The organism is Colwellia sp. BRX8-7 (assembly GCF_014077275.1).
Taxonomy (GTDB): domain Bacteria; phylum Pseudomonadota; class Gammaproteobacteria; order Enterobacterales; family Alteromonadaceae; genus Colwellia_A.
In genome coordinates, this window is the sequence record NZ_JACGVP010000006.1 from 1 (window position 1) to 115,343 (window position 115,343).

Consider the following 115,343-nt stretch of genomic DNA (forward strand, 5'->3'; position numbering starts at 1 on the left):
TGTGTGAATTTACTGAGCACGTGGGGTTAAAGCGCGCACACGGTAAAGCAAATGCCCAAGCTTGTTTGAATAGCGCGTAAACATAGCTACATTCAAAAACAGCAAGAAAGCCACAAGAAAAAATAAGGCTACCTTGGGGAAGCAAGTAAACTTGCCTGAAATTCACTCCTTTAATCAACATCTATAAAAGTCGATAGGCAAAGCTTACAAAATGAAGTACATGCAGTGTTGCTGACCAATCGATAGCTGTGTTTCAGAGCATTATCACTGCGTAGCATTATCATGGGTGGCATAGTAGTAATTACTGGTGAGGGTCAGTGGTCAAGTCAGTTATCCTTTATAAGCTTGCCAAGAATCATCCACTTTCCAATTAGATATCCACTCAGGAATATCACTACTAGGCATGGGTCGAGCAATGCCATAACCCTGCGCCAACTTACAGCCTAGTTTCAGCAGTTCTACTCCGTGCTCTATTGTTTCGACTCCCTCTGCAATTACTTCGCGCTTGAATGTTATAGCTAAACCAACAACGCCTTCAACAATAGCTAGATCGTCTTCATTTTTTAACATGTCCCGCACGAAGCTCTGGTCGATTTTAATCATGTACGCTGGTAAACGTCTAAGATAAGTGAGTGAAGAATATCCCGTACCAAAGTCATCTAAGGCAAAGCTTACGCCCAGCTCAAGGCAAGCATTCATGGTCGCAGACACCTGACTGATGTTATTTAACGCACTGGTTTCCAGTATTTCCATTTCTAAGTGGTGCGGGTTAACTTCGGGGTGGGCCGCCAATAATGCTGATAGGCGAGTAATAAAGTTATCTTACTGTAATTGATGAGCACTAATGTTGACACTGATAGGCAGGTTAACACCAATGTTTTGCCATTGGTTTATTTGGCTCAAAGCAGTGTCAATAACCCATTCACCCACATCCAGACTAATGGCGTGACCTTCTATCGCCGGCAAGAATTCTAAAGGTGGGACTAAACCACGAACAGGATGCTGCCAGCGAATTAAAGCTTCTACGCCGATCACTTCGCCGGTGTTCATATTGACCTTGGGTTGATAGTGCAGCAAAAACTCTTGTCGAACCAGAGCTGAACGAACATCAGCTATACTTTGTCCCCGAATAATGACAGCATTATTTTGGGCGGTATCAAACAGGTGATAACAGTTCTTTCCTGCGTGCTTAGCGATATACATAGCTTCGTTGGCGTGACGTACGAGTTGATCTGCGTCTGATTCTGCACCGTCTTGTGGGTAAAGGGTGACACCAATACTGGCTGAAACTTGCATTACGTCATCGCACAAGGCTACAGGCTTAGCAGCGGCTTTTAGTAGCCGTTTTAATACAGGTTCACTATCTTTGATTTTCTCCAAATCAACCATGACAACGACAAATTCATCGCCGCCAATACGGGCTAGCGTATCACCATCACGTAAAGCCTCTTGCATGCGTTGTGACACTGTTATGAGTAGTTCATCTCCCACATCATGCCCATAGGTATCATTTACGACTTTGAATCCATCTAAATCCAGATAGGCAATGGCTAATGACTGATTGAAGTATTGGCACTGCACCATGCCTTGGTTTATTCGGTCTGAAAGTAATACACGGTTAGGTAAATCGGTTAGTATGTCGTAATGGGCCATGCGTTTGAGTTTTTCTTCAGCGTTAATAATCTCGGAGATATCTTGAGCTGTACCGATCGACCGCTCTGGATTAGAGGACTCATCGAAATAGGTTAGTGCTTTCGCTTCGATCCACTTAAAACTGACTTCGCATTTGACTCGATAGCGGATATTGTATTTTTTCCCATTTTCAACTGAGGCTTTGAAAGCTTGTTCGACCATCTCACGGTCATCATCGAAGATAAGGTTAGCAAAGATAGAGTAGTTCGGTGCTAAAGCGTTCGGATCGATTCCGTAAATGGCGAATATTTCCTCGGACCAGTATAAAGTATTCGCTTTATGATCAAGCTCCCAAAATCCGACACCAGACAAGCGTTGACTCTCAATGCGCCGCTCCTCAGAAAGTTTCAGAGTTTTTTAGCGGAAATTTTGTGGGCTTTGAACAATGTTCGACTCCTGTAAAGTATTGTTATCCTGCTTCTGATGGTGAGCTGATCAGCAATGGGACCTTTGAATCAGGTGATACCCTGTTTAGGACCTGATTGTAAATAATCGCGCTTTTACGCTGGAGTATAGGTAAATAAAACATCATTTTTCATAAAATTAAAATTCATGATGCCTCATATATTCCATATTGACATCTATTTTATATTCTTAAGGGAGTGAAAGTCGCTATTTTTCATCGATTACTCAACGTTTTCGCCTAATTCAAAATTCAAAACAAGGACCTCCCACTTTTGTGCAAACCCGTTTTGAATATTGCTTTTATTCAAACAGACTTATCTGAGGCGGCGCTTGAGCTAAACGTCCGATGATCGCTCCAAGAAGACATTAATCTTTTCAGATCGTTACGTCAACTAAGCTCAGTCTCTTAGCGGTGGCTTTAGTGAAATAAAGCTATCGGCGTTAATCTTTTTAGGTCTCTCTGTGCCACAAAGTCAACCTAATATTGAAACTAAGAAGCAGTCTATAGAAGACTGCTTAGTGCCAGATCCAGTCATTAGCTTTACTTAAAAGGATTATTACCCTTTTAAGGGGGAATTAATTAGTATCTATTTGGCAATAGAAATTTTTATTATTCTCGTCTGACAATAGTCGATTTGCTAGTGATTTTTCTTCAAGTTTCTGATTGATTTCACTGGAACCCCCCCCTCGAAATAATCTTTAATCCTGCCTGACTCAACCACACTTTATGATTATTAATTTGGACAGAATAAGAAATACTGCTAGTGTTGAAAGAATTAAAAGATGATTTTTTATATGAAAGAATAGGCCGAATAAAATGTATATAAATACTTTTTACATACATTTCGATGCCATGAGTATTTTTAGAATTTTCATCATACTCTTCTTGAAAAGCAATATAAGGCTCTAACCTTTCTTTACTATTCTGTGATGAACACCTTCATTAGTTATTTCTGAAATAACGAATGATGTTCACAGTTATGATTTAAACTGTTCTAATCCTTTTCATTTTTTCATACTATTGCGTATGCGTAGGGTTATTTTTGATAGTCTAGGGCTATTAAAAATTTCTTCGCTAAACTCTTCAAAACAAGTTTTTAAAGATTCTATATTATTGGAACCTTCAAAATCAAGTAACAACCATTGTATTCCACAATTTTTAAGCATGCTAGCTTGTTGCCTAGGGGAAATATAATCGAATAACCAATTATTAAAACTTCTATTGCTTCTTGAAAAGTTATAAACGCAAATACAATACAGCATCACCAGTAAATATCTAATAATAAACATAACTACCTACTATTGCTCTCGATATATATGGGATGATACTGCCTAACTCATCTAAGAAATCAAAAATAAAAGTTATCATGGGTGTCTTGATAACTTCTTTCATGGGTGTCTTGATAACTTCTTTTAAAACTTCTATTGCTTCTTGAAAAGTTATAAACGCAAATACAATACAGCATCACCAGTAAATATCTAAAAATAAACATAACTACCTACTATTGCTCTCGATATATATGGGATGATACTGCCTAACTCACCTGAGAAATCAAAAATAAAAGTTATCATGGGTGTCTTGATAACTTCTTTAACTTTATCATGGGTGTCTTGGTAACTTCTTTTGGTAACTTTGTAATAGCTTTCATGGAAGCTTTGGGCGGTAAGCGTTCAAAAGATTGTCTATTTCTTAAAATGTTACGTTATATTTATTGATAAACATTTCTTCTTTTTTACCTTTTATTGATAAGCGCCCTTCGTTCCAAATTTTTATAAGTTCTTGTCTTTTTGTTGTCGGTATTTTTTTTGAGAAAATAGGCATTTCAACCATTTTATTTTCTAAGCCGGGCTGAACAATCTTAAGCTCATCATTAAAATTCAGTCTATTCATAACGTTCTGAAGAACAAGTATATTATCAGCATATAAGTCGACTCTATTTTCTTTTATCATGTGTAAAATTCGTTCAACCACATCATCATTACCAGAGAGTACTTCAACGAAACTCGCATTATTTAGGTTAGTGATATAATTTTGATAGTCGACACTCAGTGAACTGTAATCCCAGCCTGGCCCCGTTGCGATACGTTTTCCTTTGATAGATTTTACACCATTATAGATCCAAGGATCGTCGTGCCTAACGATAAAGGCTGCTGTGTATGAAAAAGTTGCTTGAGTAGCATATTCAAAACCTTTTTCTGAATTTTTCGAAAATAGGTATTCTGGTAACATATCGCAATCACCATTTGCTACCATATCTAGCCCTCTTGCCAAAGGGACTTCATAATATTCAATTTCATAACCTTTTGATGTGTATATTTCGTGCAATATATCTATAACAAAGCCACGCGCAGAAGATGCTTCTGAGGGAAATATTGTCATCGGAGGCCATTGGTCATAGCAAACATTTAATTTCGCAGCATGACTTACGTTAACTATACTGTTCCCTATGAATAAAGTTGCAAGGAACAATAGCTTGTGAATTTTTTTATTTTTCGACACGGTCGCGGCCTTTATCTTTTGCGCCATAAAGTTTTAAATCAGCGCGTTTAAATAAGTCTTGAATTAAATGGTCTTTTGACTCTGGTGACACAATACCAAGACTCACAGTATAGGTAATTGTTTTACCCTCTATGTCTAAAATAGAACTGCCAATTTCCTTCCTTATTTTATCCGCAATGAGAAAGGCGTCATCAATTCCAGTATCAGAGAGAAATATGGCAAATTCTTCTCCGCCAACTCTCCCTATAAGGTCAGACTTTCTTAAAAATTTTTGAAGTGTAGTAGTGAAATGAATGAGTACTTTATCACCAACATAATGCCCATAAGTATCATTGACTATTTTAAAGTGATCTAAATCCAGCAATAAAAAAGATGCAGGCGACTTTTGGCGATGAGAAAGGTCGAGCAAATGTTGCGCAGCTTCAAAGAAACTCCCCCTATTTAATGTGCCAGTCAAAGAATCCCTGGTGGCTAAAACTTTGAGTTTTTCATTCAATATTTGTAAGTCTTCTGTTCGTTTTACAACAGCATCTTCTAACCAATTTCGCTTGGCTTGTTCGTCTTCTAATAATAGTTCTCGGTCTTTCTCTATAGCAGAAAGCATATTGTTTATATGTTCTTGAAGTTGACTGAGTTCATTATTTTCAATGTTGGAAAGGTTTATACGTTTATTTATGTTTTGGCTCAATTGAACTTCATTTACTTGCGACATTAATTGTTTTAAGGGACTTGCTAAGTAGCGATCGAACGCCCAGATAAACAGCCAAAACAAAATAGATAACTTGATGATTTCCGTAATTGCAATTAATGAAAAGCCAAACAAAACACGATCTAAAATAACTTCTGACGATGAATAAAGGATAACCGTTCCAAGCATTATTTCTTGTTCATTAAGCGTCCAATTTAAGTCTGATGTGATAGCAAAAATGGATAAAGGAGGCGATGTCAACGCGTAGGCTCTTTTAGAGATAATACTTTTGGCATTCTTATCAATAATATCAACACCCTCAATAATTGGCATTTTGACAAGTCCAGCGATGAGTGCATCTAATTGATTATGATTGTATTGCCACAAACTTGTTGAGATAGGTTTGTGGACGGTTTCTTCCAACTGTTTCAATTCAGTTAATATTGAATCCTGCGTTTTAAAATATTCGGCCAAGAACTGCATACTTGTGATAAAACAAGTTACGCTCAAATAAATAGTAAAGATAACCCGCATCATTTTTTTTGATAGATTACTGGGGCGAATAAAACGTGCAAACATTAAACACTACTTATAGGTAAGCTTGAAACTTAGGTTAACATTAAATGACTTATGCGCTCAATGTAAGAATAGTAATCTAAATTGGTTGATTTTATTCTTCATTGTTTAGCTGTTCATCGTACTCAATAGAACAACATATTGAAGGTATAATCAAATAAAATTTATAGTTTCTAACTAGTATTTAACATTAGCTTGGAGCTGATCAGAAGTGTAAATCAACTTAAAATAAAATATCACAATGTCCGTTTTGTTAATTAACTTCTGTTATTGATAAAAATTTATCGTAAAAATCACAAAAACAACTCTAAAATTAAAAGTTTGAGATGTCCATTTTAGTAGCTAAAGTTAATGTCAATCCGATTGAATTTAGTATTAATATTGTGGAAAAAATAAGCGCTATAGATTTATTTTACTAGCAGCTATAAGCTTGAGGCAGACGTTAGGATTAACGAATAACTAATGTCAGCAATGCAACAAGAAGTCATTAACACTGATTTTTTTAATTGCTCATTGTAAGCTGGGCTAACGTTTGGAACACATTACCCATAGTTTTACTGGGGTTCATCGCCTAGAATATTAATGCCATTTATTAAAATAACTGGAAATTGTATTTCCCCCAACAAAGAAGTTACGATTTATTTTCAATATGGAGGAAATTTAACAAAGAATTAAAGTGCTGTAGACTTTCTTTTTGAGCGTTCACTCGATGGTTTTGTAACAGGTTCAGATGCAATAATCGGCGATTTACTTCTTGCTCTTTTTTTCTTTTTTGAATTCTGACTTACTGAAACGACAGAATTGATAAACTCTGCTGATTTCTTAGTCGGGTTATAAGCAACCTCAATAATTTTACCGTTATATTCGATAATATCGCCGCGGCGAATTTTTTTACGCTTTTGAACTGAAACTTCATTATTTACTAAAACATTACCTTCACTGATCATGGTTTTAGCTTCGCCGCCACCACCAACCATATTAGCAATTTTGAGTAATTTACATAGTTCTATAGGTTCAACACAAATGTCGATAATAGTGTGTTCAGACATGAAATACGCCTAATAATTTTAAATAATAATATCATTGAATTCTAACATATATAAACGCTATTGAATAAGAATTATATTAAGGACACTGGGCATTGTTAAGCTAGCATAGCCAGTAAATACTTAATGTAGGAATACCTTAAAATTTAACTATTTCTGTATAATTCACTATTGGGTTATACATCTAAAAAACTTTCCCTTATTAATAATTAATACTACTGACTTAGTGAATAACGAATTTAGCTAAAAGCGCTACTTAAAAGTGATTTATTCTATCGACTGCCTAAGCATTTCATACGATGCTTTAGAGAAAAATCCAACGGATACATAAGTACCGATGGACTTTATAGGTTTGGAATCAAAGATTAACTATCTAATCAATTTTCAAATCATGCTTACCATGATTTTTTTTGGTACGTAAATAATTGTTATTATCATCTTTTAAATGCAAACCCGTGTTCACTTGTTCGACAATATTAAAATAATCTTTTAAGGCATTTATTTTTTTAGGGTTATTAGTGATCAAACGTAAATCTTTAACGGCTAAAGCTTGCAGCATAGTCACTGCATCTTCAAAACTACGGGCATCTTCTGCAAAACCTAAGTGCTTGTTGGCTTGATAGGTATCCATCCCTTGGCTTTGTAACACATAGGCATCTAATTTATTGTATAAACCAATGCCACGACCTTCTTGGCGAAGGTAAAGAATAATTCCGCCCTGCTCTTTCATCAAGTTGATAGTTTCATCTAACTGCTCACCGCAATCACAACGTGAAGAGTGGAATACATCGCCCGTTAAACATTCCGAATGCATACGAACTAGTGGTGCTTGCTGATTTTTATCGGCCTGTTGAAAAATTAACGCTATGTGCTCATGGTTTTCATCAAACATTGTAAAGGTCGCGATTTCTGCGTCGATATCACTGTGTAATCCAACTTTTAGATTAATTCTTGCACGTATTTTATTCATGGGTTTCTTTATTAAATTAGCAAAGGCGCTGTTATTAGCCCCTTAAATATTACCACTCGTTACATTCATATTGAGATATTTATCTAGCTTTCAAGTGTTAATCAACTTTTTGGCTTAAATAGTCCACTCTGTTAGAAATTCACTGCTTATATTAACAATAATCGATTAATACGGCTAATAAGTTAACCTTGAAATATATTTACTACAACGAAGTGTATAAGTCATTACTGCTGTTAAATATTGAGATAACAGTGGGATTTAAAAGGTAACGATTGAATTTTGAACGAACAGACTAACTTTAGTCATCTGTTTTTCTTATTCCACTGTAAACCCTAATATGCGCTTGGTATACTAAGTGCCTGTGAGTTACTTTGAAGTAACATCAATAATTTATAGTTGAACGTCTCGTTATTTAATTTTAAATAATATGACGCTCATTCAAACCGTTAAAGCGTTCCGCTAAATAGATAAGAGTATTCCTTGTGATAATGACCCTCAGACCCTTTATTTTAGTATTAATAAGTGGCTTCTTGTTAATGCTAGGCTATGGGCTCAGTAATATTTTATTGCCTGTGCGCATGCAGAGCGATGGAATGAGCATGAACAATATTGGTTTAGTGTTATCGATGTTATCTGTGGGGTTTTTGTTGGGTGCATATTATAGCCGTATGTTATTACAACGTGTTGGGCACATAAGAATATTCGCGATGTGTGGTAGCTTAACTTCCGTCGCTATTTTACTTTCAGGCCTGTATCCAGAACCATTAATGCTTGCGTGTATGAGAATTGTCACTGGCTTTTGTATTGTTTGTACCAATGCCACACTTGATAGTTGGTTAAGTCACAGTGCTACAGAAAAAAATAGAGGACGCATACTATCAATTAATCAGATGATGATAATGACAGCACTATTTTCTGGTCAGTTTTTATTAAATGTCGCGCCTATTGATGACATTACTTTATTTGTTATCTGTGGCATTTTATTTAGCTTGTCTATCACACCTATCGTGATTAGTAAGCAACAAGGACCACAAATTGAAGACAGTCAATCAATGTCTTTAATGACGGTTTTCAAGTTATCTCCTTTAGGTGTGGTCAGTTGCTTTTACTGTGGAGTCCTCTATGCGGCTTTAATTAATATGCTGCCTATTTTTGCCAGTAACAATGGTATTGCCGGTTTAGATTTATCCATATTTATGGGCACAGCCATTTCTGGGGCAATCATTTTGCAGTTCCCTATTGCCTATTTATCAGATCACTTTGACCGTCGAAAAGTGATGTTCTGTATGGTCGCAACACTCATTGTATTATGTTTATTAGTGCCTTTTCTTATTTCCTCAGATATGTTCAAACTCACCTTGTTGGCCGTAGCGCTGATTACGGGATTAGTTGCCTGCCTTTATCCAATGAGTATGTCAGAGACTTTTGATAAAGTATTAAAGGAACAAATTTTATCTGCAATGAGTTCGTTATTATTGATCTATGCATTAGGCAGCATTTTAGGCCCCTACCTAGCCTCGATGGTAATGGATGCTTTCGGTAGCAGTGCCTTATTTAGTTTTATGAATATCGTTGCGATAACACTGTTACTGTTTATCAGTATTCGAATGAAACTAAGAAAAGCGTTACCGCTTGATGAACAAGAAAGCTTTGTTATGCAAACACCCAGCGGTGTAGTATCGGAACTCGATCCTCGTACGCAATATGCAGAGGCACAATTTGAAACAACGCCAGAAGTTGAAGTTGCTATCAGCCTCGCAAATAAAAACCCATCAGCAGCCGTTAACATGGTTAAAGCGCTAGTGCTTCGAGACCCCAGAAATGCTTCAAATCTAGCCGCCGCATTAAGTACCATAGACGCGATAGACATTAGTAAACTTTATGCGGCAATAACCTCCGCAGCACCTCAAATGAGTATTCATATTGCTCAAGCATTAACAAATGCTTCTCCTGAGAAAGCCAATCAATTGGTTGATTGGATAACCTCTGAGTACCCTGACCAATTTACTAATATTATTGTTGCTATTGCAAATACAATGCCTGACGACGGTATTAATGTCATGGAACTCGCCGCTGAAAATATGGCCGAAGACTACCCCAGTGAACTTTTAGAAATGACTAAAGAATACATGACAAATTTATCGGATTCTTTAGATGCAATGCGACCGATAGATAGAATCGCCGCTGTATCAGAAAATACAGCAACTGAGCTTTATAATCGATTAACAGATGTTGCTCCTGAGCAATCAGCCGAGCTTGCCTTTACGGTATCAGACTCGCTACCTGAATCGTCAAGTGATGTTGCTGAAGCCTATGTCCAAAATTTAATCGACAGTGAACAAGCTGGCTCAGCACAGACCTCAGAAAACATTGAAAATGCTGCCAATAACTATGTTAACCATATGGTTGAAAGTATTCCTGAACATGCAGTAGAAATTGCCGGTACCTTTGTCGATTCTTTCCCCGAGGTTGCATCGGATATGCTTGAAATATTGCAAGAATCAGATGATATTGAAGATAGCAAGTTAACCACTTCTATTGATAAAAAACCCCTGTAAGGTTTTATAAATCGGCAGTAACAATTACGATATAACTCAAAACTTCTAATATCAGTAAAAGTAATTAGCCTAGAATGAAAATTGTTGACGTTAGCAATATAAGAATTAATGATAATTTTGTCTACTAAGCGAAAACTAGACGTTATTATTTTAACGTCAACAACTCTGACATTGTTGGCATTAGGAAATTCACTAAGCTTTATTATGTAATAATACTTTTACTAGATAACTAGTTACAACTGAAAAATCATTGGTATTATCAAATTATACAGATAAATATAACGACCTAGCATGACCCTTTTTTTCTTAAACCAACCCTAGCTACAAAGAATAAATATCAATGTTCTATTTATACAAACCTTATATCCAATCAGTGTTTTAAGTTAAATAAGCGCCTAAAATAACAACACTTTAGTTATTTTTATTCTGTGTTATAAATTGACTTACCATGGCTGAAATCGTCCAACTTTGCTTAACTTCTAGGTATTTATCTATCTCAGTAGAGAAAAAGTGACTGTAAAGTACAGCAAATATCTAGGGGATTTTACTCTCTACTAAAGCATGCTGAGCAGGTTACCAATAAATAAATATCATTAGCACCTCGATACTTGACAGTTGTGATTACAAGTGTAATATCAACATATCGATTACAACTGTAATATTTAAATATGTCTGAAATTACTAATACAGAATTTGAAGTTTTAGAAGCTTTGTGGGCTCAACACCCTGCTACAGCGAATAGCATTATTGAACAACTTAATAAACATAAGCCCTGGCACGATAAGACAGTAAAAACCCTGATAAATCGTCTGGTAAAAAAAGAAGCGATAGGTTTTGAAAAGCAAGAACGCCATTATCTTTATTTTCCGTTACTTGAGCGAGATGCTTATACGGAAGTTCAAAGCCAAAGTTTTATCGAACGGTTATTCAGAGGAAGAGTATCACCATTAGTTGCTGGTTTTGCTAAAAAAAACAATTTGAAGAAAGAAGATATTGATGAATTAAAGCTTCTCATTACAAAATGGGAGCAAGACAATGATTGATAACCTCTTTACTTTATTACTGCCCTTAACATTGTTGCTAACTATATTGTTGGTTGGACATAAATGGCTAATACATTATTTAGGCGCTAGTAATACCTATTTACTATGGTTAATAGTCCCCTTAGGGCTGGTGATATATTGTTTACCACTCCCTTGGCAGCAGAGTAGCCTATCAAAAATAATTGAAATAAAACGTTACTTGATAACTCCAACCGTTGAACTTAAACAAAGCCTTTCTATGTCTTGGGCTCTCTATATTTGGCTAATTATTGCGGCTGCCATGATAACTTATGGCTTGTTAACTTATCATATATTTAACAAGCACCTTCAGCTCACCGCTATTAATAAGTCTATGGTGCCATTAGTGTTACCCGCAAATATATTGCTCTACCAAAGTACAGGTACTTATAGCCCGATGTTGGTGGGTTTGGTACAGCAAAAACTTATTATTCCAGAAGATTTTTTTGAGCTTTACAGTACCGAGCAACAAAAACTAATTCTTGAACATGAAATTTGTCATTTTGATCGAAATGACATTTATTGGAACCTAATTGCGCTGACTTGCTTAACGTTGTTTTGGTTTCACCCTCTTGCTTGGCTCGGCTATTTTAGGTTTCGTCAAGATCAAGAACTCTCCTGTGATCAACTCGTTCTGGCGCGCAAACCAAAAGAGAGCAGGATTAACTATAGTAAAGCGCTGTTAGTGGCGGCTCAGTCGACACCTTCATTAGCATTTGCTCAACTATCATTTAAGAAATATGGAGATAAAAAAATGATGTTAGAACGAATTAACAATTTAAAAACTCGTCCAAAAAGCTCTAAATTAATACTGGCTACCGTAATATTTACCACCGTTACTCTGCTCTCAGGATTAAGTTACGCAGGAAACCAACAGGAAAGTCTTGGAGATAAAGTCTCAAAGTCAGTTGAGCTTAAGCCTATTCAGCGTGTTAATCCTAGCTATCCTGAACAAGCAGCAAAAGACAATATAGAAGGTTCAGTAGTACTAACGTTTGATATAATGACAAATGGTGCGGTTGAAAATGTAGCGGTCGTAAATTCAAAGCCTGCCGGTGTATTTGACCAAGCAGCCTTAACGGCATTAAAGCAATGGAAATACTCTGTCAGTGACCACACGTTAAAAAATGCGTTAGTTCAATTAGATTTTTCAATGAATAAAGATACAAAACATGAAAGCTTAATTGAGCGTATTCAGATAACTAAGTAAAGTTAGCGTAATATTTTAAAAAGGTTACCTAGGTAGCCTTTTTACATTTAAATTAGTATACCCGATCGTAGAATTAATCACTTTTGCTGTAAATCTTTCCATAACCTTATCCATTTTTTGCTACTTGAATGCGCCTGTACCGTTAGGTACAATGAGTTGAGTTAAATTTACAGGTTAATATTGTGATAAAAGGTAAAAGAAGATCCTTCGATGAGACTACCGCATTAAATGCTGCGATGAATGTTTTTTGGCAAAAAGGTTATGTTGGCGCATCACTCACCGATTTAACAAAAGAGATGGGGATTAACAAGCCAAGTATGTACAGTGCTTTTGGTAACAAAGAAGCCTTATTTGTTAAAGCCACACAGTGCTATATTGATACTAAAATGAAACCTCATATGGCGTTATTATTTGCACCTGATATTTCCCTAAAAAATCGTTTGAAAAATCATATGATGTCAATTGTAACTATGCAGTGTAGCGATGAGCAAGCAAAAGGATGCTACTTAGTTTTATGTCAATCAGAACTGGTCAGTGGTGATATTCCTGAGCAAGCAAAATTGATACTCAAAGATGCTGAAGTGATTCCTAAACAATTATATGTCGATTTTTTTAATCAAGACTTAGAGGCTATCGCTTTAGGGCTAAATAAAAATGCCGACGCAAACAGTTTAAGCGTATATACGCTTTTAAAAGGCACTGCCTCTATGGCTCGTTCTGGCGTAGCTAAATCACAACTAGAATATACTGTAGATAGTATGCTTAAAGGTATCGGCGTTAACTAAAGATATCACTCTTTTTAAAAACGAAATATCAAGGCTATACACAACCAACAATAATGCGTTATTTACCATTATTTGTCTGGGCATTTAAAGTTTTACCTTCCCCCAATAAGGCACGACAAGACTTTCAGTTCACTTTTAATTACCCTTTCGTTAATCAGAATACATAAACACGTTGTTTACTCTTTAACATGGCCTAAACCTCTAGACCTTTAAATAGATAAAATTTATTTCATTAATTACGATTGACTTTAATATACCGATCGGTACAATACAAAAATCAAGACATACCGATCGGTACATATTTTAAATAAGCACCATAGACGTGAAGTACTTATTCACCGTGAATTTTTAATCTGATCAATAAAATTAAATTAATGATAAGGAAAGTAAAATGACAACTTTAACAATACATACGATTGAATCTGCTCCACAAGCAAGTAAGACACTTTTAGAAGGCTCAGTTAAAGCTTTTGGCATGTTACCAAATTTACATGGTGTACTCGCTAGCTCACCACAACTTCTTGAAGCATATCAAAAACTTCATGAGCTATTTACAAATACCTCATTTGATGCAGAAGAATTAACTGTTGTTTGGCAAACAATAAATGTTGAGCACGGCTGTAATTACTGTGTACCAGCACACACGGCTATTGCTCATTCAATGAAAGTTGATGCTGCAATTACTGAGGCTTTGCGTAATCAATCACCAATGCCAAACGCGAAGTTACAAGCACTTCAAGATATGACCTTGATTATTGTTCGTAATCGCGGACACGTTAGTGATACAGAATTAGCCAGTTTTAAAGAAGCTGGGTATGGCGAACAGCAAATATTAGAAATAATATTAGGCCTGTCTCAAAAAGTGATCAGTAACTATACCAATCACATTGCGAGTACGCCAACAGACGCACCATTCAAAGAATTTGCATGGCAGAAAAATGCATAAGTAGCGCTAGGGGGAATAGCTAAGTTAATTATCCTACTGACCATTCCCCAAATAAATGCTAAATACATTAATAACGTGCTAATAATATCGATTTATTAGCACTTTTATTGGTTGTTTTTTTGACAAGTTTTTAGTTTATTTTGCTCAATTTTATCGTTTTGTAATACTTGTTTCAAATCTTCGCTACGTTGTTTAACCGCTACCCCATAACTTTTATCATCACCCCATTTATCAGCCAAAATTGTCATTGACTCAGTGTCATGTTCGGCAAAAATTTCTCCTGCTCTAGCGGATTCAACCGGATCGTTGCCAAGTAACACCAATGCTTCAATACCAAAATTAACGGCAGAGTCAAAAGTTTCTCGTTTAAGACTTGTTACCCCAAGCTGCATAATTTGATAAGCGTGTCGTCGGTCAACAGCGCGTGCCAGAATTTTTAAATGTGGATAGTGCTTATGAGCCAGTTTAATAATATCTAATGTTTTATCGGGCTCGTCTACAGCAATAACCAGCATTTTTGCATCTTGGGCCCCTGCAGCTTCTAATAAATCTTGTCGAGCGGCATCACCATAAAAAACTTTATTACCAAAACGTCTGAGTAAGTCTATTTGGCTGGCACTGTGATCAAGAATCGACAAATGATAGCCTTGAGCCGTTAATAAACGTCCTATAATTTGGCCAAAACGTCCATAACCAGCAATAATGACATTTTTTGTGGGTTCGAGGTCTTTTATCGCATCAAATTCAGGTGTGGCAGAAGTTTTTCTCGCCAATGCCTTCTCATATAGAATCAATAATAATGGTGCACAAAGCATTGATATAGCAACGATAAGTGTAATTAACTTAGTCTGTTCTGGTGTGGTAATAAGTAGATTAGTTGTTAATGAAAGTAAAACAAACGCAAATTCACCTCCTTGTGCTAAAGCTAAAGTGAACAGTATCTTTTGACTGCCTTTCATCTTAAAAAAATGTGCCAACACAAAAAGAACCAGTGCTTTAATCGTTATAAGGGCTAATACCGTTAGCGTAACAAAGGTAATTTTATCAAAAAGAAGAGGAAAGTCTATCGAAGCACCTACGGTTATAAAGAATAAACCAAGCAATAATCCTTTAAAGGGTTCAATATCAGCCTCTAATTCATGCCTAAACTCGCTTTCAGCTAGTACAACACCCGCTAAGAATGTACCTAACGCAGGAGACAAACCTATTTTTTCCATAATCAGTGCAATGGCAATAACTAATAGTAATGCCGCAATGGTAAAAATTTCACGTAACCTTGTTTCAGCAATGTAACGAAATAATGGCGATGAGATGTATTTGCCCGCTAAAATAATGGCTGCAATAACTGCAAGAGAAATCCCCACTTGACCGTAAACGGGTAAGTGAGCAATCAAACTATGGCCAGAAGACTTTGCTGCACTTAAGTCTTGAAAGGCAAGGAGTGGTAATATCGCAAGAATAGGGATTACCGCAATATCTTGGAACAGGAGTACCGAAAAAGCATTTTGCCCCGCGTCTTGCTTGATCCAACCCTTCTCTGTCAATGTCTGCAAAACAATCGCCGTTGAAGACAATGCCAACATCAACCCTATTGCTAACGATGTTTGCCAAGGCAAACTGAATAGATAAAAACAAAGTGCAAAAATAAGCGTGGTTGTTGCTATAACTTGTAAGCCGCCTAGGCCTAGAATAGAGTGACGCAATTTCCATAGTCTGGCCGGTTGTAATTCTAGGCCAACTAAAAATAGCATCATCACAACACCAAACTCTGCAAAATGCATAACACTGGTTTGATCGCCAACCAAGCCGAGTAAGTTAGGGCTAATTAAAATTCCCGCTAACAGATAACCTAAAACAGAACCTAAGCCGAGTCTCTTTGCCACTGGCACTGCAACAAGTGCTGCAACTAAGTATATAACCGCTATTTCTAACATCTTTACATGTACTCCTTTCACTAGGGCGTTATTGAATAGTTAAAGTTGAGGATTAGTCGCCTAAGTTATACGTATTTTATCAATATTTTAAAGCTGATGCGATAGTCTAGTACAGAGTTATAGGCGAGAAGTAAAATTGTCACTTGAAGTTTAATGATGACGATAACAGCACTAATAGTGTAAATAACGATTGTATGACATCACCATAGTAACTTATCCCTCAGTCTCGACTGGAGAGACTAAAGTTGCCCGCTTATCAAAAAAAACACTGCATTATGTGAAGGAATTCAAGCGTCAATATGCAAATATGATCATATATATACCGTTAGCAACGTTATTAGACAATGTTGCTCGGCATATATTGGTTTACTTCATGGTGAAGCTCTTGTATCGCACTAACAGTAACATTTAGTTTTACTGCTAATGTTGTTTTTGATAGTGCTCAGATAAAATAAGTAATGAGCGATGATAATTAATTTTAGCGATACTTTAAAAAGTTAATGTATTGAAAAAGTGGCCTATGCTTTTATTTTTCTGTTTTATTAGCAAGAAAATCACTACTTGGTTACTAAAATTAATTAAGTTTGTTCAACCAGTAACTAATTTTCTCTTCCAACAGTTTAGGGTTTATCGGTTTAGAAATATAATCATTCATACCCGATGCTAAGCATTTTTCTTTATCACCCTTCATAGTATTTGCCGTCATTGCAATAATAGGGATAGTCGAGAACAAGACACTATCCATATTATTTCTTATATGTTCAGTGGCTTGATAGCCATCCATTTCTGGCATTTGGCAATCCATTAAAATAAGATCATAAGGATGTTCTGGATCTTTCTTCTCTAAGATATCAATTGCATTTACACCATTGACTGCAATATCAATAGAATAATCAAACTTTCTTAATATACCTAAAGCGACTTGTTGGTTAATTCGGTTGTCTTCAACTAACAATATTTTTGCTTTAGTGGTCTGACTTTTATTGTCTAACATATTACTTCCAAGGCTAGCTGAAACGCCAGCCGTATTTTTTAATATCTGTCTCTTGTTAAGCGTAACATCTAAGATATTAAGTAACTCATCAATGACCACAGGTTTTAATAAATAATCTGAAGTTCCTGACGTTGATGACAAAGGACCTTTAACAATCTGATCCATTGAAGTTAACATCACTATTTTAAGCTTATCAAGTGACTTAATTTTTCTAATCTCAGCGCTTAACTCACTACCTGACATGCTCGGCATTTGCATATCAATAATAGCCATAGCAAAATAATGGCTATCGTATTGCTTCAATATAGCCAATGCCTTACTACCACTGTCAGCTTGAATAACTTCAGCCCCCAAAAGACCCAATTGTTTGCTAAGCACGGCAAGATGAGTAAGATTATCATCAGTAACTAAAATGTTAATTCCATTTAAATGAGTACCTAACTGAGTTTGCACTTCTTCTGTGCTAGGTTTTAATTGGATATTAAAACTAAATTCGCTGCCTTGACCCAAGACACTACTAACAGTAATGCCTCCCCCCATTAATTCACATAATTGCTTTACAATAGACAAGCCTAAACCTGTGCCACCATACTCTCGTGTTGTCGATACATCGACTTGGGTAAACACATCAAAAAGTATTGAACATTTATCCGCTGGTATACCTATTCCTGTATCTATGACACTGATATGTAGTTTTATATCTCCATTGTCATTTAAAACTGTCTTTGCTTTAATAACAATTTCACCCGTGGGGGTAAACTTTATTGCATTGCCAACTAAGTTAGTAATGATTTGTCTTAATCTACCAGGATCACCGATGACCATTTGATGACCAACATCGGTGACATCAAGAATAATTTCTAATTTTTTATCTTTGCTATTCATCGATAAAGACTGAACCAAATCGCCTAAATTTCTTAAAAGGTCAAAAGTAATCAATTCAACTTCAAGTTTACCTGCTTCTATTTTTGAAAAATCTAGAATGTCGTTTAGGATATGAAGCAAGGTATCGGCACTTGAATGTGCTAGTCGAGTAAAATGAGCTTGTTCTTGACTTTGCTTGGTCGTTGATAATAAATTTAGCATGCCTAAAACACCGTTCATTGGCGTTCTAATTTCATGACTCATATTAGCCAAAAATTGTGACTTAGTCCGATTGGCTAATTCAGCTTTTAATTGTTGTTTCTTATTTTCATCGGCTAAACTTTTCAGCATCAATTCTTTTTTTACTGAACTAGACACATCTTGGATCAGAATTTCACATAAGCGTTCATTCGGGGAAGTATTGATGCTTTTAATCGATATTTGCTGCTGTATACGGTAATCGTTATCACCAACATGGCTTTTATGAAATAACGCCAAAGGTTTAGGATTAAAAGTATTAGAGAGTTTAGTGGGCAATCCTAACGTTAATGCTTCATTGCATGCATCACTTAAGCGGGAATAGTTAAACCCCTCTAGAATATCACCAAGTTTACAACCAAAACCTTTATCATCGACTATAACAGAGTGATCTTTTATCCACTGATTATAAAAAACTACCTGATGGTTTTCATCAATAATGATAATACCAAGAGAAAGATCATTCACAGAACTAAACAATATATCTTTTGTTAAATTATTCATAGCAGAGCTAAGCTTCACTTTTGTTAGTAATGCCAAAAACAAATTTTCGCACAGATTCTTGAAAAATCTCTAACGAGGTAATATCCATAATAAAAGAGATAAAACCTTCAATATTATCATCGGGTAAAGAGAACTTAACTTTTATATATAATGACCAATCATTTTCGCTGCTATACACATAAACTTTATTAATATCCCCTTGTATAAACTCTGGCATTTCAATTTTTATTGAGGATTTAAGAAAGTTAATAACCGTTCCAAAACAAGCATTTAAAATAACATTGCCTATTTCTACTAAAGAATCTTGCTCAAGATCAGACAAAGCCTCGGGTGGAAACTTATTACCAAGTAAAGTACTAACTAATTGCAAACCACTTTCTTTGCTAAACATAAGTAATGCTTGGCCTTTAAAGTCACCTTCAAATCGTTGAATTACAGCACTGATTTCTGTATCACTAGCAAACTTCAATTTAGATTTGGCTATTTTGTTAGAGACGATTTCGACTTTTGGGATAGTTAAATCAACCGGTTGAGATACCATTTTATTCAGGGAGTTGGCCGCTCTACCAATACCGATGTTAAATATTTCGGTGAGGGCATCAATTTCAAGTGGAGATAAATTATCCTTCATATGCTTCCCTAACTATTTAAAAAATGGCTAATGAGTTCTTCGGTAATCGGTTTAATTAAAAAAACAACACCTGCTTGCTCAGCCTGTTGTTTTATTTCATCTTGGATATTTGCGGTTAACAAAGCGCGCTTAGGAATTGAAATTAGCTTATCTAATGCAAAGATTAATTCAATACCTGTCATACCAGGCATATTATAATCAAAAATCGCAATATCAATTTTACTTTCCGCCGTTAATTGGCTCAAGCACTGCTCTCCACCTCCAGCTTCAATGATGTCGACTCCAGGTATATAAGATTTAACAATTTCTTTAAGCATCATTCGAGAAACAATACTATCGTCGACAATTAATACAACTTTACTCATTTAAATACCCAATTATTTTTAATAACCTGTCTCATAAAAGCATATAAACGAATGGGGTTATTTGCAAGCTAATATATTGAAATATAATTAGTAATTTGAGCAAGGTATAAAAAGAAGCTGTGACTTTCAAAACATAGGCTTTAATGGGAGTGTTTTGGTTAGAGCCAAGGAGCCTAAAGGGAACGTTAAAAGCATGTAAGTCGACGTTAAAAATGTGGGGTGCGATTAAATACACTTCTGTAATGCCGGTAACATAAGTTTTGGCTAGATGATAAATATTCGTGTTATCAAAGTTTATACTTGGCATATAACTTTCAATAAAATTAACCTGATGTAAAAATATAAATCCGTCGCAAAAATGAGTAGCAACTAGTAACGTCTGTTTATGTTTTCTTACATGGGCGAGAATATTAATCATTACCGCTTCTTCTTTGCCTCGATCTAGTCCTTTGGTTGGCTTGTTTAAAATCAGCACATTTTATGGACGTAACAACAAGGGTGCAATCTGTAATCGTTGTGCTTGGCCAACTAATAATCCTACACTTTTAGAGCCTAGCCAAGTATTAATAACAAACGATAAGCTATCAATAAATGAAGTTAGCTTCACTAATTGACATACCTCAAGCATTTCTTGGTAGCTAGCATCATGTTTTGCTGGCTTTATAGTTTTTTTTGTAGATGTTAGCAGCTAAGAGCCCTATTCCGCCTACAAGGATACCTTTAACTGAAATAGGTAAGCCTCTTGTTAGCCAGAGGCTAAAGTAAAATATCCAACATTATTATCACATTCGATATTTTACTAAAAAGTACGTATAGAGTAACTATAAGCACAGAAGAGATTAACTTCTCGGACGTATAAATGGCATATGTCTATTTACATCTTTATATAATAAATATCTAAATGGACCTGGGCCACCGGCATAGCAAGATTGTGGACAAAAAGCACGTAACCACATAAAGTCACCCGCCTCTACTTCAACCCATTCACCGTTTAAATGATAAACAGCTTTACCTTCTAAAACATATAATCCATGTTCCATCACATGTGTTTCGTCAAAAGGGATCACGCCGCCTGGCTCAAAAGTTACAATGTTTACATGCATATCATGGCGCATATCTGATTGCTCAGTAAATCTTGTGGTTTTCCATACACCACCGGTATTAGGCATTTCAATAGCTTCAACTTCATGGTCACTGGTTACAAAAGCTTCTGGTGCATCTATGCCTTCAACGACTTGATAAGCTTTGCGGATCCAATGGAACTTTACATTTTCTAAACTATTATTTTTAAGTGTCCATTGAGCACCTGCAGGCAAATAAGCATACCCGCCTGATGTCATATGGTGATTTGTCCCTTCGATAGTAACATCCATTTCACCTTCAACAATAAAGAGTACACCTTCAGCATTTTCATCAAGTTCTGGTTTTTCAGAGCCGCCGTTTGGTGTTACTTCTACTATGTATTGAGAAAAAGTTTCTGAAAAGCCACTCAATGGACGAGCCAGCACCCACATCCTCATATTATTCCAAAAGGGTAAATAACTGATAACAATATCGGTTAACACACCTTTAGGAATAATTGCGTAAGCTTCGGTAAAAATAGCGCGATCAGAGATCAATTGTGTTTGTGGTGGTAATCCACCTGTAGGCGCATAATATGTACTTTTATTTGACATTTTCGTTTTTCCTTGTTGTTTGGGCTTCATTAAATTCTTTCCTGTAAGCATGAAGTAAAGGCTCGGTATAACCATTGGGCTGTGTTTTCCCTTTAAAGACAAGATCTAATGCTGCTTGAAAAGCTAAACTACTTGCAAAGTTAGCAGACATTGGCTGATATAAAGGGTCATGGGCATTTTGTTGATCAACAATAACCGCCATTTTTTCTAAGGAAGACCTCACTTCAGACTCAGATAAGATACCGTGTGCTAGCCAGTTACAAATGTGCTGACTAGAAATTCTTAATGTCGCTCTATCTTCCATTAAGCCAACATTGTTAATGTCGGGGACTTTTGAAGCGCCCATGCCTAAATCAACCCAACGAACTACGTAACCCAATAGACCTTGGGCATTGTTATTAAGCTCTTTTTCAATCGTCTCTTTACCCAATTGCTCAGGTTTTTTTAATAAGGGTACTGTTAATATATCATTTAAACGAGCACGAGATCTTTGCGCAACCCTACTCTGTACCTCAAATACATTCACTTGATGGTAATGTATAGCATGTAAGGTAGCCGCGGTTGGTGATGGAACCCATGCCGTATTAGCACCTGATAAAGGATGAGCAATTTTCATTTTCATCATATTAGCCATTTCATCAGGAATAGCCCACATGCCTTTACCAATTTGTGCTTTACCGGAAAAACCGCAGGCTAAACCTATATCTACATTCCTATCTTCGTAGGCTTTAATCCAGGGTTGTGCTTTCATATCACCTTTTAACACCATGGGACCTAGTAGCATACTGGTATGTATTTCATCGCCCGTTCTATCTAAAAAACCAGTATTAATAAATACAACGCGATTTTTTACGGCTCTAATACACTCTTTCAGGTTGACTGTTGTGCGACGTTCTTCGTCCATTACCCCAATTTTAATGGTATATCTGACAAGATTTAAACCATCTTCAACAGCATTAAAGAGTTTGTTAGCAAAAGCCACTTCATCAGGACCATGCATTTTAGGCTTAACAACATAGACACTACCCTTTCTTGAGTTACGGTGAATACTATTTTTTTGTAAATCGTGTAAGGCTATTAAGGTGCTTATCATGGCGTCCATGATGCCCTCTTGAATTTCGAAGCCCTCTTGATCGAGTATTGCAGCGTTAGTCATTAAGTGGCCAACATTTCGACAGAATAATAAACTGCGTCCTGGCAAATTCAAGTTGCCACCGTTAAGGTCCTGATAAATTTTATCAGCTTTTAATACTCGCTGAGTTATTTTACCGGCTTTATCAATAGTTTCACTTAAGTCACCTTTCATTAGCCCTAACCAATTACGATAAACATGAATTTTTTCTTTGGCGTCTACTGCAACTACCGAATCTTCAAAGTCTTGTATTGTGGTTAATGCTGATTCTAAAGTAATATCTTTTATATCTGCGGCGTCTGTTTTACCAATAGCTGAGCTTGCATCTATTTCTATCGCCACACGTAAATCATGATGGTTAAGTAAAACTGAGCTGAGCTTATTCTTATCCCCCTGAAAGCCAATAAATTGTTCAGTATTTTTTAATAGTGAAGTACGACCATCAACTAAAGTGACTAAAAGCTTTTTATTGTCAATAGTATAAGCACATGACTGATGATGTGAGCCATTGACTAATGGAAAGTGATCATCTAAAAATTCACGGCCGTAAGCGACTACTTTTGCTGCTCTAATAGGATTATGCGTTGCTTTTTTCTCAGCGCCATCTTCATCACTAATGACATCAGTTCCATAAAGGGCATCGTATAAACTTCCCCAGCGAGCATTAGCGGCATTTAATGCAAATCTAGCGTTGGCGGCGGGAACAACAAGTTGTGGTCCAGCTTGTGAGCTTACTTCACTATCTACGTTGTTTGTGGTGATAAGAAAGTCATCACCTTCAGGGCTTAAATAGCCTATATCAAAAAGAAATTGTTTATATTCCTCAATATCAAAATTATCTTGATGCGCGAGATTCCAATCATCAAGTTGTTCCTGAAATTGAGTGCGTTTTACTAATAAGGCTCTATTCTCAGGCCCTAATTGATGAGTGATTGTTGATAAGGATTTCCAAAAATTATCAGCAGAGATGTTTAAGCCAAGTAAAACCTCTTCTTCTATGAATTTTACTAAATCAATATCTACTTTTAGCAAGTTTTTCTGTTGATATATTGTCATTTCCTTAACCACTTATTCCTTAATTATACTTTGATTGTTATGTTAATTATCTGTTGAGGTCTGCGCTGATAAGCGTCTTTATCTAAAGCTGCAATGCTGATGAATGTATACAAATTCACAACACCTGTCAATAAAGACAAGGGATTGTATACACAATTGTTGACAACTTACCTTTGAGTCAACTCTATTAACATCAAACAATATTTATGCTTAATAAAACACCTTAACAATCATCTCAAGATCACCTGAAATTTACCGAAAAGTTGACCTATAAAGCGAGTAATGTGTATAAAAAATCTAGAATAATCGTCCGTTTACTAACAGTGATAATCAATACTGACGGATGAACAAACGAGTGATTACTTGACGACACCAAGATTGAAGCTGGAGAATACGTTATCATGATCCATGTAGCAGACTACTTTTCAAATAAAGGTGAGCAACAAGATAAACCACCATTTTTAAATCGTATTCCAACTCATCTTGGCATTTTGACGCTAGCGCAAATTATTATGTACCGTTAGCGCGAGTATGTTGGTAAGTTATTTTATGGGAGCAGGTATTTTGGGTGCGTTAACCATGCCTTTTTTAGCGGTTAGAAGAACAGAATATCGTGGTTTTATTGCTAGTGTAATCTTTGTTTCAACTTACTTCTTTTGAGGGGGGCATTGTAATATTTTTACCCTATGCTCAATCTGTTAACAACAACACCAGTCAAACCTCTTAAATTAAGGCTCTTGGTGTTGTTGCAGTATCACTAGGTACTTGCTAATACTTATTCTGCTTTATGGTTTGCTAATCGTTTGTCATTGCAATAATTTTAGCTGCTTACTACTTATTCTGCTTTATGGTTTGCTAATTGTTTGTTATTGCAATAATTTTAGCTACTTACTACTTATTCTGCTTTATGGTTTGCTAACCAGTGCTCTGCAATATCTTGTCTCCTACACACCCAGACATCATTATATTTTCCAATATAATCTAAGAACTTAACCAAACTTGCAAAACGACCTGGTCGGCCAATAATGCGGCAATGCAAACCAATAGACATCATTTTTGGCGCATCAGCCCCTTCAGCATACAAAGTATCAAAAGTATCTTTTAAGTAACAATAAAACTGTTCACCTGAATTAAAACCTTGCGGACTAGCAAAACGCATATCATTGGCATCTAAACTATAAGGGACAATTAAATGTGGCTTTTCTTTACCTTTTACATAATAAGGTAAATCATCAGCATAACTATCAGCATCGTATAAAAAAGAGCCTTCTTCCATTACCAACTGTCGAGTATTTTCACTCATGCGGCCAAGATACCAACCTTTAGGTTTTTGTCCTGTCATTTCTTTGTGAATAGCTATCGCTTTTTTTAAATGTTCACGCTCGGTTTCAATCGGTACATTTTGATAGTCTATCCACCTGTATCCATGACTCGCAATTTCCCAATCTGCTTTTAACATCGCTTCAACTGCTTCAGGATTACGTTGCATCGCCATCGCGACACCAAAAACAGTTACAGGTAAGCCTCGCTGAGAAAATAAACGATGTAATCGCCAAAAACCTGCACGGCTGCCATATTCATAAAAAGACTCCATGTTCATATGTCGTTCGTTAACAAACGGTTGTGCGCCAATGATTTCTGATAGAAAAGTTTCCGAGGCATTATCACCATGTAAAATGCAATTCTCGGCTCCTTCTTCATAGTTGATCACAAATTGCACCGCCACTTTTGCCTTATTTGGCCAAGTAACCTTAGGTGCATGCTCTCCGTATCCTTTCATGTCTCGAGGGTAGTTATTCATATCTATTTTACTCATGCTAATGTCAACTCAATAGTTTCGTTTTCTAAAGTAAGTTCATTACAATGTTTGCCAGCACCGCCCCTATCAAAGACGACAAAAGTCGGTCTTTTTCTGAAATTAAGGGTATGTGCCAAATTCCTGCATGAAAATTAAAGTTTTGTTGTTCATGGGTTACAAAAACTTGTAAATTTGCACTAGAAACAGAATTACCTGCCACTTTTATTATCTTAGAGGTAACTTTTTAGAGGCGATAGCTAGGAGCAAACTCGAGATGTGTACCACCTGTTGAATTTGCATCACTGACATTGGCTACATCGGCAAAAAATAGCTATCATCCCACGTAAAGCCTGTTGCATTTGCAATAGTGAACGTTGCTTCATTGCCATCAGTGCTTCGTTTATTATGTCCTGTGCCATATAAGCCTGCTACTTTAAATGTACTAAAAGTAGCAGCTTGTGTGGTAGCCGAACTCAAACCAAGAAATAGAAAAGATGCAGCACTAATAACTGTGGTTATCATGTTCATTTATCTTCTCGGTTTTTGTTTTGTTGTAACTTTTTATTCCGTGATTATTTAGTTGTATAAAGTAAAGGTTACATTACTCTTTTGTTGTTTGACGTTGTTGATACCACAGTGCAATTAACTTCCGCTCTGAGTCGGTAATTTTGGTTAAGTTACCTATAGGCATAGCTTTAAGGACTACGGCTTGCTGATAAATTTGAGTAGCTTGCGCTTTAATTTGTTCAGGTGTGTCATAAATAAAGCCTTTAGGCGCAGCGGCAAAACCAGCTTGTGTAGGTTTGTCTGCATGACAAGATGAACAACGCTGTTTAATAATGGCTTGAACTTGAGAGAATTCTACTGGTGAGGCTGTTGAATCAGTGTTCGTCACGATTGACTTAGGCGCCATAGCCCAGATAACGACGACCATAATAACTACAGCAGTAACTAACGCTCCTGTTAGTGGTTTTCCTGGCGTGTGACGCGAAACAAAGAACACCCGTATTAAGGCACCTGCCATAGAAATACCCATTAATATTAACCAGTTATACTCATGGTTATAGGTCATGGCATAGTGGTTACTTATCATCACAAAGACAACAGGTAAGGTAAAGTAAGTGTTATGAACAGAACGCTGTTTGCCTGCTATTCCCGGGGCGGCGTCAACTTTCTCGCCTGCGATGAGCCTTTCGACCATTTTCTTTTGGCCAGGAATAATAACAAAGAATACGCTAGCTGCCATAATAGTACCTAACATGGCACCAAATGTCATAAAAGCGCCACGACCACTAAATATGTGTGTTAATGCATAAGCGGCGGCAGAGACAAGTGCAAAAATCACAACACCTAAAACTAAATCGTTTTTAGCTAAAGCAGATTTACATAAGAAATCGTAAATAATGTAGCCACCAAACATAAAGCCTAAGCTAATTGCAATGGCTGTGCTTTGCGATATATCAGCAACACTTGTATCAATAAGGTAAATATCAGCGCCATACCAGTAGACAATAGCCATCAAAAAGAAACCACTGATCCACGTTGTATATGCTTCCCATTTAGACCAATGAAGATTATCGTCTAAAGGTTGGTTTTTGGGACCCAACATGTATTTTTGCGAATGATAAAAACCACCACCGTGTACCGCCCATAACTCACCAAAAACACCATTTTGGGTGTCTGCAGGATTTTTAGGTGTATGTAATGAATTATCTAGCATAACAAAATAAAATGATGCGCCGATCCAAGCTATGCCGGTAATGATATGAAAACTTCGCACTAAAAAATTTAATACATCGAACAAATACGCTTCCAAATTTCTGACCCTTCTAAAGAATTTATATTGCATTTATAGCGCGGCTTAATTTGCCAACTTAACTATAGCTTAAGGCTTGTGTTGTGTAATTTACATTCATTACTAAACATCAACTTAGCATATGAAACAAAAACAACATTGTCAACAATCTTGTTTACAATTAACCATCAGTACAAACAAGTATTTTTGCCCATAAACTAAAGCCAAAAAATTCCAATGACTTTATGTTTTTAAAAATATAGGTGATTTTTCTACAGGAAGGGATTGAAATTATAAGAGTTATATCTATTGTTAGCGCTTCTCAACAAGCTGCATACCACAACCTTTTAATATGATATGTTTTATCGTTCTTTTAGCATCATCAAAGTCGCTATTGGTCAGCGGCCTATCTAAAGCAGCTTCAATCTCAACTGAAAAATTAGCATAATGTTGAGTTGCCCCCCAAATAGTAAGCTGATATTTGCTCATCTAACTTACCTTGCACTTGCCATGATTGAATGATGTTAGCTTTGTCAGTGATCCACTGTTTAAAATCTGTTTTCAAATATTGACTTAAATAAGGCGCGCCATGCAGTAACTCACTAGCAAAAATAATTGAAGGAGTAGGATTAGTTCTTGAATACTCTATTTTCGCATCTATGTAGCTTGCAATTGCTTTTGCTGGGTCATCATTGGGCTTTATATCAGCAAAAGCTTGATTCCATAAATTGATAATATTAGTTAACACCGCACCATAAAGCGCGAGTTTATTCGTGAAATAATAATGAATGTTACTTCTGGGTAACATTGCCGTTTCAGCAATACGCGCAATGGACGCACCATTAAAGCCATATTTCTTAAATTCTTGTTCAGCAGCTTTTATTATTTTATTTTTGTTTAATAACCTAGCTTTTTGTTGTGTATTGACTAAATCATCATCAGAAATTTTTATTATTGCCATATTTTAATCAAAGACCTAACCGTTAACGCATTAACGTTTTTTAAATATATCAACTAAATCGCTAGTAAATTCTTTTTCATCTAAATTTAAACGCGTCTCAATACTATGAATATGTTGATACATAAGTGCTGTAGCTTTTTCAACCTGACCTTTTTCCATTACGTCGATAAGCTCGAAGTGTTCAAAATGCGAGCATTTAGGCGCATCAGGGTTTTCATACAGTACAATCACTAAAGAGGTTTGCGGTATTAAGGTTGTCAGAATGCGCTCAAGCGTGGTGTTTTTTGATATCTTCGCCAGCATCAAATGGAAGTCGCCACCGAGTTGAATACCTTCAACCATATGTTCACGTTTGATATTATTTTCTTCTGATTTAACTATTTTTTTCAATAAGTCGAAGTCACTATGCGTTGCATGCTTAATGACATCTTTAACAATCTCTACTTCAATTAATTTTCGAGCTTCAAGAATATCTTTACCTTGTTTAACGGTCGGACTTGCGATAAATGCCCCTTTGTTCGGTTGAATTTCAATAATATGGTCTTGAGAAAGTCGCAGTAAAGCACTACGAATCGTTGTACGACCCACATTAAATATTTTTGATAAATTTTCTTCAGTCAGCCGAGTACCAGGGCGTAAACGAAACGATAATATTGCATCAAAAATTTCTTGGTATATTTCTTTATCGCTAATTTTTTTAATTTTTTCGTCAGACTTCAACTTAACTTTCATCACAATCCTAAATACAAATTGACCACTTGGTACTAATTCTCTTAGATTATAGTATATAGAGTTTTATGTTAACTAGTCATTGAACTTCATTACAATCAATAACCTTATCGTTTATTTTCTCATCATCACTCAAATTATACCGATACATATTTATATGTTCAGTATTCAGCTCGACTTAATTCATTTATTTATAGGTACTAATAAGTCAGGATATGGGCAGCTAGTTTGTAGAGAAGCCTCTGCGAGTAAGTTACCCGTAGCCATTAAAAGCTCACACCTGCACTTGGAAATAATGCTGAACAACGTGCCAAAGTAAGGTGGTTGAAAAAATATGCCGATTTTGAGATTGAGCCAGCTAAGTGTTGATCAATCGTATTTAATGCCTTTACTGAAGCTAACGTTAACAAAAGTGACTTTTTTCTTCAAATAGAGTTACTCAACGTTACTTTTTATCTCAGCACATTTATTATTAATATAAAGTGTGATTTGTGTTTCTAGCAGGTGAGTGTTTGAAAACTGCAATTGACGCTTTGTTTCTGAATCTAGAGAATCAAACGTTATATTGTCAATCATGGCATAATCGACCCGGTCACTTAAAACCATTTTTATACCTGTTTCAACAGACTCCATATAAAATATCTTAATGCCAGCATCAGTGAATGATTTAACAAACTGAGAATTATGGTTAGTTCTCAGTAAACCAATTAAATATGGCTTAAGCTCTTCGAGCATTGTCCAGGTAAATTCTGTTGGCTCTCTCTTTCTGATAAGAGAGATACTAATTAAATTTTCATCTAAAACGTAGGAAGAAAAATTAAGTGTACTACTTGGAGGATAAAAACTAGCACACCACTGATCAGCATTGATAACTCTATTTGCTCTTCCAGGAGGAAGAAAAACCGGTATCCAAGTCAATGAAGAGCCAATTTTACTCTTTCGTAATAAGGTAAACGCTAAGCCATCATCATCACGTTCTACTGTGGTAAAAGGCGGATATTCTATTGAAATCACCTCAATTGTCGTCTCTTGAGAAAAAGAGGAAGCACAAAAAAGTAAGGTTAATAACAAATATATTTTCATTGCTAAAGAGTCGCCTAATAATATGATTAAAAAATTTAGAGTCACTGTCACTATTATTTATTATGGTCATATTTTTATATATAACCATTCAATAAGTAGATTATTTAATATCAATAAACGATATAACATCCTATAGCGCTGAATATCAAAGGGACAGTCTCATGTTAAGCAATCAAAATTTAAACTAAAGATCCCTAAATAGTTAACCTTCATTATGAGCATTTTTTTGATGAGTTAATCGAGTAACCTGTTAACGCTAACTAATGTTACATTATAGACTTGAGGTTTTACATTCTTGAACTCAGCTGTGGCTGAGTGAGACTGATAAACTTAGCACCCTAATCCCTATTTAGGGTTTAGGGTGACGATGAGAACTAAACGCTAGCCATTAGAAGCCCCTAATAGCTCATTTAAGATCACCAAAGCACCCGTTCTTCGAATCAGGGGACAGCTAAAACTACCGGTATCCCCTCTAAAAACACTTAATACAATATGGTCAATCCAACAAATCGTTATACTAATATAGTATGCTTTTAACCGCCAAATTTAAAACGTAAACCAGCATTAACAGTAAAGCCATCGTTTCTTGACCAAATGTTGGTTGTCCATCGACCGCTAGGTGCTTGTTCGGGTAATACTAAAGAGTCATCCTTTGTTTGTCGCACATTTAACAAGTTTTCAGCATTAACGAAAAAGCTTACTTGTCCGATGGTAATTTGACCCAGCAGCCCTAAGTGCCAATAAGGGCTGCTTCGCTCTCGATATGGGTTGTTTTCAAGTTGTTGTGTACCCGTATAGTAAGCTTCAAATCCTACCATATGACTACCATGTTCTTCCCACATTACAACAAGACCAGCCGAATGTTTAGGGGTTAACGCTAAGGGTACTCGGCCAAATTGCGGATCTCTTTCTTTAGTGGCGTCTATGTATAAATAGCTACCGGTAAATTTAATATCTTGCCAGCGATAGCGTAGTAATAATTCAGCACCGTTAATGTTACTTTCGCCAGCAGCATTGACGATAAGAACTTGCTTTCTTGAAGCATCATCACTATTAATCACAGCTAACTCAGTAACGTTATCAATATCTGACGCAAATAATGTTAGGCTAGTTTCTACACTGCCCAGCACATAGCTAAAATCTATAGATGCGGTAGATGCTCGCTCCTCATCAAGACTCTCTAGCGGCGCAAGTCGAGATAAACCGGCTTCATCAATATCTTCAATAAAAGGACTTGGTGCGAAAAAACCTTGCCCATATGCCCCTCTAACCGACCAGCTTTCTTGGTTGTATAATAATGAAATTCGCGGGCTTACTTGTGTTCCGTATTCATTATGCCAATCAGCACGTGCACTAAGCGACATAGAAATATCATCACTGACTTCATAATCTAGTTGCGAAAATAGTCCCGGCACTTGATAGGAATAATTAAATTCAGAAAAGGTATCAGATTCGAACTTTTCAGACTGTAGTGCTAAGCCAACTAGCCATGCCGCTTTATCAGAATACCCTGACAAACTCGACTCAATCAGGCTGCTTGTATGGCTGTCATCCTCTTGAACAGGACCAAATTCATGCTCGTGGTCTTGTTTCATTGCCGAGCCACGGACATTAATAGTCATCACCTGCCCCAATGGGCGGTCATATATGAAACCAACATCGGTTCTAAGCGTACCCTGTGTTTGAGGAAAACTATTACCATCAGGTAAAGTAGCGTCACCTAAAGTACCACCATCTCTTTGTTCTTTCATTGCACCCAAGGTAACGTAAAGGTTTGCACCATTATCTTGCTGCCAATAGAAACGAGGTCGGACACTGTGCCTTTCGTAGCCAGCCAAATCAATCCAGCCATCGTTATCTAAGTCTTGCTCTTCTTGATGATGAACTCCAGCAGTAATCGATGCACTTAAAGCGCTAGTTAAAGGAGCGGCAAAGTATGAAGTGATATCTTGACCATTTTTAGACGTAGCATTAAGTAACACTTCGCCCTCATAAACATCTGAAGGTGTGCGTGAAATTAGATTGATCACCCCTCCAAGTGCTGAACCACCATAAAGAGAAGAAGCAGATCCTTTAATTATTTCAACATTTGCAAGGTCTGTAGGTGGAATTTGTAACAGGCCAATTGAAGCGGTTTGACCACCGTATAAGGGTAAACCGTCACTTAAGAGCTGTGTGTAACGACCATACATTCCTTGCAGTCGAATGTTGGAACTTCCTAACGCAGGCGAGGTGGTTTGCACTCTAACGCCACCCGTTTCAGCCACTAACATAGAGATGTTCCCTGGACGCATTAGCGCTTTTTCTTGTATTTCTTCTCCATTAATAATTTCGGTTCGTGTTGCCGATTCAGTAACGATACGACCTAAACGAGAAGCGCTTACTTGAATTTTTTCAATTTTGTTATCGTTATGTTCATGGTGTTCTTTGTTGTGTTCATCTTCATTGTTATTTTCATTCGCGTAAGAAAACGCAGGAATTAACAGCATGGCTACTGCCGTTTTTAATGATATTTTAAACATTTTTACCTCAGGTATTACTTGATAATAATTCAGCACAAGGGCGCTAATTAACTTGAAAAGTGATGAGTTGTACAATCTTTGTTATTCTAAGTTTTTATGAGGTAAAAATAGGAGGCCGATAGAGCAAGGGATAAATAGATTTAAGCTGCTCAAATTGTTGCATATAAAAAGCTTCAGCTAAGATAGTTATTTTAGCTGAGTGAACGACAGTATTAAAAAATACAGTTGATGAACATGCATTAACAATACAAGTACAATTAACATCGCAACATTCGATACCACAGCAGTCTTTTGGGTTAGCTTTACTAGCTGTACTTAAACCGTAATGTTTTACTTGTTCGCTGGTATCAAAAGAAAGAGAGTTTTCACAAGACATAGCAGTATTAAAGCTTATTGCTTGCCCAACGAAGGCAACAAGCATCATTGCTATAATAAACATTCTTAACACTGCTTTAAACATAAAAACCCTTAAAAACCATACGCAGAGTATTATAAGAGTTTATTCGTGATATGTGAACAATCATAGGCAACTTCGTGCGAGTTATCTATTAAGTCGGTACTATAAACTGTTTAAGCGATTATTAATTATAATGCCTTGCTGGCAGTTATTGGTGGGCTTGGATTAGGTGAAACATCTATTCTTTGCCTGTTGATATCTACCTTTGAGAGCGGTTTTAATAAACATTGATTTTAATTACCCGTATTATTTTGTACTGACAAATTAAACGTTTTTACATCACAGTTACTGAGGGCATCACAACCTCTTATAATAAACCTTAAGCTTGATAGGTCATTATCTTGAAAAGACTCGCTTCCTACAGATTTGTTTCCAAAAGAGCAAGATAAGCTGTTGTCATCAATTACACATTGAACTTCACCTGTTGCGTTTGGGCAGAGTGAGAAAGAAGCGCTACCACATTTAAGCCCGGCTATTTTATTATCGTCAGAATATACGTCGCCATTAATCGATAAGTATAAATCTATTCTGTAGGCTGCAGAAGTCGGTGATACCCACTGAACTTCAAAGCGAGTACCTTCTGTAACAGTAACCTGCTCTCCTTCATAATAATCTCTTGAATCAAAGCGAATATTTTGTAAGGTGAAGCCTTCCTCAACCGGTGGCAATATATTAATCTCTGGTGTTTTTTTATCAGCACCGCCGCCACAAGCGCTAAGCACGATTAAAGTAGTGGTTAATATAGTTAATAAAAGATGTTTCATCGATGTCCTTTTTATTACGTTAAATGTATTCCATACTTGACAGCTCAGTAGTCAAAGAAGACATTAAGCTTTTCAGTTCATTACGTCAATAACAGGCACTAAAGTCATGTTAATATAATTGAGTGACGGATGACGTTATTGCCAATCATAGGAAATTATTTTTAGCTAAAAAGCTCTCCTGCAAGCTTATTACTGCCGTCGGTATTTCACCTATTTATACACAAGAATACTACATTGTCGTCACTAGCCTCTAAAGCATTGAGGATTACCATCAAACTTCAAATCAATAAAATCGCTCATTTAAATCAAATAGAATGCTCAATTAGTAGACATCCGCTTGAGCTAAAATACCTTTGTTTATAAGTTGAGTAAGAACATAGTTACACTTTATTTTTAAGTGTTCTCTAAGCAGGCGAACTGCCGGAGTAATGGTCTGTCTACTTGGGCAAATAATCCATAATTCTGTTGGCTTAGGGACAAAGCCTGTTAATAGTGTCACAAGTTGGTTACTCAGCAAGTCATATGACATATCTAAACTAGATTTTACAGCTATTCCCTTACCACTTACACACCAACGCCTGACTAGGTCAGCATCGTTTGAAACGCGATTACTTTTCATTTTGACTTTAATAAACTCACTTTTATAAGAGAATTCCCATACATCATGAACAATGTCATGTAACTTATATAGAAGACCGTTATGTGTGGTCAAATCATTAGGATGCTTGGGTATACCATGCGCTTCTAGGTACTGAGGTGTTGCACAAATAACTCGTGGTACATTACAGATTTTAAAACCGTAAAGGTTGGCATCATTTGGTGAACCATAGCGCAAGGCAATATCAACGGGATCCCTATAGAAATCAATATTACTATCACTGACATGTAATTTAACACTGATCCCTATGTGCTCTTCCATAAATTCATCAAGCCAAGGTAATACTAAATTCCGACCTAAATCTGAGGGGATAGAAATTCTTAATTCACCATCAATAATGTCTAAATCATCTTTAACATTTTGCTTAGCTACGTCAAGCATTTGCAATGCTTGCTGACAATTTGGAATATACCTTTCACCTGCAACAGAGAGCCTTAAGCTTCGAGTCGTTCGTATAAACAGATCAACGCCAAGGGCACGTTCAACCCTTTTTATTGCTGCACTAGCTGTTGCTGTATGCATGTCTAAACTCTCTGCCGCTGCAGTAATACTGCGAAATTCGGCAACTTTTAAGATTACATTAAGATCTTCTAATAGCATGATTGTCAAAAATAATTTGATAAAGATTCTATCATTATGCTGTTTCTATTTGAGCGATCAAGTCATATCATTATAATCACCATAAAAATTAACGTTAACTCCCCGTAATTAACAATTTTAAAGCTTTGGAGAAAAACCATGAAAGCAGTTGGCTACATACAATCATTACCGATCAGTAATCCTAAATCATTAATAGACATCGAGCTATCGCAACCTACAGCTTCAGGACATGACTTATTAGTACAGGTTATGTCTATCGCTGTTAACCCTGTAGATTACAAAATCCGTCAAAATGTTGCAGCAGAGAACGATGAATACAAAGTGCTTGGTTGGGACGCTGTTGGTGAAGTCGTGGCCATAGGTGAGTCAGTGAGTCACTTTAAACCTGGGGATAAAGTCTTTTATGCCGGAGATTTAAATCGCCAAGGAAGTAACGCCGAATATCAATTAGTTGATGAGCGCATCGTCGGTCATAAGCCAAAAAGTTTATCCGATGGCGAAGCCGCTGCATTACCATTAACCGCGATTACTGCTTGGGAATTATTGTTTGAACGCTTATTAATCAAACAACAACATCCTGAGATAAAGAAAAAATCAAACGATATAATTTTAATTGTTGGCGCGGCGGGAGGTGTCGGTTCGATTTTAGTTCAGTTAGCAAGTGCACTAACAGGCGCAACTGTCATTGCTACGGCGTCACGTGATAGTTCTGCAAAATGGGTAAAAAAACTGGGGGCAGATTATGTTATCGATCACTCCAAATCACTAGTAGAACAAATTGAACAATTAGCTATAGGGCAAGTAACACACGTTGCTAGTTTAACGCATACTGACTCCTATTTAGATAGCTTTGTTGAACTGTTAGCTCCAATGGGAAAGATAGCCTTAATTGACGATCCTAAGTCGCTTGATATCAGTAAACTTAAATTTAAAAGTTTATCCCTGCACTGGGAGTTTATGTTTACACGTTCAATGTTCAAAACAACAGATATCAATGAGCAACATCGCTTACTTAACAAAATTGCAGACTTGATTGACCAAGGATATATCCAAACTACGGTCGGTAAAAACTTAGGAACCATTAACGCTAAAAACCTAAGAGCGGCCCATAAAATACTTGAATCAGGACAATCGATTGGAAAAATTGTTTTAGAAGGTTTTTAAAAGCAGTCCTAGAAATGTAAGAGACTCTTTAAGACGATTAAGTATAATTATTAATAACTTAATAATAGGTATAAAAATGAAAAAATTACTTTCAGTAATAGCTTATAGCATAGCATTACTCACTACAGCGACGACATTAGCCAATAACAGTGAGCTTCACACAGTCGCTACATTCGATGCACAACATCCACCGGGTAACATTGCTATTACGCCATCGGGAAGAAAGTTTTTGTCGATACATGGATTTTATGGACAAAAGCAAAAGATCATGGAGCTTATGCCAGACGGCACCACAAAACCTTATCCTAATGAAGAATGGGCATATGCTTACAATAATGGTAAAGGTTTTTACGGTGTTCTGGGTATTAATGTATCAGCCGAGGGTGTGTTATGGATGCTAGATACGTCGGGTCCTGATCATGCGGGGCGATTAGTGGGTTGGGATACTAAAAGTGAGCAGCTTGATAAAATTATTTATTTAGCAAAGCCAACGATTACAGACACGTCGTTTCTAAACGACTTAGCCGTTGATAACAAAAATGGCTATATCTATATTGCTGACACAGCACAAGGTAGTCAAGCCGCAATTATTGCTGTTAACCTTAAAACAGGTGCCGCACGAAGAATACTGCAAGACAGCCATTATACTCGTGCTGAAAACATCGACATAGTTATTGACGGTCGCACAATGAAAATTGGCGGGCAAGCTGCGCGTTTGGGTGTAAACCCAATCACTCTTGAGCCCAATGAAGACTGGTTATACTTTGGCTCCATGTCGGGCACATCGGTATATCGTGTTGCCACAAGCGCAATTATAAATGAAAGTCTATCAAGTAAAGAGCTAGAGGAAAAAGTACAGCACTACGGTACTAAGCCTATTTCTGATGGTATTATTGTCGATGGTGGCGGCAATATATATGTCACCGATATTACTAACGGCGCTATTGGTGTGGTTAAACCTAGTGGCGATTACCAAGTGTTATTTAAAGATGAACGTCTTGTGTGGCCTGATGGTTTTAGTTACGGAGACGATGATAAAATTTACGTTACCGTTAATAAACTTCACCGTTCGCCAATACTCAACAATGGTAAAGATGACAGCCAAGGGCAATATAGTGTGCTTTCTTTTAAGCCACTTGTTAAAGGTAAAGTAGGTCGTTAGTGCCCCACCACCCTTGACTTATCAATACTAAAAGTCTTTTGGCCGCTTTTAACCATTAAAAATATTAAGGTAATTATCAATACGACCGTCTATTTTATTAATGAAGCAGACGTTCTATCCTAATATCGCGGCTCATAATATGAACCATGATATTAGAGCTTTAATGGTCAATATTCATTGATAATTAAACGGTTCTCAACCTCAGAGATAACAATAAAATAGTATTGCGCAACGCTCAAGTAATCATTAAGAAATTTGCTTAACGGCTAATTCAGGTGGTACCAAAGGCGCAATATCATTAACATAAAAAGTATCGCTAGAGGCTTGATTCCACCATGTTAACCACATCCCAGTAATATTTTCTTGCGTTAACTGACTCTCAGTCAGTTCAGGTACTGTGTGGGTATTAGATTCTAACATGCCGTTTGGTGTTCTACGTTTTATCATGTTGTAAGTTAACTGCGAGACATCATCTAGTCCCATGCTTCCCAATAATTCAAAGAAGCTATTTAGGGTGTGATGATGAAATGAGGTTACACGTTTGCCTTTTACTTCTATATCGATGGCTTTAGAGCGATTTTTATCTTGTGTGGCGACCCCCGTTGGGCACATATTGGTGTCACATTGCCTAGATTGAATACAGCCCAATGACATCATAAATGTTCGGGCCGCGTTAACAATATCAGCACCAAAGGCAACCTTATTAAGCATGTCAAAACCCGAAGCTGTTTTACCTGCTGAAATCACCCGTATCTGTTTACGTATTCCTAATCCAACAAGTGCCTGATGAACAAAATAGGTTCCTTCCAAGCAGGTCATACCAAGTCTGTTACTAAATTCCACGGGGGCAGCGCCTGTGCCCCCTTCTGCGCCATCAACCGTAATAAAATCAAGGTATATGTTACTTTCCAACATGGCTTTGCCAAGACATAAAAATTCAGCCGGGTTACCAACACAAAGTTTGATACCAATGGGCTTGCCACCACTTAACTCTCTAAGTTGGCTAACAAATGACAATAATTCAAATGGGCTATTGCATTCAGGGTTAATCGCCGGAGAAACACAATCTTCTTCTTTACTAACACCTCTGATTTGCGCGATTTCATCTGTTATCTTAGCTTTAGGAAGTACGCCACCATGACCAGGCTTAGCACCCTGCGACAACTTTATTTCAATCATTTTTACTTGTGCTAATTGAGCCGTTTTAGCAAACATCACAGGATTGAAACGGCCATCTTCATTTCGACAGCCAAAAAGCCCCGTACCTATTTGCCAAACCAAGTCTCCACCATGCTTTAAATGATAAGGGCTAACACCACCTTCTCCAGTATTATGATAAAAGCCACCTGCACCTGCGCCTAGATTCATCGCTTCAATAGCTTCTGCACTTAAAGAGCCATAACTCATTGCTGATATATTTAATCTTGACGCTTTATAGGGTTTTGAACATTGTCGCCCGCCAACGGTAACGTGCTTAGATTCATCCTTTATTGTTTTTGGTGCTAGCGAGTGCCATATACTTTGATAGTTAGTTTGCATTAAATCTCGTTGAGTGCCAAAGGGTATGGTGTCTGTTACCGACTTTGCACGTCGATAAACCAGATCTCTTTGTTCGCGATTAAAAGGCATTTCTTCGGTGTTATTTGCAATAAAATACTGTTGAACTTCTGTTCGTATTGATTCAAAGAAGTAACGAAAATAAGCAAGAACAGGATACAGTCTATTTAAGGTATGTTTACTTAGGGTAAGATCATATGCACCTATTATTGAATAGGTCAGGGTAAAAAACACCAAAAAACCAGGGAACCAACCACCAATGGTATAAAGTAAGATAAAGCTACTGATGTTACCTAGGGTTAAAACTTGCCAGTAAAATTTTTGAGCTGAAGTCATTTTTTAAATATCCTACTATATTTCTAATCTGCTTATTTAACCCCATTGATCAATGGGATAATATTATTTTTTTGATGCATGGCGGTAATAAATAGGTGTAAAGCCTATAGAGACTGAAAATCTTTATCAATCATCTTCACCACCCACCAGTTAATGTAATTTCAGGTTAGGCCTTAACGCTCTATTAACCCTACCAACAAGGACAATGAGTAAGGTATTAAGCACACCAAAAAGTGTCACTTGGTGCATGCGGTATAACCCAATATAAACCAGTCTTGCCAACTTACCTTCGATGAACATACTGCGTTGATTAATATTTCCCATTAGGCTGCCTACTGCCGTATAAGATGATAATGACACCAAGGAACCATAATCGATATATTCATAAGCGACTAAGGGCTTCAATGCTAATTTAGCAATAATATTGGTAAAGACAGTCGATGCCATTTGATGTGCTGCTTGCGCCCTAGGGGGAACTTTTATCCCTTTTAATGTCGTGCATGAAGCGCAGTCGCCAAGGGCAAATATATCGGTGTCTAAGGGAGTTTGCAGGAATGGATTAACCAGTAATTGATTGTTCTTTGCGCTTTCCAAACCGCCAATAGCTTGCATAAAATCAGGTCCCTTTATGCCCGCCGCCCAAACAGTAATGCTGCTAGCGATTTCACGGCCATCTTTTGTTATTACACTGTTGGGCGTAACTTCAGTAACCGCGGTGTTAGTATTTACAGTGATACCAAGCGCCTCTAGTTCTTGTTGTGCACTTTGCGCTATACGTTCAGGAAGTGCAGCAAGGATCCGAGGCCCTGCTTCTACAATGTGAATATCTAGACTCTTTTTTGATAAATGGTCATATCCATAATTTTTCAGTAATTCAGAGGTTTTTACTATTTCTGCAGCAAGCTCTACGCCTGTAGCACCACCACCAATAATGGCAATATTGAGACTGCTGCGCGTATCGTCCCCTTTAAGTCGTAAAAAAGCATTGAGTAACTCAGTATGGAATCGCTCTGCATTTTCACAAGTATCAAGAAATGTACAGTACTGCTTTGCGCCCAATGTATTGAAGTCATTCGTTACAGACCCTAACGCAAATACCAATAATGAGTATTTAACCTGGCGAGCAGGAAATATTAAAGCACCATCTTGATCATTTAATTGTTTTAAAAGTACATGCTTCGATTCTCGGTTGAGTCCATCAACTACACCTAGCTGAAACAAAAAACCATTACGCGCACCATGGGATAAATAGTCAACACAATCTATATCAGCGTCAAGTGAGCCTGAAGCGACTTCATGTAAAAGTGGTTTCCAAACATGTTTTCTATTTTGGTCGATTAAAATAATTTTTTGTTTGGTTTTTCGAAAATACTTGCCGAGTTTAGTGGCAAGCTCTAAACCTCCTGCACCGCCACCGATTATAACAATGGGGTCGGAAGAAATGGTCGGTTTTCGCCACCAAGGCCTGATTAACATTTTATTCGCTGATCCTTAAACTATAATGAGCCAACACCATTAAAAGCTAGCGTTATTTGTATTACATATCCCCTACCTTAATCTATGCTTAAGGGAGCGGGATATATAATAAACTATCATGCTATCTTTATGAATGCACTAAGGATAAAGCGTGTCTTCCTGGTTTAAACGTTTAGGTCCATTTCTTGGTGTTGTGTTCTTTCTTATGGCTGCGACACGAGTCTATTTTAAATTAGAACATTTTAAATATGCAGACTCTCTTTCAGCCTTGAGTAGTACATCTAGTTGGGTTTTCGGCCTGGGTGTTATACTTACTTTGCTAAATTATCTGATCTGCAGCCTTATTAATACTAAGTTAATCCTAAATATTACTAACGACTTCATTACCAATAGAAGTCGTTAGTATCTAGGCTAAAATTTACAAATCTTTTATCTTGTTAAGATAGTTTTTATAGTTAGACTTTTTATCTTCGAATAATTTCAGTAAATCTAAAGTAACAAAAATACCATGCTGTTGCTCGCTGTTAGTCGTTAAACCAAAAGAATAAGTATTGTTTATGTGAAACATAACCCCGTGAGATACCGACTTAACTGAAACTCTATCGGCATAGGTAGAGACGACTGAAAGTCCCAAAGGTATCTTTAACTGCCAATAATTAATCCCCGCCCATTCTATAGCAAGTGCTTCTTTCATCTGTTCGCCATGTTCAGCATCGACACTGTAATGCATAATAATAGAAGGATGTAAGGCAAAGTACTGTTTATTGGGGGGTGGAACTAAACGGTTTTCTTTTAATTTATCTTGGTAATACCAAGTATTAATGGCTAAATCTATAAAAGTTTGCGAACGCGAATTTTCAAAATAATTTGACCATGCAGTGTTCTTTAAAGCTATATTTATACCTGCTTTTGAATTGGCATATTTATAAGAAGATTCAAAAGGAGCAACAATTGCCTTATGCAAATTATCAAAGAGGATCTTACAGTTTTTTAGGCCATACCCCTTACAGTCAGCATTATCTAAAACTGCAATTTCATCATTGTTATACTTTAGATGATATTTTCCTGTCTTAGTGCTTTTTGAGGCATTAATATTTTTAGGGTACGACAATGTGATTAACGATTGATAAGCATTGTTGATGATAAAATCGCTGTCGACACCCATTTTTTCTAGCGGTTTAACATGCAAGGAAAGTTTTTCCTTCCAATTAATAAACCAAGCATTCATCGCTTGATCGACTTCTGAGCCATCAAGAAGTTTATTACATATTTTCAGAGAAATATCATCAACACCCTCATACATATTAATAAAAACCTTCCCTTTTGTAGCGTCGTGTTTTTGACAAATAAGCTCTTCAGAAAAAGAAGATAAAGATATCAAGGCAAGTAAAATAGCCGCCAATAAATATTTCATTGTTTATCCTCCTTGAAATATCTAATAAAACCGGTGATAGCTGCCACTAATCCCTTAATGTCAGCAGTAAAGCCGCCTGTTTGTTGATAATTTTTAATTTTATTTAGCTCTCCTTGATAATGTTTAAATGCCTTATTAGCTTGTGTTTGCTCAGTAGAGCTGGGGTCGAAGTCATCTAAAAATGCATAAAGTAAAGGATAAGATACTTTTGGATCTTCAATGTACCCTTTAATTGAATGGGTATTCTTGCGACTAAATTCTTTAGTAACAATTTTTCGATATGCATTATCAAACGCTGATTCACTTATCCAACTACCATTATTTTTAGGATCGAAGCGTCTAAATAAATCAAAAGCAATAGGGTCGCACTCATGATAGATATTATAAAATTCATTCATTATTCCGCCAACACCAGGTTTAACAATAGATTGATAAGGTGAAGTTAAACCAGAAGCCCACGTGACTAAATCGCTAACATTAGCGAAACTCCAATAGGTAGATATTTGCGGTTGACCGAGCGGTTTTTCATCAGGAAAGAGTTTATTTAATGAGTCATGCATTACTGACGTGCCAAGAGAATGCGTTAAAAAATGATAAGTCGTACCTGCACTGTGTTGGCCAAATATACTCACTAACTCTTTGATAACAAAGCCCCTAACGCTTTCACCAAATATAGACAAATATAGGATAACATCTAAGGCATGAGTATTTTCAAAGGTATCACTCCCCAGATTGGCATCAATACCTATCAATTTATTCATTAAGTCAGGCGTATCAACACCCGCCAGCTGAGTTTTAATGAAGTGTTCAACTGTTTTACTGCTGCTTGAAATTTCCTTACGGATCTTCTCAAATAGATGGTCATAACTAATACTATGAATGATCAATTCATTTTCAATTTTTAGTTTTTTATAACTTGGATACCTTTCCAACGCATTGTTAATTGACTCAACAACGTCTTCTTTAAAAGAGTCAGAGGTGTGCATTCCAATGCCATGCATTAAAATTAAGACGGGTTTATCGCTCATTTTTTTCTCCAAATATCGACGTCAATGTTAAATTAAATAGACTTTACGAACGTGAAGATTCAGCCGAGTAAAAAAGGAAAGGCGCTATCCTAGCTAAGTCAAATTGAATCCATTTAAGTTCAATAACCAACTATAGGTGCAGCCTATAAATTAAACAACAATAGAGCGCCATTAGTTTATGTTATATAGATTTTCATAATGAACATAACCTTATTCGCTAACTTATTATTGATTTGCTGAAATTTAAAATATCATTATTTTGCGGTGAGTAATTCGCCATGCTCACTGATAAGCAGTTGACATGGCTTTTACTTAAACGATTATTTGATAGGTAAAGCGCCTGATAAATTTTATTCAGGGGTAGCGCTATTAGTGGGGTTTTTCACATGTATATCTAACCATTGATATTGTTCCCACAGCATATAGAGCAACGACTCTCTAGCTCGATAACTGTGTTGCTCATGTGGTAGCATCACCAAACGAGCATTACCGCCAAGTCCTTTTAGCGCAGCAAACATTCGTTCTGATTGCATTGGAAAAGTACCTGAATTTGGATCTTCTTTACCGTGGAGCATCAACATTGGCTCATTAATTTTTTCTGCATGAAAGAACGGTGACATCGATGCATAGGCTGGCTGACCTTCCCAAAAACTACGCTCTTCTCCTTGAAAGCCGAAGAGCTCGGTGGGTATTTCACTTACAAAACATCTATGCTCGCAATAATTACTTTATAATTAGGCCAGAAACATCCGATAGCACTTCAACTTAATCTTGCTTAGGTTACAATCTAGCAAGACATAAAATCCAATCAATTCGTCCTAAGGAAATTCATGAATCAGTTACTACGTGCCGACGATAAAGGTACATCACTTTTTATCATCAACAAAAATAACTATAACGACTGGTTAAGCGAGCAAACTCAGCAAAACCAAGCATGGTTAGCCAATACTAATTATAAAGCTGAAGGTTTAGCGTTATTACCTAATACTCAAGGGGAGTTGTCGCTAGCAGTATTTGTTGTTGAAGATGCCAATCATTTCTTTGCCTGTGGCGAATTAATTAAGCAACTTCCTCCTGGTCAGTATTTGTTACATGCGAAAGATGATCAGCAACAAGCCATCTGTTTTTCATGGCTAATGGGCGCCTATAAATTTGATCGTTATGTAACAAAAAACAAAAATAATGCCCCGCTTCCCTGCTTAGCCGTTAATAATCAAACCATAGTCGACAGTGCCATTAAATATGCCGAGGCAACGACTTTAGTCCGTGACTTAGTCAATACGCCAGCAGCTGATATGATGCCAATAGATCTTGGTGACTGCGCGCAAAACTTGGCTAATAGGTATCACGGCCAAGTTCAGCAAATTATTGGTGATGAACTTGTCGAACAAAATTACCCAACCATACATGCCGTTGGTCGAGCGAGTGCCCATGCACCTCGTTTAATTGACTTAACTTGGGGTAATAGCCATCACCCAAAAGTAACGTTAGTGGGTAAAGGCGTTTGCTTTGACAGTGGAGGTCTCGACTTAAAACCGGCTGCTGGTATGCGTAATATGAAAAAAGATATGGGCGGATCTGCGCATGTCCTCGGATTAGCTCAGTTAATTATGTCGCATAACCTACCAATTAATCTACGAGTACTCATTCCTGCGGTAGAAAATGCCGTGTCGAGCAATGCCATAAGACCTGGTGATGTTATTACTACACGCGCAGGTATTACCGTTGAAATTCACAACACTGATGCAGAAGGTCGCTTAGTATTGTGTGATGCTCTAACAGAAGCTGACACCGAACAGCCTGATTTAATTATTGATTTTGCAACCCTAACTGGCGCAATGCGTGTTGCTTTAGGCACAGAATTACCAGGATTTTTCTCAACAAGCGATGAAGTTGCTGCAGGTATTACCCAAGCGGGCAGCAAAATTAGCGATCCGGTCTGGCGTATGCCGCTTTATAGCCCATACGGTGATTTACTGAAAAGCTCGATTGCTGATATGACCAATTGCGCCGCAATACCCTTTGGTGGTGCAATTACCGCGGCATTATATCTACAAGAGTTTGTTAAAAAAGAGACTGATTGGGTTCACTTTGACGTGATGGCATTTAATATCAGAGCTTTACCAGGGCGCCCCCTTGGCGGTGAAGCTTTTGGTATTCGCGCCGTATTTGATTACTTACAAGCTAAGTATAAATAAGCAATTAAAACCACATCGCCATAAAAGTTAATAACTGCGGTGCTTTTGCGCCGCATTTATTCATAAATGTCTGTCGCTACCAAAGCTAGTTTTTATTGATACTTTCCCCATCTTTCTGTCGGTACCTCACTTAACAACACCTTGCTTTATCACGAGCTGAGTACCTCACTCAACAATCAAAAAAAAAGCCATAATATTCAAAATAACACTTGATCTAAATCAACAAAGGTTTAAACTTTCAGAAATTACTGAAAGTTCAGAAGACTTAATTATGATTATGACAGCTAAAATTGAATCGTTCGTTATGCACTGTGGTGAAATGGGCAGTCGCTGGGGCTTTAACCGCACCGTAGGTCAAATGTATGGTTTATTAATTATTCACAATGATTCACTCACTGCGCTACAAATATCAGAAGCCCTCAACATTTCTCGCGGTAATGTCAGTATGGGTATTAAAGAATTACAGTCTTGGCGCTTAGTTCAAGTACAACATAAACCCAAAGATCGCAAAGAATATTACTCACCGGCTGGGTCTATTTGGGAAATGGCAATACGTGTCTTTGAAGAACGTCGCAAACGTGAGGTTGACCCTACCCTGTCACTATTACGCGATAACCTTTTAGATGAACCCGCTAACCCTCAAGAACAATATGCACAGCAAAAAATGCATGAGATGCATGACCTACTTGAAACGATTACCCATTGGGCGGCAGAACTACAAAGCATGAGCCCAGAAAAACTTAATACATTAATGAAACTTGGTGCCGGTGTCAGTAAAGTTATTGATATAAAAGATAAACTTTTAAATAAAAACTAAATTGTCACTTTGACTTTTTTAAAGCTAGCACATTAATGTTATAAAAAATTGTCACTTTAAACGTTAAACCCGTTGATGATACTCGTGTTTTCTAGGGTTTATGGAGTAAATCATGTTAGAAACCTTAATGCTTTCACGCATCCAGTTTGCCGCTAATATTAGCTTTCATATCCTGTTTCCAACAATAACCATCGCACTGAGCTGGTTTTTGTTTTATTTCAAATTACGCTTTGACCAAACCAATGATCCTATCTGGATGCGGGCCTACCGTTTTTGGGTCAAAATTTTTGCCCTTACCTTCGCAATAGGTGTGGTTACCGGTATTACTATGTCGTTTCAATTTGGCACTAACTGGCCAAAATTTATGGAAACAGTCGGTAATATAGCGGGACCATTATTGGGTTATGAAGTACTCACTGCTTTCTTTCTAGAGGCTGGTTTTTTAGGCATTATGTTATTTGGTATGAATCGAGTTTCGGCTCGAGTGCATACATTATCAACGTTAATAGTCGCTTTTGGTACCAGTTTATCGTCATTTTGGATCCTAGCACTTAACTCTTGGATGCAAACGCCTCAAGGTCATGAGATGCGTGATGGTGTCGCATTCCCCGTTGACTGGTTTGCTATTATTTTCAACCCATCATTCCCTTACAAATTGTCTCATATGCTGGTTGCCTCTGGTTTAACGGCAGCATTTTTAGTTGCGGGTATAAGTGCCTATCGCCTACTCAAGGGTGATAACAAAAAAGCGCCACAATTAACGCTAAAAATAGCGTTAACAGTCGCGGCGGTGCTGGCACCAGTACAGATATTATTAGGTGATATGCATGGGTTAAATACCTTAGAACATCAACCACAAAAAATTGCTGCCATGGAAGGTATTTGGCATACCGAAAAAGGAGCACCACTGTTGTTATTTGCACTTCCTGATGAAGAGCAAAAAACCAATCATTTTGAAATAGCCATTCCTAAAATGGCCAGCTTTATTTTGACACACGACTTTGATGGCGAAATAAAGGGGCTAAACGAATTTGAAGGTAACCATCCCCCTGTTGCGCCGGTGTTCTTTGCTTTTAGAATCATGGTGGCTTTAGGTCTCTTCATGTTTATTGTCGCTTGGTTTAGTCGTTTTCAATTGTGGCGTAAAAAACAATTGCCCCCTTGGCTATTAAAAGTGCTGGTTGCGATGAGCTTCTCGGGTTGGATCGCCACATTAGCGGGCTGGTATGTCACTGAGATTGGCCGACAACCTTGGCTAGTGACAGGGATTTTAACGGTAAAAGATGCAGCGACAGATATAGCACCAGCAAATGTAGGAATTACACTTACACTTTATTTGACTTTATATGTTGTCATTATGGTGGCCTACCTACACACCCTATTTACGATGGCAGGACGAGCGATTGAACTTGAAGAATTCAGTATCGATGAACAAGTAAAACCTGTTATTCACACACCTAGTAAATCAATCGAGGGATAAGTTATGTTTGAAGAAAATACCTTAGCGCTAATTTTTGTCTCATTAATGGGTCTTTCAATCTTACTTTATGCCATTTTAGATGGCTATGATTTAGGTGTTGGCATTATGCTACCGCTCGATCAAACAGATAATGCAGATACGATGATAGCTTCAATAGGCCCTTTTTGGGACGCTAACGAAACTTGGCTAGTCTTAGCGATTGGTTTATTGTTGATAGCCTTTCCTGCGGCGCACAGTTATATATTTAAAGAGCTCTATTTACCCACCGCGGTATTATTAATTAGTTTAGTGCTTCGTGGTGTAGCTTTTGATTTTCGTGCTAAGGCGGCCTTTGGTCATAAGCCTACGTGGAATAAAGTCTTTAAAATAGGCTCGTTACTCGCTGCTTTAAGCCAAGGTTACATGTTAGGTATGTATGTTATGGGCTTTGAAAGCACTGTAGCCGCTTATTGTTTTAGTTTACTGAGTGCCTTTGGTGTTGCGGCCGCTTATAGCTATATAGGTGCTTGTTGGTTAATTATGAAAACTGAAGGTGAACTACAAATACAAGCGGTAGCTTGGGCAAAAAAATCAGGACTAATTTGTTTCCTTGGTATTATAGCTGTCTCCTTTGTTAATCCATTAATTAACCCAGGTGTCTATGAAAAATGGTTTGCTTGGCCAAACACTTTATTGATATTAACGTTACCCGCTATTTGCTTTGCGTTATTTATTTTTAGCTTAATACAACTAAAGCAACTACCTAAAATAAATGACAAAGGCTGTTGGCGACCTTTTGTCGCGGCAGTGATTATCTTCACTCTATGTTTTTTTGGTTTAGCCTTTAGTTTTTTTCCGTACATAGTGCCTAACAAGCTGACTATTTGGGAAACAGCCGCAGCACCTGAATCTTTGAGTTTTCTCTTATGGGGAACCTTCATTGTGGTACCGGTTATATTTAGTTATACCGCCTTTTCTTATCGGGTATTTTGGGGCAAGGTGCAAGAGCTCAGATATTATTAAGCGTGAGTTTATCCTTAAATAAACTAAGCACAGACACTTATTATTAATGTTCTTCTGTTAAGTATTTTTGCTAAGCGTCGTTCTTAATTAAAAACCAGCCACAAGGCTGGTTTTTAATTAAGGTCATTATACTTTGGCTATCATATTAAGCATTAATCGGTAAACGCATTGGTCTTTTACCTAAGACCGACAATGCATTTGCAACTGCTGGGGCAATAGTCGGTACGCCAACCTCACCAAAACCACCGGGTTCATTAGTACTTTCAAGCAATTTCACCTGAACAATCGGCGCTTCAGCCATTTTAATAATAGGGTAATCATGAAAATTGCTTTGTTTAACACCACCACTTTCAATATCACAACGCCCATAAAGTGCCGCCGTTAGTCCAAAGAGCACGCCACCTTCAACTTGAGCGATTGCTGAGTCTGGGTTGACCACCACGCCACTGTCAGTCACTATCCAAACACGATGAACACGCGCTTGGTTATTTTGCAGTGAAACTTCAGCAACGGTAGCAACCATAGTGCCAAAACTTTTTTGTACCGCAACGCCCATCGCTTTACCGTCAGAGCTAACACCGTATTGCCAATTACACAGCTGCGCCACTTCCTTTAAACATTTTGCATGACCGTCGTTATTATCGAGCAATGCTAATCGATATTTAATGGGGTCAACCTGTGCTTTTTCAGCCAATATATCAATGAAACTCTCGTTGAAAAATGCATGTTGGCTATTTTCGACACTACGCCAAAAACCAATAGGCACAGGAGAAGGATGATTAGCAAACTGCACCTTAATATTATCAACATTATAAGGTGGCATAGAGGCTGGCGCACCACCTTCGCTGCCATAGCTTGCCGATAGCCAGTAACGTGGTTTAGCGTTTTCGTCAAGCTGTGCTGAAAATTTTGCCAGAACTGCCGGTCGATAAACATCTTGTCTCGTGTCTGCCTCACGTGACCAAGTGAGTTTGATAGGAAACTTGTATTTTTTTACTAAAGTGACGACTTCATCAATCCACATTATTGGATTGTCTTCACTCATGCTAAAACCGACACGACGACCAAAGCCTCCTCCCATTGAATGAGCATGAAAAACAACATCTTCTACGTCCATATTAGCGACTTTTGCCGCATGAACACGAGCGTAAAGTGGATTTTGCACACCCGCAGCAACATGAAGCTTATCGCCTTCTAGCCAAGCGCTCGCATTCATCGGTTCCATAGTAGCATGTGCTAAATAAGGCACCCAAAATTCAGCTTCAACTGTTTCACCGCTACCGCCTAACACAGACGCTACATCGCCAATATTGTGGGCATCACTTAATTCTCCTTGTAAACTCTCACGTTGAAAGTTTTCAATACTTGCTGAACTTAAATCACTATTTTTATGGGATGCTGCCGTAATTTTTAAAGCTTTTATCGCTTGCTCTGCTCGCCAAGGATTATTAGCGATAACAGCAACGGATAGCCCCATATTTTCAACACCCAGCACACCCCGCATCGAGGTAATTTCAGCTAAGTTATCAATAGTGGCGACATTAGCGCCAAAGACACCGCTGTGTGCAATAGCTGCATAGCGCATCCCTTCCACATGGCGATCGATACCGTATTGTGTTTCAAGAAATATTTTGTCAGGTAAATCATGACGAGGCATTGCCTTGCCAATAAACTTACGATCACCTTTTGCACGAAGTGTGTAGTTTTCAGGAACGTCTAAAGTTGCCGCATGCTCAACCAGTTCGCCATAACTCCAGCGGTTGTCGCCATCAACAACATATCCAGCATCGGTAGTCGTATTAGTACTTGCGCCGTATTTATCGATGGCTGCGTTAATCAGCATTTGACGTGCAGCTGCGGCTGCTTCACGCATAACTTGCCAGCCAGTAAAACGAATAGAGGCGCTACCCCCAGTCATTTGCATATTAAGTAAGTCGGCTAGACGGTTGAAAGCATTACTAGCAATATGCTCTGCCCAGACTGGTGGCTTACCAATCATTTCACTAACAAAGCCTTCAAAAACGCCACCATTGGAAAATGCAGTGGTCGCAGGCGCAAGCTCTAATTTGATTTGCTGCCAATTCAAGTCAAGTTCATCGGCCACTATTTGGGTTAAACCAGTACCGGCACCTTGACCAAGTTCGGTATGCGGAGAAAGTAGTGTAACGGTATTGTCTTTGTTAATACGAAGCCACAAGTTGAGCAAGGTATCTTTGGTGTTGCCATCTCGCTGCACACCAAGGCGATCATGCATGGCCAAATGTGTTCCTAAACCAATAACCCCTAGCGCTAATCCGCCGCCAATCGCTGCACCACCAAAAACGAACATCCGACGAGTAAGACTCATAAAGACATCTCCTTTGCTACATCAAGAATGGCAGCTTTAACTCGACTGTAAGTTCCGCATCGACAGATATTGGTCATTGCAGTATCGATATCGTCAGAACTTGGATTAGGAGTACTCGCTAATAATGCAGCTGCTGCCATCATCATTCCTGACTGACAATAACCACACTGAGGAACTTGGTGTTTAATCCAAGCAGCCTGTAAAGCGTGCGGAGCCTCTTTTGAGCCGAGAGTTTCAACCGTATTCACTTGCTTACCTTGGGCTGCAACCGCCGGATACATACAAGAGCGAACGGCCTGATTGTCAACATGAACCGTGCAAGCACCACATTGTGCTATACCACAGCCAAACTTAGTGCCGCGAAGACCGGCTTCTTCACGGATCAACCAAAGCAATGGCATATCGTCTTCGACATCAAATAATTGTTCGCGGCCATTAAGGTTGATAGAAATCATAGGGGTTCCTTGCTAAAACATTATAAAGAGAGATAAAAAATCTCCACTAAAATCAATCGATAAGATCAATCTAAAAAATCAAAACTGACGGTTATTGTGTTTGGACTTGTGACTATCATCGCTAAAAACTATTCTCGTCACAATAGCAGCTATTGATAATTTACAACGATGTTCTTCGCAATTAATCACTTTGAGCAGAACCTATTAAAGGTTATTCACGTTTATTGAATAAAAATAATATTATGTTGCTTTCTATTTTCAGTCAATAATTACCTTATAACCACTCAATTTCTTAGCGTGCCCCCCCCCCTACTATTTAATGTTTAATATCGTTAGATTCCGGCTGTTTTTCTAAGGAGGTAGAATATGACTTCGTTAAAGATAGTGCAGATAAGCTGACTTTAATTTCCAATAAAAAATACTTCAAAGCAAACGATATCGTCGCCCTTTATTAAAAATGACATGTGATAGATTTAACGATTAATTAAGTAAATACTAGATGTTGACAAGGTTAACAATAATAAAAAAAGCATCCACTATGGAGTATTCATTAACGTTAGTTTTAGACAAACCGAGGAGATTAACAGCAATGCTTACCTGATGCTTTGCGCTGATTTAAGGTGATATTAATTTTAACGGCTAACTTTTGATTGAAAAATACAGACTAAACGCTTCTTCTCTTAGGCTGAACATATTCGAAAGTAGCTAAAAGTAGAGAGTAATGGCTATGCAACCTTCGCTTAGACATTATCTCGTTCAAAACTAGTTAAAGCTAAACATTCATTAGCTCTATGGATAAGGCATCGTAAATACAATTGTTTATTTTATCTAGATAAAATTTAAGGGTTAATCTAGGTTGTTGCGGGTCAATATTATTTCAACTCAGATCAGGCAGGCAGTGGTAAATAAAGACCTGCTCCTTTGTTTATAAGACTTACTATATTAACCTGCTTTAAAGCCAATTCTAAATCCTCCCCAATGTTTGCCATTAACAAAAATGGGTGCGGAAACATCATGCATTATTTCCCCTGTATCGCGTTTATAGGTTTGTAATAAAAATTTATCTGTGTGTTTCCCACAGCGAATACCTGTAGGGTCATTAAATAAACGTTTAGTGCGATTATTAATAGCATCTATTGCCTGATTACCGGTTAGCGGCTTTGAAAAACATTTGTTATGCGTAGGAAAATAACCATTAATATCAACAGCGCCTGCATAAATCATGTTAGAGAATTCTACTAATAAAGGCTCTTGAATAGCAGGTAAATGTTGGTCTGTGAATTTATCAAAACTGGTGGTAAATTTTTTCGGCTCGGTAAGTCCCAAAGGTTTATAATTAAAATCAAATAACTGCAGTTCTGTTATCTCATTATTTTTAATACTTTTTTCAAATAACTGACCAATTTTACTGGCTGTATACTGCGCCTGATTGCACATATTACTTATTAAAGTCTCACTAGAAAAATTAGAGATATGTACAAATATCGACTCGGTGCCATTGGATAATGTTGTCGCTTGCTTTGATACAGACTTCGTTTCGTGGCTTTTATCCACTAAAAAGTCATGTAAATTTATAATAGCGGTTGAAATTTCATTAGCGGCTAAATCTTGTTCTTTTAAAGCGTGACTTATTTGATCGCTTGCGCCCGATGAATCAGCCATAAGCTGATCAATGTCTTTGAAACCTTGTGATAAATCAGTCATGGTGACGACAACACTATCAGTTTTTTCAACAATTTCCGCTATTACTTGGGTTGTTTCAGTTGTTTCGTCACTAATTTGTTTAAGCATGTCACCTATTTTTCGAGTAGCATCAGCAGTTTTTCCTGCCAGCGCTCTGACTTCATCGGCAACAACAGCAAAACCGCGACCTTGTTCGCCTGCGCGAGCAGCTTCTATCGCCGCATTTAAAGCCAGTAAGTTTGTTTGGCTTGATATGCCATCTATTACATCAGTAATACTCTGTATTTGCTGTGTTTTGCTGGCCAGTGATTCAATTTTTTTTGTGGCGGTACTAACCGCATGATGAAGCTCATTGACGGTATCAATGTTGTGGCTTAACTTTGCTGAACTTGAGCTGCTAGCGGTCATTGCTAGACTCGCTTGCTCTGAGGCTAATGAGGAATTTTCGTTTATTTGCTTACTGTTAGCCGACATTTCTTCCGCTGCAGTCGCTAATCGGTCGACATCTTCACTTGATATTTCTATCGCTTGGGCCAATTGGTTTAAAAAGAAACTGACCTCTGCAGAATTAATCGCTAACTCACTGGCGGTATTACCGATAGATTGACCAATATTAGCAAGAGATTCTGTTGTTAAATTATCACATTGCTTTTTTGTTTCGTTTTTATTTATATTTTTATAGCAGCGACTTACACCGAAAAACACAGCAAAAAAACTAACGACTGCTACACTCAGTGAAGCGAGCAATACTGATGAAAAAGCTTTGTGGCTAGCATACGTAATTAAAGTGATTATTATGGTAATGACTAATGAAACAAGCACTGACTTCTGTAATTTATTTTCCATATGACGACTCACTATAATATTACCTTATTGATATTAGACATAAAAGATAGATAATTTGTCTTTAATAACTATATTAATACATGATTATCAAACAATATGCACTGTAGACCTTAGTATTATAAATATCATTGTATTACTAAAGTCTCCGTTAACGTTTAGTACACAAAAGTGAATACTTCCTGGGCCTAAAACTTTTCCCCTAAAATAAAATGATACACTTGGGTAACCTAAGTAAAAGACCCAACCAGCCTTTAGTTTTATTTAATCAACTAAATATTGACAAAAATTTTATATAAATATTACAGCTAAAGTAGCATACTAGATGATAAGCTTTTAGCTTACATTGCAGGGCGATGCATGAGTAAATAAAACTAAGCTTGTGCCTTAATTAGGTTTATCCGCTTTTAGCAACGTTATAGCCTATTAAATTAAATAAGATTTTTTGTACTTTTTGTTGACCTTACTTGGATTTGATAATCTTAATATTTATGAAATATAATTTATCGCTTGTTAATCACGTTATCTGCTTTGTTATCCTATTTATTGGAACGATTGCTCCAGCTTATAGTAATGAATCGACTTCAAAACTCATTAATGAATACTCGGTTAAAGTGCTGACAGAGGAAGATGGTTTTATTTCTTCTGAGATATATTCAATTATTCAGGATAATCAAGGCTTACTTTGGTTTGGTACCGCTGAAAATGGCGTTATGCGCTATGATGGTCGAAAAACAACCCTGTTTCAATTTGATAGTATGAGTTCAAACGGTTTATCGCATAATGATGCTGGAAACCTGATGTTGGACCACGCCGGAAATATATGGATTGGCACTTGGGGAGGAGGCGCTAGCCTATATGAACCAAAAACAGGAAGCTTTAGTAATTTCATTCATGATCCGCTTCGCCTTGCTTCTATTTCGTCTAATCGAATTCAATCCTTATTTCATGACCAAGAAGACAATATTTGGTTAGGTTCATATGATAAAGGGCTCAGTCGATATCTAGGTAATAATAGCTTTGAACATATTACAAAAACTGATGATTCACCATCAAGTTTATCCCATAATAGAATATGGGATATTGAAAACAACAATAGCAATAGTCTCTGGGTTGCAACTAGCTATGGTTTAAATTTATATGACAAAACTAAGCAAACCTTTTCTCATTTTTTCCCTGCTCCAGAAAATAAAACACCAACAGGCGCAAATGAAATACGCAGTATTTTAAAAACGTCAAAAGATAAACTTTATGTAGGTACTCAACAAGGTCCATTTTCCTTCGATAAAGAAAATGGTCTTTTTACACGATTAAAAACACTTGATAATCAATATTTAGATCAAGTGAATTCTATGATTGAAGACCAAGAGGGCTATGTCTGGTTTGTTACCAGCAAAGGTTTGTTTCGACAATCAAACACAGGTCCTCAGATTGAACAATTTGACCTTGGCAATAATAAGGGTCTGAGAATAATTTTCGAAGATAGCTCTAGAACCATCTGGGTCACTAGCGAGACTCACGGCATATATAAGTTAGTACCACATCGTAAATTTAAATCGATTAATAGCCCTGAACTGACCGCTCCAAATGGAATAACAACAGATGCTAATGGTGATCTTGTCATTGTATCTTCGTCATCGCAGTTATATAAGTGGCAGGTATCATCACAAAAACTAGCCACATTATCAGCACCGATCTTTAGTGATGAGAATGGCTATGGCGCTAATAGACTATTAGAAAATCCCATTATATTTCTTGATGATAATAACAGTCTATGGGTTGCACAAGATGAAGGTTTAGCTAAATTCAACTTAGACACTCAACACCTTGAGTTATTAACCTACCCTAAAACAGATCCAAACCATAAAGAGTTCAGAGAGTTACGAGCCCTTAACATGGACCAATATGGGTACCTTTGGATTGGCACTTATAAAAATGGTGTCTATCGCTATAACCCTTCAACTAAAATCTTTACTCATTTAAATGAATCTTTGGGATTATCTCATCCCGAAGTTTTAAAAATATTTAAAGATAGTGAACAAAATATGTGGGTTGGAACCGGTAACGGTGTAAATCTTTGGCAAGCAGACGAACAAAAGTTCATTTCATTTCAAAGTAATAAAAAAAAATCTGATAGTTTATTAGGAAATATCGTACAGGATATCCATCAAAGTGGAAATGGCAACGTTTGGATTGCTACGCAAAAAGGACTCAACTTATATCTTCCAGAAACAAAAACCTTTAAACATTTTGATAAAAACAATGGATTACCGACCTCTTTAATCCGTGCAATTGCTGATGATAAAAGTGGTCATTTATGGCTGACGACCAATAAGGGGATCTCAAGATTAGACCCTTTATCAGGAAAAGTGACTAATTTTGACAGCTATAATGGTTTATTAGGAATGAATTATTACCCAAATAGCCTAGTAAAAGGTGCAAATGAGACATTTTTCACCAGTAGCCAACGCGGCATCGAGTATTTTAGTGCTTTAGATATAGAAACAACCAATGACGAATTCAATCTTATTTTAACCGGCTTTAATAAAATGGGTCAGCCGATAAAGCTTGATAGACCTTATTCTTATGTCACTGATATTGAACTGACTTATCATGACTACTTTTTCTCTTTTGAGTTCTCTGTTTTAGATTTTATTTCACCTAACAAAAACAAATATGCTTATAAACTTGAAGGCTATGATGATAATTGGATTGAAGTCGGTAATAGAAATATTGCTTCATTTACTAATCTAGATGGAGGTACATATAAACTGCTTGTCAAAGCGACAAATAGCAGTGGTGAGTGGGGGAAGAAATTACTGTCGATCAACTTGTATATATCACCACCGCCGTGGAAAACCTGGTGGGCATACAGTTTATATGTATTATTAACCTTAATTGTCGTATTTATTACCATTTATTTAAGAACGCGTTTACAGCAGACAGAAATAGACAGACAAAAGCAATTTGTTTTAACACTTGAAGAGCAAGTGACTGAGAAAACAGCTTCGCTAAAGACGCAGGCTAAAGATTTAATTACAGCATTAAAAAAATCTGAAGAAGCAACACAACTTAAATCAGAATTTTTAGCTAATATGAGCCACGAAATAAGAACACCAATGAACGGGGTTTTAGGCATGCTGGGTTTACTCATGGATAGTGACCTAACGAAAGAACAAGCCCAAAACGTAAGCATAGCCAATACCAGTGCCCATGCATTATTGACACTTATTAATGATATTCTTGATCTTTCAAAGATTGAAGCGGGTAAAATAGAACTTGAGTATATAGATTTTAATTTACGTAATTTAGTGGCAGAGCTTGCTGAATCTATTTCACTTGCTGCGCAAAGAAAAGGCGTTGAAATAATACTCGATTTAACGGGTATTCCCTGCTCTTTCATTAAATCAGATCCGGGACGAATACGGCAAATCCTCACCAATATTTTAAGTAATGCCATAAAATTTACCGATCAAGGTCAGATAGTGATTAAAGCTAAACTCGAACCTGCCGAAAAAGAACATCACTTTATATTTAGTTGTGAAATTCAAGATACTGGCATTGGTATTCCAGCAGAAAAAATATTTTTACTGTTTGGCTCATTTAGCCAAGTTGACGCTTCCACAACCAGAAAATATGGCGGAACCGGGTTAGGGTTAAGTATAACAAAAAAATTATGTAAGCTACTTAATGGTGATGTAACGGTATCAAGTAAGATAGGCCATGGCAGCTGTTTTAAAGTATCTTGTTTAGTACAAGAAAGTGAATTGTCGACCCCTGTAGTGCCACCGATAGAAGGCTTAAGGTTAAATATTTTAATTGTCGATGATAACAAAACTAGCCGTGAGGTGTTACGCAGACAATTAGAGTGTTGGGGGATAAACGTCACTGAAGCTAAAAGTGCTAAGGAGGCTTTATTTCATTGTGATGAGTGTTTTTCTTCATCAAATTCAAAGATATTTGATCTGGCATTAGTGGACATGGAAATGCCAACGATGAATGGCGAAGCATTAGCTAAAATAATTCGAGCGAATAAAAGCTATGACCCAATGGCACTAGTGATGATGACCTCAATCGATGAAAAACACGACGCTAAACACTTTGCAGACTTGGGTAGTAGTACTTATTTTCCTAAACCAGCAACAACCGAAAATTTATTTAATGCTTTAGCGGTAATTAAAAATAATAGCGATACATTAATAACGGCGCATAACAGTATCGACCTAGAAGCAATAAAAAAGCCTAATATCGGTGCAATGAAAGGCCACTGGCCTAGAGAAATGCATGTGCTACTCGTTGAAGATAACCGAGTAAACCAAATGGTAGCGCTAGCTGTCTTAAAAAAAATCGGCTTAATCGCAGATTTAGCGACTAATGGTGTTGACGCCTTAAATCGATTAAAAGAAGCGACCGTTATTAAACCCTATACGGTTGTGATCATGGATTGCCAAATGCCAGAAATGGACGGTTATGAAGCAACAAAGAGAATTAGAGCAGGTGAGGCTGGAGTAGAAAACACGGCAATACCTATTATTGCAATGACAGCTAATGCGATGCAAGGTGACAAAGAAAAATGTATAGAAGCGGGTATGGATGATTATTTAACCAAACCAATCGAGCCAATGTTGGTGCTTGAAAAATTAAAGTTATGGCGCCATAAATAAAGATATTGTCGGGCTTGGGCGGTTATTATCTTTATAATATCGGTGTTTAACATATGGGTACGAACTCTGCCCTCGCCTTTTCTACCTTAAATAAGTCGCTAATGAACTATTACCGGTATCAACTTTAGACGACCTTTCAACAGACTTTACTAAAGCTCAAACCATTCTTGAAAGTGCGACCCTATTTATATTGTTAGCTATTTTAAAGTGACTAAAGCGACTAAAGCAGACACTCAATTTAAATCAAATCTAACAACATCACATCGATATTTCAATATACTGTCAGTCGTTATCATTAAAAAGGGCTTTTGATAATATCTTATTAAAATTACTAGGCTGGGTGTCCTGTTAATATCTTAAAGTCGCATAAGTCTATTTTTTTTTCTATGTTGGCCAAACGAAGGGAGCGGGCTTGTTGGAAGTCGTTTTTGCTACTGCTGTATTTTGGGCGAGTATCCCCCTTATTAATTTCCCCGTTTCTTTATGCTTACTACAAAATGTTTTTAAGTATAAAATTTCAACTCTACTGCGTGCCCAAGGGGTTGTACGCAGAAATTTCAAACTTGATTTGAGGCGCGGTTTATTGGTGAAACAACGAATATTAAGTAACTCACCCATCTTATCCCAACCAATTTTCTTCTCTAGATCTGTTAGGATTTGTTCAAGTTTCACGCCGTGGAGTGGATCATTACTTTTATTCATAGTCTACTTAAATTTAAAAATAGCATTGTAACAAGTTTACTAAATATTGACAGAATTATGCGCTTAACTCAGGTAAAAGTGCAGATAGAACTTTATAGAAAAATTAATATTGTCAATGAGCAGACATAGATATTATTCACGACCTAAGTCAACACCCCTTCAAATTAACGCGTTTAGTAATTCAGTTATTTAGCGCAATAAAAAAGGCTTACATTGCTGTAAGCCTTTTCTATAGTATTGGTGCAGATGGAGAGACTCGAACTCTCACGACCTAAGTCACCACCCCTTCAAATTAACGCGTCTAGTAATTCAGTTATTTAGCGCAATAAAAAAGGCTTACATTGCTGTAAGCCTTTTTTATAGTATTGGTGCAGATGGAGAGACTTGAACTCTCACGACCTAAGTCAACACCCCCTTCAAATTAACGCGTCTAGTAATTCAGTTATTTAGCGCAATAAAAAAGGCTTACATTGCTGTAAGCCTTTTCTATAGTATTGGTGCAGATGGAGAGACTTGAACTCTCACGACCTAAGTCAACACCCCCTTCAAATTAACGCGTCTAGTAATTCAGTTATTTAGCGCAATAAAAAAGGCTTACATTGCTGTAAGCTTTTTTCATAGTGTTGGTGCAGATTGAGAGACTCGAACTCTCACTACCTAAGTCACCACCCCCTCAAGAATGCTCACTAAAATTTAAAATTAAACACAAATACAACAACTTACATCTAAAATCATTTTATATTCGTTCAGAAATAGTTGCAGCACCAGTCATTTGAGATCAATAGCTTACATATGAGTTAGCAACCAAGATTACAGGCTAACACTATACCAAACAATATTTTCATTCTTAAAAAAGGTATGACATTTTGAAGAACGTGTATCTATGTTTCTAAGTTTCTTCTAAGTGTGTCAACACCAATGTATAAATTCCCTGTATCGTTATATTTAAGCCCCATTTTTGAGCAAAAATTTTAATAGCCTCAGTATTAGGACATTCAATATAAACAAATCTCCATTTATATGTTTCAGAAAAATTAATTATAAATCGAAGTAAATTGGTAGCATACCCAACTCTTTGGCTGCGAAAACATATAACTGCAATGACAATACTCAAGATAGGAAAGCCTCCTCCCCAGCCTTATTCTTCAAGGTGACTTTAAAGCCCTCACCAGATAGTTCAAATCTTCCAATATCCTTGCTATCAAACCAGCCATTTTCGGCAGTAACCTTAAGGCCGCCTATTGTCGTGCCATTACCTGATCCATGACAAGTAATAGATTTGTTATGTTATTGATTCAAATTTATAAATAATTTTTCGCTGATATTCTTGATGAGGCTGTAAGATATTACTAGGGAAATGTTTGTTATTTTCTGCGTCAGTATAATTTTGCGCCTCTAAACATAGCCCTTGATATGACTTAAATTTTCCACTTAAATAGAAGCCAGTATAAAGCTGTATTGCTCTCTGATCGGTGTAAATAGATAAACTGATTTGATTCTGCACAGACGTTAGCACCGCTTTCGGCTCACCAAAAGGCGTGCTATCCAGAACAAAACAATGATCATAGTCATTTTTTTCTTGAAGGGATTCATCTTGAGATTTCTGCTGTCTATCGCCAATACAAGCGGGTTTTCTAAAATTATAATCAGTATCTGAAACGGAAACTATTTTACCCGTTGGAATATTTGCAGCATCCGTTTCTAGGAAAGCCGATGACATCATTTGTAAATATAATGACTGGCAGTCATTTTCCCCCAGGTTAAAGTAAGCATGGTTAGTCAAATTGATTACTGTGACTAAGTTAGTCTTAGCTGAATAATTTATGCTAAGTTTATTATCCGTACTTAACTGATAAGTAACAGATAAGGTTAATTCTCCAGGAAAACCTTGGTCTCCACAGGGAGAAATTAGCGATAAAGTCACTGAAGTACTCGTGAGGCTTTGCCTATCTATTTTCCAATAACGAAAAGAAAAATTATCATTCCCACCATGTAAACAATTTTCACCGTCGTTTTGAGGTAACTGATATTGCTTACCGTCTAGTTGAAATTTACCACCTGAAATACGATTACATACTCGGCCACAGGTTGCGCCTAAATAGAACTCATCATTTACATACTGCTGCGCCGATACATAGCCTAGCGTCATTTCCGTTGGTATAGTATTAACGGGAAATTTAATTGATTTAATTCGAGCACCAAAATTAATAATTTCAACAGACATCCCATAGTTATTGGTCAGTGTTACTGTTGCCAGTTCCTCTGCGAGAGCTATATTCTCATTAATCATTAAGCTAAATAACCATTAGGGTTATTTGACTGCCAGCGCCAAGTATCTTCCATCATTTGTTCTAGCGTTCGACTTGCTTGCCAGTTAAGTTGCTTGTTGGCCTTATTAGCATTTGCCCAAAAAGCGGGTAAATCCCCGGATCTTCTAGGTGAGACTTCAAAAGGAATTTTTTTATTAATGACTTGCTCGAATGCCTTCACAATTTCAAACACTGAGATACCATTACCTGTGCCTAAATTAAAGGCTTCAACACCGCTAAAATCACTCTGACGATTTAACCAATCTAATGCCGCAACATGTCCTTGGGCCAAATCCATCACATGCAAATAATCGCGTTCGCAGCTACCATCTTTAGTTGGATAATCATCACCAAAGATAGCAAGTTCGTCACGTTTACCTACAGCAACTTGGGCGACATAAGGTAGCAGGTTGTTGGGAATTCCTTTAGGATCTTCACCTATTGTACCGCTTTCGTGAGCGCCAATGGGGTTAAAGTAGCGTAAAGATACGCCTCTAAAGTTATTATCCGAGAGGGCAAAATCAGCCAGCACATGCTCTACCATTACTTTACTCGCACCATACGGGCTTGAAGGAGTACCTAATTTCATTGTTTCTACATAAGGCACATCATTTTCTTCACCATAAACAGTGGCTGACGAACTAAAAATAAAATTATGGACATTATGCTGTTGCATAACCTCTAACAAACAAACAGATCCATAGACATTATTTTGATAATAGCTTAACGGTATTTTCGTTGATTCTCCGACCGCTTTTAATGCGGCAAAGTGAATAACAGCATCAATCGAATACTGTTTAAATAATTGGCTTAATTTATTTTTATCACAGATATCTCCCTCAATAAACGTTACCGACTTTCCGGCTAGTTTTTCAACTCTATCAATAGATTCAAGACTTGAGTTGACTAAATTGTCATACACGATAACGTCATAATTATTTTCTAATAACGATAAAACGGTATGTGAGCCAATATATCCAGCACCACCGGTGACTAATACATTCATTTTTTGGTCCTTAAAAAGTAACAAGGCCAATAACTTGGCCTTTTTCTTATTATGTTTTGTTTACCACCAAGTGGCGTATAGAGCTGTAAGGATAAGTACTACACCTATTCCGGCGACATTAAATGACTTGGTTGTTGCAAAGTTCACCTGCTCTAAACTCACACTACTATCAGCAGTATTAGGTTTTCCTAACATGGAAACCCCATAACAAAGCACTAAACAAAATAAAAAGACTAAACCAACACGGTCCATAAACGGTAACTCAGGCCACGTAAATTTAAGTACTAACGAAAATACTGCTGAGCCCAAGGCTGCTGACAGCGCGCCCGATGATGTTGCGCGTTTCCAAAACATACCCATAACAAATATAACAACGATGCCGGGGGTAAAGAAACCCGTGAATTCTTGGATATATTGAAACGCTTGGTCAAACTTACCCAGTAAGGGTTGAGCAACAATTAACGCGATACACAAAGAAACTAGCGCGGCAATACGACCAACATGTACATAGTGACGTTGACTCTCGTTGGGCTTATAACGTGTATAAAGATCCATAGTAAAGATGGTAGAAATACTATTGGTCATTGAGGCTAACGAAGACACTATGGCAGCAACTAATGCAGCAAAAACTAGCCCTTTAATACCAACAGGTAACATTGCCATCATTGACGGATAAGCTTGATCAGGGGTAGTTAATGTAGGATAAAGAACTACCGCTGCAATACCGGGTAATACTACAATAAGCGGCATTAATAACTTAAGGTAGGCGGCAAAAGCAATACCTTTTTGTGCTTCTTTTAAATCTTTAGCCGCTAAAGCACGCTGAATAATATACTGGTTAAAACCCCAATAACTAAAGTTCATTACCCACATGCCACCAATTAGCACAGAAATACCTGGCAGGCTCATGTAATGGTCATTATCTGAACTTAATATCATGTCAAAATGCTCAGGCATTGTGTCGGTAAGAATCCCAAAACCGACTAAAAACCCTTGACCATCAGCCACGGCGTCTAAGGCTAAATAACTCAGTAACAAACCGCCAAAGACCAATAACACCACTTGTAATATGTCGGTAAAAGCAACCGCTTTTAAGCCGCCATATAAAGAGTAAGCAACAGAGAAAACGGCTAAAAATATCATGCCGAACATCCAATCAACACCTGCTACGGTTTCAATGGCCATACCACCTAACCATAACACCGCGGTTAAGTTAACAAAGGTGTATACCGCTAGCCAAAAAATAGCCATGGTAGTTTTTACCTTATTATCAAAACGTTGTTCAAGGTATTGCGGCATGGTAAATATTTTATTTTCCAAGAAAATAGGCAACATGTATTTACCGACTAATACCAAGGTAATGGCGGCCATCCATTCGTAAGAGGCTATAGCTAAACCAATAGCGTAACCAGAACCTGACATACCAATAATTTGTTCCGCTGAAATATTTGCGGCGATTAACGAAGCCCCTATAGCCCACCAAGGCAGTGACTTGCTAGCTAAAAAGTAATCTTCTGTATTCGCACCTTCTTTTTTCTCATTACGAGAAACCCATAAGGCAAGGCACAGCAGGCCTATGACATAGACAATAAAAATGGTGCTATCTATCGTCCCCAATTTATGTGTAAAGTCCATCGTTTGTAACCCTTGATTTTTAGTTATAATTATTTTTTGCGCGAGTTTTAATTTTATTTATTTAACTTTTATTCGATTCTATATTTAGTCAATTACCTGAATGCACCTTGTGATGCATTACAGTGATAAATACTGGGGCTTAAGCCAAATTCTTGCTCATATTTACTATTGATAATATCCGTTACCTTGGTCACTAAATCATTAGGCACTAAGGCAACCACACATCCACCAAAACCACCGCCGGTCATACGTACACCGCCCTGTTCACCTAAGACGCTATCAATCATATCAACCAAGCCATCCATTTCTTTGGTCGTAACTTCAAAGTCATCACGCAAAGAAATATGAGACGCCTTCATCTCGGCACTAATTGTTGCCATATCATTGGCTTTTAACGCCTTTAATGTCGCTACCGCACGGGCATTTTCACTAACAACGTGACGAGCACGTTTAAACAATTCTGGCTCAATTTGCTCTTCGGCAGCAGTAAGCTGCTCCATTGTCACTTCCCGCAGGGCAGACACACCAAAGTACTTAGCCACCGTTTCACATTGGTGACGTCTTAAGTTATAAGCACTATCAACCAAACCACGTTTAACATTTGAATTAACAATAAACAGTGTCAAATCGTCTGGAATAGGCGCATCTTCAAAGGATAGGTCTTTGCAATCAAGTAACATGGCATGACCTTGCTGTCCCATGGCTGAGATAAGTTGGTCCATAATGCCGCAATTACAACCGACAAAATCATTCTCGGCTTGCTGACCAATAAGCGCAGCATTAACACCATTTAAATCTAATTGATAAAGCTGAGTAAAGGCTTTTAAGATAGCTATTTCAAAACTGGCAGATGAACTTAAACCAGCACCTTGTGGTACATTTCCAGTGACCGCTAGGTTCGCGCCTTTAATTTCAGGATGCTTTTTCATTAACGCTTGTAATGTGCCTTTAACATAATTACTCCACATCATTTTTTGATCAAAGGTAATGTCGTCAAGACTAAACACATTAATTTGTGGCCCACAGTCATGTGCGTATACTTTTACTATCCTGTCTTCACGTTTTGATGCTGCAATGCTAGTACCATAATTAATGGCTGCTGGCAGCACAAAACCATCATTGTAATCGGTATGATCACCAATTATGTTAACTCGGCCTGGCGCATGACAAACTAGCGCTGCTGAGCGCTGAAATTGCTGCTCAAATAAAGTTTGCACAAGCGCTTGTTGTTTAAAGTCTTGTGAATCTGAAACGGAAAAATTCATTAGTTACTATCCTTATAATGAGTGGTTGGCAAGTCACGGAGCCTATTCGCTGCTTGCTCTGCAGTAAGGTCTCGTTGCGCTTCAGCCATCATTTCATAACCCACCATGAATTTACGCACCGTAGCCGATCTTAATAGAGGAGGAAAGAAACTAGCATGTAAAGTCCATTCATCATGTTGCTGTCCATCAAAAGGTGCACCGTGCCACCCCATGGAATAAGGAAAAGAACAATTAAATAAATTGTCATACTTGATGGTTATTTGTTGGAGAATATCAGCGAGTGATAACTTTTGCGCTTCATTGAGCTCAGTTATACGTGACACAGCAAAGCGTGGTAGTAGCAAAGTTTCAAATGGCCATGCGGCCCAATAAGGAACAACAACCAGCCAATCTTCATTTATCACCACAATACGTTCTTTATTTGCAACTTCTCTCACAACATAGTCTTGCAATAAATTATTGCCATGTTGCGCTAAGTAAGCCAACTGCGAATTTTGCTTTTTCATTACTAGGGTTGGTAATTGCTGTTGTGCCCAAATCTGACCATGAGGGTGTGGGTTAGAACAGCCCATGACACTGCCTTTATTTTCAAAAACCTGAACCCATGAATACGTTTTCCCTAATACCTCACATTGACTCTGCCATGTATCAATAACATGGGTAATTTCTTTTATTGAAAGCTGTGGCAAGGTTTTACTATGGTCTGGTGAAAAACAGATAACTCGACTCTCGCCTTGCTCTGTGGCCATTTTAAAAAGCGGATCATCACTGACTACACTCGGCGTATCTGGTTTGATTGCGGCAAAATCATTGGTGAACACAAAGGTGTCTTTATAGTCATCATTTTTTTCACCATTGATGCGGGTATTGCCTGCACATAAAAAACAGTCTTTGTCATACTTTGGCTTTTCTTGCTCATCAAGCTTTTCAACTTGCCCTTGCCAAGGTCGTTTGGCGCGATGAGGTGAAACCAATACCCATTCATCAATTAAAGGGTTATATCTTCGATGCGGGTGTTCTGTCGGATCAAACTCGATAGTCATAATATTATAAGTCACAATTATTGAAAAATGGGAGGGAGTGAGGTAGGCAAATAGCTATGCCTACCTCCCATTAACTAGAAGAATATTCGACTAGCTAACTGACAAAATGTAACTGGATTATTTTTTAAATTTAACGTCCTTGCTTAACTCAATAAGTGCATCAACATTATGGTTAATAAAAGGCACCAAGGTAAATCGATAGCTCAGAGGGTTATTAGCATTAATTTGATATTCAGCCATGGCTTTGGCACCCCAGCTATTATCACCGGCCACACCACGTTGCCCATAATCAATATTCAGTTGTACCAGATCTTGTTCCTTAATATCTGTGGTATGCTTACCATAGTTAGCAACTAACTTGCCATCTTCGATATAATGTGGATTTTTTGTCCCTACATGCTGATAACCATCAGTGCCGTTCGTAACATCAAAGTCTTCATTAGGCATATGCAAGGCACTAAAGCTTAAAGGTTTATCTTGTTGGCTAACGATCAATAAGCCATTTTTCTTGTCATCAATTAATGCCAACCAGCGAGTACCTGTTTTGTAGCCATTTTCCTGTGGGCGGATATATGGCACATACTGTTCGCTGACACTTGACTGATAAAGATCGATAAAGGCCGATGCTTTTCTATCAACATAGTTTTCCCATGGGCCACGACCAAAATAAGTTAATTGTGAAAACTGTTTTGGCATTTGCATACGCATACCAAAACGTGGCATATCTGCTTTAGAATGACTTGCTCCAAGCTGATTTGCTATCTTTATCATGCCATTGCCTGAAATGGTATAACTGGTTTTCAACTTACTCTCAACACTAGGTAGATGAAATTCAGTACTGACTAAATATTGATTATCAGTAAGTTTTTTATGACTGAATGTTACTAATTCGGCATTTAACGTGGCTTCTTTCCATACTAAATTACGCTTGTGCATTTGAGCGCCGAAATCATTATCTGTAGGTGCTCGCCAAAAATTAATACTTGGACCTTGCCCTGACTTGATTAATGCTTGACCCTGATATTGATAGTCAAGCATTAAGCCCGTTTGACTATTAAAGGTCACACTCATATTTTCATTTTTAATGGTCACTCGCTGTTTGCTATTGTGAACCGTTAAATTTGAGCCTTGTTCAATACTGGTTTTGCTTACCTTACTTAATGAAGCTAGCTTCATTTGCTCATGAGCTAATTCATATCCTTTAGGTAAAAGGCCCCAAGCTTGCTTTAGCGTGGCAGAAATAAGCATGAAATATTCAGTGTTTTCTTGAAGTTTAATACCGTTAAGATCAACGCGAATGAGTTGGCCTGTTTGGGGTTCTATACTGACTTGATCAAAAACTTGGCTTTGTATCACTTTACCGTCAGTTTTAATTTCAACCGTAAAATTAAAAGCATTAAGATCAGTAAATTCATATAAATTTTCAATCAATATTCTTTGTTCATTCGCTTGAGTGATGCCCCTATCTTTAAAATTAATAAATTCATGGGCTTTTTTTACTTCGAATAACGCTGGTTGTGGTGTTCTGTCTGGAAAAACAATACCATTATTTAAAAAGGTATTGTCGGTTGGCATTTTAGTACCATAATCACCTCCAAACGCATAGAAACGCTCACCCTTTTCATTAGTTTTCCAAATAGACTGATCAACCCAATCCCAAATAAAACCGCCTTGCAAATTATCATGTTGCTCAATCACATCCCAATAATCTTGGAAGTTGCCTGAGCTATTACCCATAGCATGTGCATACTCACTTGGGATGAAGGGCTTATTCGTTTTTGTATTACCTACATCTTCAAAGTTGGCAACAGAAGGGTATTGGGGGGCAATAATGTCGGTATTAACATCCATATCATGATATCGAGGATCACTATTTTTATATGGACGCTCATATTGTACAGGGCGTTTAGTATTATCAGCCGCTTTAATGGCCTTATAACCATCATAAAAATTAACCCCATTACCCGCCTCATTACCTAATGACCAGATGATCACGGAAGGATGGTTTTTATCACGTTCTACCATGCTAATCATGCGATCTAAATGAGCAGCTTTCCAGCTAGGTTTTTTAGCTAATGAATGTTCGCCATAGTACATACCGTGGGACTCAATATTTGCTTCATCAACCACATAAATACCGTATTGGTCGCATAATTCATAAAACATATCTGGTTGTGGATAATGACTCAATCGAACGGCATTAATATTATGTTTCTTCCATAAGCGAATATCTTGTTCAATTAGCTCTCTAGAAATAACATGGCCTGTTTCCGGATTATGCTCTTGAGTATTAACGCCTTTTAATTTAATAGCACGACCATTAACGAGTAATAAGCCATTTTTAATTTCAACACTTCTGAAGCCAATTTTACTTGATGTGGCTTCTAGAGTTTTGCCATTTTCATCTTGAACAGCTAATACTAAGGTATATAATTCAGGGTGCTCTGCGTTCCATTGACGGACATTTTTAATGATAGCGCTAAAGTCTGTGCTAGTAGCGCCTTGTTTGGTATTAAGCTGTTTACTCTCTTGCGCAACAATATTGTTCTTATTATCAAGAATTTGGTAACTTACTTTTACTTTAGCATTACTCGCCAAGTGATTCTGCAGATCTAAGGTCAACGCAAATTCACCATTTTTATACGCGCTATCTAAAATAGATGTCACCTGAAAATCTTGAATACGTATTTTAGGTTGTGCGTACACATAAACGCTGCGCTCAAAACCACTAATGTCCCAAAAGTCCTGGCCTTCTAGATAAGAGCCATCTGTCCAACGGAAAATTTGTACCGCCAAGGTGTTTTTACCACTTTTGGCATATTTGCTTAAATTGAACTCTGCTGGCGTTTTGCTCCCCTGAGAATAACCGATATATTCTCCATTGAGCCAGACAAAACCACCGGCCTTCATACCACCAATTTGTAGAAATATTTCCTTTTCTAACCAATCTTCACCTAAGGTGAAATCTCGACGATATGAACCAACTGGATTGTTTTCCATAGGAACAATACCTGGATTTTTAGGGATAGCACCGATAAATTTCATTTCATTACTTACAGGAAAGGCTTTGTCAGCAAATGCATATTGATGATTCACATAAATAGGTACACCATAACCTTCAACTTCCCAGTTACCGGGCACTTTAATGTTGTCCCAGTCGCTGATATCTTTACTTGGATTGAAAAAATCTAAAGGCCTTTCAGCTGGAGAATGTACCCAATTGAATTTCCACTGCCCGTCAAGTAACTGGAAATATTTTGCTTCTGTCGGATTATTCAAAATGGCATTGTCGAAAGTGGTAAAAGAAGTAAAGCTCGCACGTGGTGCTTCTTTATTTTCACCAATCATTTTCTCATTAGAAATATAATAACTAAGATCTTTAGATATTAATTTAATGGGTTTCCTAGTACTTTCAGCACAAGCACTCAGTGAAAGGCTACATAATAAGCCAGCTATAATACTTTTATTCATGTTATTCCTATATTGTGGTTATACGCCCATAATCATTCTAGATGCAGGTTTTCAACAGTCAAAATACTTACCTGCAGCCTTGCTCTGAATCGTGATAGCCAGCTATCACTCAATTTACTTGCATCTGAAATTTTTAAGCATCTTCAAGTTTCTACACATTTATATAGATAATAGCAAATGAAAGATAAAACTCAATCAATTATCTTTCTTTTATTTTCATTTCTTTGCTTTTAAATATAAAAACACAGAGATAAATATATATCAAAAACACTAAAAACATAATAAATTAAATTATCAACTTATAAAACAACAACTTAATAGCAGACCTTAACACCAACTAATATTACAACCAACACCCTCAAATGAAAGTATATGAAACTCACGACACATCCTAAAGAAAAGATTGATGATCTTTGGTTCAATCAGCGACAAGATAATTACAAATTGTAATGATTGGAGCAGGTACTGAACAGATCAAGTCATCATATTGACCTTTAAACAAAAATAACCTTTACTTTTTTTGAAACACTTTAATTAAATTACAGCCCTTCACATTGAACGTTTTCAAAACATAACCTACTCGATATTATTTTGTTAGCCATTAGTGCCGTGCGATCTGCTGCAGAAAAACGGGAAGATATTGATTATTTGAGAGATGTAAAAATTGATAGTTAAAAAATGTAAATTTCAAAGCATATATGCCAAGGCTCGACAATTTATAGCTTAAAAGCTGATAAACTAAAGAGTTAATTTAAATCTTCGATATCATAACCTTATGAAACCACATGATACGATTTTACCATTAATTGAAAGACAACCTATGGTTTGATAAAGGGGGGGGGTGCCGTTTTTATTAAGTGCATCAAGACAGTGTTCTAACACCTCATACTTGATATGCCCAGGCTTGGCTCCTGCTGTGATAAGTCGTTCAAGAGGTTTATCTTGAAAATATTGACTGTAGATATGCCGTGTATGGCCAATAAAGCCTAGGTCATTAATAAGCATTGCTAAAGCTAGCGCTCAACCGCTGATATTTCTATTATCTGAGACGCCAATTGCCTAATCAATAATTTGGGCTTAATCAATCTCTTTGCAAAAACCTGCGACTCGCCAGTGGTACGCTACTACTTTATGAAAAGGAGAGGATCCCTCTATTTGTCGTTATTACTATAATCCACCGATCACATGTCTATAAATATAGAGATGAACGATGGATTCTATAATTTTATTGTTTATTTTTTATTTTTTCTATCTAATTATTTTTCTATTGAAAAAACTAATGATAATTAATAAATCTTTCCAATTTGAGAGATTATTAAAGTACTTTCTACGCCTTAAACCAAGCATTAAGAAAACCATGACAAAATACAATGAACTTATTGAACCGCCGTTAGCTTTCTTCGTGTTACCAGTGGATGGCTCCAACGCTTCAATAGTTACTACTACTGACGCACTATTACTAAGGCCATCTTGGTCCGTCACAACAGCGCTAATGGTGTGAGTACCTACGGTTAAGTTACTCACTGATATTTCACTACCTATGGCAATACTACCGTCTAAATCACTACTCCATTGAATCAATGAGCTGAGATTTCCATCTTCAGCATCGGTTGAAGTACCAATAAATACAATACGGCTCCCTTCATCGGCAATGATGGTACTGGCGCTAATATCTACACTGGGGACAGTGTTACTTATCACTTCACTTGGTAGTAACAATTTCGCATCCGCCCAATCAGCGTGATCAGAGCCTATACCATTGCCACCATCGGTGACAATTAAGCGTAATTCATTAGCGCCTTCTACATTGATGTTCACATATATGCCACCATCTGCATTGGTCATGTTACCACTGGTGAATTGACTTATACCATCTACCATCACTTCAAAAGCAAGTTCGCCAAAGCTATTTTCATCATCCAAACCAACAATGGCGCTAAAATGGGTATAAGCATGATCTGAAATGTCATACGTTATCTCTGAATAAGCATGAACCCCTAGGCCTTTTTGGAACACGGTACCGCCAATACTGATTTCATTGCCATCATTGGCGTCATCTTCACCATTACTTGTGTCTTTTTCGATAGGACCCCAGCCATTAATTTGCCCTGGTAATTCCGTTAGATCACTCAAATATACGTATTCGCTGACTGCTGGTGGCTCAACCAACACGGTGCCGGCGTACTCTATTTGCTCAAGATAAGCCACTAAGTTCTCTCGCTCTGAAGAAGCGTCAACGGTATGTTCGGTGCCCGTTTGCAATACATCATTCAAGGTTGCCGCTTGTCCATTATGGAAATAAGGAGCTGTTTCAAATAAGCCAATTAAAGTCGGTGTATCAAAACCAATACCGCTTAATGAATCACTGATACCTTGACCTGATGATGCCTGAATCGTTCCGACATCATGACGCTTGTTATCCGTGAAAAACTCTCCTGAGTGACAAACCACACAGCCGTTTGTAGTAAAGAGCGCTTCACCCGCTTTCGCTGCGCTAGTTAAATCACCATTTTGCTCACGCATCGGACTGGGTGAAAACTTATTCAAACTTTGTACATAAAAGGCTAGATCATCTAAACTCTCGCTTAAGCCAGATTTCGGAGCTCCTAACGGGTTTGCAACGCTAGGAAAAATAGCATCATTGATAAAACCGCGACCACCGAAGCCATTACGGATGTCATTTTCAAAATCTTGAATTTCATCAAAATTTGCAGTCCAGTGCACATTGCCTAAGCCCGTGCCATGGCGCCCCAAAAGAGAAATGGTATTACGTAGTCCTTCGCCACGGTCAGTAAAATCCCATACACGACCATCGGAATCGCCTCCAGTATGACAACTTGCACATGAGAGATAACCATCTTTCGACATTCTAGGATCTTTGGCATTGTAAAATATTTTCTTACCGGCCAATACTCGCGCCGACAATACTTCATTGCTCACCGTGTTGATGTTGGCTTTGAAAATAGGATCGGTTTGATTGGCTTCAAAATCATCAACTTGATAAACCGTAATAGAGCGCGACATGAAATTATGCACAAACAAGTGAACATCATTTTTCACTAGGCCACGAGGCGCTAAACCAGTGTTTTCAAGTTCTCCAGCGCGGTTGTTATCGTATACATCAATAATTTCTACACTGTTCTGTCCTTCAATGGCTATATACATATAATCACCAAATTCACTGTATACAATGGCTTTAGGTTGAGCACGATTATCAAAGTCTAGTTGGCGGCTGATGTTTTCAGTTAATAGGTCTAAGTCAAGCTCAGACACAATAGCCCGAACTGTGGTTTCAAAGGTTAAGCTTTTCTCTGTATCATTATCTAAGAACACTCCGCGATCTACATTGGCCTTATTTGAAGGCACTACAGCATGTTTTCCGTCTGGAGAAATAGTAATGGCGTTGAGGTAGTTTGCAATGCCTCGACTACGATCTGGTCCATCATCAGTGGTCGTATCAATGTCTAAACGAATACGAGACGCTACCGTCATATTTTCAATATTAACAGGCACAACTAAAGCATGGTCTTGAGGCGAAATAAAAATAGTCGTATAGGCTGTAGAAGAAAAACTATCTACCGCGATACCGCGAGCCGAATGTCCGACATGTACACGCCCAAGCTCTACGCCGGTACTTGCATTTAGTTTAAGTAGGTAGCCACTACCTTGTAAGGAAATTAAAGCGTAATAGCCGTCTGGCGTAAAAACAATACCGTAAGGCTGGCTAGCTCGATCTAGCGCGATAGTTTCCTTCGCCATGCCGGTGCTGCTTAAAATGCTAATACTGTCACTTTCTTGGTTAATCACCCAGATATCCCCATTGGGTGCTTCAGCCAATGTCCTTGGACGAGTGCCGACCTCTGTTTCCCAAATTTTCGTAAAACTTCCATTATTATTAATTGCTGTTACGCTATTATTATCTTCGTTTACGGCAATCACTGCAGAGCCTGCAGCTATTATAGTGCTGGTCGTGGTTGGTGCGGTAGCCGTATGCGGGTTATATACAGTGACTTGAACCGAACGTTTAGTGCTTAGATGATTTTCAACTACCGTTAGCGTAGCAGTGTAGCGACCTGATGCTGAGTAAATATGGCCAACATTACCATTATTAGCAGAGTCTGAATTTTGCCCGTCACCGTAATCCCATGAGTACGAGATCGGACCTCCTAATACAGCATTCGTCGATACAGAGAAGTTGGTGACCTGTCCAATAGAGACAGTGTCTGCTGAAATGGATATATCGTGACTAGCAATTTTTCCAGTAGAGAACTGGTAAGTATAGGCTGGCATAGCATTACCCATAACATCTTCAATCCCCTCAATCTCTACTGTGTATATTTCATCAGTGAACAAATCAACAGCAGGGCTAAAATTCACAAAACCTAAATTAACACTGTAAGTACCCGCAAGAGGCTTACCATCACCACGCGATAAATACACGCTAAAAGTTCTGGCGTTAACCGTTTCCATTAACACACTGTCTGATAAAGCCAAGCCAATACGACTGGTTATTGACTGATGAGTCGATTCAGCCTCAGGAATAGTTCGTCCTAATTGTGGCGGATAAGTGTCTGGTGCCGTTTGAGTAGCCAAAAAACCACTACCATTACCATGATCATTACCTACCCACACTAAGTTACCAAAAGGAAATACCTGACCGTGGTCACTACCGCTAGGAACATCTAAGGAGCCTTCACCGTTTACCGTCAACATTGTACCGTCAGCGACAGTAGTCACATCCAATGCCGAGATATTTTCTTGATTACCCAGAAACAATTTGTCGTCTTGTAAGTTGCAGTACAAATTTACAAACCCGGTGTTTGCACTATTAATCAGTGTCGGCACCTCTGCTGTAGTGTCATAAACATGTAACGCACCGGATGCCGCACGAGAGCCGAAATAAGCCTTTTCGCCATCCCAGCAAGAGCTGTAATAATTTCTCGGGATCGACTTTACTGTTTTAAGTAACGTTGGTTTTACGGGATCTGAGATGTTCAAAATAGAAAAACCCGAGGTCGTTTCCATACTAGAAATATACATCTCGTTTCCGAGTGCGAAAATAGGACCTACGTTAAAACCACCTAAAACACTGGTAGGAAATGTTTCAATAACAACAGGCGCATCAACATGAGTCGTATCAACAATAGTTAACCCCGAATTCCCACGACCAATGTATAAATAAGGTGCTTGCCAAAACAACTGCCAAGATACGTTATTATAATCACCGAAATTTACTCCAGAAATAGCTAACTTTGATCTTCTGATAGGCGTATCTATGTCACTCCAATCCCAAATTTCTATTCCAGTGCCTGTTTGAATAGCAATTAAATTACCTTCACTCAGTCCGAATGAGTGCGACTCACGAAAATTAGCGGTCCGTGTATTTGTTGCGTGAGTACGTTCACCAGCAACTAAAGGATCTGGGTTAATTAGTGGTTCATAAACTAACGTTTTACGCGTTATATTCTTTATATCAGAAACATCTAATGCAATCCAACCACCTGGGCCAGCACCACCATCAGGCGCAAAAACCCCTACCATGTAGCCATTAAGCATCGTCATTACATTTACACCGTAATGCCTTCTACCTGGATGATCTGAGGGGAAAAGCCCTGTGGTATTATCGACTAAGGGGAATGATACTTGTGTAAATAAATCCTGTTCTAAATATGTAGTGTTAGCTAAGCCAGGCGTTTTACTGGCGAATGAATAGCAGGATAAAAGCAATAGATTTAATGAGACAATAAAAATAAACACAATTTTTTTTAATTTTTGATACATCAACATTCCGGCTTGCCTCTTTAAGGGAGGCAGTAATAAACGTTACGACCTTATTTTTAACAATACCACACAAAATAAGCATGTGAAAGGATTCTGGCTTACACTTTCTTATTTTTATCTATGATAGAGATACTAGTAATTCAATTCATTAATTAATTATGATCGGTTTAGATGTTCATATTCGCGCGAGTAATATCACAGAGATGCTTACTAATCGAGGCTATTCGTTAAGTCGATACAGAGAGAAAACTTAATGGCGGTGATGCAATTACTAAACTTTCAAAGTTCATAACTATAAAAAGTAAATAAAGAGCATGTAACCATCCTAATCATACTTAAAGATCAATTTTATGAGGTCGAGGAAAACACCTATTTGTGTGGTGATTTAACAAATATTTCTATAGGTATTATTGGTCTTTCCTTGCTATATTTATTAATTTATTTTAGTAGAGACTCATGACTGGTCACTGTAAAACTCACCGGATAGTAAATTAACAGTGTAAGCTTAATGATGATTTATGGAATTCGAGGGTAACCAAAAGGTGTTATGATTAATTAAGATCAAAGGATGCATTACACTAGCAGTTTAAGAAAAATGGGTGCTAACCTTAGGAAATAAAAATTTAATGAAGCTAAGCAAATGATTATTAGTTACATCATGTAATTATTATAATCAGACGAGGCGACATACTTACAAGGCTAGATTAAGTCCAAATGAGTAAGATCAAATATACTATCTAAACTAAAAAACTCTAGCCAATTTTACCTACCACTTTACCCGTTTGTGAGGAAATCTCGCCCCCTACATATAATGCCTCTTAGAAGCTATCTTTAACAATGAATTTCAGTCTTATTATATACAGTGCTGTAATTAATGCTAAGCACGATTAGATAATTTTAAGTAAAAAGATATTAATATATAGCGTTAAGTTAAAGAAAATATTTAATCATCTGGATGCGGTACAATTATCAAATTAATGCGTTTTTCTGCTAAATAATCTTTATAATATTGAGGAATTCTACTATCAGTTAACAGCGTATCAATAGAATCCAAAGAACTAATAATATAGAAACCATTACGATTAAATTTAGAAGAATCTGTTACCGCAATCACTTCTTTAGAAATGTCACACATCATGCTATTTAGGGTGGCTTCGTGTTCAAAATGAGTAGTTAAGTTTGCTTTTTCATCAATACCATCAACACCTAGAAAGACTTTGTCAAAACGTAGGTTTGTTAAGCTTGATTCCGCCTTTCTCCCATAAAAAGACAACGATTTTTTACGTAATGTACCACCGGTACTCATGACTTCAGCATCACCACCTGCCGCCAACTCTGCGATAATATTCAAACCATTAGTCATAACCACTAAATTTTTATGATTATGAAGCTGCTTTGCTATTTCTTCAGTAGTGGTGCCAGAATCTAAAATAATTGACTCACCGTCATTAACTAAACTAGCAGCAACAACAGCAAGTTTCTGTTTAACAGATAAATGTTCACAATGTTTCTCTTTGACCGACAATTCTTTAGCAATACGACTATTTATTACTGCACCACCACGAGAACGAATAACTAACCCTTTATCACTTAAATTATTTAAATCATTTCGGATAGTTACGGTTGATACGACGTATTTTTTTGCAAGTTCCGCAACATCTACCTTCCCTTTATCATTAGTTGTCTCAACAATTTCCAAGCGTCTTTCTATAGTTGTTAACATAATTCTTAGATTCGTTATAAGCTTAAGTTGTTATCCTATCAAGCAAAGAGTTCTTTCACAAGGTTTCAAAAAAGCAAAGTGACTTTTAACTTAGCTTACGCAGGAATTCACAGCCGATTGAAAACATAGCTATTGTTTTTTCTTTAATAAAAACTTATAAAATCTAAATATAGTGAAAGCTTAATTGAAAGAGTAATGGTGATTACCATTGAGTATTATGGATATAATAAATTGAGGTTTTACCTTAATTGGGAGTTATTATATTAGGCAGTCTGTCAGTTACAGTAGCTTCTAAGCATTTCAATTTGAGAAATTATTTATATATTCAGTTGGTTAGCGTACTCGTGTATTTTAAATTATTCTGTATAGCGTTTACCGCTCACAAATAGCCACATTAGTTTTAAAAACATTCTTTGGGTAACACGTCGGCATAGTACGCGGATAAACGGCCTGTTTTTTCCCAACTATCTAATATAAAGTTGAATTGTTTAACAAAGTTTGAACTTATTGATTTCTTACTGAATATAAAATGTATCAGCTCTTGTGATAATATGGTCGAGTGAATTTTTAGTTCTTTATAACCAGTACGTTGTAACTCACAACACAAGACTAAGGCATCATCAATTACAATATCTATATGATTGTAGTCCAACAATTTTAGTCGCGTCATTACTGAAGAAGAATAAACAAAAGAGTTATTTTTCTTTTTCGCTGCTTCAATTTCAACTCCGTACCGGCCAGCAAGATTAACTGCGATATTTTTTTAAGGTAAATTATCTGTAGTAATGTTGATTTTTCGGATATATCATTATCATCAATTCGATGGATAAATTTATTTGTTTCCACCCGGTAAGGCTTGGAGTATAAAAATTTATCTAATCTACCCTTATTTTTACTTGCGCCAAGGACAATATCAACATGTCCTGCCTCAAATTCTTTGAACATACGACGCTCAGGAAAATAAATAATATCTAAACGACAACCCATAATGTTTAGTATTTGAGAAAGTAAATTTGTATCAGCGCCCGCACTGCCCCCCTTTTCATCTTGATATACATAGGGATACCATTCCTCTATCACACCTAGCCTTAATGCATTTTTACACTCTGGCAAGTTTGAGTAAGCGGCATGAGAGGATAAGCTTAAAAAAATACTAATGTGTATTTCAGTAAATAAAATGCAAGGTTATGGGTCATACATTTCCTTTGAAATTACTCATTTGTAGCCTTAGTATAAATATGAAGCTCTGTCGTAACTCATGCTGCTGAGTAAACAAGCGAGACGCGTTAACTCTCCCATGGGTTCTGCACAAACATCCATACTTGTGAAGTTCGATTTTTTCAGCGCCAGTAAAATCCCATATAATCAATCAGTGCAATTATGACGAAGGCCATAGAGAATTACTGCTGACTAACTACGGACTGATGTGAGCTCAGGCTGTGTGAAAACTCTCAGCTTACAATTTTTATGCAACACTACGTAAATTCAAAGGTAATTTGACACCAAACTTATTACAGATTTAAATCTACAGAGCCTTTTTTCGTTGATATTATCAAATTACACAAGTTCAAAATAGTTTGCACACAGCCTGAGCTACAAGTAGACAGGTATGTGTTCACTAATAAATATAAAAGCACTTTACTCGGGGTAATTATGCTTGCAGTTTTGTTATTCAATTATTATTGAGCTACGAAAACAGAAATGCACACTAAATGTGCATTCATAATCTAAAAAGTAAACCGGTAATAACTTAACTCACAATGCCAAGTGGTTTACCTGTTTTCCATGCACCACGGGTAAAGTCAGGAATGGTTTTACTGTTACTGCGATCAGCAACTGAGGCCATACTTAAAGGGAAAATTGATGACCACGCCGCTGCATCATAAACATCTTGATCTAACGGCTCGCCATTACGTAAACAATAAACAATGCGATACATCATCAAGAAGTCCATACCACCATGACCACCGTTACGCTTGGCTTCTTCACCCATGCGCACATACAACGGATGATCGTACGCCTCATACCATTTATCCATATCTTGGTCCCAGCTGTGATAGCTTGATTTTGCCGGCTCCAAGCCTGTTTTATCTGAGGAGTTCCACTGATCCATTTGTTTCTGATATTCTTTATCATACGCCAATTGTATCTTACTAGGCAGCTTTTCTATCGCAATGCGATCGGGGAAACCGGCAAAAGTACCGTTCGTTCCTTGAATAAGGTTATGTCGGCTGTAAGGGCGCGGACTAGTTGTGTCGTGCTGTACCATAATGCTACGGCCTTGCACGGTTTTAATAATGCTAGTATTCATATCACCAGCAGTAAATTTTAACTGGTTACGTTCGTGATCTGCTGGAAATTCTCGTTCAGTATACGCCTTGCGGCCAAGTGATGGAGAGCTCATCGAGCTAACATAGTCAAAACGGTCACCACGGTTTATATTCATATATTGCGAGACAGGGCCTAAACCATGAGTTGGATATAAGTTACCATCACGCTTAGTATGCCAATAGGTGCGCCAAGAACCAGTACTCTCGTCAAGTTCTTTCATTTGCCAGCGTAAATCATGAATGTACGCGGCTTCACCATGTAATAGTTCACCAAATAAACCTTGACGTACCATGTTTAGCACCATCAATTCTTCACGACCGTAGTTGACGTTTTCCATCATCATACAGTTTTTCTGGGTGCGCTCTGCAGTGTTCACCAGCTGCCAACACTCTTCTAATGTTGTCGCTGCCGGTACTTCGACAAATGCGTGCTTGCCACTTTCCATGGTTTCCACTGACATTGGCGTATGCCATTTCCACGGGGTAGCAATAATAACAATATCGATATCTGGGCGAGCCAGCATTTCACGATAAGCATGTTCGGAGCCAGTGTAGACATCCGGCTTGGCAAAACCTTGTTCTATAACATACTTTACCGAGCGGTCGATAACGTTTTGCTGAGTATCACAAATAGCCTTAATTTCTACACCGTCTAAATGACAATAATGTTTCACATGCCCTGAGCCTCGTTGACCAACACCAATAAAACCAACCCGAACAACGTTCATTTTTGGTATGGCTAATCCCATCACTGAGGCGCCTTGTGACTTCAACACAACACCATCGGCCTTGGCGGCACAACCCCCAACCACTGCCGCAGTACCAACGATGGCAGCTGAGTGAGCTGCGGTTTTTAGAAAATTTCTACGGTCTAAATTTTTCATATAATACTCATAAATTTATTAATAGGTTAGTTTAATACTTAACCTTGAATAAGTAATTTATACCTCAAAATAACAACAAACACAAGAAATTAGCTTTCAAAAGATTTCAATACACCTTCTTTTACTTACCTTTAGAGAAAACAATCATCAACCTAATTCACCGAAGTGAACCAGATAATAATAATTAAAATAAATAATTTAAATACGGATGGTTACGATATGAATAGTCAATAAAGAGCAACAATAAACATATCACCAATAAACCAACAGTTAAATAATATAAAAGCAATAAAATATATCAACAAGAATACTAAACTGTATTGAACAGCCTGCTCGTTAATATTTTTAATACCCCCTATTCTCACAAAAAGATATACGCTATAAAGCCCTACAGTAAAATCAGAAAAAATTATTCTACCAATACAACGTAAAATATATTAATTTTCTTTGCTTTATTAGTTTTACACTTCCCTCGCCTCCAGCTTTTGATACCCATTATGATGAGCGAACAACGACCAACACGCCTACTCCAAATGCCTGCAGGCCATGCCAATGTGGATAACTTTCAATGTTAAGCGTTTACTCAGTAGTATCAAAGATTGCAGCATGATAGCCAGAGGCCACTCATTAATATCCAAGGTCTTAATATCAATAACCATAAGATGAGCAAATTCCTTAGCGGTAATTTTCTATAAAAACTATCTTAATATTGTCCAAAATCACATGGCTAACTACACATTGATGTGGCAATATTAAATCCAACTAACAGTGTAAACTGGTGATCTTCACCTTGGAGCGATAACACCTTTTTTATTAAGTATTCATGAATAAAAACCCAAAAACCTTTCGTACTTGGCTGCCATATAACAACAGCTTCATTTCGAACCACATTGAATTAAACTAAATTTAATGTGGTTGTTTTTACATAAATATGTTAAAAAACCTGAAAAGAACTGAAAGATAAAGAAAGAAATTGAAAGAAAGTTAAATTAAAATTAATTCATGCACAATTAAAACAAAGCTATCTGTGAGAAAATATATGTATTATTACGATTACCATTTAGGAGAGAGAAATGGAAGCTAGTGTCACTGCCCGCCCTAAACCTACATCGAGCCAAGCGACTAAATCAAGCATAGTACCTATGCTTATCATAGGTGGTTTGTTTTTCATGTTTGGTTTTGTCACTTGGCTGAACGGTTCATTGATCCCGTTTTTACAAATAGCCTGTGAACTTGACCATATTGAAGCTTATTTTGTCACACTAGTTTTTTACATTGCCTATACCATTACTGCCCTACCTATGGCTGCCGTATTAAAAAGAACCGGTTATAAAAATGGCTTAGTGCTAGGTTTAATTGTGATGGCTGTGGGAGCATTAATTTTTATTCCTGCTGCGCAAACTAAAATATATGGCATATTTTTAACGGCACTGTTTATCTTGGGTACAGGTTTAACCATACTACAAACTGCCGCAAACCCTTATATTGTATTAATCGGGCCCAGAGAAACCGCCGCAGTGCGTATTAGTATGATGGGCATACTCAATAAGAGTGCGGGTATTATTGCCCCCCTCGTATTTACCGCTTACGTGCTTACTGACATGACACAATTCAATGAGGCGCGTTTGGCAAGCTTAGAGGTTGGCCAGAGAATGATCGAACTACAAGAGCTTTCTTCAAGACTGATCATCCCTTATATCATTATGGCAGTAATGCTAATCGTGTTAGCAATTGCAATTAAAGCCTCCCCCCTACCTGAGCCAACGACTGATTACGAACAAGAGGGTACTGAGCATGATAACAAGAAAAGTATTTTACAGTTTCCCCAGTTGATCCTTGGGGTGATTACCTTATTCTTTTATATCGGTGCAGAAGTTGTTGCCGGTGACACCATAGGTTTATATGGCAAACAATTAGGGGTGACAAATTTTGGTGAACTCACCGCCTATACTATGGCCTTTATGGTTTCAGCCTATATCATTGGTATGATTGTTATCCCCCGCTGGATCCGTCAAGAAACCGCATTAGTTATTTCTGCACTATTAGGGCTGTTATTTTCACTGTTAATTATTACTACCAGTAGCAGCAGTACCGATATTTGGGATAGTTTGTTTGCTTGGACTGGGGTCAATGCCATTCCTAACACCGTACTCTTTGTTGCCTTGCTTGGATTTGCCAACGCGTTAGTTTGGCCTGCCATTTGGCCTATGGCATTAAAAAACTTGGGCAAGCACACGGCTTCAGGTTCGGCTTTATTAATTATGGGCATTTCTGGTGGCGCAATTTTTCCTCTCATTTATGGCGTACTTTCGGAAGGCAGTGGCAATGCTCAAACGTCTTATTGGATCATGCTACCTTGTTATGGCTTCATTCTTTTTTATGCCTTAAAAGGACATAAAATTAAACATTGGCCAACCCGTAAGTAATCCATTGGAAGCATGTACCCAGACAATAATATTGAGTACATGCATAGCCTCTTCACTAATGAGGTATTGTTTGTGACTCTAAACATGGTGATATAGATACTTTGCAGCTCACTAAAGTTATGGTGGTAGATAATGGCTTCATTATCTACCTGAAAAACGTCAATACGAACAAATAAAATCCTCTTAATGCAATCCATGCCTGTAAGCATGAATATTAAGCACGAGTCATATCTAATTTTTCCTACAACGTAATCAATTAGATAGCCTTAAATCTCAGAATTAGGATATAGCTTTTTATGTTACCAAGCACCCCTGAGTGGAAATCACTCGTTAATCATTATAATAAAAATATTCATGTACAAATGCGTGATTTATTTACTCTAGATACTGATCGCTTTAATAATTTTTCTCATTCTGCGTCTGGAATAATGCTAGATTATTCTAAGAACCGTGTTACTGATGAAACAATGCACTTGTTAATGAATTTGGCTGAATCATCAGGTTTATTGAATAAGCGTGACAAAATGTTTAACGGTTCAGCTATCAATACCACTGAAAACCGTCCGGTATTACATACCGCGCTACGTAACTTTTCAAATAAACCGGTATATGTTGATGGTGTTGATGTGATGCCACAAATACAAACAACACTGGCTAAATTAGAACATTTTGTTAATGATATTTCATTAGGTAAAAAAGTAGGTTATACAGGTAAAGCTTTTACTGATGTTGTAAGTATCGGTATTGGAGGCTCCTTTCTTGGGCCTAAGATAATGTCAGAGGCACTCAAACCTTATCAACAGTATCAGTTAAAGGTACATTTTATTGCCAATGTTGATGGTTGTCATATTCACGATGTGCTGTCTAAAGTAAATCCTGAAACAACACTGTTTATAACGTCATCAAAAACCTTAACCACCCAAGAAACATTACGTAATACGTTAACCGCACGGGATTGGTTTGTTGCATCCGCTGCAGCTAAAGAGGTTCAATATCATTTTGCTTGTGTTTCTTCTAATGTAGAGGCAGCGCAAAAATTAGGTATTGTGAAAGAAAACATTTTTCCAATGTGGGATTGGGTTGGTGGTCGTTACTCTGTGTGGTCTGCTATCGGTTTACCTTTGGCATTAGCAATAGGGTTTGAACATTACCGTGAATTTTTACAAGGCGCGTTTGAAATGGATGAACATTTCACCCATGCGCCGCTAGAAAAGAACTTACCGGTTATTCTTGCGGTATTAGGTATTTGGTACCGAAATTTTTATGACGCTCAATCGCAAGTATTATTGCCCTATTATCATTATTTACGAGGCTTACCGGCTTACATTCAACAACTAGATATGGAAAGTAATGGTAAATCAATTTCTCTGGATAATAAGTCTTTATCTTATGATACTGGCCCAATAATTTGGGGCAGTGAAGGTACCAATGGTCAGCACTCGTTTCACCAACTAATCCATCAAAGTAAAACCCCTATTCCTGTAGACTTTTTGATGCCATTATTCCCCTATCATGAAATTGGTAATCACCATGATATGCTCGCTTCTAACTGTTTTGGGCAAAGTCAGGCATTAATGGCAGGGCAAAGTCTCGAAGAAGTGAAAGCGGCGATGAAAAAAGCTAACTGTGACGTATCAGAAATTCAAAAGCTGTCAACTCATAAGGTGATGGAGGGTAATAAACCGAGTAATACCCTTTTATTTGAAAAATTAACGCCTAAGGCTCTCGGTAGTTTAATTGCTATGTATGAGCATAAAGTGTTTGTTCAAGGTGTTATTTGGCAAGTGAATTCTTTTGATCAATGGGGTGTTGAATTAGGAAAGTCGCAGGGTAATAAAGTATTATCGAAAATAACCAATCCTACAGAGATATTAAATATGGATGGCTCAACGAATGAATTAATTAAGATATATAGAGAACGCTAGTATCGAAAAGTTAATGAATAGTTCGATATTTAGACATGTTAGTTTTATTGGTTTTATTGGTATAAATTTAATCCATTATAGTCCCTGATTATACCTAAAGTATGCTTTAAAATAAGAAATCAAATAGGGTATGAAGCTTTATATTTAAGACCTAGGTGCTTTTATTGTATCGGGATCTCGTACTGCCATACTGATAGACTAATGATGATTTGTTGATCAACAAGGATTTTCCAGTGATCGGAATTTTATTACCCATTAAAAATGCTTTTACATGTTGAGGTAGAATAAGCTTCACTGTATATCCACCTTTCATTATTTCTTTTGCCCAATAATGAGAGGTTGCACAAGCCGCCAAAGCCACAATAAATTCAGAATGACATTGAAAGAAAGCTAATACTTGTGCTCGCCTTAATATTTTATTTTTTACAATGCGTCCTTGTTTATTGCAGCAAACAACATAAAAAAATTTCTCAAGTTGAGCACAGTAGACATCGAAGTGAAACAGGCTTTATGCTGAATGCAATTTCAGGAATAGTGGTTTATTGTCTAAAAGACAAAAAAGCCACGTATTAAATTATCACCTAGTGAATTTGGACTGATGGTCGCTTAAAAACATGAACGCTTAAGCAGATCTCAGGCTAAATAACGATTAATTGCCTTTTAGCCTATCAATGCAGCAAGTGAGTGAAAATTTTCCTGTGCAAATACCACCTTGCCATCAATGATGGTTGCCTGTACTTGCTGGTCTTCATTTAAAATGGCAAAGCTTGCTTGTTTATTCACGGCAATGCTGCCCAATTTATCGCCAAGCCCTAGGAAGGTTGCTGGAACTAAACTCGCCATATGCACAGCTTCTAATAACGGAACTTGTGCCAATTCAGTCAAATTTTTAATGGCTTTATCTAAGGTAAGTGTGCTACCCGCTAACGAACCTGAGGCCGTTCTAGCCACGCTATCTTTAACGTAAACATCTAACTCACCTAATCTATAGGTACCATCACTAAAGCCACCGGCATTAATACAATCACTGATCAAAGCCATCTTTTTCGGGCCTTTAAGTTTGTAGATCATTTGCATAATAGTGGGGTGTAAATGTACGCCATCAGCAATAACTTCAGCGAGCGCATTGGCGTTCATCAATACGGCACCTGCACAGCCAGGATCTCTATGATGAATACCGCTCATACCATTAAAAATATGTACTCCACCACAAGCGCCCGCATCTAAAGCGTCAACGGTTTGTTGGTAAGTGGCATTGGTATGGCCGAGCATAACTTTAACGCCTAAAGAATCAAGATAGGTGATCATTTCTTTTGAATCTTCAAACTCCGGTGCCATTGCTACGACTTTAAGCGTTCCTTGGCTTGCTTTATAAATAGCATCAATACGCTCTTTATTTAATCGTAAAAAGAAATTTTCGTTGTGAGCACCTTTATGTTCATCAGTAAAAAACAAACCTTCATTGTAAGCGCCTAATACTTTGGCACCGTCCAGACTAGCATGAGCTGCTTCACCAATAACCGAGAAGGCTTGTAAACTGTCTTGCCACTTTGCTGTCACTGTTGTTGCTAAATAACCAACCACACCATGTTGAGCTAAAGATTTAGAAATGGTATTAAGCGATGAAAGCTTTCCGTCCATAACATCACAACCTTCGCGGCCATGAATATGCATATCAATAAAGCCTGGCAGCAACTGGTTATCACCTAAATCAATGACCTTAATATCTGCAGTAGCTATATCGGTAATTTCTTTTATTACCCCATTATCCACTAATACATAATGATTGGCTTTAATACCTGCTTCAGTAAATACTTGTTTTGCTTTTAAGTAATAACGGTGTTCAGTCATGAATTTTTTAATCCTAATAAGGCAGCGCCTCTGACACCACTTGAATCGCCATGTAAGGCTCTTTTTATCTGTGGAGCGCGAAAACCAGCAAATAAATACTTTTCGATTGCGGGTGATAAATTTTCAACAATCTCATCCACTAATGAAACACCACCACCTAAAACAATCACATCGGGCTCAAGAAACTTAGCTAAACTGGCAAAGGTAGAACCCAATATATCGAGATAACATTGCAATGCTTGTTGTGCCGCGGCTTCGTTTTGTTTTAAACGTAAAACCCATTGCTCTGGAGAGATGAGTTCGCCATTGAAATGCTGATATAAACGGCTGATGCCCGGGCCAGCAATATAACTTTCAACACAGGCCATCAAACCACAACCACACTTGAGCACGGGAAGTTGATACTGCGCTTGAATATCGGCAGGTAATGGAATATGGCCATACTCACCAGCAAAGCCTTGTTGAGTTTTATCGAGGTGACCATTGCGACAAAAGCCGCCTGCAGCACCTGTACCAATGATGGCACCAAAAACCCTGTCATAGCCTTTACCTGCGCCACTCACGGCTTCGGATAAAGCAAAACAACGGGTATCGTTTTCCAGTACAATTGGGCGAGATAATGATCTTGAGAGGTCATCTCGGATATATTGACCACTGGCACAAGGAACATTAGCCGATAATGACTGACCTGCTGGGGTTATTAGCCCTGGCATGCCTATACCAATATTTCCTCGCTCACCCGTGTATTCGTCAGCTTGCTCAACTAACTGGCGCAGCGTATCAATAAAAATTTGATAGTCTTGAGTTGGCGTGTCAATTCGCCAACTTTTTAAAAGGTTTAAGTTGTGATCAAAAATCGCAGTTTCAATTTTTGTCCCACCAATATCTATTCCATACACCGCCATTTCAACCGCCTAACAAAAAATTATGATGCTAAAGGATAAATAGTAACACCTTGAACAACTCGATTCACTTCACCACTTGGACATGGATTATCTGGTGATATTTCAAAATCAATGGATTTAAAAAATGAGAGTATTTGGCAGTAAACAATATAAGGTAGTCCTGCCCATATATCATCTAAGGCAACATCTTGAGCAAATGTTTGTTGGTCTAATCTAACAATAGATAAGGCCTTATCGTCACGTACCAATTCATTCCACAAGTCAGTATCGTACTTTTTACTGTAACTATCACTTGAAGATAATAAAACGATTTCAGTACGATTTGTCACTAGCGATTTCGGACCATGTCGAAACCCTAATGGGCTTTCACAGTAACTTAATACTTTGCCGGCAGTAAGCTCTAAACATTTTAATGCGGCTTCTCGAGCGATACCTAATAAAGGTCCACCACCTAAAAAGACTAAACGTTCACAATCATTTTTCGCTTGTTCTTTAATTGATTCAACACTATTAGTCAGTAAAGACTCTGTCCAATCAACGGCTATAGCTAGTTGCTTGGCATCAGGTGAAAAAATACATAATGTTGATACTAGCATTGATGAGAAACTGCTCGTCATGGCAAAGCTTTCATCTAACGTGCCTTCTGGCATGATTAAGCTATATGCCTTGCAATTATTTTTTGCTTCTTTCGCTAATTGCCCATCAGGATTACAGGTTAAAACTAAGTGATAGCAATCATTTACGACTTGATCAGCTAGGTTTACTGCGGAGACACTTTCAGGACTATTACCTGAACGACCATAAGAAACTAACAAAGTCGGCATGTTTTTTAGGAAATGCTGCTTCGGGTTGCCCACTAAATCAGTTGTACTAATAGGTTCAAATAAACGGCCATTAACTGCAGATAAATGCGGAGCAACTGCATCGCCGATATAAGCCGAGGTACCGGCTCCGGTTAGGATAACTCGTAAGTTTGGCAATGAAAGAATAGGCGTTAAAAAATCATTTAACGCACTTTGATTATTAGTAACCGTTTGCTGTGCTTCTGCCCATACTCTTGGTTGTTGTTCTATTTCACGCGCAGTCCAGTAGGCTTTTTTATTTTTAAGTACAGCCTCTTCAATGGATAAATATTTAGTCATTTTCACTCCTAATTTGATACTTGTTTATAACAAGCATCAGCATACACGGCTGTTACTTGCATTATTTTATTTAAGACTAACTGCTTAGGATCGGCTGTTAGCCCCCCTTGTCTAATGGCTTGATATTGTTCAGGCATAAATTGGCTTATCAAAGGAAGTGGTATTTCTACTGCCGATAAGTTCGCTAACAAGGCGTCAACGGCTTGATTTACACGAGCGTCGTTCCAGTAATAACGAATACGATCGCTATAGCTATAACGACGATAAAGTAATTCTTGGCTTGCCGGTACTTGGTAAAATCGTTGCCAATTTTTGGGCGCTTCTAACATTTGTGCTTCACAAATGTCACGTAAATATGATTGCTGCTCATTGCCTATTAAAATTTCTTCAATATAGCTTAAGGCAAACAGTGCTTCTCGCATCGCAAAAGTTAATTGCGGGCCCACTTTCAAAATAGCAAAGTGATCTGTTATTAATTGCTGATAAGCTTGAGGGTTTTGATAATCAGTTGAGTGCGCTTCAAAGGCAATACCATCATACTGATGGATACATTCACTCAAGGCTTGTGCCTTATTCGTATCGTAGTCAATAATACTGGTATGGTCGAACTCAACGCCCGGTTGCACAACTAAACCAACAACACGTTGCCAAGCATCGGTTAAGCCTCGTTTATGAAACTCTTGACGATGTACTTCAACTGTCGCTTTAACTTCCATAGGCGAAGTCAGCTCAAGATCATTAATTTCTTCTGTTGCACCACCCGGAGGCGGTACTTCGGTTCCGACCACATAAACCAGATCGGAACAACCAAACTCCTGTATAGCGGTTAATTCGGCAACTTGGCAAAGTTCCGCGGCGCGTTCAGCAATGATCTGATCCGCTAACACACCCAAGTCGTCCGCACAGTTCATACTGGTGTCTAAATGTATTTTTTTAAAACCCGCACTGACATAACTGGCAATTAAATCTTTCGCTTTTTTCATCGCGCTTTTGGCCGGTTCGTCGACCCAGCAAACAGGACCTAAATGATCGCCACCAAAAATAATATTTTCAATTGGGAATGCTTGCTCATGGGCAATGGTATGAATAAAACGAATAAAATCTGTCGGATACATCCCAGTATAACCACCAAATTGATTAACCTGATTGGCCGTTGCTTCAACTAACAAGGGAGTATTATCCTTCTTAGCTTGTATTATTGCCGCCTCAATCACTAAAGGTTGCGCACAACAAACTGCGTAGACACCCGTTCGGTTTCCGTTCAAATTATCTTGAATAATATTAGCAATACCCTTCATTTTTCCAACCATATAATAAGTAAAATAATTTGCTCAAGAATAACGTGAGCAACAGGAGTAACCGAAACTATACCACCTTTCAAATGCTTTCACTACTTTTGAGTAAAAAAATATCAAACAACAACAAATTATCAATAATAACCTTATTATAAAGCGACCTAGGTAGTAAAGCACCTCACCTATCAAACAATAATAGTAAAAATCATAATGTTACACTTTACTGAATGCTACACTTTGAAGAGATATGAAACAAAACATTGAGGGATCTATTATTCTTTATGAAGAAGTAACTATTTTTACAACAAGAATCTATATTCGTTACAAACTAGGTAATTAAAGACCTAACAATAGTTCGTATACTTGTTCAACTAAATCAGGTCTTTTATGTGACTACATGTATTTTTTAATAAGACGTATATAATATAAATCTGATAGTTATAGCGCTAACATCTAAACGGACATAATAATTAACTGGTCCACCACATGCTTAACTTAAGTGTATGCAATATCAATATATTGTCTATTGTGGAAGGTTTTGTCCTAAAGCATAAGCTTTTACCTCATCACTAAGATTAAAACTGACCATTGATAATCAACTAATATGTGATGGTTATAAGCAATTTTTTCGCATTGTAGAGCCTTTGTATTAGTAACATTTACAAAAAATAATTTTCATGATCAATAATATGATCACCCTGAATATTACTAATGTTGTACTTTAGATAGTTCCCCCAATGGCAAGGCTGATGGCTTACAACAGCTTAATAAACACACTTTTCAACTAAAACAAGTCTGATTTAGATCCATTATCTATGGCGTATTCTCAAAAATGGCTTGTGCTCGTCTGTTAGGGCGATTTTTTTTCAATAATACCATTAAAAGTTCGCTCAATAATTACAAGGGTTTAAATTTCTTTCAATTGACCTTTCACTTTTAACTAGTTGTTTTTAAATGTTTACACATCTTTTTAATATAATTCCGACTTATTGCGAAAGCATATGAAGCCAGGGTAACTTGCGAAACACTTCACTTTTATCTATAAATAATTAGCCATAAATTATAAAACTTTAGGCTTGGTGTTCTTAAATGAATTTAAATTGTCCAAATTGTATATCCATTAACTGGTTTAATTCTGAATTTAACACTCAGTTATACTTGTTAAAAAATAATTAATTAAGGAATAAAATGAACAAGAAATTTAAAATAGCTTATCTAGCCGCAATCATCAGTACAAATTGCTTAGCTTCTTCAGAAGTAATAGATCAATCATTGTTTACGGCCACAGCCACATCAGAAGAGTTATCGGGTGAAGGCGCAGATAATGGCAATGCAATACACGCAATCGATGGCGATCCTGCTACTTTCTGGCATACCAATTGGAGTGAAGCACAGGAAGGCGCTCATGTTTTCCCGTTTACTTTTACTATTGCACTCGGTGACACCTACAATATTAATAAATTTGATTACTTACCTAGAGTTGACCGGGTAGCCGGTGCGATCGAAACTTATGAAGTATTTGTTAGTACCGATGGCGTTACTTTTACCTCAGTTGCTTCAGGCACCTGGCTTGGTGATAATGACCTTAAAGAGGCAATGTTTACTACCGTTGCTGCAAGCCATGTGCAATTGGTCATTACCACGGCCTTAATTGACTCGGCTGCTACTGATGGCCTCGAAGCGGATAGCTATGCGATTGCCGCTGAGTTTAATGTTTTCCAAGACACTGAATTTGTATCCACCTATTCAAAAATAATCGATAGCTCAGCATTTACCGCTACGGCATCATCAGAAGAGTTATCGGGTGAAGGCGCGGATAATGGTCATGCAATACATGCAATCGATGGCAATGACGCAACTTTCTGGCATACCAATTGGAGTGAAGCACAAGAAGGCGCGAATATTTTCCCGTTTACTTATACTATTGATCTTGGTACCAACTATAACGTCAATAAATTAGATTACTTACCTAGAGTCGATCGCCTCGCTGGTGCCATCGGTGATTATGAACTGTTCATCAGTAATGATGGCATTAATTTCACCTCTGTTGCTTCAGGCACCTGGGCTGGTGATAATAACGTTAAAGAGGCAACCTTTGATGCTATTAATGCTCGCTATGTTCAAATAGTCATTACCTCGGCCTCCATTGACTCGGCCGCTACTGACGGCGTAGAAGCAGATGACTATGCGATTGCAGCTGAATTTAATGTCTATGAATACAGTACTGCTCCTGCAGCAATATACTCAGAAAAACTAGATAGCTCAGCATTTACCGCCACGGCAACATCAGAAGAGTTATCGGGTGAAGGTGCGGATAATGGTCATGCAATACATGCAATCGATGGCAATGACGCAACTTTCTGGCATACCAATTGGAGTGAAGCACAGGAAGGCGCGAATGTTTTCCCGTTTACTTATACTATTGCACTCGGTGACACCTACAATATTAATAAATTTGATTACTTACCTAGAGTTGATCGCCTCGCTGGTGCGATCGAAACTTATGAAGTACTTGTTAGTACCGATGGCGTTACTTTTACCTCAGTTGCTTCAGGCACCTGGCTTGGTGATAATGACGTTAAAGAGGCAATGTTTGCTAACGTTGATGCCAGCCATGTACAAATACTCATTACCTCGGCCTTAATTGACTCGGCTGCGACTGACGGCATAGAGCAAGATGCCTATGCGATTGCCGCAGAATTTAATGTTTTTAAAAGCAGTAGTGTGCCTCCCACTGAAGAGCCAGTAGATCCGCTAACAAAACTAGATAGTAGCAGTTTTGTTGTTACAGCGAGCTCAGAAGAGCTAACAGGTGAAGGTGACGTTAATGGTCAAATTGGAGCAGCATTTGATGGTGACATTACTACTTTCTGGCACACAGAATGGAATGCACAGGAAACGCCCTTCCCCCATACGGTATCAATCGATTTAGGTAATTATTATGACATTGAGCGCTTTGACTATACACCTCGTGGTAATGGTACAGGCCAAATTGCTGACTTTTCTATCTCATTAAGTAGCGATGATGTAACCTATGATGAAGTAAGTAAGGGTACATGGGCCGGTAATGATGACGTTAAACAATCTGGCTTTGATAGCCGAGCAGCTAAATATGTGCGTTTAACCGCAACGTCTGAAGCCAGTGATGCTACATTTGCTGGTGCTGCTGAGTTTGCCGTGCTTTCGCTCACATCAGACGCTGTCGCTCAACCAGCAACAACGGTCCTATTAGACAGTAGTTTATTTACCGTCAGCGCCTCTACTGAAGAGCTAACGGGTGAAGGTGATGTTAATGGTCATATTGCTGCTGCTTTTGATGGTGATGTCGCAACTTTTTGGCATTCTGAATGGAATACAGATGTGCTACCTGAAATGCCATTTACCGTGGATATTAATCTAAATGGCTTTTATGACGTTAATCGACTTGATTTCACGCCTAGAGGTAACAATACTGGCCAAATTGGTGATTATGAAATTTTAACAAGTCAGGATGGTGTTAACTATACCAGTATTACTGATGGCAGCTGGTCTGCCAACGATTTTGATAAATCTGCTGTATTTACTAGCACGTTAGCGCAATATGTACGCTTAGTGATAATATCTGAGGCAAATGAAGCCGACTTTATCGGCGCAGCAGAAATTCAAGTGTTTGCTAGTTCTGATTCACCAGTGCTACTAAGTAGTATTACCGCTAAGTTAGATAGTTCAAGCTTTATGGCGGTAGCTTCTTCGGAAGAGCTAGTAGGTGAAGGTGATGTTAATGGTCAAATTGGTGCTGCTTTTGATGGTGACCTTGGTACTTTCTGGCACACACAGTGGGAACCAGAAGAAACACCATTTCCGCATACGATCTTAATCGATTTAGGCAATTCCTATGATATCGCTCAACTTGACTATAACGGGAGAACTGGTAATCCGAATGGTACAATTGCTGAGTATGAAATATATGTCAGTGACAACTGTCGCTCTTTTGGTACCCCAATAGCTGCTGGTGAGTGGGAATATACCTCAGAGACTAAAGAAGTAAGTTTTGAGGCCGTTACCGGCCGATATGTTAAAGTTATTGCATACACTGAAGGTGCGGGACAAAATTTTGCATCAGCCTCAGAAATAGCGATATCTCATAGCTATGCGGTTGGCACTGAAAACCCGGAAGTGGTCATTACTCCTGAATCAACCACCTGTTCGATTGAGGGCTTAAGTGCTGCACCGTATGCAGCTAGAGATGTAACTTTTGATACAAAATATAATACCGAGCTTTCAGGTAGTCTGCCTAGCGTAGATGGCTCTGGTGATGCACTTAGCTATGCGCTAGTGTCTGATGTAACTAACGGTACCTTAACTTTAGAAACTGATGGTAGCTTTACTTATATGCCTAGTGTTGAGACCTCCGGAAATGATACCTTTACCGTTAGTGTGACTGATATAAACGGCGCTACCAGCGAAGCTATCATTACAATAGATGTGGCACCTAAACCATTCATTATCGAAGAGCCTAAAAAGTCCGGCGGTAGTTTTGGTTCCATCTGGTTGCTTGGCTTGATGTCTATCCTTGGCTTACGCAGAAAGGTTAACACAAAAAAATAAAAACTCAGTAGAGCAATAAAGTAGCCCTGTTTGACAAGGTCTATGTTCCATACAGGGTAGTAAAAGGCCAATAGCATGAACTGTTATTGGCCTTTTTATTTACCTCAACAAAACTGGCCAAGCTGTCCGGATGCAAAAAAGTGCAGCCATCTGATTACGTGAAGGCATATTAATAACCAAAAATTTGGCATTCTCGGTATGCCACATGCTCGTTTAACGTCTTAATATTTCTTGAATATTTCAGCTTTTTAACCGTTATCATAAGTCCTATCCGCTGATACGGTTCGATAATACTTGCCATAATAGGGAGATACTCCCTAACCTTAAGTGCTTCTTAATAAAATAAAAATTAGCTTCAGGTTTTCCTTTCATAACCGCTCGAACAGTTTTAGGGTTTCAATATATGGTGTTTAACGCGGTAATTGTTTTAAGCTTTTCAATACCCGCATTAGCTTTTGCCCGTTACTGGCTTTCAGGCTTTGTAGATTTAATATTTTTAGGGGGGATTATCTGGTTGATTATTTTTCATAAGCGGCAGGGGAAATTGTATGCCTTCTCAATGCCCACAAACCAATGATAGAACATAATAGGGTAAATACACAAAGGTACAGGCATATCTTCGGTTAAAATATCCTCTTGAGCCGCTAATAAAAGCACATTAAGTGGCTAGCTTAATAACTATTGGTCATAGTAAAGTTTTCTTGTATGTCCTATGGATAGCACCTTTGATAGAAATTAAATCAATAACTGTCTCCCAAAGCGGTGCAATATCAAGCCGAATTACTGCACTCCTTACCTTTAAAAACGAGAGTTTAGATCTTTATATTATCAAAGCATTAGACCTGGTGAAACGGGTATGAATACTTTTGCTAGTGGCGTAAACAAGGATAAATCTAGCCCTTCTCTTATGCCACAACAGTCTTACCTTAGCTTGTCGTGAAGCCAAAACAGTCACTATCACAGATGTCAATTAAGTGCTTCCCCCTTTAGTGCTCCCATTGAAGTGGCATGATTAACAGATCAAAGCGCAGGTCAGCCAATTAACCTTGTGCATCAATAACAATAAATACAAGCCGATGATCAGCCTTATCGATGAATTAAAGCCAGTGTAGCTCGCTAATAACGCGGATGAGATAACAGCAAACCTCAAGGTTCATAGCAATAAAAAATGAGCATGATATTAGCGAGGTAAAAAATGATCAGACCTTTAATGAAACACCAACATAATTTAAGCTTGTTATAATTTAATTTAATGACTTTTATTATACATATGGCCGAAGTTAGGATGGGGGGTTGAGCCTCTAATTTAACGTTACTATGACTTGAAAGTGCTCTACTTTACATGAGAAAAATGAAATATTATGCCGGTGTAGAAATGACTCAAAAACGGAAAAATTATTTGCCGTTTTTTGAGTTAATATTAGAAGGGTGGTTTAAAGGAACAGAAAACTCTGCACATCCTTGTGCAACAAAATATTAAACATATTTATAGAGAATAAATTAGCCTCAGCTCCTATAAAAGATTTAACAATCGTATTAAAATTTAGCTTTTAAGCCAAAATTATAATTGCGACCGCTAAAACTTAGATTAGTCAGGTTATCGCCCCATAGTTCTCGTGATACTTGTTTGTTAGACTCATTGGTTACGTTATTAACCGCTGCCGTTATACCAATAGAATCTGAGAAATCATAACTCATACTCCAAGTAATATAATCAGACTCTGGAACGTAGATGTCTCGTGTCAGAACATGACCTGCCGCTTGTTGTAAGTATTCATCTCGATGTTGGAATGCGATACGTGTGCTAAAGTTTTCGACATCATAGAAGATTTGAAAGTTGTAAGACGACTTAGACATCCCAACAAAGCCGACTTCCCACCCCATGGCATTAGTATCTCCATTTCCGGTATCGGTATAAGTATAGTTAGCAGAATATCCAAAACCGTGCATAATTTCTGGCAAATAGTCATCCAATGACTGTTGCAACAATACTTCCAAGCCTTTTATTTTTGAATGCTGATCATTATTTACCGGTGAAGTTACTTGAAATTCCCAACCATCTATTTCTTCAAAAGTGACTTCATCTTGGACAAAACCATCAATATCTTTATAGAACAGACCGAGTGTTAAGGCACCTAACTCTGAAAAATACCACTCGAAACTTACATCAACATTCAGTGCGCTATAAGGTTGCAACGCAGGATTTGAACGGGTAATACTGTTAAAGCCTGGATCGCGGATCGATGAAGCATTAATAGTCTCATAAGGTTTCATACCTGATAATGTCGGACGAGAAACTGTTTTTGCCGCCGCTACTTTTATTACATAATCATCAAATAATCTCAAATTTACCGTCATGCTTGGTAGAAAAAAGTGTTGATGCGCTTCTTTTATTAATCGAGTTTCATCCGCAAAATGTTCATCAATCGGGTTACCCAAAAAATCCCTAGCAATTCGATCTGCTCGTTGGCTTTTACCTTCGGCGTCAATATCAATTTCGACATAACGACCACCTAGGTTAAGATTAAGTTGTTGTCCAAATATGTCAAACTGCAAATTTGTTTCAAGATACAAGTGCCCAACTAACTCTTCAATTGTATATGTTTGAGCCTCATCTCGTATTGGTTCCATTAACGCTACAGCTTCTGGGCTAACTTCACGATAAAAGTCCAGCAAATCATTTACATCAAAACTAGCCCATTGACGAGGAAAATTCCCAGGTTCATTCGACAAAAACTTATCAATATTGCCATTATTCATAACACTTTCTGGAATTTCTAAAAAGCTAAAGGATCCTCTATTAAGTAACTGAGTTTGATCTGTAATAGGAGCGCCTAAGATAGTACCATTACGAAAGGTTGTGGTTCCACCAACTTGTGGTGTATAAGTGTCCGTGAATTTAGTTTGTCGAGTAACTCCTGCGCCAAACTTAACATCCACTACGTAGTCACTATCAAGGAGCCACACACCATCAAGTTTTATGGAATCAACTTTATCTTCAGAGCCAATACCATTAAATCTATTGTAATGCGCTCCCCAACCAGCCGCAGCATTTAAATTTTCACTTAAGATTACATCAGGCATAAGGTTGTCGGTACGAAAATCAAATTTTGCGCCTTGAATACCCGAACGAGTCACAATATAGTAATTATCTCCCTGGTTTTTATCCACCGCAGAAGAATGTGCAAGATCAATAGCCAGTGTCACCGTGTCAAAATCATAACTCGCATTCAGTCCAAAAGATTGTGTTTCAGTATTTCTGTTTTTCGCTGTGTTGGCTAAATCAATCAGATACAAATCATCGATAGTAATCTGGTCTGCAATACCTAGATAAACCACTTGATCATTGTCATCTAATCGCGCTTCACCTGTAGCAGGATCCCAACGAGGTGTTAATAAATCATTAATGCCAAATTGGGTATAAGTACCATGATTAGGGTAGACTGGCTGATTTGCACTTAATGCAATGCTAGAGCCTTTATAGCGTTGGTCGAAGGTACTGTATAAAACATCCAACGTAACGTCTAATTCATTGACTGGTACCCATTGTAAAGACAAATTGGCGCTGAGCCTTTCTTGATCTGTTGTACCATTTTGAAAGTTCATACCAAGGAAGTTATCGGCTTGAACAGTGTAAAATTCACCATCTTCATCTTGAACAGAGTGCGATCCATCACGCCCTATACCATCACTACGAACCGTATCCACGCGGTTACCTGTTTTTGAATAAATTAAGCCTGCAGCAATCCCAAATTCAGATTCATGGTTGTAATTAGAATAAATAGAGAATTTAGGATTGTGATTGCCTGATAGCTCTTGATAAAAATCATCAAATTTAAAGATTACTTCTGTTTTATCATTAGCTAAAGGGCGAACTGTTTTTATATCAATTGATGCGCCAATACCACCGGAAGCCATATGAGCCAATGGTGATTTAGCAACCTCGACACTTGAAATAATACCTGAAGAGAGTACATCATAATGAAAATCTCTACCTGAATTGGTTGTTGCCAGTTTTCTGCCATTTAAGGTGGTAACATTATATTCGCCTGATAACCCCCTAACATTAATCGATTGTGCCTGGCCAGTATTAGGATCTCTGTTAACGGTAATACCAGAGATCCGTGACAATGCATCAGCAATATTAACGTCAGGTAATTTTCCAATATCTTCTGAACTTATTGCATCCACAATGTTAACTGATTGGCGTTTAATTGCTATAGACTTAATTAAACTGCCTCTAACGCCATAAACTTGAATGACTTCAGTTTTGTCATCTGCAACGTCAATGCTTTCATTTTTGTCTTCGCTCTTTTTCTTTGCATTAACCAACAGTTTCTTTGCCGTTGAATCATTTTGTTTTTTTATGACAGTAATTTCTTGTTCAGGGCTTGTTTGAGCAACTGTAGATGTACATAAGACACTGCTTATTAACATACTCAGATATTTTATCTTATAATTTTTCATACTTTCTTCTTCCTAGTATTCTTTTCTGTTATTTAGAACAGCGACCACCTATGAAAACAACGTATCAATTATTTTAAATAATGGATACCGGCTTATTTTAATTATTACCATAAAAAAAAACAAAAGCAAGGTCGGATGGCTTCACTAACTTTCACTTGAACAAAAGTAATTTAACAAAAAGATTCATATTATTAAAAAAAACCTTATTAATATTGACATATAGCACTTCGGAAGCTGTTATAAAAATCAATGTTTCAGCTATTGCTTGGTGGGTTATTAACCACATTTTTGTTGCAAAAAATTGTAATGTAACGATATGTTTATATTACAATGCTAGCTGATCATTATTTAATACTTTTCAAATATCCAAACACACATATTGAAGTCCTTCATCAATTTTTTATAAAAGCTATTTCCCGATACTTAACTTGAAAAATAAGTAATAAATTTAGAATCGTACCATTCATGTATTTTATGTATATATTAGCTCATTCAAGTAATGTGCAAAGTGGGAGTTAAACTCAAAGTAGATTAAGATGAAGGAAATCGAAGCTATTCCAATATTGTAATATAATTTATTAAACTGTATATTCCTTAAGGTTGATGAGCTCTCATACAGGAAGTAATGTAATTAATGAATACGAAAGAAAGGCGTCATAATATAATTCAAACGGTTATGGAAATTGGCAAAGTCAATGTCCATAACTTGGCATCCCAATATAACATTTCAACAGTTACCATTCGTTCTGATTTAAGATATCTTGACTCTCATAATTTGCTTATTCGCTGCCGAGGAGGAGCAATGGCTAGTAGTGAAAGAGTGCTTGAACATTCTCTAGCTGATAAATTAATAATAAGACCGGCAGTAAAAAAACTAATAGCACAGCGGGCTGCAGCTGAAATAAATGACGGTGATGCCATTATTCTTGACTCTGGTTCAACAACAGCTGAAGTTGCCAACTATTTATCAGAATTCCGACGGTTAGTCGTGATGACCAATGGGATCAATGTTGCTTGTAATCTACTTAAATATAAAAACTTTGAAGTTTTGATGACCGGTGGAATATTAAGACAAAAATCCATGTCTTTTTATGGAAAACAAGCAGAAGACAGTATTGAACGATATCATTTCGATAAAGTGATTCTTGGTGCTGATGGCGTTGATTTTCATTCAAATATCACCACACATTTTGAACTTGACGCAAGTTTAAATAGAACAATGTGTAAGGTCGCCAAAGAAATCATTGTCGTCTCAGATTCATCAAAATTCAATCAATCCGGCATTCATAAAATATGTAGTTTAAAGGACGTTACAACATTTATCACAGACGCTGACATCCAAGACTCTTATGTGTTAGCGTTAGAACAATCAGGGGTTAAATTGATTATTGTTTAACAAAAGATCAACCATTTCCTTGATAAATAAGTCATATACTGACTTATCCTCTTATCCTCCCCCTTTTTATCAGGCCCTTTCATTCATCTTAACAGTCTAATTTAAAAGAATTAAATGTATATTTGTGAATATGTAATTCTATCAACACCTCAATTAACGAAAGGTAACGAAAGACAATGCCGTTGCATTGAAACTTAATAAAGATTATAAATAATGGAACTAATAATTAATTAAGTTAAGTTGTTCAGGTAATTGTCTGAACACTTAATAGAACCACTGATAAAGGTGACAGTAATGAAAAAAGCCCTAACACTAGCAATTACCCTCGCGTTAATAGGAGGCTGTAAACAGGAATCAGGTACAAAAACTGGTGACTCTATCCCTTATACTGGACCTGTTTGGGCCGATCCTATTACATCAGTAAATAACACTGAACATGGTGTTGTACCTGTTGAATCGACTACAAATACTTATAACGATGAAACTGAACTAAAAGTATTGACTGCTAATTTAGGTAGCAGCTTAACAGCTACAGACAAGGCATTTACCAACGCGGTCGCTGAGCTAGTCATCTTAAACGCTGATATTATTTTTACTCAAGATGCTGAGGGTGCCAATGCAAGACTTGCAAAAGCTTTAAGTATGAAGCTTTGGGCAGGTCAGGATACAACGTCTTCTGTTGGTATCTTATCAAAATACCCAATTTTAGAAGTATTAGATACTCAAGGTAATCCGCAAATAGGTGCAGTACTAGATGTCAACGGTCGTCAAGTCGTCGTTTGGGGGAATCACCTCAGCAATGCCTTAAACACATCTCAAGATGCACGGGGCATTAACAGTGAGTTAAATACTCCCTATGAGAACTGTGCTGCTATAAATAATACTGATCAGCTAGATCAAATAACCTCTGATGCTTTAAGAGTAAAACAGGCTCAAAATATTGTCGATGTATTAGCCGAATATAAGGCCAGCGGCACGCCGATAATTTTTGGTGGCGAGTTCAGTGAACCCTCTGGATTAGACTGGGCTAATGCCACCATAAACATGTTTGATCACGGTGGCGTGGTTTATGATTTCCCATCTCATAAACTACTTCGCGATGCCGGTTACACTGATTCGTACCGCATGATACATTCAAACCCAGAAACTCACCCCGGTATAACCTGGCCAATTAGGCAAGAGGACAGCTCGCTAGATTCTTCTAAGATAGTAGCAAAATGTGGTCGAGCGCTTGATGACCGTGACCGCGTTGATTTCATTTACTATGATCGAACAGCTAGAGATGTGACATTAAACAGCGCAACGCTTATTGGTCCAAAGACTACACAATTTTTTACCAGTCCAGACCCAACTAATCCAGATCCACAAACAGGATATGAGGATCAACACCAAGGTAGATTAATTAACAGTAATACCGGCACCTCAAGATATGAGATTAATGATTTCCCTTCTACTCACTTATGGTATATGGCCACATTTACTATTGCGACACCAGCAGTCACTACTGAACATATTTCCCTAGACAGCACGTCAGAAATAGACATTATTAAATTGGAAGATGTTAATAATAATTTAAAAGTTACCTTTAACATTAAAGACAGTTTATTTATGAACATTGCTTTTCAATATGTGGTAGATGTAACCGCCAGCACTGAAGAGCCTGGTAGCACCATTGGTGGTACTGTTGGAGTAAATGGCCGACCTGAAGCTGATGATGAATACACAGTAACTATTAGTTCTACCTTTCTATCTAATTACAAAAATAGAGCCGATGTTGAACTTCGTCTAACCCATAATGTGTCTAACATTGGCCGCGTAGATACCATTAAAACATTAACATGGGAAGAAATTGAAGCCGTGGTAAATGTTATCGGTATAGAGGGCCCGCTTCCGTCACCATTTTCTACCAACAAAACAGCTTATTCCATAGGTGAAACTGTCACTGTTGATTACCATTCAGTGCAAGGTGGCAGTAATGATAGGGTTGGTATCTTTGATGCAGATTCCGATATTCCGCCAGGCGCTAACAATCCTGCTGTTCAAGCACTATATATTCCTGCCTTTGAAATTGCTGGTTCTCTATCTTTCATCGATTTACCCGCAGGCAATTACTATGCGGCGCTATTATACAACGATAGTTTTACCGTCGAAGAAACCTATGGTTTCGAAGTAGTAGAGGGTTCGGTAATAGCAACATCTAAACGTGAGTATGAAGCTGAGGAACCTGTTGAAGTATTCTTTAATAATGCCCCTGGCAACGCTAAAGACTGGATTGCTATATATGAAGTAGGTGCAGATAATATGGAAAACCTGGATTGGGCTTATATTAATGGTGAAACAAAAGGTTCACATACCTTTTATAATACTTTGTCTAGCGGAAATTATGAAATACGCTTATTAACTGACGATAGTTTTGAATCTATTGCCGTTGCTGAGTTTAGCGTTAACTAATAACTCAAATAAAATAGCTTCTATAAATATTTGTAGAAGCTATTTACCTACTATTTTTCCCTACAGAAAAAACAATATGAATTTCGCAACTTTTCATTAAGCTTTAAGTTGAGTCTACATAAAATAGTAAGAAAAATATAATTGAGTTACAACGGTAAAATGAGAGAAATTAATGATGAAAATAAATATCAAATCAGTAACACCAAAAAACCGATTGCTAACAAGTTTAGTTCTTTTACTTGCTGCTTGTGGCGATAATTATACTAGCGAACAAGAAACCAATCCACAGCCATGGGGAGGGAATGATAGCGGTATTATTGTAATTGAACCAGAGCCTGTACCTGATGGACCTACTTCGGGTTCATTTGAAAACTTTATGATTCAAAGTAAAGCCACAACTGATTATTGTATTGCCGATACGGGTGATACATTAATATTGACAAAATGTGATGCACAAAGTGACGAACAGCGATGGACCTTTAATGCTGAAGACGGCAGCATGAAAAATGTGTCGACCGAAATGTGTATGCAAAGTGCAGGAGCCAAAGATGGTGCAACCCTGTCCCCGCAATTTTGTAATTTATCCTTAGAGCAAACTTGGAGTTTCGCTAATTCGATCATCAGCCAAGAAGGCTTTGCATTTGATGTCAATATGCAAGAGCTCTCCTTTATTTTATGGACTCAACATGGTAACGCCAACCAGCAATGGATAATTACCGATAAATTGTTCGTTTCTGAAGAAATAGACAGTGAAAAGCTTTTTACTGAACAGCTATTAATCAGTCAAGGTAAACCTGATTTATGCCTTGGGATATCAAATGACGATGATGTAGTTATGAACAGTTGTGATAAAAACAAAAATGAACAGCTTTGGTCATATACCAAAAATGGTAGCCTGATAAATAAGTCGAATGGTTTTTGTATTGCTCAGGACGTCGGCAATCTAAAAGTGACTAGCTGTGATGCAAGTAGTGAACAACGATGGGATTTTGAGGGTGATACTTTCTCACAAGCGGGTGTGTCATTTGACGTAAACTTAACTAATTCAACCGTGATTTTATGGTCAACTCACGGTGATGCTAACCAACGTTGGTTAATTGTTTCTCATGCAGAAAAATTTATTAGTGAATATACCGGTGGTGAAGTACAGTATCCTATCAATAAAAAGGATGCATTAAAAAACAAAATTGAAATAACTAAAGGAGTGTTAAATCGTATTACACCTCTGACCGAAGCACTTCCCTACCCAAGAAATATAATTGATTTTCCTGGCCTTATCGGAGTCAATGAACCTAAGATCAGTAAAAACATTACCTTAGATCGTAATTTTTATGAGCCAACACATGTAGGTTGGCAGAAGCGTAAACATTGGCAAACCACTGGTGTTTACGCTGCTGCTGGAGATATTATTTCAGTCAATGTAAAATCGGCTGATCCTGAAGTTATTAAGAACTTAAGTGTGATAATTAATCTTCATTCTGACATTTTAAACCTTGGCGTTGGTAATGCCGAGCAGAATATAGAACGTTTTTCAAATGTTCACTTGAATATACCGCTTAAAGCAGGGTTCAATGAACTACGTAGCCAGTACGGAGGCCTTGTTGTTATTGATTCTGGCGCCTTAGCCATCGATGCTATAGTGGATATAGAGATAGGTAATGTTGTACAAGCCCCCTATTACATTTTAGGTGAAACAACAGATCAACAATGGCAAGCAATGCAAGCTTTAGATGTGCCTTGGGGAACGATGGAAACCGATAATGTATCACTGACTATGAGTAAAGCGGATATGGCTAAGGTAACCCATCCTGCTTCGCTTATGTCGGCATACAAGTCAGGTCGTGATGATATACATGATTTATCAGGATTCGACTCAAACGCAACATCTGGACCACATAGAGCACCTAGCTTAAGAACGCGTATTGTCGACGATGTACAAATATCCTATGGTTTTGCTCATGCTGGCTACCCTATCATGGCTAGTCCTGGTTGGAACTCTTACGCAATACAAAATAGCAGCGATGGACATTGGGGTACATGGCACGAAATCGGTCACAACTACCAACAAAAGTGTTTCTGGATGGTTTACGGTGGCGAAGTGACCACCAATTTATTTCCATCTTACTTTCAATCTAAAAATAACATTGCCTCACGTCTCAGCCTTGAAAAACGTTATTCGAGTGCGATTAATAAAATTGCTGCCGCGGGCGGATCTTTGGCTAACTTTCATGATCTAAGCGATCCCTTTGATAGACTAATATTTTTAATTCAAATTAAAGATGCTTTTGAGGGTACTGGTGTAAATCAAGGTTGGGATATTTTTCGACAGCTTCATCGTAAGTTCAGAGAATTAGATACAAACACACAAAATGCTATTTGTATATCTGATCAAGCAAGTTACGACAAAAGTTTTGAATTTTTAAGCGAAATCAGCGGTCATGATCTTACCGAACACTTTACCGTTTGGGGTGTACCAGTATCATCAGCAAGTCTTGCTCGGGTAGCAGCAATGGAATTACCTATGCCGTCGATCAATATTTCTGCTATTAACAAAGAGTAATAAATAGCCCTTTAATGATTATGTTCAAGTAATCAGTGCAGAACTTGAATAAGTATAAAAAACGATTAGCTGAATATATGCTAATCGTTTTTTTTTGGCAATAAATGTATTAATGAAAACATATATGCAACTAACCTACGAACTAGATGCCAGATTTATGGTTTAAATAAAACAGGTATGAGCCAAAGCAAAACCACAGTTCAACGATTACTCGAGCGTATTTTTGTAACATAGCTAAACTGTCGATAACACCTAATTCATAACATATGGCTCGTTCAGATAATGCAGGGTACGCAAGCCATCGCTACAACGAAAAAACGGCATAACAATGATGTTATACCTAGCCTATATACCCGAGCCACTTGAATATGCAGATTTGAGCAAGTCGATAAAGGGTTAGCTACAAGGCATTGATTGAAGAAAATGGTTGTTCCATTGTCGAAATCAATAACGCCGTAGATGACCCTTTATCGCCTGCCCATAGGGAGCTAAGCTAGAAAACCAGCCAAGCGTTGCAGCACTTGATAAGGGAATAACCATTATCTTCATACTGCGCTTTGAGCTGATGTCCTAGCTTAACGCTGAAACGGCAGCTTCAAGTGGTTTGGGTATATATTGCTTTATTTCAAGTTTTTGGCTTTTTGACTGCCTTGGCTATCCGCCACTTTTTTGCCATTAATCCAAAGATAAAAGCCGATTCAACTGCGGAAAAAAATGGCTAATCACTCTATGATTCAACCCATCACTCGCCTCCGTTATGCTTTAATTCATTTTAGCTTTTGCAAGAGAAAAACGTCGAACGAACCAACAATTTATTAATAGTAAACACTAACGATTTTTCACAATCATTTTTTATTTCAAGTGCACTAACAGATAAAACAGCTAAAGCAAACAAAAATTAACGATCCACAACCAGAATATCGAAGCAATAAGAAACCATGAAATACAAATATGAAAGGAAACGAAAGTAATATATAGTGTTATTATTATTTGATAATTATGAAGATGAATACCATAGAAAGAGAGCACAATAAAGTTCAACTGACCTTCAATCCAGGTAAGTGCGCTAGTTGAATCTAAAACAGCGTTGAATTGGTGCTGTACGAGTACATAAGCTAATCGATGATGGCGTAAGCTTGAAGCCAGCTATTCTACAAATGATATGCCAAGATCAACAACCTGGAAAATAAGCTATCGCAGACAGCTGAAAAAATATTCTCCACAAAATATCATTAAAAGTGATTAAGAAGGAACGACAATGAAAAACATGTTATCCAAATGCATTTGTTTTCTTGCTATTTACGCTACTTTTTACAGCACAGTAAGTGCTAAAGAGTTAGCCGCTATGGTTTCAATAAAGCAACAAAATAATCGTATAGAAATCACCACAAGTGATAAAGAACTCGTCGCCATTGAACTCATTAAGGACGATGTTGTTAGAATTTGGGCTGGTGTTAATGAGCAATTGCTTGATGCAAAAAATAACAAGGCTAAAATAGTATTGCCTTACCCGCTGGGTAATGTGGACTATAAATTATCAACCCATGATAGCTATCATTTAATACAAACATCACAGTTAGCCCTTCGTATCTACAAAGACCCATTAAAATTTGAGGCATATAAGTCCGATAATAAATCCTTGATTTGGCGAGAGTTGAAACCGATCGACTTATCAAAAGATCACAGTTATCAAACCTTGAGTACCAAACCAGCTGAACATTTTTTTGGTGGCGGACAACAAAATGGTCAATTTGAATTTAAAGGAAAAACCCTAGAAATATCTTATTCAGGCGGCTGGGAAGAATTTGACCGCCCTAGCCCTTCGCCATTTTATATGACGACTCAAGGCTATGGTGTATTAAGAAATACTTGGGCTAATGGTAGTTATGACTTTCGTTCGCAGGAGTATATTACTACCACGCACGAAGAGAACCGTTTTGATGCTTATTTCTTTTTCGGTGATTCAATTAAAAACGTTTTAGCAAACTTTACTGAATTAACAGGACGAGCAGAATTACTGCCTAGATGGGCATTAGAATACGGCGATGCAGATTGTTATAATGATGGCGATAATATTAAAAAGCCAGGTACTGTACCTGATGGTTGGAGTGATGGTCCTACGGGCACTACGCCAGATGTTATTCTGTCTGTTGCCGCGAAATACCGTGAACACGATATGCCGGGTGGATGGATTTTACCCAACGATGGTTATGGTTGTGGCTATACCGACCTACCAGAAGTTGTTGCAGGATTAAAAAAATACGGTTTTAGAACCGGTTTATGGACCGAAGACGGTGTAGATAAAATTAGCTGGGAGGTTGGTAGTGCTGGTACTCGAGCACAAAAGCTTGATGTGGCCTGGACAGGTAAAGGCTATCAATTTGCCTTAGATGCGAATAAAGATGCGGCACAAGGTATTTTAGATAACTCTGAAGGCCGTCCTTTTCTTTGGACCGTTATGGGTTGGGCTGGCATGCAGCGTTATGCGGTTACCTGGACTGGCGATCAATCCGGTAGCTGGGATTACATTCGCTGGCATATTTCCACCCTAATAGGCTCTGGCTTATCTGGTCAAGTTTATTCGACTGGCGATGTTGATGGCATATTTGGTGGTTCACCAGAAACCTATACACGTGATTTACAATGGAAAACCTTCACTCCTGTACTAATGGGTATGTCGGGCTGGTCAAAAGCCGAAAGAAAGCACCCTTGGTGGTTTGAAGAACCTTATCGCAGCATCAATCGTAGCTATTTAAAGCTAAAGATGCGCCTAACGCCTTACATGTATACCTATGCTAGAGAAGCCGAAAAAACAGGTGCCCCTATTTTACGCGGATTGATGTGGGATCACCCGAATGATCCTAATGCCAACACCGAAAAATATAAAAACCAATTTTTTCTTGGAAAAGACTTTCTAGTAGCCCCTGTTTTTCGTAGTCAAACTGCGAGTCAAGGTTGGCGTAAAGACATATACCTACCTGAAGGTTTGTGGATAGACTATTGGGATGGCAAAGTGACTGCGGCTCCTCAAGCAGGAAAGTTGATTAATTATCCGGTAGAACTGGAAACATTACCGGTATTAGTGCGTGCTGGGGCAATAATCCCAATGTACCCAGAATCATTATATGATGGCCAAGTGCCAAAGGACGAATTAACCCTGGATATCTATCCTCATGGCAATTCTGAATTTACCTTATATGAAGATGATGGTGAAACGAGAGCCTACAAAAATGGCAGCTTCAGCCAACAGCAATTTAGCGTAACAGCCCCTAAAAATACGGCAGGTAATATACGGGTCAATATTACTGGTGCCATTGGTGAATACCAAGGCATGGAATTAGCGCGAGTTTACAAACTGCAAGTACATAGCCGAGTAAAACCCAATCAGGTAGATGTCAATGGTATGGAACTAGAGCAAGTAAAGACTGAACTAGCATTAGAACATAGTTCATCTGGTTGGTGGTACGGCAAAGATAATCAGTATGGCGTGGTCTATATAAAAACAGAAAAATCTTCTGTTTTTAATGATTATCAATTTGAGCTAAATATTAATGCCAATAAAGCGCTAAAGACAACATCCAATTACCCTAAGATGCCTGATTTGGGACCACAAATATCTAGCGATAGCTTTGTTATTTTAAACAGCCCTAACGAAGAGCCGGGTCATCCGCTTAAAAATGCCTTCGATAACAACCCAGACACTTGGTTTAGAACGGTAAGGGATCAATCACAAAAAACAGGTGCCCATGAATTTTCGCTTTCCTTTGGTGAGAGAAGAGTTGTATCGGGTTTTGAAATACAACCACGCAATGATAAATATTGGGAGCATGGCCAAGTAAAAGATTATGAAATTTACATGGCGAACACTAACGGAGAATGGGGCGAACCTGCCCACACAGGGACTTTAGCATTACAGAAAGGTTTGCAAAAAGTAACGTTCGACCCCATCATTGGCCGATTATTCAAATTTAGAGTGCTCACTACTCAAAAGCAAGCGGCTTCTGGCGGCAACGATCCGATGATCATCGCAGCAAAAGAAGATGATGCTTTTAGTAAACCTTATAAAGCATTTGAACCACAACGAGTTAACCCAACCACTATTGGTGAGTTCAAACTCATTGAGCATTTACTTCCAGGTACATCTAAACATAATGTTTATTTATCTAATATAAACTGGTTATACCATGATGAAAGCTTGAATAAAATCCACGTTAATAGTACTGCGTCGACATCAGGTAAAAGTGATGACATGAACATGAACGGTTTAAAGTTTAGCAAAGGCTTAGGTGTTAAAGGAGACAGTCGTGTTGACTACACATTACCAAAGAATGCTCAACTGTTTAGAGCGGATATTGGTATTGATGACAGCTGCAAAATAAATGGCAAAATCAGTTTCCAAATTTTTGGTGACGATAAACTGTTATATAACAGCGGCATAATAAAAGCACCAACGGTGATAAAACCCGAAATTGATATACGTACCTTACAAACATTAAGCCTACGTACTAAGGGTAATAACAACAGTTGTGCCAACTGGGCTAATGCGGTGGTTGTAACATTAAAGAAAGACTAATAGAACAGTAATAAAAACGAGAGCCTGTAAAAATAATTTTATTTTTTTACAGGCTCTTTTGTTTACTACTTTGGAATTGATTTAGGAATATCTACCTTTCACCTTGATGGCCACGATTTATCTGATAAAGAAATTTATCGTAAAAATTTAGACATCCAAAACTCATTCAATTTCTTTCTACTTGAGTGGTAACAACAATGGCTATGGGAGCTTTAGATGGCTCTCATTGGTTAGTAAGAAAGTCGGTTATTTTGAGCAAGACCATAGAATTTCTTCATTGAGAAAAAAACTCAAAAGCTGTGACTACTTCAATGTGGGTGCGCTCCATTTTAATAGCAGGAAATTACTGATAAGAATTAAGGCAGCTAAAGCTAATAAAAAATGGCGAGAACATAGTTTTTCTAACGTGGAAAGTGAAAAAATCCTTGTTGAAAATTTTGCAGAACAAATCATTGAAATAACTTCATCGCTTGTTTCAATAACAAGATTCAATTCTTACAAAAATTTTGGTCAAGTAATCATTGAAGATGTATTAGTTATCTCAAGATACAGTTAGGCATTATGCGGTAAAGAAACCGCGCTGTTTTTTCTTGTGAGAGACAAAGATATTTTATCCTACCCACAAAAGATTATCATTGATAAAAATAGCGAACCTTAATGGTTTTACTAGAAGTTATTTTTTAAATAAAAAAGCGATTAAATTACTTGGCTTGTTACCAATTAATTTTGAAGGTGAAGAAACTATCGTATAGCGCTAAAAAACTTTCTACATTCATCGATTAATAGTCGGTGGATGTAGCAGGTAATATTTTAAGTGTTTTTTCAATGCTAATAAAAAGTATCATGCTTCTTATTTTATTAACTAAGTTACCTTCATAACTAATCAAACTTTACAGCAGAGTGTCTTAAAAATTAACAAGACGATAACAGTTACTCGGACAAAATTAATGGCCGTTACTCAGACCAATTTATGAAGCGTTACTCGGACAAAATTAATGGCCGTTACTCAGACCAATTTATGAAGCGTTACTCGGACAAAATATTTGTCTAAGTAACGGGGGGAGTGACACAAAAAAGACAAAAAAATCTATACATTAATACAAGCAACTTTTTATGAGTAAAAAACAATTTTTCAACTCGATTATTCTTTAATCCAGAAAAAAGTCGTCTGTGTCATGAAAATAGTAGCTTCACATCAGATAGGCTTCCAATACAACATCGGGCATTGCATTTTAGCCTAAGAAAAGACCTACTCAATAAATTGGATTTAGGATAGCTATTAACTAAGATATCAGGCCAATCAATGACTCAATATATGTCCAAGGAATGTTATGAGCAAGATTATAGTTTTAATTCTTTTTAGTTTTTGTTTACTTGGCTGCGCTCCATCAACGTCAACATTTATGAAGCCAGAAGGTGATTTTGGCAAAGCTACAATAAATGGTTGTCGGCAAATACCTAGCACCTTCAGATATGAATCAAAAAATCAGCTTTTAAAGTTACTGTATATAGAAATCGAATTCTTTTTGGGTTTGAAGCAGTAAGTAATCATGAAATTAAATGGGAATCCTCTGAGATTACTGTAATTATTGATGGTATATCTCATTCATTAAGTGTTAATGAATTTCAACCAAGCTACCTTAGGCAACCTTGCGGTGGTTTTGCTGATACTTTTAACTGTGAAGCAATACAACATTATAATTCAGATATAGAGGTTCCAAATATGATTGAGGCTTCTGAGGTGGTAATAGTTCTACCAAGTCCATTAGTTAATGGTAAGGTAATTAAAGTGGATAAAATTAAATTTAATAAAGTAACTGAAACAGTTTGGTCTGCATTGAACCGCTAACAACTATAAGCTGTTCAAGCGAGACTGCTAAAGCTTGGCTCAGTTCTGCTTCGCTACACAAGTTTACCCAAGCGTTATCAGCCCCTTAACAGGGCGTTATAACTCATAGTCCCCCATAATTGGTGGAACAGGATGATTTATAGTTTATAACTCGCTATGAGGACGTTAGCGCCTTAGAATTAACACTCTCATTTTATGTGAGCCTTAGTTTATTTTAATGTCCGCTTTGAGATTGGGTAGATAATTGTACGCAAAGTATTGAATAAGATTTTAGGTATAAATTAATAGACATACTTAAATTATATGTGGCAGTTTAAGGCTAACAAGTTTAAGTACAGTTATAAACCTAAGGTCCGCTAATGGCTATCTTTTGACATAAAGAATAACCAGAAGCTAAGGTCAGCTAAACGCACAAAGTTATCATGTTTAATAATACCAACAGCCAACTAAATCATTCCCCATCAGAACACTCTAAACAGCGATTCTTAGACACTTTGCAGAATATTAACAATCAGTATACATTATTTAACTTAAGTACATTAATTTGATGGTTTGGTGGATATTTGAAAGTCGAACAATTGAGTGTCATATCAGATCAAAGGTATAAAATTTATCCAACTTCAAGACAGACATAATATAAATTTCAGGAAAATAACTACAGAGTTGCCAACCTTCTCAGGAATAATTAGCAACCAATTAGCAACCAATTAGCAACCAAACGAAAAAAAGGCCGGTTCATCACGAATCGGCCTTTAAATGTCTATTTGTATAAGTTTAGTGGTGCGGTTGGGGGGACTTGAACCCCCACGACCTAAATCATTAGCCCCTCAAGCTAACGCGTCTACCAATTCCGCCACAACCGCGCATTACTAAATCTATACTATCTGTTTTACTAAGTTATCTTGCTCATTTTGAGGAGAAACTGTCTACTTAATTTGTAGACTCGCAATCCCCTCAAGCTGGCGCGTCTACCAATTCCGCCACAACCGCGCAATACTAAATTTATACTATCTTTTTTACTAAGTTAACTTGCTCATTTTGAGGTAAATAAGCCTACTTAACTTTTAGACTAGTAGTCCCATCAAGTGTGGCGCGTCTACAAATTCCGCCACATCTGCATTTTTAAAACTTTACTTTGGAATGTCGTTATCACTCGCTTTTTTAGTCGCTGCAGGAATATCGCTATTCTCTGATGACTGAACTGGCTCTACACTTTCGCTAGGGATTGATGAATCGCCTGGTATAGTTTGCTCTACAGGAGTGTTTAAGTTGTTCCACTCATCGGTAGATTTAATTCTATTTGCCGTTAAGTTACCTAACACTAAGCTGATAACAAAGAACGCGATAGCTAACCATGTAGTCGCTTTAGTTAAAAAGTTACCTGAGCCACTTGAACCAAATATTGTTGCTGAAGAGCCGGCACCAAAAGATGCGCCCATATCTGCGCCTTTACCTTGTTGGATTAAAACTAAACCAATTAAACAAATTGAAACAATTAAATAAGCAATAATTAACGATTGATACAACATTTTAAGATCCTTTGGCTGACGAGCAAATTATTTTGAATTCGTCGACTTTTAAACTAGCACCACCAATAAGACCACCGTCAATATCAGTTTGTGCAAATAATTCTTCACAGTTAGCAGCATTTACGCTACCACCGTATAATAATGGCACTTTATTCGCGACAGTATCATCAGCATTAGCTAAAAATTGACGAATAAATAAGTGTGTTGCTTGTGCCATTTCTGGAGATGCTGTTTTGCCAGTACCAATAGCCCAAACAGGCTCGTAAGCAATAACAACATCTGTAAATTTTTCTATACCTATTTCGTCAATCACTGGCTGTAATTGTGAAGCGAGTACTGTCTCAGTTTGTTCAGCAGTTCGTTCATCTTCACTTTCACCAATACACAATATAGGTGTTAAACCAGCATTCAATGTTGCTTTAACTTTATGAGCAACTTGTGTGCTTGTTTCTTTGTAAATGCATCTTCGTTCAGAGTGCCCTACAATAACATAATTTACAGAAACTTCCTTGAGCATATCAGTGGATATTTCACCAGTATATGCTCCACTTTGATGCTCGCTTACATTTTGCGCACCTAAATGGATGTTTGCTTGTAAATTGTCACTTTTAGCACTTATTGTAAATGCTGATAGAAAAGGAGCAGGAGGACAAACAACAACGTCGACATTTTCAGCTAGCTTTACACTATTTAATCCTGAAATCATTTCTTTTATCAGCGACAAACTTCCATTCATTTTCCAGTTTGCGGCTACTATTGCTTGTCTTTTCATTTATCTTTCCTAATTAAAGCGGCGAGATATTAACTAACCTACGAACAAGATACAAGTGTTTAACTTAATATCTTGTTCATTTGCTTATTATTCAACCGTCTGACGTCTATTTTGTTAACAAGCGGCTTTAACAGCATCAGCAATTACATTTGCTAGCTCAGTAACTTCTATTAATTCTGGTCCTTCAACCATAACGCGTATTAAAGGCTCAGTACCTGATTTACGTAATAACACGCGACCACGCCCTGATAGTTGCTCATTGACCGTATGTACAGCAGCAACGACATTCTGCGCCGTTAACGGGTCATTGTCACCGGTAAACCTAACATTAACTAACACTTGTGGTAATTTAGTCATTCCTTGGCGGAGTTCGTGTAAGGTTTTATCACCACTGCAAACAGCGGTTAATACATTTAACGCGGCGATAATGCCATCACCCGTAGAGGTATTTTTTAAATTGATCACATGGCCAGAGTTTTCAGCGCCCAACTGCCAACCTTTTTTGTTGAGCATTTCGGTAACATATCGATCGCCTACTTTGCTGCGAGCAAAAGGTATGCCCATATCCGCAAGCGCAATTTCAAGGCCCATATTACTCATTAGTGTACCAACAACACCACCA

The 115,343-nt window shown here is 37.6% G+C and carries 70 protein-coding genes, 1 tRNA gene and 4 pseudogenes (1 of these 75 running past the window's edge); 23 read left to right on the plus strand and 52 right to left on the minus strand.

Annotated features, from left to right (window positions below; translation table 11 throughout):
- Positions 1–330: 330 nt before the first annotated feature.
- The 5 genes and pseudogenes from H4J57_RS19985 to ribA all read right to left on the minus strand — a co-directional run bounded on the left by H4J57_RS19985 (position 331) and on the right by ribA (position 7,877).
- A pseudogene (locus H4J57_RS19985) lies at positions 331–2,043 on the minus strand (EAL domain-containing protein).
- A 1,744-nt stretch (positions 2,044–3,787) separates the two neighbouring features.
- Positions 3,788–4,624 carry an ABC transporter substrate-binding protein gene (locus H4J57_RS07270; RefSeq protein WP_182242387.1) on the minus strand — a complete coding sequence of 279 codons (837 nt, stop codon included), beginning with the start codon at positions 4,622–4,624 and terminating at the stop codon, positions 3,788–3,790.
- The gene (locus H4J57_RS07275; protein ID WP_182242388.1) at positions 4,584–5,864 is read right to left on the minus strand and encodes a GGDEF domain-containing protein; all 1,281 of its coding nucleotides are present in this window, start codon (positions 5,862–5,864) and stop codon (positions 4,584–4,586) included. The genes H4J57_RS07270 and H4J57_RS07275 overlap by 41 nt, the downstream gene beginning before the upstream one ends.
- A 668-nt stretch (positions 5,865–6,532) precedes the next feature.
- Positions 6,533–6,910, minus strand: coding sequence for an RNA-binding S4 domain-containing protein (locus H4J57_RS07280; protein ID WP_182175632.1), 378 nt, complete (start codon positions 6,908–6,910; stop codon positions 6,533–6,535).
- Positions 6,911–7,280: 370 nt separating this feature from the next.
- Positions 7,281–7,877, minus strand: a complete 597-nt coding sequence (gene ribA / locus H4J57_RS07285) for a GTP cyclohydrolase II (RefSeq protein WP_182242389.1) — start codon at positions 7,875–7,877, stop codon at positions 7,281–7,283.
- A gap of 488 nt (positions 7,878–8,365) precedes the next feature.
- Here ribA and H4J57_RS07290 point away from each other — a divergent pair, with 488 nt between their 5' ends.
- The 5 genes from H4J57_RS07290 to H4J57_RS07310 all read left to right on the plus strand — a co-directional run bounded on the left by H4J57_RS07290 (position 8,366) and on the right by H4J57_RS07310 (position 14,437).
- Positions 8,366–10,435, plus strand: a complete 2,070-nt coding sequence (locus H4J57_RS07290) for an MFS transporter (RefSeq protein ID WP_220470279.1) — start codon at positions 8,366–8,368, stop codon at positions 10,433–10,435.
- A gap of 668 nt (positions 10,436–11,103) precedes the next feature.
- On the plus strand, positions 11,104–11,478 hold the full coding sequence (locus H4J57_RS07295) for a BlaI/MecI/CopY family transcriptional regulator (protein WP_182175629.1): 375 nt from the start codon (positions 11,104–11,106) through the stop codon (positions 11,476–11,478).
- Positions 11,471–12,706, plus strand: a complete 1,236-nt coding sequence (locus H4J57_RS07300) for a M56 family metallopeptidase (RefSeq protein ID WP_182242391.1) — start codon at positions 11,471–11,473, stop codon at positions 12,704–12,706. The genes H4J57_RS07295 and H4J57_RS07300 overlap by 8 nt, the downstream gene beginning before the upstream one ends.
- Before the next feature lie 182 nt (positions 12,707–12,888).
- Positions 12,889–13,491, plus strand: a complete 603-nt coding sequence (locus H4J57_RS07305; RefSeq protein ID WP_182222598.1) for a TetR/AcrR family transcriptional regulator — start codon at positions 12,889–12,891, stop codon at positions 13,489–13,491.
- Between the two features lie 391 nt (positions 13,492–13,882).
- Positions 13,883–14,437: a carboxymuconolactone decarboxylase family protein gene (locus H4J57_RS07310; protein ID WP_182216257.1), complete on the plus strand. Its 555-nt coding sequence runs from the start codon at positions 13,883–13,885 to the stop codon at positions 14,435–14,437.
- Positions 14,438–14,541: 104 nt separating this feature from the next.
- Here the strand turns inward: H4J57_RS07310 and H4J57_RS07315 are convergent, their stop codons facing one another.
- From H4J57_RS07315 to H4J57_RS07340, 7 genes are all read right to left on the minus strand, one after another.
- Positions 14,542–16,371 (minus strand): monovalent cation:proton antiporter-2 (CPA2) family protein, encoded by a 1,830-nt coding sequence (locus H4J57_RS07315; protein ID WP_182242392.1) that lies wholly within the window; start codon positions 16,369–16,371, stop codon positions 14,542–14,544.
- Between the two features lie 574 nt (positions 16,372–16,945).
- Positions 16,946–18,991: a response regulator gene (locus H4J57_RS07320; RefSeq protein WP_182222596.1), complete on the minus strand. Its 2,046-nt coding sequence runs from the start codon at positions 18,989–18,991 to the stop codon at positions 16,946–16,948.
- 7 nt (positions 18,992–18,998) lie between these two features.
- Positions 18,999–19,622 (minus strand): chemotaxis protein CheX, encoded by a 624-nt coding sequence (locus H4J57_RS07325; RefSeq protein WP_182222595.1) that lies wholly within the window; start codon positions 19,620–19,622, stop codon positions 18,999–19,001.
- A gap of 8 nt (positions 19,623–19,630) precedes the next feature.
- Entirely contained in the window at positions 19,631–19,987 is a 357-nt protein-coding gene (locus H4J57_RS07330) for a response regulator (protein WP_070373777.1), read from the minus strand.
- A 478-nt stretch (positions 19,988–20,465) separates the two neighbouring features.
- Entirely contained in the window at positions 20,466–20,594 is a 129-nt protein-coding gene (locus H4J57_RS19990; protein ID WP_259366418.1) for a hypothetical protein, read from the minus strand.
- A 232-nt stretch (positions 20,595–20,826) separates the two neighbouring features.
- Positions 20,827–21,663 carry a bifunctional allantoicase/(S)-ureidoglycine aminohydrolase gene (locus H4J57_RS07335; RefSeq protein ID WP_182216246.1) on the minus strand — a complete coding sequence of 279 codons (837 nt, stop codon included), beginning with the start codon at positions 21,661–21,663 and terminating at the stop codon, positions 20,827–20,829.
- On the minus strand, positions 21,653–23,851 hold the full coding sequence (locus H4J57_RS07340; RefSeq protein ID WP_182242393.1) for a malate synthase G: 2,199 nt from the start codon (positions 23,849–23,851) through the stop codon (positions 21,653–21,655). The genes H4J57_RS07335 and H4J57_RS07340 overlap by 11 nt, the downstream gene beginning before the upstream one ends.
- Before the next feature lie 401 nt (positions 23,852–24,252).
- Between H4J57_RS07340 and H4J57_RS19995 the strand changes: the two genes are divergently transcribed.
- A complete protein-coding gene (locus tag H4J57_RS19995) occupies positions 24,253–24,375 on the plus strand; it encodes a hypothetical protein (protein ID WP_259366819.1) in 123 nt (40 codons plus the stop codon).
- Between the two features lie 371 nt (positions 24,376–24,746).
- On the opposite strand, the gene puuE is transcribed toward H4J57_RS19995, so the two are convergent.
- The 11 genes and pseudogenes from puuE to H4J57_RS07395 all read right to left on the minus strand — a co-directional run bounded on the left by puuE (position 24,747) and on the right by H4J57_RS07395 (position 35,218).
- Positions 24,747–25,667, minus strand: a complete 921-nt coding sequence (puuE, locus tag H4J57_RS07345; protein ID WP_404842411.1) for an allantoinase PuuE — start codon at positions 25,665–25,667, stop codon at positions 24,747–24,749.
- Positions 25,668–25,695: 28 nt separating this feature from the next.
- Entirely contained in the window at positions 25,696–25,869 is a 174-nt protein-coding gene (locus H4J57_RS07350; protein ID WP_182242394.1) for an ureidoglycolate lyase, read from the minus strand.
- Positions 25,870–25,961: 92 nt separating this feature from the next.
- Positions 25,962–26,177 (minus strand): hypothetical protein, encoded by a 216-nt coding sequence (locus H4J57_RS07355; protein WP_182242395.1) that lies wholly within the window; start codon positions 26,175–26,177, stop codon positions 25,962–25,964.
- A gap of 73 nt (positions 26,178–26,250) precedes the next feature.
- Positions 26,251–27,453, minus strand: a complete 1,203-nt coding sequence (locus tag H4J57_RS07360) for a urate hydroxylase PuuD (RefSeq protein ID WP_259366820.1) — start codon at positions 27,451–27,453, stop codon at positions 26,251–26,253.
- Between the two features lie 303 nt (positions 27,454–27,756).
- Positions 27,757–28,405: pseudogene (locus H4J57_RS07365) on the minus strand (TetR/AcrR family transcriptional regulator).
- 30 nt (positions 28,406–28,435) lie between these two features.
- The gene (locus H4J57_RS07370; RefSeq protein ID WP_182242397.1) at positions 28,436–29,137 is read right to left on the minus strand and encodes a GntR family transcriptional regulator; all 702 of its coding nucleotides are present in this window, start codon (positions 29,135–29,137) and stop codon (positions 28,436–28,438) included.
- A 432-nt stretch (positions 29,138–29,569) separates the two neighbouring features.
- Complete coding sequence (locus H4J57_RS07375; protein WP_182242398.1) at positions 29,570–30,217, minus strand: hypothetical protein; 648 nt, start codon at positions 30,215–30,217, stop codon at positions 29,570–29,572.
- A gap of 533 nt (positions 30,218–30,750) precedes the next feature.
- A complete protein-coding gene (locus H4J57_RS07380; protein ID WP_182242399.1) occupies positions 30,751–32,739 on the minus strand; it encodes a TonB-dependent siderophore receptor in 1,989 nt (662 codons plus the stop codon).
- Between the two features lie 94 nt (positions 32,740–32,833).
- The gene (locus H4J57_RS07385; RefSeq protein ID WP_182242400.1) at positions 32,834–33,199 is read right to left on the minus strand and encodes a hypothetical protein; all 366 of its coding nucleotides are present in this window, start codon (positions 33,197–33,199) and stop codon (positions 32,834–32,836) included.
- 230 nt (positions 33,200–33,429) lie between these two features.
- A complete protein-coding gene (locus tag H4J57_RS07390) occupies positions 33,430–33,960 on the minus strand; it encodes a hypothetical protein (RefSeq protein ID WP_182222587.1) in 531 nt (176 codons plus the stop codon).
- A 322-nt stretch (positions 33,961–34,282) separates the two neighbouring features.
- The gene (locus tag H4J57_RS07395; protein WP_182242401.1) at positions 34,283–35,218 is read right to left on the minus strand and encodes a LysR family transcriptional regulator; all 936 of its coding nucleotides are present in this window, start codon (positions 35,216–35,218) and stop codon (positions 34,283–34,285) included.
- A gap of 138 nt (positions 35,219–35,356) precedes the next feature.
- Between H4J57_RS07395 and H4J57_RS07400 the strand changes: the two genes are divergently transcribed.
- Together H4J57_RS07400 and H4J57_RS07405 are read left to right on the plus strand one after the other, a co-directional pair.
- The gene (locus tag H4J57_RS07400) at positions 35,357–36,382 is read left to right on the plus strand and encodes a zinc-binding alcohol dehydrogenase family protein (RefSeq protein WP_182216228.1); all 1,026 of its coding nucleotides are present in this window, start codon (positions 35,357–35,359) and stop codon (positions 36,380–36,382) included.
- 76 nt (positions 36,383–36,458) lie between these two features.
- Positions 36,459–37,544 carry an L-dopachrome tautomerase-related protein gene (locus tag H4J57_RS07405; protein ID WP_182242402.1) on the plus strand — a complete coding sequence of 362 codons (1,086 nt, stop codon included), beginning with the start codon at positions 36,459–36,461 and terminating at the stop codon, positions 37,542–37,544.
- Between the two features lie 246 nt (positions 37,545–37,790).
- Here H4J57_RS07405 and H4J57_RS07410 read toward each other — a convergent pair whose 3' ends face one another.
- From H4J57_RS07410 to H4J57_RS07430, 5 genes and pseudogenes are all read right to left on the minus strand, one after another.
- Positions 37,791–39,437 (minus strand): FMN-binding glutamate synthase family protein, encoded by a 1,647-nt coding sequence (locus tag H4J57_RS07410; RefSeq protein WP_182242403.1) that lies wholly within the window; start codon positions 39,435–39,437, stop codon positions 37,791–37,793.
- Between the two features lie 150 nt (positions 39,438–39,587).
- A complete protein-coding gene (locus H4J57_RS07415) occupies positions 39,588–40,913 on the minus strand; it encodes an NAD(P)/FAD-dependent oxidoreductase (protein ID WP_182242404.1) in 1,326 nt (441 codons plus the stop codon).
- 418 nt (positions 40,914–41,331) lie between these two features.
- Complete coding sequence (locus tag H4J57_RS07420; RefSeq protein WP_182242405.1) at positions 41,332–42,327, minus strand: hypothetical protein; 996 nt, start codon at positions 42,325–42,327, stop codon at positions 41,332–41,334.
- Positions 42,324–43,355: a hypothetical protein gene (locus H4J57_RS07425; protein ID WP_182242406.1), complete on the minus strand. Its 1,032-nt coding sequence runs from the start codon at positions 43,353–43,355 to the stop codon at positions 42,324–42,326. Before H4J57_RS07425 ends, H4J57_RS07420 begins: the two co-directional genes overlap by 4 nt.
- A gap of 350 nt (positions 43,356–43,705) precedes the next feature.
- A pseudogene (locus H4J57_RS07430) lies at positions 43,706–44,032 on the minus strand (alpha/beta hydrolase family protein); the annotation flags it as partial.
- A gap of 153 nt (positions 44,033–44,185) precedes the next feature.
- Between H4J57_RS07430 and H4J57_RS07435 the strand changes: the two are divergent.
- The 4 genes from H4J57_RS07435 (at position 44,186) to H4J57_RS07450 (ending at position 48,852) form a co-directional block, all read left to right on the plus strand.
- Entirely contained in the window at positions 44,186–45,553 is a 1,368-nt protein-coding gene (locus H4J57_RS07435) for a M17 family metallopeptidase (protein WP_182242407.1), read from the plus strand.
- A 271-nt stretch (positions 45,554–45,824) separates the two neighbouring features.
- On the plus strand, positions 45,825–46,370 hold the full coding sequence (locus tag H4J57_RS07440) for a GbsR/MarR family transcriptional regulator (protein WP_182175603.1): 546 nt from the start codon (positions 45,825–45,827) through the stop codon (positions 46,368–46,370).
- A 112-nt stretch (positions 46,371–46,482) separates the two neighbouring features.
- Positions 46,483–47,850: a cytochrome ubiquinol oxidase subunit I gene (locus tag H4J57_RS07445; protein ID WP_182242408.1), complete on the plus strand. Its 1,368-nt coding sequence runs from the start codon at positions 46,483–46,485 to the stop codon at positions 47,848–47,850.
- A 3-nt stretch (positions 47,851–47,853) separates the two neighbouring features.
- On the plus strand, positions 47,854–48,852 hold the full coding sequence (locus tag H4J57_RS07450; protein ID WP_182242409.1) for a cytochrome d ubiquinol oxidase subunit II: 999 nt from the start codon (positions 47,854–47,856) through the stop codon (positions 48,850–48,852).
- Between the two features lie 145 nt (positions 48,853–48,997).
- Here the strand turns inward: H4J57_RS07450 and H4J57_RS07455 are convergent, their stop codons facing one another.
- The 3 genes from H4J57_RS07455 to H4J57_RS07465 all read right to left on the minus strand — a co-directional run bounded on the left by H4J57_RS07455 (position 48,998) and on the right by H4J57_RS07465 (position 54,183).
- Positions 48,998–51,199 carry a xanthine dehydrogenase family protein molybdopterin-binding subunit gene (locus H4J57_RS07455; protein ID WP_182242410.1) on the minus strand — a complete coding sequence of 734 codons (2,202 nt, stop codon included), beginning with the start codon at positions 51,197–51,199 and terminating at the stop codon, positions 48,998–49,000.
- The gene (locus tag H4J57_RS07460; RefSeq protein WP_182216211.1) at positions 51,196–51,654 is read right to left on the minus strand and encodes a (2Fe-2S)-binding protein; all 459 of its coding nucleotides are present in this window, start codon (positions 51,652–51,654) and stop codon (positions 51,196–51,198) included. Before H4J57_RS07460 ends, H4J57_RS07455 begins: the two co-directional genes overlap by 4 nt.
- Positions 51,655–52,596: 942 nt before the next feature.
- Complete coding sequence (locus H4J57_RS07465; RefSeq protein ID WP_182242411.1) at positions 52,597–54,183, minus strand: methyl-accepting chemotaxis protein; 1,587 nt, start codon at positions 54,181–54,183, stop codon at positions 52,597–52,599.
- A gap of 488 nt (positions 54,184–54,671) precedes the next feature.
- Between H4J57_RS07465 and H4J57_RS07470 the strand changes: the two genes are divergently transcribed.
- The gene (locus tag H4J57_RS07470; RefSeq protein WP_182242412.1) at positions 54,672–58,844 is read left to right on the plus strand and encodes a hybrid sensor histidine kinase/response regulator; all 4,173 of its coding nucleotides are present in this window, start codon (positions 54,672–54,674) and stop codon (positions 58,842–58,844) included.
- A gap of 384 nt (positions 58,845–59,228) precedes the next feature.
- On the opposite strand, the gene H4J57_RS07475 is transcribed toward H4J57_RS07470, so the two are convergent.
- The 12 genes from H4J57_RS07475 to H4J57_RS07530 form a co-directional block, all read right to left on the minus strand.
- Positions 59,229–59,546, minus strand: a complete 318-nt coding sequence (locus H4J57_RS07475; RefSeq protein ID WP_182215849.1) for a VF530 family DNA-binding protein — start codon at positions 59,544–59,546, stop codon at positions 59,229–59,231.
- A 1,282-nt stretch (positions 59,547–60,828) separates the two neighbouring features.
- Complete coding sequence (locus H4J57_RS07480; protein ID WP_182242413.1) at positions 60,829–61,836, minus strand: aldose epimerase family protein; 1,008 nt, start codon at positions 61,834–61,836, stop codon at positions 60,829–60,831.
- Positions 61,836–62,861 (minus strand): UDP-glucose 4-epimerase GalE, encoded by a 1,026-nt coding sequence (gene galE / locus H4J57_RS07485; RefSeq protein ID WP_182242414.1) that lies wholly within the window; start codon positions 62,859–62,861, stop codon positions 61,836–61,838. Before galE ends, H4J57_RS07480 begins: the two co-directional genes overlap by 1 nt.
- A gap of 60 nt (positions 62,862–62,921) precedes the next feature.
- The gene (locus tag H4J57_RS07490; RefSeq protein ID WP_182242415.1) at positions 62,922–64,496 is read right to left on the minus strand and encodes a sodium/sugar symporter; all 1,575 of its coding nucleotides are present in this window, start codon (positions 64,494–64,496) and stop codon (positions 62,922–62,924) included.
- Positions 64,497–64,588: 92 nt separating this feature from the next.
- Positions 64,589–65,761 (minus strand): galactokinase, encoded by a 1,173-nt coding sequence (gene galK / locus H4J57_RS07495; protein WP_182242416.1) that lies wholly within the window; start codon positions 65,759–65,761, stop codon positions 64,589–64,591.
- A complete protein-coding gene (locus H4J57_RS07500; protein ID WP_182242417.1) occupies positions 65,761–66,804 on the minus strand; it encodes a UDP-glucose--hexose-1-phosphate uridylyltransferase in 1,044 nt (347 codons plus the stop codon). The genes galK and H4J57_RS07500 overlap by 1 nt, the downstream gene beginning before the upstream one ends.
- A 117-nt stretch (positions 66,805–66,921) precedes the next feature.
- Positions 66,922–70,275, minus strand: coding sequence for a glycoside hydrolase family 2 TIM barrel-domain containing protein (locus H4J57_RS07505; protein WP_182242418.1), 3,354 nt, complete (start codon positions 70,273–70,275; stop codon positions 66,922–66,924).
- A gap of 765 nt (positions 70,276–71,040) precedes the next feature.
- The gene (locus H4J57_RS07510; protein ID WP_182242419.1) at positions 71,041–71,280 is read right to left on the minus strand and encodes a DUF4277 domain-containing protein; all 240 of its coding nucleotides are present in this window, start codon (positions 71,278–71,280) and stop codon (positions 71,041–71,043) included.
- A 243-nt stretch (positions 71,281–71,523) separates the two neighbouring features.
- Entirely contained in the window at positions 71,524–76,056 is a 4,533-nt protein-coding gene (locus tag H4J57_RS07515; protein ID WP_182242420.1) for an NPCBM/NEW2 domain-containing protein, read from the minus strand.
- A gap of 943 nt (positions 76,057–76,999) precedes the next feature.
- Entirely contained in the window at positions 77,000–77,779 is a 780-nt protein-coding gene (agaR, locus tag H4J57_RS07520; RefSeq protein WP_182242421.1) for a transcriptional repressor AgaR, read from the minus strand.
- Between the two features lie 669 nt (positions 77,780–78,448).
- Positions 78,449–78,859 carry an ABC transporter substrate-binding protein gene (locus tag H4J57_RS07525; protein ID WP_182242422.1) on the minus strand — a complete coding sequence of 137 codons (411 nt, stop codon included), beginning with the start codon at positions 78,857–78,859 and terminating at the stop codon, positions 78,449–78,451.
- A 670-nt stretch (positions 78,860–79,529) separates the two neighbouring features.
- Positions 79,530–80,858: a Gfo/Idh/MocA family protein gene (locus H4J57_RS07530; protein WP_409049406.1), complete on the minus strand. Its 1,329-nt coding sequence runs from the start codon at positions 80,856–80,858 to the stop codon at positions 79,530–79,532.
- A 1,208-nt stretch (positions 80,859–82,066) separates the two neighbouring features.
- On the opposite strand from H4J57_RS07530, the gene H4J57_RS07535 reads away from it, so the two are divergent.
- The 3 genes and pseudogenes from H4J57_RS07535 to H4J57_RS20000 form a co-directional block, all read left to right on the plus strand.
- Positions 82,067–83,419 (plus strand): sugar MFS transporter, encoded by a 1,353-nt coding sequence (locus tag H4J57_RS07535; RefSeq protein WP_182242424.1) that lies wholly within the window; start codon positions 82,067–82,069, stop codon positions 83,417–83,419.
- Positions 83,420–83,715: 296 nt separating this feature from the next.
- Complete coding sequence (gene pgi, locus H4J57_RS07540) at positions 83,716–85,344, plus strand: glucose-6-phosphate isomerase (RefSeq protein WP_182242425.1); 1,629 nt, start codon at positions 83,716–83,718, stop codon at positions 85,342–85,344.
- A 453-nt stretch (positions 85,345–85,797) separates the two neighbouring features.
- A pseudogene (locus H4J57_RS20000) lies at positions 85,798–85,917 on the plus strand (IS982 family transposase); the annotation flags it as partial.
- An 87-nt stretch (positions 85,918–86,004) separates the two neighbouring features.
- On the opposite strand, the gene nagA reads toward H4J57_RS20000, so the two are convergent.
- The 4 genes from nagA to H4J57_RS07560 are packed head-to-tail and all read right to left on the minus strand — an operon-like array spanning position 86,005 to position 90,540.
- Positions 86,005–87,195 carry an N-acetylglucosamine-6-phosphate deacetylase gene (gene nagA, locus H4J57_RS07545; protein WP_182242426.1) on the minus strand — a complete coding sequence of 397 codons (1,191 nt, stop codon included), beginning with the start codon at positions 87,193–87,195 and terminating at the stop codon, positions 86,005–86,007.
- Entirely contained in the window at positions 87,192–88,100 is a 909-nt protein-coding gene (locus tag H4J57_RS07550) for an ROK family protein (protein ID WP_182242427.1), read from the minus strand. Before H4J57_RS07550 ends, nagA begins: the two co-directional genes overlap by 4 nt.
- A 20-nt stretch (positions 88,101–88,120) precedes the next feature.
- Positions 88,121–89,242, minus strand: a complete 1,122-nt coding sequence (locus H4J57_RS07555; protein ID WP_182242428.1) for an SIS domain-containing protein — start codon at positions 89,240–89,242, stop codon at positions 88,121–88,123.
- Between the two features lie 8 nt (positions 89,243–89,250).
- The gene (locus tag H4J57_RS07560) at positions 89,251–90,540 is read right to left on the minus strand and encodes a D-tagatose-bisphosphate aldolase, class II, non-catalytic subunit (RefSeq protein WP_220470282.1); all 1,290 of its coding nucleotides are present in this window, start codon (positions 90,538–90,540) and stop codon (positions 89,251–89,253) included.
- A gap of 1,185 nt (positions 90,541–91,725) precedes the next feature.
- Here H4J57_RS07560 and H4J57_RS07565 point away from each other — a divergent pair.
- Both H4J57_RS07565 and H4J57_RS07570 read left to right on the plus strand, forming a co-directional pair.
- Entirely contained in the window at positions 91,726–95,124 is a 3,399-nt protein-coding gene (locus H4J57_RS07565; protein ID WP_182242430.1) for a discoidin domain-containing protein, read from the plus strand.
- A 1,342-nt stretch (positions 95,125–96,466) separates the two neighbouring features.
- Positions 96,467–96,604 (plus strand): hypothetical protein, encoded by a 138-nt coding sequence (locus H4J57_RS07570; RefSeq protein ID WP_182242431.1) that lies wholly within the window; start codon positions 96,467–96,469, stop codon positions 96,602–96,604.
- Between the two features lie 56 nt (positions 96,605–96,660).
- Here the strand turns inward: H4J57_RS07570 and H4J57_RS07575 are convergent, their stop codons facing one another.
- A complete protein-coding gene (locus tag H4J57_RS07575; RefSeq protein ID WP_182242432.1) occupies positions 96,661–99,591 on the minus strand; it encodes a TonB-dependent receptor in 2,931 nt (976 codons plus the stop codon).
- 634 nt (positions 99,592–100,225) lie between these two features.
- On the opposite strand from H4J57_RS07575, the gene agaR (H4J57_RS07580) reads away from it, so the two are divergent.
- From agaR (H4J57_RS07580) to H4J57_RS07600, 5 genes are all read left to right on the plus strand, one after another.
- A complete protein-coding gene (gene agaR, locus H4J57_RS07580; RefSeq protein WP_182242433.1) occupies positions 100,226–100,987 on the plus strand; it encodes a transcriptional repressor AgaR in 762 nt (253 codons plus the stop codon).
- A gap of 294 nt (positions 100,988–101,281) precedes the next feature.
- The gene (locus tag H4J57_RS07585; RefSeq protein ID WP_182242434.1) at positions 101,282–103,438 is read left to right on the plus strand and encodes a hypothetical protein; all 2,157 of its coding nucleotides are present in this window, start codon (positions 101,282–101,284) and stop codon (positions 103,436–103,438) included.
- 172 nt (positions 103,439–103,610) lie between these two features.
- Positions 103,611–105,998, plus strand: coding sequence for a M60 family metallopeptidase (locus H4J57_RS07590; protein ID WP_182242435.1), 2,388 nt, complete (start codon positions 103,611–103,613; stop codon positions 105,996–105,998).
- Between the two features lie 1,258 nt (positions 105,999–107,256).
- On the plus strand, positions 107,257–110,571 hold the full coding sequence (locus H4J57_RS07595) for an NPCBM/NEW2 domain-containing protein (protein ID WP_182242436.1): 3,315 nt from the start codon (positions 107,257–107,259) through the stop codon (positions 110,569–110,571).
- Between the two features lie 226 nt (positions 110,572–110,797).
- Entirely contained in the window at positions 110,798–111,127 is a 330-nt protein-coding gene (locus H4J57_RS07600) for a hypothetical protein (protein WP_182242437.1), read from the plus strand.
- A gap of 2,071 nt (positions 111,128–113,198) precedes the next feature.
- Here H4J57_RS07600 and H4J57_RS07605 read toward each other — a convergent pair.
- From H4J57_RS07605 to glmM, 4 genes are all read right to left on the minus strand, one after another.
- Positions 113,199–113,283: transfer RNA gene (locus tag H4J57_RS07605), tRNA-Leu, on the minus strand.
- Positions 113,284–113,550: 267 nt separating this feature from the next.
- The gene (gene secG, locus H4J57_RS07610) at positions 113,551–113,946 is read right to left on the minus strand and encodes a preprotein translocase subunit SecG (RefSeq protein WP_182222288.1); all 396 of its coding nucleotides are present in this window, start codon (positions 113,944–113,946) and stop codon (positions 113,551–113,553) included.
- 4 nt (positions 113,947–113,950) lie between these two features.
- Entirely contained in the window at positions 113,951–114,721 is a 771-nt protein-coding gene (gene tpiA / locus H4J57_RS07615) for a triose-phosphate isomerase (RefSeq protein WP_182242438.1), read from the minus strand.
- Positions 114,722–114,835: 114 nt separating this feature from the next.
- Positions 114,836–115,343, minus strand: partial view of a phosphoglucosamine mutase gene (glmM, locus tag H4J57_RS07620; protein ID WP_182215846.1) — the final stretch only. It continues 830 nt past the right edge of the window; 508 of the gene's 1,338 nt are visible here — the last part of the coding sequence; its start codon lies off the right edge, out of view; it ends in the stop codon at positions 114,836–114,838.

What these genes read in the sequence shown, in the direction of transcription:
- H4J57_RS07575 (WP_182242432.1), bottom strand. Translation starts at nt 99,591, where the DNA reads ATGAAAAATTATAAGATAAAATATCTGAGTATGTTAATAAGCAGTGTC.
- H4J57_RS07415 (WP_182242404.1), bottom strand. Translation starts at nt 40,913, where the DNA reads ATGTTAATCAGGCCTTGGTGGCGAAAACCGACCATTTCTTCCGACCCC.
- H4J57_RS07475 (WP_182215849.1), bottom strand. Translation starts at nt 59,546, where the DNA reads ATGAATAAAAGTAATGATCCACTCCACGGCGTGAAACTTGAACAAATC.
- tpiA (WP_182242438.1), bottom strand. Translation starts at nt 114,721, where the DNA reads ATGAAAAGACAAGCAATAGTAGCCGCAAACTGGAAAATGAATGGAAGT.
- H4J57_RS07535 (WP_182242424.1), top strand. Translation starts at nt 82,067, where the DNA reads ATGGAAGCTAGTGTCACTGCCCGCCCTAAACCTACATCGAGCCAAGCG.
- H4J57_RS07445 (WP_182242408.1), top strand. Translation starts at nt 46,483, where the DNA reads ATGTTAGAAACCTTAATGCTTTCACGCATCCAGTTTGCCGCTAATATT.
- H4J57_RS07465 (WP_182242411.1), bottom strand. Translation starts at nt 54,183, where the DNA reads ATGGAAAATAAATTACAGAAGTCAGTGCTTGTTTCATTAGTCATTACC.
- agaR (WP_182242433.1), top strand. Translation starts at nt 100,226, where the DNA reads ATGAATACGAAAGAAAGGCGTCATAATATAATTCAAACGGTTATGGAA.
- H4J57_RS07375 (WP_182242398.1), bottom strand. Translation starts at nt 30,217, where the DNA reads ATGAAAATATATTTGTTATTAACCTTACTTTTTTGTGCTTCCTCTTTT.
- H4J57_RS07335 (WP_182216246.1), bottom strand. Translation starts at nt 21,663, where the DNA reads ATGTCAAATAAAAGTACATATTATGCGCCTACAGGTGGATTACCACCA.
- H4J57_RS07560 (WP_220470282.1), bottom strand. Translation starts at nt 90,540, where the DNA reads ATGAAGGGTATTGCTAATATTATTCAAGATAATTTGAACGGAAACCGA.
- H4J57_RS07515 (WP_182242420.1), bottom strand. Translation starts at nt 76,056, where the DNA reads ATGTATCAAAAATTAAAAAAAATTGTGTTTATTTTTATTGTCTCATTA.
- H4J57_RS07450 (WP_182242409.1), top strand. Translation starts at nt 47,854, where the DNA reads ATGTTTGAAGAAAATACCTTAGCGCTAATTTTTGTCTCATTAATGGGT.
- H4J57_RS07315 (WP_182242392.1), bottom strand. Translation starts at nt 16,371, where the DNA reads ATGTTAGAAATAGCGGTTATATACTTAGTTGCAGCACTTGTTGCAGTG.
- H4J57_RS07275 (WP_182242388.1), bottom strand. Translation starts at nt 5,864, where the DNA reads ATGTTTGCACGTTTTATTCGCCCCAGTAATCTATCAAAAAAAATGATG.
- H4J57_RS07530 (WP_409049406.1), bottom strand. Translation starts at nt 80,858, where the DNA reads ATGGGATTAGCCATACCAAAAATGAACGTTGTTCGGGTTGGTTTTATT.
- H4J57_RS07585 (WP_182242434.1), top strand. Translation starts at nt 101,282, where the DNA reads ATGAAAAAAGCCCTAACACTAGCAATTACCCTCGCGTTAATAGGAGGC.
- H4J57_RS07400 (WP_182216228.1), top strand. Translation starts at nt 35,357, where the DNA reads ATGAAAGCAGTTGGCTACATACAATCATTACCGATCAGTAATCCTAAA.
- agaR (WP_182242421.1), bottom strand. Translation starts at nt 77,779, where the DNA reads ATGTTAACAACTATAGAAAGACGCTTGGAAATTGTTGAGACAACTAAT.
- H4J57_RS07295 (WP_182175629.1), top strand. Translation starts at nt 11,104, where the DNA reads ATGTCTGAAATTACTAATACAGAATTTGAAGTTTTAGAAGCTTTGTGG.
- puuE (WP_404842411.1), bottom strand. Translation starts at nt 25,667, where the DNA reads ATGAGTAAAATAGATATGAATAACTACCCTCGAGACATGAAAGGATAC.
- H4J57_RS07330 (WP_070373777.1), bottom strand. Translation starts at nt 19,987, where the DNA reads ATGAGTAAAGTTGTATTAATTGTCGACGATAGTATTGTTTCTCGAATG.
- H4J57_RS07340 (WP_182242393.1), bottom strand. Translation starts at nt 23,851, where the DNA reads ATGACAATATATCAACAGAAAAACTTGCTAAAAGTAGATATTGATTTA.
- H4J57_RS07440 (WP_182175603.1), top strand. Translation starts at nt 45,825, where the DNA reads ATGATTATGACAGCTAAAATTGAATCGTTCGTTATGCACTGTGGTGAA.
- H4J57_RS07590 (WP_182242435.1), top strand. Translation starts at nt 103,611, where the DNA reads ATGATGAAAATAAATATCAAATCAGTAACACCAAAAAACCGATTGCTA.
- H4J57_RS07470 (WP_182242412.1), top strand. Translation starts at nt 54,672, where the DNA reads ATGAAATATAATTTATCGCTTGTTAATCACGTTATCTGCTTTGTTATC.
- H4J57_RS07505 (WP_182242418.1), bottom strand. Translation starts at nt 70,275, where the DNA reads ATGAATAAAAGTATTATAGCTGGCTTATTATGTAGCCTTTCACTGAGT.
- H4J57_RS07435 (WP_182242407.1), top strand. Translation starts at nt 44,186, where the DNA reads ATGAATCAGTTACTACGTGCCGACGATAAAGGTACATCACTTTTTATC.
- H4J57_RS07555 (WP_182242428.1), bottom strand. Translation starts at nt 89,242, where the DNA reads ATGACTAAATATTTATCCATTGAAGAGGCTGTACTTAAAAATAAAAAA.
- H4J57_RS19995 (WP_259366819.1), top strand. Translation starts at nt 24,253, where the DNA reads ATGATCCATGTAGCAGACTACTTTTCAAATAAAGGTGAGCAACAAGAT.
- H4J57_RS07395 (WP_182242401.1), bottom strand. Translation starts at nt 35,218, where the DNA reads ATGCTATTAGAAGATCTTAATGTAATCTTAAAAGTTGCCGAATTTCGC.
- H4J57_RS07280 (WP_182175632.1), bottom strand. Translation starts at nt 6,910, where the DNA reads ATGTCTGAACACACTATTATCGACATTTGTGTTGAACCTATAGAACTA.
- nagA (WP_182242426.1), bottom strand. Translation starts at nt 87,195, where the DNA reads ATGACTGAACACCGTTATTACTTAAAAGCAAAACAAGTATTTACTGAA.
- H4J57_RS07385 (WP_182242400.1), bottom strand. Translation starts at nt 33,199, where the DNA reads ATGTTTAAAGCAGTGTTAAGAATGTTTATTATAGCAATGATGCTTGTT.
- H4J57_RS07460 (WP_182216211.1), bottom strand. Translation starts at nt 51,654, where the DNA reads ATGATTTCTATCAACCTTAATGGCCGCGAACAATTATTTGATGTCGAA.
- H4J57_RS07595 (WP_182242436.1), top strand. Translation starts at nt 107,257, where the DNA reads ATGAAAAACATGTTATCCAAATGCATTTGTTTTCTTGCTATTTACGCT.
- H4J57_RS07405 (WP_182242402.1), top strand. Translation starts at nt 36,459, where the DNA reads ATGAAAAAATTACTTTCAGTAATAGCTTATAGCATAGCATTACTCACT.
- H4J57_RS07425 (WP_182242406.1), bottom strand. Translation starts at nt 43,355, where the DNA reads ATGAGCGATAAACCCGTCTTAATTTTAATGCATGGCATTGGAATGCAC.
- H4J57_RS07310 (WP_182216257.1), top strand. Translation starts at nt 13,883, where the DNA reads ATGACAACTTTAACAATACATACGATTGAATCTGCTCCACAAGCAAGT.
- H4J57_RS07550 (WP_182242427.1), bottom strand. Translation starts at nt 88,100, where the DNA reads ATGGCGGTGTATGGAATAGATATTGGTGGGACAAAAATTGAAACTGCG.
- H4J57_RS07410 (WP_182242403.1), bottom strand. Translation starts at nt 39,437, where the DNA reads ATGACTTCAGCTCAAAAATTTTACTGGCAAGTTTTAACCCTAGGTAAC.
- galK (WP_182242416.1), bottom strand. Translation starts at nt 65,761, where the DNA reads ATGAATTTTTCCGTTTCAGATTCACAAGACTTTAAACAACAAGCGCTT.
- H4J57_RS07490 (WP_182242415.1), bottom strand. Translation starts at nt 64,496, where the DNA reads ATGGACTTTACACATAAATTGGGGACGATAGATAGCACCATTTTTATT.
- pgi (WP_182242425.1), top strand. Translation starts at nt 83,716, where the DNA reads ATGTTACCAAGCACCCCTGAGTGGAAATCACTCGTTAATCATTATAAT.
- H4J57_RS07510 (WP_182242419.1), bottom strand. Translation starts at nt 71,280, where the DNA reads ATGCTTATTAATGACCTAGGCTTTATTGGCCATACACGGCATATCTAC.
- H4J57_RS07500 (WP_182242417.1), bottom strand. Translation starts at nt 66,804, where the DNA reads ATGACTATCGAGTTTGATCCGACAGAACACCCGCATCGAAGATATAAC.
- H4J57_RS07380 (WP_182242399.1), bottom strand. Translation starts at nt 32,739, where the DNA reads ATGTTTAAAATATCATTAAAAACGGCAGTAGCCATGCTGTTAATTCCT.
- H4J57_RS07320 (WP_182222596.1), bottom strand. Translation starts at nt 18,991, where the DNA reads ATGAATAATTTAACAAAAGATATATTGTTTAGTTCTGTGAATGATCTT.
- H4J57_RS07455 (WP_182242410.1), bottom strand. Translation starts at nt 51,199, where the DNA reads ATGAGTCTTACTCGTCGGATGTTCGTTTTTGGTGGTGCAGCGATTGGC.
- H4J57_RS07270 (WP_182242387.1), bottom strand. Translation starts at nt 4,624, where the DNA reads ATGGCGCAAAAGATAAAGGCCGCGACCGTGTCGAAAAATAAAAAAATT.
- H4J57_RS07370 (WP_182242397.1), bottom strand. Translation starts at nt 29,137, where the DNA reads ATGAAAGTTAAGTTGAAGTCTGACGAAAAAATTAAAAAAATTAGCGAT.
- H4J57_RS07565 (WP_182242430.1), top strand. Translation starts at nt 91,726, where the DNA reads ATGAACAAGAAATTTAAAATAGCTTATCTAGCCGCAATCATCAGTACA.
- H4J57_RS07300 (WP_182242391.1), top strand. Translation starts at nt 11,471, where the DNA reads ATGATTGATAACCTCTTTACTTTATTACTGCCCTTAACATTGTTGCTA.
- H4J57_RS07355 (WP_182242395.1), bottom strand. Translation starts at nt 26,177, where the DNA reads ATGAACATGATAACCACAGTTATTAGTGCTGCATCTTTTCTATTTCTT.
- galE (WP_182242414.1), bottom strand. Translation starts at nt 62,861, where the DNA reads ATGAATGTATTAGTCACCGGTGGTGCTGGATATATTGGCTCACATACC.
- H4J57_RS07325 (WP_182222595.1), bottom strand. Translation starts at nt 19,622, where the DNA reads ATGAAGGATAATTTATCTCCACTTGAAATTGATGCCCTCACCGAAATA.
- ribA (WP_182242389.1), bottom strand. Translation starts at nt 7,877, where the DNA reads ATGAATAAAATACGTGCAAGAATTAATCTAAAAGTTGGATTACACAGT.
- H4J57_RS07570 (WP_182242431.1), top strand. Translation starts at nt 96,467, where the DNA reads ATGAGAAAAATGAAATATTATGCCGGTGTAGAAATGACTCAAAAACGG.
- H4J57_RS07290 (WP_220470279.1), top strand. Translation starts at nt 8,366, where the DNA reads ATGACCCTCAGACCCTTTATTTTAGTATTAATAAGTGGCTTCTTGTTA.
- H4J57_RS07480 (WP_182242413.1), bottom strand. Translation starts at nt 61,836, where the DNA reads ATGATTAATGAGAATATAGCTCTCGCAGAGGAACTGGCAACAGTAACA.
- H4J57_RS07390 (WP_182222587.1), bottom strand. Translation starts at nt 33,960, where the DNA reads ATGAAACATCTTTTATTAACTATATTAACCACTACTTTAATCGTGCTT.
- H4J57_RS07420 (WP_182242405.1), bottom strand. Translation starts at nt 42,327, where the DNA reads ATGAAATATTTATTGGCGGCTATTTTACTTGCCTTGATATCTTTATCT.